Raw genomic sequence first — 115,343 nt, 5'->3', positions numbered from 1 at the left:
GTTCGTTTGACTCGATAAGTATAAAGCTGATTTTCTATGGATAACTTATCAAACTGCCAAGCGTGCTTTAAATGTGCGCTTAACGTTTGATAGCGCTGTGACTTATATTGATTCGAGGAATAGTGTGGGTATTCTGTTGAATAATCATCATAATTGACGCCAAATTGCCATTGTTCATTAATTAATGACGCACTTAAGCTCTTAGCGTCAACGTTGTTTCGATGGGTCGAATCAAAACCATTACGATCGTATTGCTGTCGGTAGCCTTCGCTGTCGAGCCAACGCCCTGAGAGGATGAGTTTTCCATAGGAGCCTGCTTTACCAGTATTGAATGATGCCCATTGGCGATCATAGCTCCCCACTCCAACACTTAACTTTGTAGCCTGTGGTACGTCTTGTTTAGTAAATATTGAGACCATCCCTGAATAAGCATCACCACCATACAAAGCAGAACCTGGGCCGCGAATTACTTCTATGCGTTCAATATTATTGAGTTGCACTTGCTCGTCTGGTGACCACCCTCCAATTAAGCCTTCGCGCTGAGGAACACCGTCAATCACTAACATCACCTTGCTATTTCGACCTGATGGGATCCCTCTAATCCACACCATATCTTGTCCATTTCTTCGCGTGAGGATTTGAACCCCCGGTGTCATTTTTAACACATCTGACAAGGTTCGTGCGCCCATTTTCTCAATTTGATAGGCATTCACAACGCTAATAATATTGGGGGCTTGCCCTATTTTTTTAATTGTTTGAGAAGGACTCAATACATCTATATTGAGTAAGTCCTCAAGAGGTAGTTCGAATAAATCACTGTTTGTAGAGCTTGCATAAACAGGCGCTGTCGCTAATAAAAAAGCAATATGAGTATAAATAGGCTTAAGTCGCATTGGCTACTTCAAAAGGTATTTCCTTAGCACAAGGTTAGTTTAAGGCATCAAGAAACACCAATTCATACGACTGTAAATAAAAGATAATTAGCCTATAAACAAAAGTTTACAATTGCGTGACGATTGCAATTTTCCCATCACTGCCAGCCAATAAAAACCGATTGTTATCACTGGCTGCCGTATAGTAACCAGCTAATGATGAGTGAGGGTTGATTAAAGGCTGCCAAGTATCGCCTTGATCATACGATACATCGTTGCCTGTTTTTCCCGTTGTGATACACACGGCAGGTACGCATTTCATTGCGGTGCGAAGGCCTCGTTGCCCACTTGCTACACTGAGCCAGCGATTATTAATAAACCGTGCCATGTTCGGATAGGTAGTATCGCGTTGTTGGTAATCTCCACCAACCACAAAAAGCTGTTGGTTCTGATTCAGCGCAAGCCCATAGCCCCCAGCAGTTGCAGTACGATTAAACAAAGGAACTTTTTTACGCGCCCAGCTCAGACCTGCATCTGTCGAATGATAAACCGAGGCTGATTTTCCACCGGTAGTTAACCAAGCTTGCTGATCTTGACCAACAATAAGGGTGTGTCCACTTGCAGCAAAAGCCGCCTCTTCTTCTTGCCTATCAGGCAATTTATTTTTCGCAACTCGCTGCCATGTTTTGCCACCATCTTGGGTGTATTTCACAACATAATATCCATCAACAGGATCCCCCATCAATAAACCATGTTGGCGATTCCAAAACGCAATTGAATCAAAAAAACCTGTTGGATCGGTGTTTTGATACAGCAATTGCCAAGTCGCTCCTGCATTTTCTGTGAGGTACAATACCGACTGCTCGCCACTGCCCACTCCCATGACAATCGCGGTTTGTTCATCAAACAGAGCGATATCTCGAAAATCAGTGATAACGTCTGACTTAATGCTGCGATCTTGCCAAGTTTTTCCACCATCTAGGCTATTCCATACACTGTTTTGACTGCCCGAGACCCAGAGCGAATCCCCATACATGGCAGAGCCTCGTAACGATGGTTGTGTTTTCAGTGTGGTATGTTGCCATTGTAAGCTCGTTTCTGCATTCACTGCGAAACTTAGCACTAAGCTACACCAGACAATCAGCCATATTGGCCAACCCAAAACGTGCATTCGTAGTTTATTTGTCATCTTAGGCTCAGAATTGAAGTGCGAAAATCAGCTGATTAGATTGCATAGTCAGCTCATAACGTATTGATTTTACTGTATTGACACTCTAGCACTGTCATTTTATCAACGCAAACAAATCTGCACATCTTAGCAATCTCAGGCAAAGCACCCGTGGTTATTCATTTGCATGAATGAAAAAGCCTAATGTGGGTTATCAGTTAGGGTGTCTGATGGTCAATTTTGGCCAATGAGTTAACCAATGCTTGTCGCGAGTCCGCTGAGCACTGATTGCAGGATCGCGCAGGGGATTTGCGCTAATAAATAAATCAAACACACTCGCTAAACCAAATGCTGATATCACTTCATATTGCTGGTTCGGTAATAGACGCGCTGCGACTGCGGTTTCACATTCAGGCCAAAAAGACATCGCATCAAGGGTATTTTTATACGGCCGATCGCCATTGCGATGATGCATCAAGGCTTGATTACGTACTTGCCACGAAATGTGCGGACGCAGCGCTCGAAGCTGTGCTTCATAACCTAAATATGCATGAGGATCGGATTCGGCTTGGTCAAAATAAATCACATCAATATCATTGAGTGGTGTATGAGCACGATAGTTGTGACGTTTATCCCACACTAAGTTTCGCACAAACCCAGCACCTATATAGCAATCAGGTAGCAAAAGGGTCGCAACAACCGCTAACAAATCAGCATGAAAAGCGCTCTCACTCAGCCATGTTTGTAGCTGCTGTAACCTGTGTAATTCTGCATGGGTCATTGAGACTGCTTTATTTGCTGATCCAGTTGCTCTTTTCGATCATCAACTAATTGCTGAATGTTCTTAGCCTCGTGCAGAGTTTCTTGCGCCTGCGAAATACGCTCAAAAGGTTGGCTTAAGGTAGGTAACATCTGCATATGCGACGCTTTGTTACTGACAGATTGCAGCGAAAAAGTCTCAGGGGCAAGCACAGTCACATCGCTGGCTTTTAATATCACCGCTTCGCTTTGTCCATCAGGATTGGGCGTGTCTGAGTAATGCCACTGCCCATTGATATCTTGCCAACGAAAAACCTGCGTTTGTTCATCTGAAGTTGCAGTAAGCACGTGGTTTGCAGAGGTAGTTAAACTTTTGACTTGCTGCGTGAGTTGCTGGACATGATTATCAAGTGTCAGATCCAAGCTTGGCACTGAAGGCTCAGGCATACTGAGCCAAGGCTGGCCATCTGGGCGCTTCAAAACAAACAAAGCGCCGCCAGCTATTAGGGCAATACAGACTAAAAAGTAAATAAAGCGCGCCATGGCCTTTTCCTTACTGATTAAATGACATGCATGACTCTAGCGCCTGCTGTTTAATACGATGGTAATTAAAAAACAGGACGATGATGACGGCAAGCGTACTAAGCACAAAGACCCAAACCGACGATACAAACCGTGTAGCACTAAATAACAGCATCAACCCCGGAAACCCAGACAAAAAGCATAACGGCACTCGGTCAATTTTTTTATATTTTAGAAATACAGCGAAAAAAATCGCGACAATAAATGTCACACTGATCATATGCAAAGAAAAGCGGCTTAATCCGGTAGCATCAATGCTACGAAAAAGATCACCGGTAAGATGTGCCATGCTGGAAGAGGCGACAAAGCTGGTGATTAAACTCAATATAATAAACAGGCCTTGTAACGCGGCACAATTAATAAAAAACATTTTATAACTGAGTGTCATTGTAATAAATGGCACGTCAACGCTATCTGTATCGTCTTGATACACAGCAATTCCTTTTGGCTGATAATAAATCTCCAGCGGATCATACCCATTTTGGACAATTGACACAATCTCATAAATAAAAAACGCCTCGTTTAAAAGGCGCTTTTTACGGGGAATATGTGATTAACGTGTACTTGCTTATAAGTTATGTCGGTGTTTGATGGTATTTGTTAAATGTGCTGGTTGCAAATACGAGCGATACAAATACCGATATTGCTTGCGATTGATCGCGTTAATGGTGGTGTTGGGTTTAACATAGCGTTCATTATGAGCCTGTAACCACAACTCGAATTCCTCTTGCTGCGTTGACGCCAGGCGTGTTAACGCTTGCTCATAACCCAAAAAGAAATCTGTTTTTAAATGCTGACTCAATGATTGCAGCTCTGTTGGAGAGTGCTCAGCTAAAAAACGCACCGCCAAATACGACCATTGGTAAATTTGCTCACTGCCGTCGCCATATTGTGTATCAAAAATTGCTCGCAAGCTCAGCCAGTTATCCCGTTTGGTTTCATGCAGTAATTTGAATGCGCGCGGATTTTCCTCTCGTTTAGAAATATACTCCCCCATTCCTTCTGACCACCACACCAATTTATCTGGAAAATGACCAAAACCACCGTACTTTGAAAATCGCCCATCAAGGTAATGAACATACTCGTGATTCAAATTCCAAACACTCAATTGGGGCCGCAACCAAAATGCCTCAAACGAATAAAAGGTCGCTTGATTGTCAGGATCACTTGGATTGCCCTCTATATACATGCCGCCATTATTGGTTTGAATGTTAAACGTCATTTGGCCATAACGATTATACGAACTGTAATCATCAAAAATAACAACGCGCAATGACTGATTGTGATCGTTGGCAACTGGCTGATTATTCGTTGCTAATATTTGATGAAAATCAGCTTGTTGCGATAAAAGCTGCACGCAAGACTCTTCAAGCTGAACGGTGGTCATTTGCTCAGCCAAGATAAAAAGCGAGTCATCACACTGATGTTTGATAGGTAAAGCTTGCTCAAGCGAAGGGATAAAACACCGCCCTTTAAATTCATTATCGCAGTTATCTTGCGCACGATATGAATTGGCCAAATAGTTAAGCGAATAATGCGACTGTGCCTGCTGGTGAGATAAAAATTCAGCTTGGCTTAGCCACTGCCACACTTGCTCATCGAGCTGATTAGCCGCATCTTCTTCCATGAGGATGTGCACATAAGCAAGTGACCATAACGCATGTTCAAACCGCCAATCGGCTTGGGTGAGTTGCATGGCAAAGTCAGTCAATGCGCGCGTTAAGCGGGTGTTTGCGTTAAACTGCGCGGCGACTTCGCCATTTAAGCGCCCTTCATAAGCAAGAAAGCTAATCGCTCGCAGCGTTTCCCAAGCACTGTATTGTGCTTGCTGTGATCCACCCGATAAAGTTGCATCATCATAGCTGGCCAATAATAAAGCTAAGTTATTTAAATGCGGCGCTAACTTGGTATGAAAAGGTGCTTGATAATAAAAGCGATACAGCGCGACCACATAATGCTCTTGCAAGCGCCTTGCTGACTCGGTTTTTTCCAGAAAAAAGGGCTGTTGACTCAACAACGTTAAGCTTGCATCCAGCTTAGCCCAAACCGTTTCATGAACCTCTTCAAACTGACCAAAATAACTGTATGTACGCAGATAATAAAGCAACGCATCAAGTTGCGATGGCGTAAATTCAGCCGCCTTAAAATGCTGCTCAAGTGCATCCAACACCAATACTAATGTATCGACTTGTTGCAACTGCTGGCACTGCCCCCACAAATCCACCTTTTGATTCGCTATTATATCGAGCATATCAACAGTGCCTTCTAAAGCGCAGATTTCTGGCTCGGTTTGGCTTTGTAAAGCAACTGTTTCAGTCACTATCACAGGCGAGATACGTGTATTACAAGCAGCCAAAAATAACCCAGCGCAAAGAATAACAATACATTTATGAAACATAATAAATAGGCTTAAATTAATTTAGGATATTGTATGCAATAATTTTATAGCTTTGCAAGTGAAAAATGGGGTTTACTTAAATAGTGGGTAACATATTGAGAAATTAGGGTGAAAAGTAAAGCGTAGTAGTCTAGTAAAAACAGAAAAGTACATGGTCTTTAAAATCTGTTCAGCTGTTAAAATATCTCTAGTGCAGAAATTAATCAAAGTAATAAACGCCTATGCTCTATGATGAATTCAGCAAAGCGCAGGGCCTGTATTTATAACAATATAGATAGGTTTTAATAGCAATGAATCAGAAAACAACATGACCAAATATTAACCTATAAAAAGTGGTTCATGATGTATTTTTTACAAGGTAAATACCACTCATACTTTCAAGGTAGGCTATGCCTATAGTCATTTTTTGATTTATTGAAATAAATAATCACTATTTTACTTGGGTAATCGAACGATATTTTGAATGTTTTATAAAGCAATCATGGTATCTGAAAATTGGAAATATCAGACCATTGTCGTCACGCTTAAACTGCTGAATAAGGGCTCAGTTTTGTAGCTGAACCCATTTATTTATTATGGCCCGTATGGATCAATGCAATCCCAGTATTCAGGCTCACCAATTATTTGAGGTGCGCAAACTCGACTATTCGGGGTTGCGTCATCCACTGTAATTGGAGTTAAATTTAAAATTAAAACTGTCATTAAACTAACTATAAAGCTCATAGTATTTCCTTATTAATTACAAAATGGGTACATCGACTTGTTTCCATAATAAGTCCTTCATTCTTTATGGCAAGTTTTTTCTTTTATTTTTATGGAAATATATGACAGCCATATATATCTCAGCGATGAGATTGCAATAAAAGAGCCTCTCTATTTGTTTACATGCTGCCATCAAAAAAGCACGACGATTTAGCAACTAACCGACAGATGAATTTGTTAATTGATTTAGTTTTGACCGCTTGCGCAGCCAAAAAGATTAGTAATGCCTATTGATGATAGATCGGCTCATATGTGTTAGGTGCGAATTAGCTCCGCAACTCCAGATTTACTTGAGTTTAAACTTTTAAATTCAAGCAAAAAATTATCAAATTGACCCTGTTTGGTAGACAAATACATTTTTGATTCACTTGCTACATTTTGGCCTTTAAACTCAAAAAACTCTGATTGTTGATATGTAGCAATGAAAAGATTACTAGGCTTAGAGAAGTGCAAGTGAGCATGAAAAGCGCCATTGGCATATTCATTACCAAAACCACCAAACTCTATGTTTCTCAATCCGCCATAGTAACTAGTTTTAAACGAATCTAAACTAACAAAGAGCTCATCTAATTCAGTATTGCCTAAATAAACTTTGTTTGAAAATGTAGAATGACCATTGCACATAGTTACTTTTACTTCCGAATGAAAAATATGTGACAGTCATAAATATCTCATCGGCTGATGCAGTAATTGCTTATTCAGCCATTACCTAAATAGTAACGGGTTGTTCACACCACTGTTAGCTAACACATGTTGACGAGTAAACGGTTTTCCCGCTTGAAAATAACCTGGTTGAGACAAGGGTTTAAAATCCGTGTGGGTGTTAAGGTATTTCAAGTACGGAATTCATCAGAGGCCGGCGGGAGTCAACTCCCGCCACTCTTTTCTTGATAATCTGAGGAAAGAACAGAGCCTGTATATATGTCAGTGCTGATATTGTTAATATCTATTGATCAGAAAACCACATGAACATATGTTAACGAACAAAAAGAACACACTATTTATTTTGTATTTTTTACAAGATAAAAACCGCTCATGCTTACAAAGTGGATCGTGTCCATATATGTCTGATATTTTCTTTTTCCATTCTATAGTTTTTCTAGTTGTCTCCATACAACTTGGAAACCATCATTGATTTGATCCACTTTGTCTTTATTCTCTAGAAGTGATGACTTACCATCGTGTTCAATGAAGTGATCAATTAATTCATGCGCCCATGCTGCATCTATATGTGCTTCAATTAATTTGTTGGGTATATCCGACTTATCTACTTGTTCGCTTAATTCGCTTAATTTGTTATTAAATGAAATTGCGTGAGCATAAATTTGATGACATGTTTTTCGTTGTTCACTAGTAAGCTTCATACAAATATCTTTATAGAAATTGTCATATATTGGAGTGCTCACAGGCTGCGGCAAGATTATGCCATTCTGGTTATCCAAAAACTCGCATAAGCTTTTAGCACAGCGATTCTTACTGTTTTTAAGGTGTTCACTCATATCTGAAAGCTCTAAATAAAGTGCTTTTAATGTTCTACGTTGTTTTATGAATGATTTAATAAATTCAGCACCTTGCCCTAAAAACCAGCCCAAGAATACTGAAAGAATCGCTATTTCTGCTTTTGATAAGTTATCCATGATTTCCTTATAACTGCTAACGATCCTGTAGATTTACTCGTTTTCAAGTTATTTTTATTAGTCTGCGAACGATAACTGAGTTCCTATTTTGATTCAATCGTTTCGTCAGTTTCGATTGGATATTTTAACTCTATATTTTAGGTGGTTTTTTGCGGTATCTGTGAGGTTACGGGGTGTGTAAAACATGTGAAAAAATTAGTATCCAATTGATTTTAAATGTTTTTTATTATTCAATACAAAATCGGTATCAAAATTAGTAATAGATTGAATAACTTCTGTTTAGCATTCATTGATTGTACAAATCACAAGCAAACTCTGTCGCGACATAAAGTCGCTGCTACAGCTCGCGCATATCAGCTTTTCTCAAAACTCACACCGATACTAATATCCCCCCGTGATCACACCCTAAAAATAAGTAATTGATGAGTCATGCATTTCATGGATGAAATGCAAGGTGAAGCTTGGCCATGGATGGCCTATCTTCGCCGTTGGCGTTCACATCTATTGATTATTTGCAGGATACTGCGTGATGTCGGTGGCGCTGAGAGTGTCCAGAGAGGGGTCAACGTCAGCCCTCTTTGGCTGCCCATGCCCGCGCGACAACGGTGTTAATTTAAAAGCTGTTGTTTATTTGAAAACGGCTTTTAAATGACTTTCGGGCTAAAGCCCAACCTACAATTTACACACAAAACAAGTCGCGACATAAAGTCGCTGCTACAGCTCGCACATATCAGCTTTTCTCAAAACTCACACCGATGCAAATATCCCCGGTGATAACGCCCGAAAAATAAACAATTGATGAGTCAGGCATTTCAAGGATGAAATGCAAGGTGAAGCTTGGCCATGGATGGCCTATCTTCACCATTGACGTTCACATCAATTGATTATTTGCAGGATACAGCGTGATGTCGGGGCGCTGAGAGTGTCCAGAGAGGGGTCAGCGGCAGCCCCTCTTTGGCTGCCCATGCCCGCGCGACAACAATGCTCATTTGCAAAGCGATTCTTAAAACTAAACACTATGGTTAATTTGAAAGCGAGGAAAACTCTTAAATAGCCGTCGCGCTAAACTCCCACCTACAATTAACATAAAATTAAGCGTTCACTCGCCTTTAGCAACCCAAACCCACAATGTTCACTTTGTTGTTGTGTACAGCTTTATTCAATCTCTGATGTTGAATGAATATATTCACTTGCTGTCATTTTGTGATAGGTCACATTGGGGTGCATGACGTGGCACGGCTCAGGATCAACCACTTCAATGGGGATATGATGATACCGCGCGATGTCGAGTGCCATTTGAGTTATGTTGACACTAAACGATGTGCCAATGAACACGATTTTACTGGCCTTTTTCATCATATTTTCGGCCCTGTCAATTTGATACAGCTCGGTATAAAACTCGTCAAAAAGCAACACATAGGGTTTTAATGACACATTTAATTCTGGGCCTTTGCTACTGATTTTAAACACATCTAGCAATGACTCGGTTAAATTCGCTTCGTCTATTTGATGCCAAGGTGCCGCAAAACGCGCAACGTCTTCTCCTTGGGTGTGGTACAACGTAACTTGATCTAATCGGCCATGAATAGAAATGTAGTCAAGATTACCCGCTTTGCCGTCTAAGCCATCAATGTTTTGCGTGATTAACGCCTTATCTTTAAGCCAGTGATGCACTTCGTTTGGCCCATGATCGCGATAGGTTGCAAAGCGTTGATAATACCAGGTTAAAAATTGGCTGGGATTGTGCTGATACATGGCGCGAGTGGCCATTTCTTGCGGGGTATAATGTTGACTCCCTATCGTCCAGTAACCATCTCGACCGCGAAATGTTGGGATCCCACTTTGCGCGCTGACTCCTGCGCCTGTGATGTACAACGTGGCCATGGATGTTTCCTCTTATTAAATTGCTGGCACACACCCATTTTTCAATCGTTTATGCGCTTTCATAAGCGATTAATCATGCCGTCACTTAAAAAGTTGAACTCTGCTCTGACCATGTTATGTGTGATACTCGCCTAAGGCGAAAATGTGTGTATTAACCAGTAACATGAGCGATACAAAGGGGTTATTCACACTCTTCATAACGCAATTGTTGCGCTAAATAATTATCGAACCAGTGTTGCTGATATTGCTGCGCCGTTGCCACTGCGCTGGTATAGTCAACTTCAATTAACGCTTGTTCATCCGCCCATTTAAAATCAGCTGCGACAAAGGTCTCTTGATCAACCTGCACGCTGTAAATAGCCGGATCATTTTCATGATTATACTCACAATACAAATGGTTATCTGTACTTAATACAAATAGTTTTGCTTGATGTGCCAAATATGGGGCTGCATAAAAATAACGATTTTTATTCATCATGTTTCCTTTAAAAACAGCGGTCACATAGCCAAAGTCAGTTCTTTATGCCATAAACCCGATAGTGCTCAGAGTAACATTTAGTTACATGCATCATAATGTAAATTTTTGGTAAATACAGTAATCAATGAGTTCACTATTGTGAATAAATGTTATCAATAAACCATTAATGGTGACTCAAGCGGCAAACTTCTCCTTAATCAAGGTAAAAACCAGAAAATAAATTGCAAATAACAATCAATATCATTAAGATTCGCGCAATTATTTTTATATAGTATTGTATCTGGAGTCTGCATGAAGTATTCAGCCCTTTTCGTTGCCATTGGCGCAGCGTTCACCTCCCCCGCACTTTTCGCACAACAAAACCAACTCGAAGTCATTGAAGTCACTGGCACTTATTTCAATGATTATAAAGTTGATAATGCCAAAGGCGCCCTGCGTACTGATGCGTCATTACTTGAAACGGCTCAATCTGTCACTGTGATCCCAGATACAATTATTAATGAACAACTTGCCACTACATTAGGTGAAGTATTAACCAATGACGCCAGCTTAACTGCGGGTTCAAAACAACGTAACCGTGAGACATTTAACCTACGTGGTTTTAGTTTGAGTTCGTCAAATGGGTATTTACGTGATGGTCATCAGCATTGGTCACACTATCAGCAGCCCATCGAAACCCTAGAACGTGTTGAAGTCATCAAAGGCCCTTCGAGCATTCTTTATGGCCAATCAGGTCCAGGTGGCTTAGTAAACATGGTGACAAAAAAGCCAACGGTTAATACCACTTTCAATCTTGGTCTCGACCTTGATCAGCAAGGTTCATCACGTTTAATGCTTGATGCTGGCGGCTCAATCACTGACGCAGAAGATTTACGCTACCGTGGGATTTTGGTCAAACAAGATGTGACTTTTGAGCGCGAATACCCCAATGGCGATCAACGTGAGCGAGATCGCTTTTTAGGGGCCTTAGTGGTTGATTATGATATTTCAGACATTGCAATGCTTCGCGTCCATTATGACCGCACCAATGACAAAGCGGGTTTAGACACAGGTGCTTGGTTAGATAACTCTGGCAACGTAATTGGTGATGATAAGCTCATTCGTGACTTTTCATGGGCGTTTACTGACATTACCGTTGAAAACATCGGCACTGACTTGAACCTTATTTTGAGCGATAACTGGACCGCCACTTTAGGCTACAACAAACAAACTTTCGAGCGCCAACGTTTTGAGTCAGCGCCTCGTAAACCAAGCGATTACCAAGTTGGCGATGAGTATGAATCTCGCCCTTACGATCGTTTTGATGATTGGCAGTTCACCACTGCGTTTATCGACTTTGTGGGTGAATTTGAATTGGCTGGTATTGAGCATCAACTCTTAATTGGTGCCAACTCTTTAGACTATTACTACGGCCAATACCGAGTGTCGGCCGATCGTGTTAAATACATTGAAGGTCAGCCTGAGCCTATTCGCCCAGATGTCAGCTATAAAACCGATGACTCACTCTACACCAGCGAATACGATTATTATGGGGTTTATATTCAAGATCTCATGACTATCAACGATCATTGGCAAGTCTCTGTTGGCGGGCGTTACGACAAGCAATCTAAAGAAGGCGCAGATAACGAATCGTTCGTACCAAAAGCAGGGGTTTTATATCACCCAAGTGAATTAGGAACATTTTACCTAAGCTACTCTGAAGGATTTGAGCCGCAGGGCAGCGAGACACTGAACAATGAAAGCGATAAAAATCACGGTATGAAACTGGACGCCATGACTTCAACCCAACTTGAAGTGGGCACTAAGTGGCAATTAGTCGATGATCGTTTGCTGTTAACTGCAGCTGCATTTGATATCAGTAAAACAGGAATATTGATTTCGACTCCATTAGACGGCGATCCTCAGTTTGATACGGTTACAACACAAGCGGGTGAACAGCGCCATAAAGGTCTAGAGCTAGGTGCTCAAGGTGCTGTCACAGATAAACTCTTTGTGATGAGCTCACTGATGAACTTAAACGCTAAGTACGAAAAAGATCAGAACTTTGAAGGCAAAACCCCTATGGATGCGCCTAAATGGTCTGCATCTCTTTGGTCTCGTTACGAATTAAGTGATGTGTTTGCCATCAATGCTGGCGCTTTTTATGAAGGTGAACGTTTTGCTGATAACGCCAATACTATCACTAAGTCAGGCTACACTCGCGTAGATGTGGGGGCAACCTATAAGTTTGCCCTAGACAACACTGACATTAATGTTCGCTTTAATATTCAGAATTTATTTGATAAAAACTACCTAGCCGGTGGTGGCACCAATAATGTGACTATTGGCGAAGGCACCAGCGTGCGTTTAGCTGTGCAGGCAAGCTTCTAATCTCAATGGGCGACAAGCGACGGGTTGTCGCCCATAACTTTGCTCTATCACATTCAGTCAACACATCACTGCTACTGTGATGATAAATCAATAATTCTCACTTCCCCTTGTGATTTTTTATGGCATGATACGGCCACAAAACTTCAAAAGCAGGCCCATCATGACAAAAAAAACAGTCACTTTCGAATTTGAAAAAGAAACCAAAAACAGCGTACGCTATCAAGAAATTCCTGAGCCGGGTCAAGCGCCAGTTGCTGGAACCATTTACTTACAAAAATGGTTTGCCCAAACAAGTAAAACCATCGAAGTGACCATTGAGACAAAGGATTAATGACTTATCAGCGCCTAGCTGGTCGCAACCTCCTTAGTGCTTGATGAAGAGAGCTTAGTTCTCATTTATTCCCTGCTGAATAAACACACTTAAGCTCCACCAAATGCACATAAAGAACAAGTTTTATTGCATTTGCAAAGCTCGAACGCTATTATTAATCGTAATGAATATGGCGAGGTGGATGATGAATTTAGCGACTCAAGCAAAATCAGCACAAGTTTTAATGAAAGCGTTTAGTAATGCCTGTGAGCATCTAAAAGTGAGTAACACTGAAAAGTGCGCCATAATTGGCGTCAATCCATCCACATTAAGCCGAAATCAACAAAAAGGCTTTGCGCCGCAGTCAAAAACCGGCGAGCTTCAACTGCAGTTTATTCGCTTATACCGCTCTTTATATGCGATTTCTGGTGGGGACAGTGCTTTTATGCAGCATTGGTTTCGTAGTAACAATAAAGCATTAAATGCCATACCCAGCCATTATGTGTGCAGCATTGTTGGTTTGATCAACACCAATGAATACCTTGATGCAATGCGCGGTAAAATCTAAACATGCTCGACAAATTTCTTGCACATTGCCCACCCTCTACATTTTACCAAGGTCGTTTATACCGAATTGTCGAAACACAACAATATGCCGCAACAACTGGACTGGTCGACAACCTCGAAGAACAAGCACTTTTAGAGCAACTGCTTGATAATGCAAAGCCACCTTATAAAGAAGGAACTGAGCAGCGCCACTACTTAATTTCAACACCTTTTCGTTACCCGCCATTAAAGTATGGCTCTCGGTTTGGTAATCGACATATGCCCAGCTATTTTTATGGCTCAGAACACCTCGATACCGTTTTAGCTGAATGTGCATTTTACCGTTTGAAATTCATGCACGATATGAGCGTTCCATACTCTGATGCAGTCAACTCAGAGCACATGACCTTTAGTGTCAACATTGCCACACAAAACATGGCTGATCTGTGCCAAATAAAAGATGCTAATATCCAACAACAATTACGCCACCCGACTGACTACCAGTTCAGTCAAGCCGTTGGTCGCTACCTAACGGAGCAAACAAAAACACATGGCTTGCGGTATTTTTCAGCCAGATGCGAGGCCGGTATCAACTTAGCCATTGCTGAACCTGATGTGATAAAGTCCACAGAGCCCGAAACCTGTTGCAACTGGATGTGTCAAACCACCATGCAGTCGGTTAGTTTTAATTTTCATAAAAACCAGCCCGTTACTTTTTCTATCGAGATGTTTTTAGTGGATGGCAAACTGCCTGAGCTTGCCTAATTGGCTAAGCGGACGCGACAACCTCTAAATTAAAGTGGATAAAAAACGCTCTTGTCGCGGCAAATAAAAATTGTCAGGGTCGAGCGAGGTAATCACGCGTACGGCCTGACCTTGAATTTCTGAAGCAGGCACCAATCCGTAAACCCGAGAATCAGCACTGTGATTACGGTTATCTCCTAACACTAAATAAAAACCCGCCGGTACCTCCACATTTGAAAAATTAGCCATTCGCTGATCACTTGGCTTAAATTGCACCGCATGGGGTTGCAAAGGCAATCCTTCAATCATTTTCTCTGTGCCTTTGATGGCTTGATAACTGAGTATTTCGGCATTTACAACTAAACGGTTATTCACCATGCTCACTTGATCACCGGGCACTCCCACAACACGCTTCACTAAACGCAGATCGGCCGCTTTTGAATTAATAATAACAATATCGCCCCGCTTCGGTTCAGCGATATCCATCACTGGAATATCAGTAAACGGCCACTCAAGTCGGTAGGCCATTTTATTCACAAAAATTCGGTCGCCTTCAACAATGGTCGGTTGCATTGACCCTGTTGGAACTGTGTACCAATCAGCGACACTGCTTCTTGATGCGAAAAGTGCAATAACAAAAAACATAAAACCGGCATGTTCTTTCATTAATTTGACTGCTTTAATACGATTAATTTTCATCAATGAGTCCTTTTATTAATAGGTTACCGTTAGGACTTGTAGGATAAACAGAAGTTCCTTTTCAGGAGGCCATGACTGCGCTCAAAGTGTAACGAGTCATTTCTAAAATACCCACGAGCTGCAGTGTTCAGCCTGAGAATAAAAACCTACATGAATGAAATCGTAGATATACGCCAAGAAGAATTTAACTGCTATTTACCAACAAGGTATTTACTCCTTAGCGAAAGCACCGCACAATAAAACGTGTTATTCACACAAAGGTTCACTATGCCAGCTAAGAAAAATAATTTGTTCCTCGATATTCTGTTCAGTGTCGTTGTCCCTTCAATTATTCTGATGAAATTCAGCTCAAAAGAACAACTTGGCCCACTCTATGGTTTACTCATCGCGCTTGCATTTCCATTAGGTTGGGCCGCGTACGATTTAATTAAAAGCAAAACAGTTAACTTTATTGCCGCCTTAGGTTTAGTCAGTGTGCTTTTAACCGGTGGAATTGGCTTATTTGAATTAGATAACAAGTGGTTAGCGATTAAAGAGGCTATGGTACCTGCTATTTTTGGCATCATTGTATTTGCATCCGGATTCGGAAAAAGCCCCTTAGTGCGTAAATTTTTGCTCGACACCGGATTAATGAAAACTCAATTGATCAACCAACGTTTACATGAAGTGGGTAAAACTCAAGAGTTTAATAAACGCATCCGACTCGCAAATTTATACTTGTCTCTGACTTTTGCTTTTTCGTCCGTGATGAATTTTATCCTCGCCAAATGGTTAGTCACCGCCCCCACCGGCAGTGAAGAATTTAATGACCAACTCGGTCAACTCACGCTATTAAGTTACCCGATGATAGCTATTCCAGCGTGGATCATGATGGTCGCTATTTTATTTTATATTTGGCGAACACTCACTCAATTGACCGGTTTAGACATGGAACAATTGATCGAAGGCGATTGATTCTTAAACGCAGTTAGCATGCCTTATAACCTGATTAATTTGAGAAGTTATAATGCAGTTATTAGCAACTTCATAAATTAGTCTAAAAAAATCAAAGATATAGAAATATTTTCTTTATCTTTGATTTAAATCATGCCAAACAATCAGCCAGTAGAGCCCAAAGGGTACGACTGGCTGATTTATGATTATCGAAAACTCGGCATAATCGCAGGGATCCCGGGTAGTAATCCCACTAACGCCATCACGCCCGTCAGCACACAAAACATCATGAGTGGAATAATCCAGCGATTCATGGAGCTCAGCTCTTTACTGCGTTCTTTACACCCGATCAAACCTAAGTTATCGAGCAACATAGTTAATGCCCAACCGAATGCAGGGTTCACCAATGCAGAAGAAAACACCACAATCGCAGCTGATTGAGTTGTTTTTCCTTCACGTGTCATTTCCATTCCAGCTTCCAATAAAGGAATAAACACCCCAACGATCAAAGCTACGCACAATACAGGTTGCCAAATCGCCAAGTCCATCGGATAACCCCACACACTGGCAATCACACAAAATACAGCGGTCAAAACCGCACCCGCTGGTATGGGTCGTTTAGCAATCGCCGCAGGCACAATGTAGGTTCCCCACGAAGAGGTAAAATTAGCTCCGCCTAAAATCGACCCAAACGTTTGGCGAATAGAGGCACTGGTCATAGTGTCATCGATATTCATTTGAACTTTTTCTGTACGCGCTGGGTAACTAATTTTTTGAAACACTTGATGACCTAGAAAGTCAGGAGACCACATGGCCACCGCCAAAATAGCAAATGGTAAAACGACGATGAAGCTTTCAAGAGTCGGTAAACCAAGCATCCACCCAGAGCTTTCGCCCCACCAGTACATCGGGTTCATATTAGGTAGACCGGGTCCTGTTTTAAACTCAAAGGGTGCACCTAATAGAACAGCCATTCCCCCACCAAGCAAACAGCTCAGTGGTACTGCAAGCCAACGCTTTTTAAAGTGTTCAAGTAGCGCGTATAACACGATCGTGCTGAGGATAATAATGAAGGCAACATGGGCCATTTCAATTCCTTCGGCCCAAGCAAATAGCTTTTTAACTTGTGAAATTGTGCCGATAAACCCCAGATACAACAATAAGCCGCCACAGACACCCCGACTGGTCAGGTTAGCTAAAATACTGCCGCCTTTACTCATTGCCAATAGCAAGCCAAACAAGCCGATCAGTAATCCAAATGCCATCGGGTGCCCCCCCGCAGCAACAACAATAGGGATAAGTGGGATCAGTGGGCCATGGGTGCCCGCTAAATTTGCCGTGGGTAATAAAAAGCCCGAAAAAAGTAAAATAAACACAGCCACAATGAGTAATTCGTAGCGCACATTTTCAAGAATAAACCCCTCACCTAACCCAAGCGGCGCTGCAAAAGTGGCTGCGATTGCCCCTACCATGACTATTTTACCAATCGTTCCGGCCATTGCTGCAATCGTATCTTCATACTCAAAACGATAATCTTTGAACGGTAAATTAGGACGCCAACGTTTAGGCTGCATAATTTGTAGTTCGTGCTCTAGGTATTCGTCTCGGGAACTAAACTCTGAGCTTGAGCGATGAAGTGTTTGGTAGCTACCCTGTTGAGTGTTGCCTGAATCACTGGGATCAGTGTGTGTTGTCATAACATCTCCTACTGCGGATGCAAATGTATGTGAAACGCAATCATAAATCAGCCTCACCATAAAAGAGCTTAGCAATAAGTCGAGTATGGGGTGATTAACACAGCAGCCGAGCTTTGTGTGCTCTGCCATTGTGTATTCATTTGTCAAATTGAGAAACGAAATAACACATGCTCATCAACCTAAGTCCCTCGTTTAAAAAGGGTATCAGCCGTCAAGCATGCAAAGATAAGAGCGAAAAACTGAGGTCAATTATAACGCTGGAGTACATCAAATAAATTTTGCATATCGATTGGTTTGCCAATATGCGCAACAAACCCTTGATTTAAATACGCTGCCACATGATTGGCCATCACATTCGCCGTCAATGCGATAATTGGCACTTGATCATTCATCTGTTTAATCTTTTTCTGTGCTTCTATGCCATCCATCTCTGGCATATGAATATCCATCAGCACTAAGTCAAAGTGATGCGCTGCAAAGGCCTCCACTGCTAGTAAGCCATTATCGACAATAGTCACATCTGCCTGTGTCGCTTTGAGCATGGTTTGAATAACGATCTGATTTATTTTGTTATCTTCTGCTATCAGAATCTTTCTACCACCCATATCAGGGACAAACTGGGTCGCTACATGCTCATTATTTGCAACCAATGCTACTTGTTTTAGTGGCAAGACCACATGAACTGAGGTCCCCTTGTTGATAACACTGGTTAACTCAATTGTGCCCTGCATTAAAGTCACCAAACTATTGGTGATAGACATGCCTAAACCTGTGCCACCATACTGACGCGTCGTTGAAGTATCTGCCTGAGAAAAACGTTCAAATATTTTTTTCTGCGCGGCTTCATCCATGCCAATTCCGGTATCGATCACTGTAATTGCTAACGCTTGATGCTGATTGAGCTCAGTGACCGCCACTTTTAGTTCAATCCGTCCCTCATTTGTAAACTTAACTGCATTTGATGCTAAATTTAAGAAGATTTGTTTTACACGAACAAAATCCCCTAACCAACCATCAACAAAGTGTTGATCAATACTGATTAAAAATTTAATACCTTTGTTACTCACCTGCGAGTCGAGGTCATATTTGATTGAATCAAGTACCTTAATAAGCGAAAACGGGGCTTGCTCTAATTCCAATTTATTCGATTCAATTTTAGAGTAATCTAAAATATCATTGATGATGGTTAAGAGACTTTTGGCCGAATACGTAGCGTTATCAAGAATTGTCCCCAATCCTTCTTCTAAGCTCGCACTGCGTAATAATTGCAGCCCACCCAAAATTGCATTCATGGGGGTGCGGATCTCATGACTCATGTTAGATAAAAATTCACTTTTCGCTCTAGCAGCATTTTCAGCAGCTAGTTTTGCTTTGGCAAGCCTTGCCATCGTGCTGACTTTTTCGGTGACATCATAATTCACTCCCACCACTTTGACCGCTTGTCCGTGCTCATCAAGTAACACTTCAGCACTGGCTTTAATTGTTCTAATATCGCCGTTAGGGTGAATGACCCTAAACTCAGGGTTATATTGCCCCCTTCCTTCTATTGCTGAAAATAACTCAGCTTTGGCATCGTCAATATCGTCTGGGTGGACACTGCTTACCCATGCATCAAACGCTCCCGAAAATTGCTCGGGTGATACACCGTACAACTTATACATCCACTCATCCCAAATCAGGTCATTGCTAACCAAATCCCACTCCCACACCCCAATTCCGGCCGAGTCATTCGCCAGTTGCATGGTTCGTGCGGTTGCATCTGCTTGCTTTTTAGCATTAACCAGCTGTTTTTCTATAACTTTTTGTTCTGAAATATCTTGAACTACAGACCAAATAAAGCTCTCACCCTGCTCGTCTGTGATTTTAATCCCCGATAATAGCACCGGGTAGTGATGGCCTTTTTTATGAATATACTCTTTTTGATAAGGACCATAACGGCCAGTTTGAGCTAACGAAGCAAGCTGAGTTTCTTCTTGAATTTGATAATTTTCAGGTGTTAAAGCCCAATAATCCATTTGGTTGAGTTCATCAAGGTTATATCCCGTAAAACGACCAAACTCACGGTTCACATAAACAAAAGCCCCGGTATCAAACGAATTTATCGCAATCCCAATTGGAGCTAAATCAACAAAGGTTTCAAATTTTTTCTTTTCTTTTTGGTAGGCACTTTCGTATAGCTTCAAATCCGTTAACGCTGCACTTAACTTCTCTTGTGTTTCGACGAGTTGGCTAATATCCCGCCCTATAGCGAGTATAAAACTCTCTGCCTTTAAATGAATCGCAGTCAATGACACTAAGCATGGAAATGCCGACCCATCTAGTCGGGTGTGGAACCATTGAAATAATTCAGCCCCATCGTTGCAGGCTTTTTCTATATGTGCGATGGCCAAGGCTTCAGAGGAACCACCACAAGGCTGACATTCAGGCGATAAATCTGAAGGTTTCAACGTTAAAAATTGTGCTTTACTCGCTACACCATGCATCTGCACAGCAGACTGATTGCACTCAACAAATTTTCCTGACTTTAAATCAATAATTGACAGTGCATCAGCTGACGCATCAAAAAGCATTTTGTATTTATCTCGTTCGAAAGTAACGCACTCAAGCTGTGACTTAAGTTTTTTGTTTTCTTTTTCCAAAAAAGCGAGACGGCTTTGTTTCATTTATCGTTCTCAATTATTTTTCACAGACGAGTTAAGTGTAGATGAAGCTCAGAAAATTATTGTTAAATCACAGCTAAATATTCATCAAAGCTCTGTTTTCACTATGAAAACTAGCAAAGAGTCCCTAAACATTCAGATGCAAAAAACTGACAAAAACCTTGACCTAAATCAATATTAATTTAAACTTTCAGAAAATACTGAAACTTCAGAAGAAATACTATGTTGATTATGTCTCCAAAAATTGAATCTTTTGTCATGCATTGTGGTGAAATGGGAAGCCGTTGGGGGTTTAACCGTACTGTCGGACAAATGTATGGACTTATTTTAATTAGTGAAGAAGCGCTCAGTGCGGTCGACATTGCTGAATCACTCAATATTTCGCGTGGAAATGTCAGTATGGGTATTAAAGAGCTGCAATCTTGGCGCTTAGTGAATGTGCAACATAAAGCTGGTGACCGTAAAGACTATTACATTCCTGCTGGTAGTATTTGGGAGATGGCTAATCGGGTGTTTGAAGAGCGCAGAAAACGCGAAATGGACCCAACTCTATCGCTATTGCGAGATAATTTGCTCGATGAGCCTGCCAATCAGCAAGAAGTCTATGCTCAGCAAAAAATGCATGAAATTCATGACTTGCTCGAAACCATTACTCAATGGGCCAGTGAGTTACAGCGAATGAGCCCTGATAAACTCAATACTTTAATGAAATTAGGCTCAGGCGTTGGCAAAGTTTTAGACCTAAAAGATAAATTTATGAAGAACGGCTCTGTTAAATAACAGCGCCGTTTTTTTATCCGATCGTGTAATGTGCTGGCAGGAGGTTTGCCATGTTAGATACCTTGATGTTGTCGCGAATTCAGTTTGCAACAAATATCAGTTTTCATATTTTGTTTCCGACGATTACCATCGCGCTATGTTGGTTTTTGTTTTATTTCAAAATACGTTTTGATCTGAGCCAAGATCCAATCTGGATGCGCGCCTATCGCTTTTGGGTCAAAATTTTTGCACTGACTTTTGCGTTAGGAGTCGTCAGTGGTATTACGATGTCATTTCAATTTGGCACCAATTGGCCAGGCTTTATGGAAAAAGTAGGCAATATTGCAGGGCCTTTATTAGGCTATGAAGTACTCACTGCGTTCTTCTTAGAAGCGACCTTTTTGGGCATTATGCTGTTTGGCTTAACGCGTGTACCTTCAAAAGTGCATACCTTTGCCGCCTTTATGGTGGCTGTCGGAACCAGCTTATCGGCATTTTGGATTTTATCTCTCAATTCGTGGATGCATACCCCTACCGGATTTGAAATGCGCGATGGCGTGGCTTTTCCTACCGATTGGTTGGCGATTATTTTTAACCCCTCATTTCCTTATCGCTTAAGCCATATGCTATTGGCATCGGGGATCACGGCCTCATTTTTTATCATTGGGATAAGTAGTTACCGTTTGTTACGTGGCGATAATAAACGCGCACCCAAACTCACCCTTAAAATTAGCTTACTGGTTGCAGCTGTTTTAACGCCATTACAAGTCTTTGTTGGTGATTTACATGGCCTCAATACACTCGAGCATCAACCGCAAAAAATTGCTGCAATGGAAGGGGTATGGCATACCCAAAAAGGAGCGCCGTTATTGTTATTTGCTATTCCTGACGAAGCACAAAAAACCAACCACTTTGAAGTGGCGATCCCCAATATGGCAAGCCTGATTTTAACTCATGACCTTCAAGGTGAAATCAAAGGGTTAAATGAGTTTGAAGGAGAACACCCTCCTGTAAAACCCGTCTTTTTTGCATTTCGCATTATGGTGGGCATGGGCATGCTGATGATTGCTGTTGCTTGGCTTGGGTGTTTTTACTTATTTAAACGTGGGACATTGCCAAACTGGTTACTTAAAGTGACCGTAGCAATGAGTTTTTCTGGTTGGATCGCTACTTTAGCCGGTTGGTATGTGACCGAAATTGGTCGTCAGCCTTATTTGGTCTCTGGGGTGCTCACGGTAAAAGAAGCGGGCACTGATATCGCTTCGACCAATGTCGCGATTTCATTAACTTTGTATGTCATCACTTATGTGGTGTTAATGGCCGCCTATTTACACACGATTTTTAACATGGCGCGACGTGCCGTCGAAATCGAAGAAATTACTGATGCTGAAGACAATCGGTTAAACCCAGAAAACCTCAACATTAAGGAGCCAGCCAATGCTTGATCAATCCTTGTTAGCCATCATTTTTGTCGCATTAATGGGCTTATCTATTTTGTTGTACGCCATCTTAGACGGATATGATTTAGGTGTGGGCATGCTCATTCCACTCGATGATGATGCACAATCGGATACCATGATTGCCTCGATTGGCCCTTTTTGGGATGCAAATGAAACATGGATGGTACTAGCGGTAGGATTAATGCTCATTGCATTTCCAGCTGCACATAGTATGGTCCTCAAAGCGCTGTACTTACCTGCTGTGCTTTTACTCATTGGGTTAATTATGCGTGGTGTTGCGTTTGATTTTCGTGCTAAAGCCGTGTTTAGCCACAAACCGACGTGGAATAAAGTGTTTAAGTTTGGCTCGCTCATCGCGTCACTCAGCCAAGGATACATGCTTGGGCTGTACATCATGGCATTTGAGCAAACTTGGCAAGCCTATGCATTTGCCTGCTTAAGTGCTTTAGGAGTCGCCGCAGCTTACAGTTTCATTGGCGCATGTTGGTTAGTGATGAAAACCGAACATCAATTACAGCAACGTGCGATTAGCTGGGCCAAAAAAACGGGCGTCATCAGCTTTATCGGGATTCTGCTGGTGTCATTGGTCAACTTAGGCTTAGATGCAACCATTTTTGCTAAATGGTTTAGCTGGCCTAATGGCTTATGGCTATTACCTTTACCAATAATTTGTGGGTTACTATTTTGTTTTGCATTTGTAAGCCTACAGCGCTTAACCATTCACCCAACTCTTGCTTGTTGGCATCCATTTATGGCAACGGTCGGGATTTTTAGCTTAAGTTTTTTTGCCCTTGGGTTTAGCTTTTTTCCTGATATCGTGCCAGGAAAGTTAACGATTTGGCAGGCGGTCGCAGCCCCTGAATCTTTAAGCTTTTTGTTTTGGGGAGCGATTGTGGTTATTCCCACCATTTTGCTCTATACCGCGTTTTCGTATCGGGTTTTTTGGGGTAAAGTACAAGACTTGAAATATTATTAACTCACACCTTTGGGGGCAACGAGCAGTCATACCGCTCATTATATAAAATGATGACAAAAGACACTATTGGCCTAGGTTGCCCCCAGTTTAAAATCGCGGTCTATATTGCCAACCGCCCAGAAATTGAGCCTTATTCATTTTTGGATTCGTTAATAAGCGTGAGTGAAGGAGAAATTACACACATTGGAACACACTGTGGCAATGGCTGGCGTAAAGTATTTAATGTTTACGCGAAACTGCTTTATGCGCTTGATAAATATTACTTTGCTGAATTTCAAACAGCGCAAACATGGCAGCAGTATCGTGAGCAAAGTCTCCTGCAAACCAACAGCAAAACGGCGCTGTTATTTAGTCCACCCCAGCTCGGTTTAGATGATGACACACTTCATATTATTTGTGGCCGCACTTATGCTAATGAGTTACAACGCTCAGCAAAAATAAACAGTCAGTGGGTGTGGCTTAATGAGGAGTTTGCAGTTGATAAAAAAAATCAGCTCATCGTTTGTCCTTATTTTGACTATCGACAGCTGTCAAATATCAAAATTGAGTTTTTGACACAATTAATTCTGAGCCTGAGACATCGCGAGTCTGAATAATGAGCTTTGCAAGTAATGCCCATCCTTTAGATTTTCAGCGTTTATCTAACCATTTGTGTAACATCACTGCTAATAATTCTAAATTTATCGGTTTACTTAAAAAGTCATTCATACCATGGTTTAGGCAACGATCACGCTCACTTTCAATGACATTGGCGGTTAACGCTAAAATAGGAATAGATTGGTAACGCTCACCACATTCCCCATCACGGATTTTACTGGTACAGGTAAAACCATCCATCACCGGCATTTGGCAATCCATTAAAATAAGATCAATTAAATGGTGTGTGTGCTTTAAATAATCCAGAGCCAACTCTCCATTATCAACAATCGAAAATTGATAGCCTAAACGTTTTAAACACTCTTTTGCGACGATTTGATTAATTGGATTATCTTCGACAATCAACACGACATGTTCACTGGCAAAAGTAGGATCTTGTATATAATGCTCATGATTATCGCAGCTGTTTTCAATTGGCGATGCCAACGTATCTAATGTTAATGCCTGAATATCAGATTTGTAGATAGGCTTGATGATTTGCCAATACAAAGCGCTACTTGGCAAGGTGTGCCAATCGTTTTGCATAATGACAAGCTGCGCTGAATGAGTCTCCTGCCAAACAGTTATTTGTGCCTCTGCTTGAATAAACACCTCACTACTTAAAAAGACATAATCAAATTGGGTCTGCTTTGAAATTACATCCATTAAGCTTTGTTCATTATGAACTTGGCGAACTCTTGCTCCCCATGCTTTGAGCTGCTTGGCTAATATCGCGTTGCTTGACTGGTTTGCCTCAGCGATTAAACAATTCTTTTGCAGTAGCAATTTAATCGATGGCGGCTGTTCTTCAATGTGAATGAGTACGTCGAATTCAAAGCAACTTCCCTCTCCCACTTTACTCGAAAGGGAAATATCTCCGCCCATTAAATGGCACAATTGTTTGGCAATCGCCAGCCCAAGTCCTGTGCCGCCAAATCGACGTGATATCGAGCAGTCAGATTGCTGAAAGGGTTCAAATAATTTTGTGATAATATGCGGTTCAATACCTATCCCTGTATCGAGTATTTTGCAAACAAGTTGGAAATGTTGGTGGCTCACACTTTGGATATACGCTTCAATCACCACCTCCCCTTTTTCTGTGAACTTAACTGCATTACTAATCAAATTAGAAACAATTTGTCGTAAACGCTGCTTATCCGCGACCACCGTTGTATTATTCAGTTGCGAGGCATCAAAAATTAACTCAATGCCTTTTTTATGGGCATTAACGGCAAAACCACTGATCACCTCCTGAAAAAATGGCAAAATTTCAAATTCCACAGGTGAAATATCGACTTTACCGGCTTCGATTTTAGAAAAATCTAAAATATCATTAATGATAAATAATAACGCGTCGGCACTGTTTGTTGCGATATTCAAGTATTGGATTAATTTTGTCGGTAGCTCTTCACCTTGAAGAAGTTCTAACATGCCTATGATGCCATTCAATGGCGTACGAATTTCATGGCTCATGTTGGCTAAAAATGCACTTTTCGCTTGCTCCGCGTTTCGTCTTTCAATGACCTGTTTTTCTAGTGCTTTTTCACGAGCAACAGAGGAGGTGACATCAATGATTTGAATCACACTGCAATTGGGACAATTACTAAAAGGTTTGACCGTGATACTTTGTTTAATTCTGTGATTCGATTTATCGTAAAGCGGTAACGGACTTGGGTTAAATACGCGAGATAATACAGAAGGTAATTTCTGCATTGTAGAAGCTTGGATCGCCTGTTGCAGTCGCGTCCCTTTTAATTTTGGATACACCTCAAGCAATGACTGACCCACCACCATTTTTTCATCAAACCCGCTGTGACTGACTAACCATTGATTCCAAAACACAATTTTATAATCGCTATCAACAACAGCAATGCCTAAGTTAAGCTGGTTCAATATTTCTGAGCACTCATTACTAACACTCATGTTAAGACAGTCCGTGAATTATTTTATTTAACGATGCCTTTAATTTCTCAAAAGAAAAATGTTCCAGCAAAAAGACTAAATAACCTTCAACATGACTGGTGCTGAGTACTAAATTTATACGGATAAATAAAATTTCGTTTAAATCCCCTGTTTCAATCACTTGAGTTGATGAGCCAATACGATAAACCGGCAATCCTACATCAAACACTTCTTCGATGGATTCAGCAAAAGAGCCTATACACGCATTTAATACCACATTGCCTATTTCTGAAAATCCCTCTTGATGAAGCTCAGCTAACGTTTCGGTTGAAAAGCCATCTCCCAACATTTTACTCACAACTTCCATTGAGCTATTTTGCGGAAATAACAAAATGGTATTGGCTTCGAAGTTCCCCGCCATTGTTTGTGACACACTGCAAATATCTTCGCCTTGATCTAAGCGTTCTGATAATTCAATCACACTAACATGCTCTATGTACGGCACCGAGAGTTCAATTTCTTGACTCACTATTTGACTGAGCGAATCTGCAGCACGGCCTACACCAATATTAAATAACTCCACCAGTAAATCATGTTCGAGCTCGGTTAATTGCAAAGAACTAGCCATTAAAGTACTCCAAAATTGTGCTAATACACTGCTCAGTAATCGGTTTATTAACACATTTAACAGCCAATTTTTGCGCCTTATCATGTGTGGCCTGCTGAATATTGGCGGTCAACAAGACATAAAGAGACTCGCTATGCTGTGGTTTTAATTGTTCAATCAAGGTTAACCCATCAATACCTGGCATATTTAAATCAATCGTAAAGTAATCAACAACTAAGTCAGACATTTTCTCAAGTGCATCTTGACCATCAGTCGCTTCATAAATTTGCCAGTGAGGATGTTTAGCTAATAGTTGTGCTTTGATCATCATTCTTGAGACTCGGCTATCATCTACAACCATCACTTTTTTATTATCAATCAATGCATCACTCCTTCTTATATAAAAACTTGAGTCATGTTTTTTCATCATTAAACGTAGTTGCTTATTTAAAATTAAGAAACTTGTACTAAGATAATTTATGCAAGAACTCACTAAGCGAAACAATAAGTTGGTTTATAAATAATTGCAGTTTTACTAGGAGCTGTTGATCTTTCGTAATGATTTTTGCAGGGAATTGTTGGGTATTTATACAAGGCAGCGCTTTTGTGATGTAGCGAGCTACACGAAAAAGCGATAACGCAGTAGAAAGACCCAACAAACGCTGCCCGAAGGGTTCGGCTAAAAGCGCTCTTATCTTTGTTGAGCAATATTTGCTTAGAATGGCTAGGCTACACACTGCTCGGGGTGATAAAAATGCTTTTATCTCGAACAAAATTTAACCACCAAAGATCAACAGCCCCTAACAAAAAGGAATACGAGTGCTTAAGTCTGTCATACCTCAGTTGCTGACTTCATTTCAACAGATGGTTGAACACGCACCTGCTGGTATATTCGAAACAAATTTAAACGGCCAATGCACCTATGGAAACAGTGCATTTCGGGCCCTATTTGGTTTAGATAACCATTCCTCTTTGACCAATCAGCTCAATGCATTTTTCCACCCCGATGACAAAGCAGGCGTGATCAAGCAATGGCTTCATTGTGTGAAACAAGGCCACCGATTCAGTTATACATTTCGAGTACAGCTGCCTGAACAGGACATTCAGCAAATCACCATCAACGCCGAACCTGTATTTATTGATAACGAACTCATCGCTTATATCGGCTGTGTCGAAGATGTCTCAGAACTCAGTCATGCGCAGCAACTGTTAAAAGAAAATCAACACCGCTATAAACTTGCAATTAAAGGGTCAAGTGCAGGAATTTGGGACTGGAATATTCTCGATGATTCAGTCTACTACTCTGAAAAATTCACCGATTTATTAGGCTTTGATAATCTCGCTTTTGGCACAAACTGGTCTTCACTTACCGATCAAGTTCACCCGGATGATATCGAACTATTTGAAAACCAGCTGCAAAACCATCTCGATGATCCATTTGAAATATTCGATATTGAGTGCCGTCTTATCACACAAAAAAACAATCCACACTGGTTTAACATTGTCGGTGAAGCTGTGCGTGATCAAAATGGTTATCCGTTGAGAATGGTGGGCTCAATTAGTGATATTACTGACAAAAAGCAATCCCAACATGTCATTTGGCAGCAAGCTAATTTTGATCCGTTAACGGCTTTACCCAACCGCAATATGTTTGCCGATCGTCTCAAACAAGAAATAATCAAAAGCAAACGCCACGGTTTTAAATTCGCGCTGATGTTTATCGACCTCGATCATTTTAAAGAAGTGAATGACACATTAGGCCATGACGCGGGGGATCATGTCTTAGTCGAAGTGGCTGAGCGGTTACAACTGATTTTAAGAGGTTCAGACACTATTGCTCGCATTGGTGGCGATGAGTTTACCGCATTAATTAGTCAAATTTGCGAGATGGAGAATGTTGAAGGCATTGCACAAAAATTAATCCAAACAATTGAGTTGCCTTTTTATTACCAAGGTGAATCCATCTTTATCTCAGCTAGCATTGGGATCACGCTTTTTCCTGAACACAGTGATCGCATGGATGAGCTAATGAAGTTTGCGGATCAAGCCATGTACCGCTCTAAAGATGAGGGGCGTAAACGCTTTAGCTATTTTACCCCCGCAATGCAAGAAAAAGCCAATATCAATCGGCAACTGACCCAAGAGTTGAGATTGGCCATTGTCGACCATGATTTTAAGGTTTTGTATCAACCAATCATGTGCTTAAAGACTGGCGAGGTGCACAAAGCAGAAGCACTCATTCGCTGGCATCACCCAGAAATGGGGACTATCAGCCCAGCTGAGTTTATTCCATTGGCTGAGCGTTGCGGCGCAATTATAGATATTGGCAATTGGATTTTTTCTACTGCAGCAAAACAAGTGCAGCATTGGCAGCAAACATTAGATCCGGATTTTCAAATCAGTATTAATAAATCTCCCGCTCAGTTTCAAAACCCCGATCCGAGTGCCGACAGTCGCTGGATTGATGCACTGACGCATTTAGGATTAAATAAAGGAATTTGTTTAGAAATTACCGAAGGATTATTACTTGATGATGGCAGCATTATTCATCAGCGACTACAAAAATTTCAGGCGGCTGGTTTTGAAATCTCACTGGATGATTTTGGTACTGGTTATTCCTCTTTGTCATACCTCACTAAATTTGATATTAATTTTTTAAAAATAGACCGTGCTTTTGTCAGTGATTTAGAAAATAGTCTCCAAAACCAAGCCCTTTGTGAGGCGATCATAGTGATGTCTCATAAGCTAGGACTGAAAGTCATCGCAGAAGGTGTGGAAACAAGTAACCAACTGAATTTTCTAAAATTAGCCGAATGTGACTATGCACAAGGTTATTATATTTCAAGACCAATAACTGCCGAAGAGTTTGAACGACAATTAAAAAGCCCCACACCATTTAACCTAAACCAATAGTGGGGGGCTGTGATAACCAAAAACCCGTGATTAGTGGGTACTAATACTCATATCAGCTAAGTCAATGGCTGCAGAATCAACATGAGGCATGATCGTTAATGCATCAACTAACGCCAACAAATTACTGGTATCTGACGCCTTAAGTACATAGTAGTTTTGATAAGCTTGCTTAATTGAGAGATTGTGAGCTTGATTAAACGCTGTTAAATCAGCTTCTCCACTGAGTTTAACAATAATCTCGCCCGTTACTTTGTACGCAGTGAAGCCATCGTTACTTGAAATCACTTCACCTATCACTAAATTCGCAGGTATATCGATATCACTACTAAGGCTACGTTGCTTAGGAGTCGCTTTACGCGTAAACGTTTGCCCGTTTACTTCAATGTTTTCTTGCAGCTGCGCGAGTTGCTCTGCAGATACAATATTCAACTTAGATAACGTGTCTTCTGTTGGTTCAGAAGCAATCACACCCGCACTGATGACACTGGCTGCAAATAAAAATACTTTCATGGTTGTTACTCCTAATTAATGACCAAAGACACGAATTGACCAATCTTTTAATAGACCAGCGACCGCATTGTTGCGGCTATTAAAACCAATTAAACCAAGTGAAGGGTTATACCCTAAGGTATAAGAAGTGCCTTTATCGGTATCAATGACATTGAGCGTCCAGTTCCCTTGCGCCTGCTCACCATAGAAGTGATTGCTTAACATGACTGAATCAGTATAACCGCCGTCATTCCCGGCAAGTAGACCCGTACGAGCGCTCATTAAGACACTGCGTGTACCAGATGGTGACACTAATTCAATCGCTAAGTCTCGTAAACGAGTATGATCAATATTTAATTTAACTTGTACAGATTCAACCGTTAAAGCTTGCTCAACTTGAATGTTACTTTGTACACCTGCTAATGTTGCATCTGGGATTTCAGCATTTACCTGCGTAGTAACCCAATCGGTCATTTGCAAAGCGGGTAAAGAAACACCGGTAAACAGAGCTTTATACACTGCCGCATCAACATCAATAGCACCTAAACCATAAAAATGATGGAAGTGATACCCTGCAGCATTTGTTTGCCATGCAGGTACCGCATTATAATTCACCACCTCACCATCGGCATTTTCAAACGCTAAATCAACACCTGGGTGATGTTCATCTGTTTTGCGCGCAGTTTGCGCTAATAAATGACGTACGGTCCGAGCATCAAGTGCATGATTGGCAGACATCACAGTAGCAATTGCACCTGAGGTATTCGGTGCCGCAGACGAAGTGCCATTCATTGTGCCGTTATAATCACAGTTCGGATCCAATTCTGTGCCGCCATGCAGTGAATTTGGGTGCTCACCTGCTACATTCATACCTTTGTCACAACCCGTTAAGTCTATCGTGACCATCGCAGGTGCATTGGTTCCATATTCACCACCCGGGGCAGATAAAAAGACGTTCGATCCCACCGATGAATATGAAGCAAGTTGACCTTGCGCATTGAGTGCTGACACCACTAAGTTCCAATAGTTATTGTTATCAGTACTAATATTGGCGCTATGAAACGGCAAGCCATTGTTGTTATAAAATTGCCTATTTTCATAAGGTAATACTTGGATTGGTAAACCTTGATAATACGCAGAGTAAGAACGGAATGAATTTCCAGCTGATTTAACATAAACAGCACCACGGCCCCAGTGACTGTTGAGTGAAATATCGGCTTGCACTTGATCTGTCAGTTCTAAAAATGGATTTGAAGCATAATCGTATGCACGAGGAGTAGGCGGTGTACTGCCATAACTTTGGTTAAAGACGCGTGGATCGGTAAAACGATCTAACGCACGAAAATCTTCAGATAACCCATGAGCCACTAACCAGCCTGCTACCGATTGATAATCAAGATAGTTAAATCCAACCAAATTTGCATGGGGCGCAACCCCTCTGCCACCAATGCCATTGCCTTCAACAGCTGCAATAAGCCCAGCAACTGACGTGCCGTGGCCATTTAAGTCTGTTGGAAAATCAGAACCATCACCTAAATTGACTGATCCTGCTACTACATTAGCTTGCAAGTCTGGATGAGAAATTTCGACACCGCTGTCAATTACAGACACAGTGATGCCACGCCCTTTGATCCCCATTAAGTGAGCAAAATCTAAATCAAGATCATTGCCCGCCACACCATTTGAAAGTGAAAAACCCGATTGGCCATTATTTTGTAAATGCCATTGCTGTGGTGTCAGTGGATCGCCGCCCACTAAAGCAAATGTTGAATCGGTTATATCTGCCGATGCCTGCGCACTTATTAATGCAATTGAACATGCCAGTAACGATTTTCTTAAAATCATAATTTCCCCTGAGCTTATTATTGTGTTGTGTCCATAAAATAAGACCAGCCGATTTAACCGTGCTTTTTATGTAAAGTAAATGTGAACCCAAAACATAAACACAAATAAAGATGTAAATTAATAGTTACATAAATGCATTTTAATCAACATAGCGATAAGCAGATAACCTATTGATTAAAATAATGAAAAAAAATGAACAGCAAAGACACCGCTGTCATTTACACTGAGCATTTACCATTAGAGTGACAATATTAAAGGTTTATTTAACTTGCTGATTTTAAAGTGGATACTGAAGTAAAGATGCTTTTTTATAACTTTTTAATATATAAATAAAGATTGTGACAGGTGTTATTCACGCACTGACTGACACAAAATAGCGACAGAGGATAGCAGCCCCATCAAATAAACGGGCTAAGAAAAAAGGCAATAACAGCGAATGTATTGCCATTTTCAGAGTGTGTGGTCTTAGTGTAAAGCGGCTCTAAATGGTAAACTAGCGCAAATGTCGGCTTCTGCAATGAGTATTTCTTCTAAGCGGACATCAACAACCTCTTTATCAAAATATTCATACGCCATCTCAACAAACATATCTTTATGTTTTGCTTCAGATTTAGCAATTGCATCATAAAATGTTTTTTCTTTGCCTTCAGGCAAAGCTTGCGCCACTAATGAAAAACGCTCGTACCCTCGCGCTTCAATCACACCTGCAACCAAGAGACGATCTAAAAAGAACTCATCTCGACCATGGCGAAACAGTTTACGAATTCGACTAATGTACTCATCTTTTTTGTCATCACCTAAAATTGAGCCGCGAGCATAAATAATTTTAATCACTTGTTTAAAATGGATAAGCTCCTCGAGCGCCAGATCTGTCATCGCTCGTACTAATTTTTCACGATCAGGATAATGAGACAGCATCGAAACCGCCATGCCTGAGGCTTTTTTTTCAGCAGCAGCATGATCTTGCAAAAACGTGTCAAAATCAGCCAAAACGGCTTCGGTCCATTCAAAAGGGGTGTGGTATTTTAACTCAAACATAACGCCTCAAATCTCTTTCACTCAATCCTGCCAAACGATTACCCTACACATAATCAACATCCAGCAGAAAGGTTAAACAACCAAGCGGCTGCAAAAACGCGCATTTTACCTAGCTTCAGGGCTTGGCAAAAGGATTAAATCTAATTTATCGATTTTACCACCACGGGTAGAGGCGATTTTTAATGGGTGTTTTATTTCATTCCACGCCGTGACCTTTCCAGCAATATTGATCTTTTCAAACCCTGTGACATTCACTTCGTGAGGGGCCAAACCTAAAAAATCCACCAGCTGGGTAAAACTATCGGGCTGGGCAACATTGAGCATTAAAAAATCTGCTGATCGGGTATTAAAATACCTTTTTGCTTGTCGAATATGGCGCTGATAACAGCCAGCTAGAAACTCATCACGTTGAATATTCTCAACACTAAATGGCGAGAAAGTCGTTTTAAAACAACGTTTAATTATTGGGTTAAAGCCGCCTTTTTCGCTGAGTAAATTTGCGCTCATTCGCATTAATAACTGCTTAATTGAAGGCAGCCAACTGGCTAAATCGCGCTCTAGATAAATAAATTTAGACCCCGGATAATGGCTATCTAAGGCCTGATAATCACAAAAAATCGGTGTATCGGCAATTACCTGCGCCTGATCAAACGCACTTTGCACATAAGCTGTATGAGCGGTAGGAAATCCCAATTTCAGCATCGCGACACACACACTGGTTGTAGCAGTACGAGGCAAGCCAATCACAAATATTTTAGGTGCATGAGGTTTTGATTCTGCTTGGTTTAAATCGTGGTTCATATTACCCACCGCTACTTGAGAATAAATACTGTTGATCTAAGCGACTGTAACCAAGCCCAGCTTGTTTTTTAACTTCTATTTGCACGGCAATATGTTCTTTCATCGCCTCAATATGGCTGATCACACCAATGGTTTTGCCACTGGCATGTAAGTTATCTAACGCATCTAGGGCCATATCTAAAGTCTCTCGATCTAAGGTGCCAAATCCTTCATCTAAAAATAAAGAATCGATGCTAGTTTTATGACTCACTAAATCAGACAAAGCCAATGCCAAAGCAAGGCTGACTAAAAAGCTTTCCCCACCCGATAACGTTTTGGTATCTCGCACGCTGTCACCTTGCCAAGTGTCGAGTACTTGTAGTTCAAGCGCTTCGCTGGCTTTGCGTTCTAATAAATATCGGCCATGTAAACGTGTCAGCTGTTTGTTAGCTAAATAAACAAGGTGATCTAACGTGAGACCTTGTGCAAATTTTCTAAACTTATCGCCTTTGAGCGAGCCGATTAAACCGTGCAAATAAGCTAAATCATCATACTCAGTTTGGCTGCTTGCGATTTGCTCAAATAACTGGCTCTGATTGTCACGGCGTTTTGCATCATCTTGCAAAGCTTGTTTGACTTGCCCTGTTTGCTCGACAAGTTGTTTAACGTGTTGCTGCGCGTCCAATACTTGCTGAAGAACCAAAGACAACTCAGAGTCTTTCCAACCCTTGAGTGCCTTAGTTTGATGCTGAGCTAATGCAGCCTGAGTTTGTGTAAACAACGCCAGTGCCTGCGTGCGTGCGGTGTCTAATTGCTGTTTTAATACTTGGAATTGTTGTTTCTGCTCTAATGGCAACAAAGCCGCAACAAACCCCTCTTCAGAGTCAAACTCGCTGTCAGCAAGTGCTTGTTGCCACTGTACTTGCAGCTGCCTGTATTGCTGCTCATTGTGAGCAAGTTGTTGCTCTATCGCCTTTTGTTCGCCTAATGTCGCTTGATGCTGTTGCACACATTGCTGTAATACCTTTGTGTGCTGATCCAACACTTCATGGCTAGTTTGTAGAGTTTGTTGTATCTGCGAGCGAACGTACGCGACGCTCTCATCGCCAAAGATTGTTTGTCTACGCGCTTTAAGATCATTACAAGAGTGCTGCAACTGTGTGATTTTTGCGCCGCATTGCTCTAACTGTTGTTTTAGCTGAGCGTGCTGAGTGGTTTTTTGCGTCAAAGGAAGTTGCGCTTGATGATCTTGTTCAGTCAGCGATTTTTTGAGCGTTTGCTGCTGTTCAAACTGCTGAACGCGTTGCTCGATGCTATGCAGCCAGTCGTTCATATCCTCAGGTGCTGGAAGTGTCAAATTCGATGCATTTAACTCAACCGATAATTGCATTGTCAGCGCTGACATAGCCTGTTGTTCGTGATCATACTCTTGGCGTAATTGTGTTAGTTGCGCTTGGTGTTGCTCAATCTGCTGCAGTACTAACGCATGCTGGTGTGTCCACGCTTTTACTTCATCATTAATGTTGCTTAAGCACGTTTCTAATCGCTTGAGTTCATCTTGTTGCACATGTGCATCGGCTAATTGCACCTTTAACGCCTTTAGCACTTGTTCGTGTTGAGTTAAATACTCATGCAAACCCTGTACGTCGCCTGCTTGCAATTGCAATGACAGTTGTTGACACACTTGCTGCCATTTAGGGGTCAGTTCAGCATGCTCATTTAATTGCCCTTGATACTGCTCGTGCGCTTTGGCGAGTACAGACTGCGACACGGCTTTTTGCGCTTTGATCTCACTCGCTTGTTTCTCAATGTGCTCTAATTGTTGTTTGGCTTGGTCGCGTTTTGCCTGATTCACACTGATATCAAGTTGCTGATATTCTGCAATTAATGGGTGGTCACATGAACCGCACAAAGGGCATGCTTCGTCAGGCTGAAGATGTTGACGTGCCAGGGTGAAATCAGCGATGTGTTGCTCTTGTCGCAGCAATTGCTCCAATAAATCGACCTGATCCCGCTGCAATTTATACTGACTGCGTAACTGAACTAATTGTTGTTCGAATTGCTGCTCTTTTAGGGTTTCTTGTGCAATATCTTGCTGTAACTGCTGCTGACGCTGCGTGCATAACAACAACCGCTCACTCAATGCAGGTAACTGTAGCGCAAGGGATTGCTGTTCTTGCTGTGTTTGCACTGCATGCTGTAATGAACTGACCGAGTACGAACCAAGCAACAGAGTAAATTTTTGCTGTTGCTTGTCGACTGCTTGTTTATGCTCACCTTGAGTGCGGTGATGTTCAGTTAACTGCGCAGTTAACCTGTTAGCCTCAGTGGTTGCCTGTCCAATCTGCTGTTCAAGCTGTTGGCAGCGCTGTGTTAGCTGCGTGACCCGCAGCTGCGTCTGAGCAACGCTCTGCAACTGCTCTTGCCAACGAGGAAAACATCGTGTGATGTGTTCATCGTGTTGACATTTATTTAGGTAATCATCGCATTGCGCTAATTGCTGCTGAATGCGCAGCTTATTGGTATTTAATGTCTCAAGCTCATGCTGCAATGCCTGCAGCTGTTGTTGCTGATGCTGTTGATTGTGTTGCTCTTGCGCTAACTCGTGTTGCTGCTGATGGATTTGATGATCAAGCGGGATCACTTCATCATTTATTAATTGTTCTTGCTCATGGTGTTGTTGCTGTAATTGCTTATGCTCAGCTTGTGCTGCACTCAATGAAGCCTCGTTGACTTGCACGGCAGATTGGTGCTGGGCCGCTAACCCCTGCAGTTGCTGTTGCTGCTCAGCTAATTGTGTTACCTGATATTGTTTTTCATCTAAGGTTTGAAACAAAGGCCGTAATTGCTCTGCCGGTTCATTTTTAGCCAGTTGTAGCAACTGCGCTTGATGGCTCAAAAATGCCTGCTCTGCATGCTCAAGCTGATGCTGTTGTGCAGTAAATTGAGTCTGTAACTGCTGCTCTTGTTCCAACCAGATTTGCTGTTGTTGCAGATCTTTTAGTTGGGTTTCACCATTCGTTAGATCCTGTGTTAACACGTGTTGCTGCTGTTGATAGTGCTCAAGTATCTCTGCACTTAATAATTCAACACCTTGCGCTTGTGCTTTTAATTCGCCCAGTAATTGCTTTGCCTGAGTAAATTCAATATGAACCTGCTCTGAAATCAAGCCATATATTTCTGTGCCTGTAAGCTCTTCAAGTAACTCCGCTCGCTCGTTCGGATCTGCATTTAAAAAAGCCGCAAACTGACCTTGAGATAACATCATGGATTTTGTAAAACGCGCAAAATCTAGCCCAGTAATTGCTTCTATTTGTTGGTTTTTTTGCTTAATTTGTGAGGCTAAAATACTGTTATCACTTATTTTAACCAATTCGACTTTGGCTTCTTGCAAGTTACCGTCGCTGTTATCACGAGAGCGGCGCTGACTCCAAAATGCTCGATACCCCTCTCCTTTAACTTCGAACTCAACTTCAGCCAACGCATCTGCGGTGCCCCGAGTCATCAGTTCATTACTGGTTTTTGAAATCGAATTAAGCCGTGGCGTTCGATGATAAAGCGCTAAACAAATCGCATCGAGCAAAGTTGTTTTACCCGCCCCAGTCGGACCGGTAATGGCAAACAAACCATTGTCGACAAAAGGGGGTTGAGTAAAATCAATTTTCCATTCACCTTTGAGCGAATTGATATTTTTAAACCGTAAAGTCAATATCCGCATTACTCATTTGCTCCTTGCGCTACTTTGGCAACAATTCGGGCAAAATGTTGCCGCAGCCGAGCGAGGCGAGGCTCGCAATCGTCAGTCAATGTTTCTTGTGCTAAGCGCCGTTCAAACACATCCAGAGGGCTAAGCTCAGTTAACACTTCTTGTTGCTGTTGAGTCAATGCTGTTTGCCGCGCACTGCGTGAGCGACGCAGTTGCAACACTTCAACCGGTTTTCCCTCACAGAGCGCGGCTATTCGCTGTTGTAAATCTGACAAATAATCATCCGTTTGCACTTCAATGCATAGCCAAGTGACGTTACTTTGTTGCTGATAGGCTTCAAGCGCATGGGTTATATCGTTCAAATCCCCTTTTATCACCGCCATGGCTTGAAAAGCTGGAACAGTTACTGGGGTGACGGCCGACAATTTATCTTCTGAAAATTCAGCAATTAAGACATTTTTTTGCGTACCCAACTCATCAAAACTCAATGCGATGGGCGAGCCGCAATATCGAATGTGAGCTGATTTGGCGACAACTTGCGGTCGATGGATATGACCCAAAGCAATGTAGTCAGCAGGAGGAAATTCACTGGCTGCAAATCCATCGAGTGTGCCAATGTAGATTTCTCTCACTGAGTCAGAGCTTTTCACACCCATTGCTGTTAAATGGCCAGTTGCAATAATCGGAAGTGGCAATCCGAGCTCGGCTTTTTTATCAAGTGCAGCTTGGTAAACAGCCTGATAATGGTCAGCAATGGCGCGTCCAAGTGCTTGTTGTTTGTAATCGGCTGATTCTCCCGCCTGACTTTTTAATACATCTTTAGGACGAATAAACGGAATTGCACACACCAAAGCACCAGGTTGATTTGCTTGGTTATTTATTACCACCACTTGTTGCTGTGGATTATCTTGGGCTGACGTCACAACCTGAGCATTAAGATAAGCTAACAAACCCTTTGATTCATTTAATGTCGCCACTGAGTCATGATTTCCAGCAAGAACAAGCAACGGGCAACCAAGCTGATTCATTTTTACCACAAACCGGTTATACAGTTCGCGGGCATAACTGGGCGGCGCCCCCGTATCAAATACATCACCAGCAATAATGACACCATCGATCGCATATTCTTGAACGGTATTGAGCAGCCAATCTATAAAGGCAGCATGCTCATGTTGCCGACTTTTGCCCATAAAGTGTTGGCCTAAATGCCAATCGGAGGTGTGCAGGATTTTCATAATGATCTCAACAACAAACAAGTCGCTATTATTACAAGGTGAGCGCGGAAGATAAACGCTTTGTGGTGGGATTAGTTAAATTGACACAATAAAATGACGGGTTAACCGTTATCGGCAAGCGCGAGAGGCTGTCTCCATAATGCGATCAGTCTCACCTGAGTTTTGAAATTCATATAAAGCAGTATTTATTTCTTTAAGCAGAGTTGGCCAGTTAGGTATTTTTTTACTGAGCGCAAAATACAGTGCGTTGTATTTCAATGCAGGTTTAACTTCTTCAACACTGTTTAATAACATTGTTTTTTCTGCCGTGCTTAAGTCAGAATAATTGACGGAATACTTTAATACCTTTGGGTCGCCAATAATCAAATCAACTCGTTTTGCTTGCAGGATTCTCATCAGCTGTAGATCATCGACGACTTTCAGTTCGTTAAATTGATTATTATCCATCATGGCATCAAACTCTGGCGTATTTTGATAACCCCTCACCACACCAATCCGCTCTTTTTGCAAGTTCGCTAGGTTGCCCTCAAATTTATCGGGTTCACCTTTACGTTTTAAAAAACCAATCTCGCCGCCCGGAAACTCATTTGATAAAGCTAATAATTGATGGCGTTTTTTGCCAATAATAGTGTCTGAAGGTGATGCATCTTCAATGAAATATTCAGGAAATAAAATATCAGCGTGCCCCAGCTCGACTTCGCGTACCGCCCTTGCCCAAGGTAAAAAACTGATTTGCACCTCAAACCCTTTGCTCACTAAAAGTGCTACGGTAAATTGAAAGACCCAGCCTTTATTACACAAGTGCTCGCCAATGTAGGGTGGCCAATCTAGGGTCACCAGTTTTAATACACGATCAGACTGCTGATTAAAGACATAAATACCATTCACTTTACGGCCTGATATGTGGTACTGCTCTCCTTGATATACATACCCTACAGACACTTCTTCGGCCTTGAGCACCGAGCACGAGGCGCATAAGCCACACAGCCACAAACAAATCAAGCGCATCGATTTTCCAACTGACTAATAATTATTAAATTGTAGAAGGTAAGCGGTGAACAACCAGCAAAAGATGATTCTTTTAACTAAATAGTTTCTTGCGGACCATCGCACGATACTCGGTCGGCGTCGCCCCCAAAGCCTGTTTGAAGATTCGAGTCAAATGGCCTTGGTCGAGATAACCGACCATATCAGCGATTTCTTGAATTGACAGATTTGACGAACTTAACAACTCTTTAGCCGCATTAATTTTAAGCTGTTGCCAAAACTCTGTCGCACGGGTGCCCGTCGCTGCTTTGAAGCGACGGGTAAAAGTACGCTGGCTGATGCCAAATTGCTGTGCAACTTGTGCAAGCGTTGCTTGAGAAGATAAATTCGTGCGCATCCAAAACTGAATTTGTGCGATCAGTTCATCGGGGTGGCGGTCAACCGCTCCTTCTAAGTAGCGCTGCTCTTCATAGGGCTTACGTATTTCATGTGAAAAATTTCGCTCAACATGATTGGCAGCACTGCGACCATAAAATTGGTCAATTAGATGCACCACAATATCAGCCAAGGCATTTAAACTGGCCGCACAATAAATACGCTCAGATTGTGTAATGAAAAAATCAGGCTTGAGCACCACTTTCGGGTAGTCACGCTTAAATTGATCAACATAATGCCAATGGGTTGTCGCTGAATGATGATCAAGTAAACCAGACTCAGCTAAAAAGCACGCTCCCGTGCCAACACCAATTAAAGTAGACCCTTGTTGCCAAAGTGTTTTCAACCAATCAACTAATGCGAGGTTAGTTCGTAACACTGGCCGAGGATTGCGCCACAAGCTAGGCGCAATGACAATGTCTGCCATAGCGGCTTCATCCAAGGCCACATCAGGTTTAATTGTGACGCCTGCACGCGAATCAATACTGGCCAACGTTTGCCCAACTAACTCAATCGATAATGTTACCGCTTGAGGGTTATGACGCAGTGCATACGCTTCCCCCGCCCTCAGCATTTCTAGCGGTAATGTCAAACTGGTTGCCAGCATGTGCGGGTAAACCAGTAACGCAATTTTGATCGGCTCTTGGCCTTGGTTATTCGTAGGCATAAAGGATAAATAACAAATGAAAACTCAACTTCGGCCATTATGACATAAAATTTGGCCATATAAACCCACCACTAATTTTAAAATAAGCATACACTGTCGCCATATTCGGTTTTAAACACTTTTTTAATAGAGGCTCATCATGTCAGTATTACCTCTTGTCGTCGGAATGGGCGGTATCAATGCCGCAGGCCGTACCTCATTTCATCAAGGCTTTCGTCGCATTGTGATCGATAAATTAACCGCACAAGCACGCCAAGAAACGTTTTTGGGCCTCGCCACGTTAATGAATTTAGTCCAATACCAAGATGGCCAATTGCTTGACCAAGCGGGTAATGTGATCGATGCCGATAAAATAGAAGCAACCTTTGGTGAACAAATTTTAGCCGGGACCTTGATCAGAAAAATTGAGAAAAATCACTTTGATCCTGATGCTACTCATTGCCATCAAAAATTAACGCTTATCCCAAGTGATGGCGCAGTGGTATTTGAAACCCGCACCCGTGATTTACCAACGCCAGTCCCTACTAGCTGGGTCATAACTGAGCTAGAAAAAGGCCGCGTAAAAGTAGAAATAAGCGAAAGTTTAGTCATCACACACGACAGCTTTCGTGATAACCCAATTAAAGCTGCAGGCCAATTCCCAACAGGCTTTGAGCCAGCCAATTTATACAATAGCCGTTATCAGCCCCGTGGCTTACAAGCAACTATTTTTGCTGCCAGTGATGCTATTCATTCAGTCGGGATCGATTGGCAAGATATTATGCAACACATCAAACCAGACCAAGTCGGTACCTATTCCGCTTCGGTCGCAGGACAAATGCATGATGAAGGGTTTGGCGGGCTGATGAAAAGTCGCTTATTAGGTGACCGTGTTAGCACTAAAAACCTCGCTCTTGGCTTAAATACCATGTCGACGGATTTTATCAATGCGTATGTAACTGGTAATGTTGGCACCACTTTTACCGCATCGGGCGCATGTGCCACTTTTTTATATAACCTCAGCGCGGCGGTCAATGACATTCAAGCTGGGCGAATTCGTGTTGCAATTGTAGGCAGTGCCGAAGCTGCCATTACCCCTGAAATTGTCGAAGGGTTTGGCAACATGAGCGCATTGGCCAATGAAGAGGGCCTCAAACGCCTAGATGGCACAGAAACAGCCGACCATCGTCGCACGAGTCGCCCATTTGGTGAAAACTGTGGTTTTACCATAGGTGAAGGCGCGCAATTTGTCGTGTTGATGGACGATAAACTCGCTATTGAAACGGGTGCAAATGTAATGGCTGCCGTACCAGATGTGTTTATTAATGCCGATGGCATCAAAAAATCTATCACAGCGCCAGGCCCTGGAAACTACATCACTATGGCCAAATCAGTGGCCTTAGCTCACAATGTTTTAGGCGCCGATGCGGTTAAAGAACGCAGCTTTATTTTGGCTCATGGTTCAAGTACCCCGCAAAACCGCGTCACTGAGTCACTGATTTACGACAAAGTTGCCCAAGCCTTTGATATTACAAATTGGCCTGTTGCAGCGCCAAAAGCCTTTGTTGGCCATACAATTGGGCCTGCAAGCGGCGACCAAATGGCCATGGCCTTAGGTATTTTTAGCCACAATATCATGCCAGGTATCACCACTATTGATAAAGTGGCCGACGATGTATATGACGAACGTCTTGATATTCGAACCGAACACTATCTTTGCTCTGACATGGATATTGCGTTTATTAACTCTAAAGGATTTGGTGGTAATAACGCGACTGCGCCAGTATTTTCTCCTAAAGTGTGCCTCAACATGCTGACCAAACGGTACGGCGAGGCCAAAATGGCCGAGTACCAAAGCAAACTTGAGCAAGTCAAAGCCAAACAAGCTGTGTATCAACAGCAAGCTGATTTAGGACAATTTGACCTCATTTATAAGTTTGGTGAGGGTCAAATTGATGAAAATGAGATGACCATGAGTTCACTGGCAATCAGCTTACCAGGTTTTGAAAATGAGATAGCTTTAAGCCAAGAGAATCCATTTAGCGACATGGTCTAACCAGCACATAAAAAAAGCCACTGAGTGGCTTTTTTTTATGTCTATCCCTACACTTGAAATTACAAGTTAAAGGAACTCAATTTGTTACGGATCATTTTTTTTGTTTTGGCGTTTACTCTCTCGCCTTCAATTTTGGCAAAGTGCTTACTTAATTTGGCCGCACCAACCGATATTTCGGTATTAAGCAGCGAAATAAAACGTTTGAAACGTGCTTATCGTCGTATTAATTGCGAAATTAATATTCATCCAATGCCCGCAGGTCGTGCGATCCGACAAGATAATCTTGATACGACAATTGATGGAGAAGTCGTACGCTTTACAAATTTTAGTCACATTGTGCCTGATTTTATTATGGTCGAGCCGGCAATAGCGCATATGAAAGTGTATGCTTACACAAAAAAAAACCTGCACTCACCCATCTCATGGCAAGTACTGCATGACTATTCTGTAGCGACCGTGAGAGGGTATGTGATGATTGAACAACACCTGTTCAACCACCCAAATAACCTTGCAGTCACCGACAGCGCACAAGTCATCAGCTTACTTGAAAAAGATCGCGTCGATTTTGCTATTTTGCCAGAGCCTGTTGCTTTATTTACAGATGAGACAATCCACAAGTCACACCCGGTATTATTATCTGAACCTTTGTATCACTTTTTGCATAAACGCAATCAGCACCTCGTCGCGCCACTCAGTAAAGCACTGCAAACAGAATTGGATGCATTAAAGGCTCATTAAGCAACGCACCTTGCTTTACTTTCATCTTTAAAGTCGTAAAATTAATTGCATGTCTCTGAGAGTTTGCTCCATGTCCCGTATTCCTTTTGTGCTCATCTTGCTGTTTAGCAATCAATGTTATTCCAATGCGAAACAAGTCGTTTATCAATATATTCAATCTGACGGAACTGTTGCTTTCACAGATCAGCAGCCCCTTAAGCAAAATTATAATATATTGGCGTATGAGTGTTTTGCCTGTGATTTGAACTCTCAAGTGGATTGGTACCACACTCAACTATTTAATGTGGAATATCAGCAAGAAATTCACCAAGCAAGTCTCGAACATCAAGTGCCAGCTGCACTCATTAGGGCCATGATCCATGCAGAATCCGCTTTTGACGCTGACGCCATTTCGAAAAAAGGCGCTATTGGATTAATGCAATTGATGCCAGAGACAGCACGGTATTTAGGAATAACAAATCCAAGTTTGGCGCGAGAAAATATAAAAGGGGGCGTAAAGTATTTAGCGCAACTACTCGATACTTTTCAAGGGAATATCAAACTGGCTGCTGCGGCATATAACGCAGGTCCAAGTGCGGTGAAAAAATATCAGGGGATCCCACCCTTTGAAGAAACAAAAGCCTATGTTAAACGCGTCAGTATTTTACATAAGCGCTATCAACAAGCGACACGGATCCATCGAAAAAATAGCTAATCCGCCCCACGTATTTTAACAGCTCTTCGCTTTAACAACTTTGTTTTTATGTAGTTAAGGTAAGGTTCAGCTAAAAACTGTATTATCAGCCGTGTAGATAACTTATCCCTTGTAGCTTATTGCGATTGTGCTAATCACAATAAGCGCCCAAGCCAGCAACTCTCTGCTGGCTTTTTTATGCGTGTTATAAACACCCTGAATTATATTCAAAAAACCAACTAATAAATTGATTTAAAAAATAATCGGTTGTTTCTATTTTAAAATAACGACTGTTGATAAACGATTTCGCCATCGAAGAGCGTCAGCATGACTTTAACGTGTTTAAGTTGATCTGTTGCCGTCGTGGTTATGTCACGATCAAGCACAACAAAATCAGCACGCTTACCCACTTCGATTGAGCCCACTAAATGCTCTTGCCTCATGGTATATGCACCGTTAATTGTATAAGCACGAATAGCCTGATCGAGCGTCAACTGCTCTGGAGCACGGTTAACTGCATTATGTAAACCTAAAAACGGATTAAAATGGCTAACGCTCCAGTCGCTACTCAAAGTCAATCGCGCGCCTGCATCGGTCAGAGATTTAATCGGTACCAAGTGATCTGAGCGCTCGTGTCCGATTAGTTCATTGTTTTCAGCCCAATGTTCAGGGTTCGTAAAATCACCCGCCACTTGCGCGTCTGCGGTTACATTCAGCTTTGAAAAACGCTGATAATCATCAGGATCAACCACTTCAACATGGGTAATACGGTGCCGCCCTTGCTTATTACTTGCCAACTCGACCGCATTGAGCGCTTCAGTAATGGCGCGATCACCGATCCCATGCATGTGGAAATCAAAGCCTATCGGTTCTAATGCTCGGATGTATTTTTCAATTCGCGGTTGGCTAAAATAATTGAGCCCTTTGTTACCATATAATCCTAATAAATCATACTGATAGGGTTCATTCATTGCCGCGGTGCTGTTCACCAAAATGCCATCTGAATAGAGCTTAATCTGATTTATTTTGACTAACTTGTCATAGTTGTTTTGATAAAGATTGGCCAGCATTGTTAGCTGTTTTTCGTCATTTAGCTCAGGGTACGCCCATAAACCTAAGTTCACTCTGACTGTTAGTTTGTTGTTTTGCTCAGCTTGTTGCCACACTAAGTGTTGATCACGTTGCCAATAACTGCGCGCATCACTTATCGAGGTAATGCCGTATTTGGCAAATTCAGGCAAGGTATAGTCAACTAACCCAGCGTATTCGTTATCAAAATTGTGCCCAAGCGCATCAAGTGCTTGCTGCATCACAATATTGCCCGCGTTATCGTACAAAATACCGTTCAATTCACCGTTTTGATCGCGACCCAGAACGCCACCAATTGGATCTGGACTTGAATGAGTTAGGTGAGCTAACTCCATCGCTTTAGAGTTCACCCACATTGAATGAGAGGTTTGCTCCATAATTATCACGGGTCTATTTGGTACCGCTTCATCTAATATTTCTCTGGGAGAACGCTCTGCATCATGCAAGGTTGCAATTGAATGACCATAACCTATTAACCAAGTCGCCGCAGGAAAAGCCGAGCTTGCTTGTACGATTGGATCAATAAATTGCTCTGCATCTAGCTGGGTTTCTTCTAAGGTAAAGTGCGTGCTGTCTGAGCCACTTTCTAAAGGATGAATATGCACATCATGGAAACCAGGCATTAACGTACGCCCTTGTAAATCGTAAATCGTTGTTTGCTCAGTTATAAAAGCTTGTACTTGCTCGGTAGAGCCCACAAATACGATTTTATTTCCTTTCACCGCAACGGCTTGCGCAAAAGGCTGATTCGGATCAACGGTGTAAATCTGGCCACCTAAAAACACCTGATCAGCCGCCATTTTAGTCTCGACAGCCTGATTATTGGTGTTATTTGCGTTTGATTGCTTAGTACACGCTACTAACGATAAGCTCGATAGCGTCAGTATCATCACTGAAACTAGTTGGGTTATTACTTTCATTATCACACTCCAATTAAAAAAGCTGAGCAAACTTAACATAACTAAGGTAACCGTCAGGTAACAGTCGAGTTCGCAGCAATGCTACACTTGAAGCACTATTCAACATTGACCTACTGAGTACTTAAGTAATGATAGTGTTATTGGCAGAAGATGAGAGTCATTTAGCCACCTTAATTATTGATTACCTTGAAGCCGAGGACGTTGAATGTGATTACGCACCCAATGGCCGAATTGCGATGAACCTTTTAAAAACAAACCATTACGATGCGGTTATCCTTGATATTGAAATGCCCTATTACGATGGATTTAGTGTCTGTGAACAATTAGCAGCTTTGTCCTTTTGCCCGCCAGTGATGTTCATTAGTGCTCGGTCTGAACTAGATGATAAATTAAAAGCGTTCTCACTCGGAGCCATCGAATATATATGTAAACCATTCGAGTTGGCCGAATTATTAGCACGTTTAAACATTATGATCCGAGTGAAGCAACCCGCTAACGTGAACCAATTTACCCTTGATACATTAACTGTCGATTTTGGCCAAAGACAGATTTGTCGGTCAAATCGGGTGATCACTTTGTCACCCAAACAGTGGCAATTAATGACCCTATTGTGTCATCACAGTCCAAACTTGGTTAGCAAAGATCACATCATGGCATCCTTGTGGCCTGATCAGACCGACAACATTGATAAATATAAAACATTATTAAATCGCCTCAGACATAACTTACAGCGTGATGATGAGTCGGTAATCTTGCATACTCATCGCGGAGCAGGAGTCGCATTAAAATGACAGAGCAGACATCGTTTCTTCGTTTTTTGAAGTTGCAACTGGCGGGTATTTTTATTGTTATGAGCCTCATCGTCGTATGTTTACTGACTTATAGTCACTACATTGGCTTAGATGACTCCACTGATTATTATATCCAGTATGAAGCAGAAACTTTAAGTGAAGCCTACCAACCTAATGATGAGATCATCGAGTTTGATCCTCAAGTAAAAGAATATTATTTTTCAGCAAAGGCACTGCCTGATGCCTTGCTATCTTTTATGCCTTTGCCGATTAATACTGTGCATTTAATCGAGCTCAATTCACACTTAGTGTATATTTTGCCTTATAAAACTCATAAAAATGCCCCTGTTTTTTACGTGCTTCATTATTTTGATATTGACACGCAGCTATCTGATTTTAATCGGCTTGCCATTATCTCCTTAGTCATTTTGCTCGGCTTTTTTATCTATTTGAATTATTTAGGACGTCGTTTAGCGTCACAATTTGGCACGTTCACTCCTTGGATTAAACAATTAGCCACACATTCCACCCCACTCCCTTTACCAAAAAACGTTGCGTTTGATGAATTGCTGGCGCCATTAAATTTACTCAATCAAATAAAACAAGAAAACGCCGATTTACTGCTGCAACAGCAGCAAGCTGTCGAGCAAAAAACGCTATTTTTACAGTTTCTGGCTCATGAGTTACGCACACCCATTGCAATACAACAGGCGGCATTGTCTCGCTTAGCGCAATTAGATGATATCGAAGAAGAGGTGTGGCAGACATTCTGTAAAGTAGAAATGGCAACGGAGAAAATGAAACAATTGAGCCAGCGTTTATTACTGCTTTGGCAATCGACACCTCTTGAATCATGTTTAGTTGATGTGCAAGCCAGTATTAAACATTCATTGACCACTTTGTCACAACGTGAGTCGTCTTTGGTAATCATTTACGATCAGCCCATGCAACTGACTAACCTAAATGTAAACCCCGAACTTTGGCAATTATTAATCGACAATATTCTTCAAAATGCGGCCAAATACAGCCTAGATGGTCAGGTGAACATTCGATTATCAGACGCTCAAATTTGCTTTTCAAATCAGATAGCTGCTCCTATAAAACCAGTTCAAGGAGCAGCCAAGACCGAAAGCTTTGGAGTCGGTTTATTTATAATCAAACAAGTGTGCCAACAACTGGCAATTACCCTAAACATTAGCCAAAGCAACCATTACTACCGCGTGAGCTTAAACTTTGTCTAGGGCATTTGAGATAATCGACTGATTATTTAACCGATAATTCCACGCTAATATTGCCGCGAGTAGCATTTGAATAAGGACACACCTGATGAGCTTGTTCGACTAAAGCCTGCGCTTGTGTTTTGTCCATCTCACCCAATGACACAGATAATTTAACCGCAATACCAAATCCAGCTGGAATAGGGCCTATTGATACTTCTGAATCAATATGTGTCTCTTTTGGTAAAGCAATTTTTGCTTGTCCTGCGACAAACTTTAACGCGCCAATAAAACACGCTGCATACCCTGCCGCAAATAACTGCTCTGGATTAGTGCCTTGACCATCATCACCACCTAATCCTTTGGGAGTTGATAAATTGACATCTAATCGTCCGTCATCTGATTTCGCTGATCCTTCACGACCACCCGTTGCCGTCGCTTTAGCTGTATAAAGTACATCGTTTAAAGTCTTCATTGTGATTCCTATTGAGTTTAAGTTAACAATATAGTTTGCATGCAAAATAATATACGCGAATTTTTATTGATTGCAAATACTTTGCACACAAAATAAAATAACTTTTTTGGAGGCGCTATGACTTATTCACAATTACAGCTTGATAAACAGGTATGCCATCGGCTTTACATGGCATCAAATGCATTAATACGGACTTATCGGCCTTTGCTCGATGCGTTAGATCTCACTTATCCGCAATATGTGGTGATGATGGCGCTGTGGCAACAAGATGACATTACTATCCAAGCGCTGTTAGAAAAAACAGCCATTGATGGTGGCGCCATGACATTGATCTTAAAAAAAATGCAAAGCAAAGATTATTTACACGTATTCGCAAGCGACGAAGATAAACGCCGTAAAGTGGTCAAACTCACCTCTAAAGGAAGAGAGTTAGCACATCAGGCTCAGACCATTCCCGAGCAAATTCAATGTGCCTTTCCAAGCATCAATCAAGATGATATAAGCCAATTAATTCAGTTACTTGATAAAGTATGCCATGACCTCAACTAGGCTTAAGTGACAATAAAAAAGGCGAGGATTTCTCCTCGCCGATGGATGAATTAACCGCAACTAAATGTTATTTTAAACAATAAGCCAACATCCGCTGATTGTAAGATTTGGCATAATCTCGCCCTTTGTTCCACCACTTTTTATGCTCAGGATCAGTGATCACATCGCCCATTCCCGGCATCATACGGGTTTGACACTGAGTTTCAGCTTGAGTGATTTGCTCATCCGATAAGCCTGGAATTTTCATTCCTCTGCCAGCAATGGCCCATAAACGAAAATCGTTTTCTGATAACGCATGTGCGATATCAGTGTCGACATCTGCTTGCTCTAACCAACTTAATGCGCCAATCGGACTGGTGGTTTCTTGCTGTGCAGGTGTTGACTGCTTATCACATCCGACTAACACCATCAGTCCTATAAGCCACAAAACGTAATATTTCATACCGACTCCCAGTGACATTTCTTAAATAGCAAGCGGCGGCGATAGCTAATCAGCCCCATAAGTCCAAGCAACCACCAGCCGACACTGCCCCCACCTCCTTGATCGTTATTTTCAACAGGTACGGTCGCTGCATTCACTGTTACATTGACATCCGCGTTGTGGCTTGCGCCCTGTCCATCACTGATAGTGTAAGTCAAGATTTCTGAGCCAGTAAACCCAGTTGCAGCAGTAAAGCTGATTTGATTACCATCATGACTCACTGCCCCTGAACCATTGGTAGACACACTGGTGATCTGTAGTTGATCACCATCTACGTCCGTGTCATTGGCCAGTACATTGATGACCACACTGCTGTCTTGCACCATAGACACACTGTCATTTACAGCTAAGGGCGCGTCATTGACTCCATTGACCGTCACAGTAAACTGACTTGTAGTGCTTAATTCATCATCACTGACTGTCGCATTCACTAAGAGCGGGCCATTAAAATTAGCAGCGGGGAGCACTCGCGATCCATCTAAGGTGTATTGCTCACCGGCGAGTAAACTCACTGATAGCTCATCTAAGGTGTTATCAGGGTCGACAATCGTGAGCATACTTTTATCAATTGTAATTGACTGGTCTTCATCGACTGTAATAATGGCGGTATCTTGAATGACTGGCGCATCATTAACCGCAGTCACTGTGACCATCATCGGAAAAATATTGCTGTCTAACTCACCATCATTCACTCGAACATTCACATTTAAAAACCCGGAATAATTAACCGAAGGAGTGTAAGTCGCTCCATTAAATGTGTAGTTATTACCCGCTACCACATGGACGGATTGCGCATTTTGGCTGGTATCACTATCAATAATGGTGATGTCAGAAAGACCAACCTGTGCTGTTGTGTCTTCATTGATAACTTGAGCAGCTATGGCTGAAATCATCGGCGCATCATTAACTGGGTTAACTGTTACCGCAAGATTAAAAGTGTTGCTGTCGAGCAAGCCATCATTAATAATCACTGGCACACTTAATTCACCGTTAAAGTTTGCAGAGCCTGTCACCGACTGTCCATTCACGGTGTAATTCTCGCCGGGCTGTAGCTGCATCGAAAATCCAGTTGGGTAGCTACTATCGGGATCGGTAACTTGCAAATCTGCAAACGCGATTGCAATCGCTGTATCTTCATCGCCATTTATCATTTGCTGACCCGTTATAACTGGAGGCTTCGCATCTGGATTCACACCTGTAATACTGAAATTGCCATTGTTGACAGCATAAAAAATGTTATCTGAGCATTGTATTTTTAAGCGGGCATTACTGGTATTGACTGGCGGAATTTGTACATTTTCACTGCCATCATTAGGGGTTTTATTCGCGATGAGATGACTAAAGGTCATGCCACCATCTGACGATATATGGATATCTACTTCAGCGCAGGAAATAGGCGCGTTTTGTGTCCCTGCCGGATCCCAAATAACTGTCGGGGTATTGCTATGAGTCCAGCTATCTGAGGTATTAGGTGCAGTGACTTTAAGAGGCCCTGCACTGGTGGTCACCGTGACCACCATATTATCGCTGGCGGTATTTCCGGCACCATCACGCGCTATTAAGCGAAAATTCAACGAGCGGTTTGTCACTGCCATAGTTTCACCCAGAGTTTGGCTGGCACTTAACACATCTGGCAATCGGGGCAAATAACGTATTGCTGAGTTCGTCGGCAGCCATGAACGAAATAACGGGCGACTGCCATCGTCCACCATGTCTGCAACACTATTGGACTCAGTGCCTAAATCGAGCTGTTCCCAAGAATAGCTGAGAGTATCGTTATCCGTAGCTTGACCAGTCAAAACAAAAGGCGTATTGGCAGGAATAGTGTAATCATTGCCTGCATTCACAACTGGCGCGGTATTATTAAGAGGCGTAGTGCTCGCGCAGCTACCAGACTGCGCAATATATTGATTAATTTGTGCCACGGAATGGGCATGAAAAAATGCATCACTGTTATTTTGTAAGTTTTGTTCTGAACAGATCCCCGCATACGCCATAATGGTTGAGCCACTGCCAGGCTCATAGGCATCGTTAGCTGAGCGCGTACCACAACTGCCCGCTAAACCATTAAATGTATGCTGGCCCCCAAATTGATGCCCGATTTCATGAGCTACATAATCAATTGAAAAGCCATCATTAATTGGGTTGCCTGAGCCTGTCATTCCTCCCCACTTGAAATTACCACAGACCACACCTAAATAGGCAACTCCGCCACCTCCGGTATTCATTACATGGCCAATATCATAATTAGCAGACCCGATATTTGTATTCATCACCGACTCATTGGTATCAAGATCGGTGTCATCATTTGCATAAGGATCGCTATTGGCATCGGTGAATACAACACTGTCGTTATTTCCCACCAGCTCTAAACGTACGCCTAAATCAGTTTTATACACTTGATTGACGCGATTAATAACGGTGACAATTGCCGCTAAACCTAGCTCTTTTGTGCCGCCATGAAACGCCGTAAACTCACCTGCTGCTGCAACTGCAATTCGATATGTTTTTAGGGTGTCGTTCATGGTCGCTGAAACAGGCGTTTGAGCCATGTTTTGCACAATTTCTGGCAGTAAGACTTCGTCATAACGACGAGCTTGGGCTTGCTGCAGTGTGCGTTTAAAATAACTAATATAGCGCTGATTATTACCCTTCTGAAGTGGATCGATCATCACCCACTGATCTTGATAAAAAACCATGGCATGAAAACCGTGGGGAGTGATATCAAAGCGACCAGTCTGTCGCTTATCTCCAACTTGATAACCCACAAAAGTGCGAATGGAAGGATAGCGCTCAGCTAAAGCACTCGGGTAAATCGGATCATAGGTTAAATTAAAAGCTTGGAAGCGCCCATCGGGCATTGGTAAGTTAAGCGTTACCTCTGAAGAAGCAAAAAGCTGCTGCTCCAATGTAGTCATATTCGCTGCTAATAATCGGTAGTCCTTTGCAACTACATTGACGTCAGTAAGTTGTTCAAGAGACTCTTGAATGTTCACATCATGCCAAAGAGAAGCACTTTGTAAGGAACTTGCATGCACAGTTGAAACAGGTATAAATAACAAACTGAGCAAGAGCAAAGGTAAAATCATACGTGTCATTTTTATCACCGGCCAAGATTGATACTGTAATGAACCAGTGTAGGTGACGATCGCCCATTTAGAAGCAAAATTGCCCACAACCTCAAATATTTTATTCAAACTTTTTCAGCATTGCGGCTCTAGTTAATGAAGACTGGGTGTCAGTTCAACTAAGCCTGCTTTAATTTTAATATCCACAGGTACACTCATCAGCAATCGTTCTGTTGGATTTTGTTCATTGAGGGTATAAATCGGGTTCGCAGCTAAAAACTGCGAAATTAACGCCTGCAAATTATCATCTAAAGGTTTCAAGTTACCTTTAAAACCTGCGGCCTCAATCGATGAATGTAAAATTGCCAATTGTTGTAAATAGATACTGTGATCTTGCCCGCGATAAACAGGTTTCGCTTCCAGTGACGAGTGTAATAACACGGGGTAGCGCAAACCAAACATCTTGATATTCGCTTGGGCTTTGACCGTCAAACGCACCACATCTTTACCATCCGGCCCTACGGTAAAAAGTGCCTGTGTGACACCAAGCGTCACAGGGATCCCCATCACGCGATGTTCAGCAGCTAAACTCGACAGCTGCGCGGCTGTTTGTTGATTAATTGTTTGCTCACTGATTTGATATAGAACCAGAGAATTAAGACTACTGCACCCTGTGAGGCTACCAATCCACACTAATAAAATTACAAACACAACATTTGCTTTTATATACTTAACCATCACAGACCTCTCTTTAAATATGGATGAACTACCTTACTATTTAACACTATCTAACTTGTATCTAGTATGGCTAACTTGATAATTAGGCTCGCAACTTAGCAACAACCAGATACAATTTACAACTCTAATTGAGTTGGATGCATGGCTAAAAAAGTTTATGATTTATTATAAAATACATTATCTTATGGCTGCTATGTACTCTTTAAAAACACCCTTAGCATTCTTGTTCTTAATTTTGCTCAGTGCATGCACGAGCAATTTCATCACCACACTACCTGCAGAAAAAAACACGACATTCAAAAAAAATGAACGTTATATCAACCAATATGCAGGTGAAAAAACCTACCCAATTACTTGCCAACAAGATTGTTATACCCCGCGTCAAGAGCTGAGTTGTGAAATCAATCAACCCGCCACACAATGCCACTATATTGCCGACCAAATCAGACCTAGTTTGAACACTGGCTTTGCCGTTAAATGGCTCGGGCATGCCAGTTTTCAACTTACTACTGGCGACAATCAACATATTTTAATTGATCCTGTTTTTGATCAATTTGATTGGCCTGTCGATGTCGCATTTAAATGGAGTGGCGGCTTGTATCGACAGCAGCCAGCCCAACTAAGCGACACTGAATTGCGCAAAACCAATGCGGTACTTTACTCCCATTTGCATTATGACCATTTTAACAAAACAGATTTAGCCTCGATTGGCACAAAACCGACCTATTATGTGCCCCTTGATATGGCAGATTACTTTCCATCTGGTGGTTATAATATCACTGAACTTCCTTGGTATAGCCAACAAAAACAAGGGGAACTGACCATCCACTCAGTGCCCGCTCACCACTTCAATAGTCGTTATTTAATTCCTTTTTATAATGATGATGAACAAGCTTTGTGGGGAGGGTGGATCATTGAATATCAAGGTCATACACTCTTTTTTGCTGGCGATACCGGCTATTCGCCACATTTTAAAGATATACAACAGCGTTATGGCGACATCGATGTCTGTTTGATGCCTATTGCGTCTTATCACAGTGAGCAATACCCAAAGTGGTACCGTTATGTGCATACCACACCTGAAGATGCCCTGACAGCAGCTGCTGATTTAAACTGTAAAGTGATGATCCCTTGGGGTTATGGTAACGCAACATGGCAAATGGGCGATGGTGAGGTTGTTAAATATGCACGAACAAATGAACTCATCCGTGCCCTTGTATATTTTAAATGAGGGTGATGTTATTGCATTTTAACTGCAGCACTTTGACACAAATATGCTTGGCCAGGGATGGCATCACAACTAACAACAACCCAATCAAAATAATAAAGGTACGCATCAAAACCATTCACCTTTATTCAGTCGATATATTAAATTAATACTCGCAGTATCATCGGTTGTATTATATCGCGTGCTAATGAAACGTTTGATCTCTGCCTTGGTCGCGCATCTCTTCTCCAAAGCATATTGTCACGTAAGATCATCTTCACACTGCGACATATGCCCTTTACATTTTCCCACATTTTTGCGACAGAACTTAACACCTGTTCGGGCAACACTGGACGCCTGTGTTATTTTGAAGCAATCCCCATGAAACTAAGGCCAATCAATTTATCAGCTCTTTGCTTACTCTTAATAAGCAATATGACTCTCGCTGCAAATCAAACGCGGGTTTATCTCTCGACCGAAAGCCACAACCAACAAACCATCAGTGGCTTAGGTGTGCAATATATCGCTTTAGCCCCGCGATCTGAACTCGGCGTTGGACTATTTTCGAGCCTTAACCATGCAAAAATCAACGATCAGCAAGGAGATACTCAGCAGTTTGCTCAATGGGAGATTGGTGGAAAACTCGGTTACTTTGATGTCTTTGAGTTATATGCAGAAATTGGCATGGATATGAGTGAAGGCATGGGAAACCTAGCCTATGTGAGTTTATTTGAACAGGATGAATACGATGAACACAACTCATTTGAACAGGATAGACATGATGACCTGCCCTTTAATGTCGATGGGTTTGTTGGCATCGGCACGGGAATTAGCATTAATCAATTCATCACCATTGGCGCATTTGCTCGCTATCGACAAATCGATAGCGAGCACTGGCAATCAGATAACCAGTTATATGGCGGATTATCGCTAAGTGTGGTGTTTTAACACTGAGCTAAAACTCCGCCTCCACACAAAATGTCAATTCAATGCCATTAAGGGGATGTTTTAGCACTAACTGCTCCGCATGAAGGTGTAAACGCTGCGCTTTTTTTCCATATAAGTCATCGCCTTTTATTGGGCTATTGAGCCCAAGATGATGCGCACAATGAACACGCAACTGGTGTGTACGCCCTGTGTGTGGGTACAAGTGCACTCGGGTTAAACCCTTTTCAATGCCAATAACTTCAAAATAAGTTAAAGCATGTTTGCCATGTTCTGTGCAAACTAATTGACGAGGACGGTCAGCTAAATCAACACGTAATGGCAGACTAATCTCGCCTTGTTGCACTGCGAGTGACCCATCAAGTAATGCCACATAACGTTTTTTTACTGTACGTTCAATAAATTGCCGCTGCAAACGCTGATGAGCATGTTTATTAAGCGCTATCACCATCAAGCCAGAGGTCGACATATCCAAGCGATGAACAATTAACGGTCCAGATGCCTGTGGAAACAACTGAGCAATCCGAGTCTGCACCGAGTCAGTTATGGTTTTACCGGGAACAGATAAAAACTCCGCTGGTTTGTTAACAACAACCATCTCCTCATCTTGATAAACAATCGGTAATGGTTTTCCTTTGGCAGTATTGACGATCAGTGGATTAGGATCGACCGCTATGCCACTCAGCATATGGCTTAAAATTGGCTGACACTTACTCATACACGCCGGATAATAGTTTTTATGCTGACGTACTTCAGACTTTGGTGACGCGCCCCACCAAAACTCAGCTAAAGCCAATGGTGTCATTCCTTGTTTGAACGCATAGTGTAATAATTTAGGCGCAGCGCACTCACCCGCACCAGCTGGCGGAGTGGGATTATCTAAAGGAGAAAATATCTCGGCAAGACTTTTCAATTGCTGATCCCGATTTAAAAATTGGTATTGCTCGAATATTTTTTGCTGTAAGGCAGCCGACTCTGTTTTTCGCTGCTGTTGCAACTGGGTGACGGCCTGTTCAAGTATCTGCAATTGTGAAGAAATATGTTCTATTTGCTGTTGCCAGTTGAGTTTTAAGTCTCTTAATTTCAGTTTTTGACTAATGCTGCGTTGATCGAGTTGCCGAGTTAATTCTCTCTGCGCCTCTGGTTCTAATCCGTTTGCGTCAAGGCGCTGTATTTTTCGCTGCTGTTTGTCTTTTGCCATGAGTGCCTTGTGCGCGGCTATTTCTTGCTCACTTTGTTGCTCCACGCGCTGCAACTGCTCACGTAAGGCGCTCAATTTAGGATCGTTTTGTAACTGATCAAGTTGTGTATTAAGGCGATTTATATAAAGTTGAGACTGTAAAAAAAAACTGTTTTCGTCGAGTAAATCAAATACAGGAGGAACAAATCCATCAAGATGATTACAATTAGCCAACTTCCCCGAAAACCCAGCTAAAAAGCCAATCTGGCCGTGTTTATCACGCACTAATAATACGCCAAACATTTTACCTATCGCGCCATCAAGCTGGCCAGTCAAACCAAAATTATGTACCCAATTAGGCGCACTTAAATATTGGGTCTGCAACTGCTCTGCTGCCCGCACACAAAGCGGGTGCGGCTCATAATAAAATACAAAGGTAAAACGCTCCGGTAAGGCTGTATCACAAATAGGGTGCTCAAACAGATGTAAGCAAGGATCAGAATCAAGAGTGGCCATCATAAACATCAAATACTGTCGCTTAGACCAACCATTGGCCTAATATGCCGCTAGTGTAACTGTTTAGCGCAAAAATCTCATCAGCCATCATTATTCTAATAACGGACTTAAGCATAGCGTTTAAAACCATGCTGGCTTTTTTAATTATTTGAGTGCTAAACTCATCTGACCAGACAACAATAGCAATAACACTCAATAGGTTTGAAGATGACTACATCACAGGTTAAACCCAACAAAGTCATGGCACTTTATAATAAGTTGACTCCACTGCCCTTTGGACGTCGGTTTTTTACATTAATGATTACGCGAATGGCCCCTTATTTTGGCTCTATGGGTCCATTAATCACCAATTTACGGGTGAATCACTGCGAATGTTTAATCAAAAAACGCCGAAAAGTCTTCAATCATATTAAAACTGTGCATGTCATCGCTATTTGTAATGGCTTAGAAATGGCGATGGGAGTCATGGCCGAAGCCTCAATTCCCAAACACTTGCGTTGGATCCCAAAAGGAATGAGTGTTGATTATACCGCCAAAGCAGGCAGTGATATTCGCTGCATTGCACAGGTCACACCTGAGCAATGGACCCCAGGAGACATGCTAGTGCCAGTGACAGCGTATGACGATCAAGGAACAATTGTTGTGCAAGGCCATATAAAATTGTGGATCACTGAAAAACCAAACAAAGCCTAGGGGTTATTGATCTTTCGTGATGATTTTTGCAGCGAATTGTTGAGTATTGATACAAGGCAACGCTTTTGTGGTGTAGCGAGCTACACGAAAAAGCGATAACGCAGTAGAAATACCCAACAAACGCTGCCCGAAGGGTTCGGCTAAAAGCGTATTTCTCTTTGTTGAGCAGTATTTGCTTAGAATGACTAGGCTACACACTGCTCGGGGCGATAAAAGCGTTTTTATATCGAACAAAATTTAACCACGAAAGATTAACAACCCCTAACCCATAAACAAAAAAACCTCACATTGGTGAGGTTTTTTTATATGAAACACAGGCTGTTTATGCACGGCCCATAAATTTCACTTCAGCGGTGTTGATTCTAATACGATCACCCGTTGAGATGTGCTCAGGGACTTGAATCGTTAAACCCGTCGTTAAACGTGCTGGTTTTGAACGAGCACTTGCAGACGCACCTTTGATAGAAGGATCGGTTTCTTCAACAACCAATTCAACACTGCCTGGTAAATCAAGGCCAACTGGCGCACCTGCAACCACGATAACGTGTAAACCTTGTGTATCTTCATTAACAAACAAAGCTTCTTCAGCAATTGAGTCTTTGTTCAAGTTGTATGGCGTGTAGTCTTCATTATCCATAAACACATACTCATCACCGTCAATGTATGAAAACATGACTTCACGACGGACTAAGTCGGCAAGATTCAGCATATCACTGTCTTTGAACGTCTCATCGACTTTTGCACCTGTGACCACATCGTATAAACGCATACGATACAAGCTGCCACCCGCGCGGCCTTGTGGTACTGAACGTGTAATATCTTTTACAACAAGCACACGATTATTGTGCTCGATTGCATTATTTTTTTTAATTTCACTGGCCTTAGGCATAATGAGCTTCCTATATATATTTAGCGGACAGAAACATACCATGAATCCGTTTTAGTTCAACTAGAATCTTGTGCTTTTTAAGCGAGAACACTTTGCTTTAGCACGTTTCAGCTGCCGCAGCGACAAATGCAATTTCAAGTAAGAGATTTTCATCAGCCAACTCAGCTTTTACACAGGCGCGACTGGGTGCACAACCATCAGGTAACCATTGCTCCCAAGCTTGATTAAAAACAGCTAAGTTCGCAAAGTCAGTCAAATAAATCGTCACGGATAGCAAGCGTGATTTATCACTGTTAACCGTCAACAATGAAGCCTCGGCTTGAGCAAACACTTGCGCTATTTGGCTCTCAATGTCACCCATTACATCGTCTGCAACTTCAACAAAATGAGCCATGCCATTAAAAATGGTCGCATCAGACCAACGGGGAGATGGATTAATACGGGTAATATCCATTTTTTACCTCTGCTAAAATATGTTATGAAATTGCCTGTATTAGAGCGTATTTCACCTTTTCGCGCTACTGTCATTACACACTCACCAATTAAAGCAGATTAAACTGTTCAACAGACTGATCTTTTTTGAGTTAACAAATGTATAAAGTAAGTTAAATCAAAAAATTGAATTCAATAAACTAAAGAGCACTTATGATCACCTTACATCATCTCAACCAATCTCGTTCACAACGTATCGTATGGTTGCTAGAAGAACTCGGCACCCCTTATGAACTTGTCCACCATCAACGCGACCCCATTACACGTTTAGCACCGCCCAGCTTGCATCAGGTTCACCCGCTTGGCAAAGCCCCTATTTTAAGTGATAGCACACTCACATTATGTGAATCTGCCGCGATTATAGAATACCTGCTTGATACTGATGACAATAACGCACTTAGACCCGAAAAAGGTACTCACGCGTATTATTCATATTTACAATGGATGCACTTTGCTGAAGGCTCATTAGCCTTGCCTTTGATTACAAATATGCTCATGGGCATGGAAGACCGTGATGGTAAACAGCCTATGGACGGCTACGTCAAAAAAGAGCTCAACTTGGATTTAGCATTTATCGAAATGACTCTGTCAAAACAAGCGTATTTTGCCGGTGAGCATTTTAGCGCCGCTGATATCATGATGACCTTTTTATTAAACATAGCTGCAAACGCGATGTTACTTGAGCAACATCCGCATACACGAGCGTATCTCACAAAAGTTCAACAACGCCCGGCTTATGCCAAAGCCCAACAACAAGGTTAAGCCTGTTTGACTCACTCTCAAGAGTGAGTCGTTTTGTGTGCGGGTTGTTTTAGCCCAACAACTAGCGCAATGCCGACGATAATGCCACTGCCTGCAACCAACAAACGCACGGTGAGCGCTTCATCTAAAAAAACCACTCCAGATAAAGCTGCCAATAATGGAACACTCAATTGAATCACTGCAGCCGTGCTTCTTTGTAAATTAGGTAGCACTGCATACCAAATCGCATAACCTAACGCGGAGGTCATCCCTCCAGACAAAGACGCATAAAACGCACCACGTAAATCAATTTGCCAAGAATCAACACTGAGTATTACCAATATTAAAACCAATGGCAGTGTATAAACAAAATTAGCTGCTGTACTTTGGGTCGGATTTTTTGCATCTTTACCAATTAAGGTATATGCCGCCCACGCCACAGCTGCAATCACCATTAAGATAGACTCCTTAAGAGGCGGAGCGTCTAAGCCTGGCACTAATAACACCATTAACCCAGCAAGGGACAAAACCAATCCACACCATTGCACAGGTCTAAATTTTTCTTTCATCATCAAGGCAACGGTGATCATGACCAACTGCACAATAGCAAATAAGATCAGTGCCCCCATCCCTGTCGATAACCCTTTATACGCAAAAGAAAACCCGACTGCATAAACGAACAATGCAAGCGCTGACCAGATATTGCCCGTCTTCAATAAATACAGATAACGCTGATTTTTAGCACTAAATGAGGTCAAAAAAATTAACACCAAAGCGCCACTCAGTAACCGAATAGCCGTAAAGCTACTGGCGTCAATATCGGTCTCTTTAAGTGCCATGCGACATAATAAGGAATTAGCAGCAAACGCAATCATGGCAAGTGATGTATATAAAAAAAGCCGATAACGGCTATTACTATCTGAGGAAAGATTTAAGTACTGATCCATAACAAAGCTCATTTAATTTAACGTGGTAAAGCATTACAAGACCCGTTAACTGACTATTTTATTCTCATAAAAGAATCAGCGGGTGTCGGTTAATAACCCCTTACTTTCCCACTTTATAATTTTGGACTTGCTCAAAAGGAAGGGCTTTTTCAAAGTACCAACCTTGACCGATAGGGATCCCAAGTTGTTTAACCCAAGCTAATTCATGAGGTGTTTCTATTCCCTCTGCAACTATCTGATAGCCTAATTGAAGTAATAACTGGGTGACATGTTGATAAAGCAGTGCGCCCTCTTTGCTCTCTATTTGCATCAAAAACTGACGATCTAACTTCACTTGTTTTACTGGCAAATTCGCGAGCATAAACAAACTCGAATAACCTGTACCAAAGTCATCAATCACAGTCGTAATACCATGCTCGTTAAGCAACTCAATATGCTGTGCAACCAGCGCTTGATCTTCTAGATAACTCGATTCAATAATTTCAACTTTCACTTGCCCTTTAAACGGCGAAAACAACGCACACAATTGATGCACTAAATTGAGTTTAGTCAGCACATCGGGGTTTAAGTTAATACTAATGAGCGGGTTTACCCCATGAGCCTGCCAATTCGCTAAGTCTTTGGCTGCTTGTTGCATGACCCACAAGTCAATAAGCTCTGTTTGATTATGTGCCTGTAAAGTTGTTAAAAAATAAGGGCCTTTTATTAAACCTTCGCAGGTTTTTAAGCGCAGTAATGCCTCAAAACCAACTACTTGATTGTCCCGTAAATCAATTTGCGGCTGATAATGTAATTGCAACTCACCTGCTGAGAGTTCAGCCAAGACAGATTGTAATTCAACGGTTGATTCGAATGTTTGCTGTTGGCGAGAAATAAACCGGCTTTCACTGTGCTCTGCAAATTGTTCGGAAAGCTTCAGTTTGCTCGATAAAGCTTCTACGGCACTGTGGCAATCTGTTTTTTTGGCACTCCACTGTAAAAAAGGCCAATAAATCAATGCATTGATTCCGATTAAACACGCTTGCAATAGCATGGCATTTAAATCTGCGCCAATCATGTATCCATTAATTAATGTCGGCGTCATCCAACTAATCGACATATCGCTATAAGCAATCCAACCCGATGATAAGAATAAATAACTGCATAAAAAGTTAACTGTCGGGACTAATAAAAAAGGAATAAACAAGATAGGGTTAAAAAAGATTGGCAATGCAAATACGATAATTTCACAAAAATTAAATGCCGTAAAAGGGATCGATAACTGGGCAATATTGCGCTCATGTGCGCCTTTTTTAAGCGTTAAAGCTGCCAGTATCAATCCGGCAAAACACCCAGTTCCACCAATTAATACAAACACATCATAAAATGTTTTCGCGCTTAAGCCTGGTAAAATATCTTGGCTTAAATAACTTTGATCAAACAACATGCTAAACATATTGTCGCCATGAATGCCCACAAACCAAAGTAAATGAGTGACTAACATCCGCTGAAAAGTGAGTTGCGCTACCGACGAGTTTTCAAGGTCAGGAGACAACACCAACGCAATTTGGCTGCCTAACCAATCAAAAAGTGGCATAACCAAAAACAGACTAAAAAACACCGCACTAAAAGGTAAAATCAGTAAAAACTTGTCTTTTAAAAAGCTGCTCAAAGAGCCAAACATCCCATTAAACTGATTAAAAAAACGCACTCCAAGGCTTAATAACCAACTCGTCAGTGACGGGATCACCACAGCGTAGGCACTCGACCCTGTTGGGTTGAGCACAAACTGTTCATTACTGTACTGTAAGAAATGACTGTGAACACAAAAACACAGCAGTGCCAAAATCGCCCCAACAACCCCATTAGTTGCCAAGTTTTTACTTAAATGAAAGCCAATTGAAATGCTCACCATCACCGGAAACAACATTAAAATGATATTCGCGGCTGACTCTATGGTGGTTTTTAGCACAACAACGTCATTAATCACTGTGATATTACTGGCTAACGAAAACAGCAGCACACCAAGGGCTGCGCTAATGAAATATGGCAATAAAGCAATAAAAGACTCTCGTAAAGAGAGTAAATAACGCGAGTGAATAAAGCGTTGAATAGCGCCAGTAATTGAACGTTTGAAAGCTACCAATAGGAAAGTTCTACATTGCATTGTTTTTAACAGTATGGCAAAGAAAACCGGATTTGCATCACATTGTGATTACCCCATCCCACAATAAGCAATCACAATGTAGAAACGATCATTTTATTTTAAAAGCAAGTACTTAGGCGATACGAGTGTCAAGCACCCACACTCCTTTAGTCGTACTATTTAAAATTCAACCAACAAAGAACAACACGCCCTAGTCACTGGTGACTTTTAATTGAAACTCACTAGCGATTTGAAGGTGAGTTAACAGAGCATCACTTTGCTCTTCTTTGCCATACAGAACCTGCTCAAGAGCATCGACACCTTCGGCATTATGCCCTTTAAGTAAGGATTCCTTTTGTTCTTCCAATGCCTGTTTTTCTTGTGAGATTCGGGTCAGCAAGGTATTTTTGTCTGATGAACTGAGCGTTGAGGAGTTTTCAACCTCTTGCTTGGCAAGGCTCAACATGTCTATTTTCTCTTCGAGTTCTTTGACCTTTTCATAATCAATCCCTAAGCGCGCAAAGATGATTGAGCGTTTCAGTTCTTGCGCTGTCATTTTAATATCAACAGGCTCGCTCACAATCGCATCAAGGGTTTTATCCATCGTCTGAAATTCAGTTCCCTTATCAGCCTCTTGACCATGAGATTGCTCAACTGACGTTTTGATTGCTTGATAAGACTGTTTTGCATGGGCAGAAATCTGCGCTGGTTGATCTATTTGTTTCGAAGACAGTTCAGCTTGGTTAAGCACTGCATTAAAAGGCGTTAATGCGCCTTGATAGTTTATTTCTGGTGACTTATTACTGGGTTTTTGTGACTCTAAAGCTAGGTTTTGAGCACTCATATTGACATTAAACATACATATCCCTTCACACGTTTTAAATGAGTAAAAAGCTGTGCAAATAACAAGCCAAATAGTGAATTTAAAGCGCTCATTTTGCTTTATTGAATCAATTTACCCCTGAGGGCAGGCTAAATACTGACACGTTAGAAAAAGCGCGAGTACAACAAACGCAGTGATAAATTAGTGTCGCTATCCACCAGCGGGCTATCGGCAATATTAGCGTCATGCCATGTATAATCGATACTTAAACGGGTAAACCCTTCGAAAAAAATTGGCGTAGCAATTGAAAAACCGATTGTTGTATTCACTGCGCTGTCAGTTTGATAGGCTGGTCTGCTGGACGTTGCCTCATGACTGGCGACACCGTAATAATAATTAACATGATTGGCATCTAAATAACTAACACTAATTGAAGGTTCGTAAAAAATAGGGCCACTTTGAAATGCCCGCCCAAGCGAAGCTTTGAGTTCATAACCATCTGATTTATTGAGCACATCAAACATTGATGACAGTCCTAAGTTCCAGTCATCTTTTTCATATTTAAGCCCCAACCCAGCATCAAATGAAAAGTCTCTTTCATCCATCCCGATAAAAATATCACTGTCTGAGCTATCAAAACCTTGGAAACGAGGTGACACTTGAACGGCTAATTTAACCCCTTCTTGTTGTAATACATCGTAACTCACAAAAGGGCCTAATACTGAAAGTCTATCGCCCCGATAACCTAAAATAGGCAAAGGGATAACCCGACGATCATACCCTTTGTACAACTCTTGGTTTACGCCTAAACCAAACCCGTATAAAAAACCTTTAGGTTCAAGACGTTCTCGCACTTCGCCTCGCTCATCTGTGGCCATTAATTGCGAACTAAACAGCACTAAAATACCCGTTATAAATAAGCAAACACCTTGATACATATTATTCTTCTAAATGCGATTCAATAATCTAATAATATACGCTCAAAACACACATCTGGTTTACTTTTCACACTTTAAAAATATAAGCGGGCATCAGAACCACATAAACAACGCACTCACGACGCATTCCATACCATGATGCCGTTCGTCACATAACGATGTATTTCAGCGCTTTATGGGTATCTATGCCGTCTCTATTTTAGTACAATTTAAGATTAGAGTATTTAACCTATCAAAAGGAATTGATATGCGAATTTTTGCAGTCTTATTAGTGAGTTTTTTTCTGACAGCCTGTGGTGGTGGTAGCAAACAACAACCCCCCGTCACACCAGTTGAAATTGTAAAAAAAGCTCCGTCATTAACACTCTCTGCGCAGCCAACAGCGCAAAGTGGCACAATCATTACAATCAACTTTACCATTGAAGATACTGATTCAACTGACTTTTCTCTTGATTGGAAATTTGATCACGACCAAGCTTCGCTCCTTTCAGCTTCCATGAGCCAAGCATCACTGCAATTGCCACACACCAGCACTCAGCTCTCCCTCAAAGTGACATTAACCGTCACAGACGAAAGCAATTTATCAGTCACTCAAAGCCACATCATTGATGTACTGCCTGTTATTGATGATATCGACATTACACTCCCCACTCACAGTAGCGTCGCCACAAATGAATACATTACACTTTCACTCACAGCAAAAAGTAATGCCGCTATCACGGCTATAGACTGGCAATTGCCCCTCGCTCTACAAGGAGACACTGGCTCAGAGACAGAACTCAATGACAAACAGGCGCAATCCACTTTAACGCTTAAAGCACCCGCGCTGCAAAACACAACTGAATTCGACATAAAAGTGACCGTCAGTACTGATTATGGATATAAAAATGCACTCGCTAAATTAACTGTAACAGCAGATGACACACCTTACCTCAGCATTACAGTCCCCGAAAGCATCACGGTAAAAGAAGGTCAATCAGCCCAAATTGACGCATCTATTTCAAGCTCCGGCGATACGGCTCAATATATGTGGGCCTGGCAAAACAATACCGCCATTGAATTATCACAACAGACCACTGCACAGGTTCGTTTCGATGCCCCCGAGGTCGAACAAGATCAGCAGTATTTGTTGAATCTAACGGTTACCTCAGACGGACTGACCCAAACAAAAACGGTGACTGTCCTTATCACTAATAACGCTATAGAATCAGATATAAAGCTCACAACAAACCGCACACTTGCTGTCAAAGGGCAACCCGTTATTGTATCTGTTGAAACCGAGCAAGCTAGTTTAATACAATCTGTTAAGTGGTCTGTTGATGGGTTAGCTGCAAGTGATTATTCTTATACAAATAATGAACTCACCATCACTGTACCCGCCTTATCTGATGCCAGTTATCAAGACGTAGACGTTCAATTTACCGCGACCATGACTGACAACCAAACCATTACACGTACGCAGTCTCTTCGGGTATTAAATGGTGAACAACTCTTTCAACATTTAAAAGTTGAACCTACCCAGCACGCTATTCCTATTTATAAAAATGAACTCAATCAGTTTACCCTTGGGATTTCGGGTACTACTTCATTAATTGATCGTTTAAGTATTGATATGCCATTCGTCATTTATGAATTTTCTACCCGAAGCGCTGAACTAAAAAACAACCAAGCCCATATCACTTTGGCAAGTAACCTGATTGAGCAAGAAAAACAAACCCATGCACAGTTAACTCTTTATGCTGGTGAGTATTCCGTGATGGCGATGATCCCGGTCTATTTACACCCCTCTCATTACAAAGTGTACGCCGGAGTCAAAGAAACATACTTTGCAGGCAGTACACTGTCACTGTTTGGTCAGCTTTTTCACGATGGAGTCCGCCAAACTAATCTCACAGAGCATCAATTTAATTGGCAAGACCAAGGACGTGGCAGCTTTGATGCGCCTGAAAATATTCGCAGCCAGTACACATCATCAAAATACATCAATACTGATACACAAATCACTCTCAACCACCAATATGATACACAGAGCAGTCAAAGCTCAGTGACTCATAGCTGGACTCGCCTTATTCGTGAGTCTAAAGGGGACATGAATTGCTTTAATACCATTAATGAACTCAAATGTACCTTCAACGGCCAACCACAAACATTTACGATTGATGCCTCAACAATTAAACAAGTTGTGGTCGCAAATCAGTTCGCTTGTTTACTCAACGATGCAGGATTAACCCAATGTGTTGGCGAGACTACGCATCCAAGTGTCACCACTCTCATTGCTGGCAATGATGGTGCGCGGATAAACCTAGTTGGTGAAGAGGATATTTGTGTACAAAAACAAAATGGTCAATGGCAGTGTGCTGGTGAAAATAGTCACTTTAACCAATCACTGCTGCCCTTATTTTCCAATGTTTATCAAATCATCAAACACCAACAACATACGTGTTTAGTCGGAGATGGTTTTCTGCATTGTTACAACAGTGCTGGCGATGAAGTGTTTAAAGATACACTTGATACCGTGGGCGAACTGGCAATAAAAAGCAGCGGCATTTGTTATAAACACACCAGTAATCCTTCGGGTTCGTGGCTGTGCCCCACTTTTTAACCTTATGTTGTAAATCTTATTTTGTGCTGTAACTAAAAACGCCCCATCAATAATGATGAGGCGTTTTTTGATGTTTTACTAAAACTTAGTTGTCCAATTTAACGGGCCCGTTAATGTTATCGATACTGAGCCCGCCGCTGCCTGATTCGATCACTGTTAAGCCTTTGCTATCATTAACACGAATGTGGCCAGAACCATCTTTAATGGTGACGGTTGCATCAATGTGATTGACATCAATGTTGCCTGATTGGTCATTGATCACCACCGCTTGTGCCACATGTTCAACATCAATATTACCAGAGCCATCTTCAATACTGACTTTACCTTGAACCTGCGATACGCTGAGATCGCCCGATTCATCATCTATCACTGCCGAACCAGACAGATTACTTAACGAGATATTTCCCGAGCCATCGTTAATGACAGTGTCACCTTTAATATCGGCAATGTGGATATCACCAGACTCATCCTCAATAATCAGTGTACCCGCAACATGGCTGAGTTCGATATTACCCGAGCCATCATCAATCGATACCTGACCCTGTATATTCTCAGCGTTGATGTTTCCAGAGCCATCTTCAATCTCTAAGCTTAGGCCGCCATCGATATCAATGTTGCCCGAGCCATCTTGGATAACAATGCCGTTACTCATGTTTTTAATCGAAATATTGCCCGAACTGTCTTCAATATCAAGCAACAGACGTGCAGGCACTCTTAGTTCAACATCAATATGAGGCGATTCACCGTTATAAAATTGCATACCGGTTGATGAATCATTTTTAGCAATTAATACCGCCTTATTGTTGTTTGCGGTCAAAGTTAACGTAAATGGGTCATCTTCATTGACCGTCACAATGGTGGCATTGAGTAAAATATCTTCGCGATTTTCGCCAACAATGGTGAGCTCACCCGCAGCTGAATCTATCGCTAACTGAGTGATTGGCTGAGCAGCAAGGCTCAATTGCTGCTCACGTTCTACACTGGCAACACTTGGTGAAATATGGACAACACAACCGCCGAACAAAAATAGGCTGCTGGCTAAAATGGTTTTACTCAAAGAGGTTAATTGGTTCATTTTATTGCTCTTATTCAATTACTTTAACTGGATTATCCAGCGGTTTAACAAAAATGAACAGGCAAAAATTGTAACGCTTGATGTACAACGCTCGAAAAATCCAATAAAAAAAGCGCACTTACAAACTCAGTGCGCTTAACAAGGGATTGGGTTAATGACTAAAATACCAGTATAAATTGAGCTCAATCACATCCTGGTTTTCAAGCTGCTGAAGGTAATTATCACCTTTAGACTTAAACTTATACGCAGCCACTTCCACTTTGGTTTGCTCACCTAATCGCATCGAACCTTCTAATCGCATACTCTGGCTCTGATCAGACACATCATGTAAAACCCCCACAATGATTTCTGAACTATCAGCATCATTCAATGCCAATCGCATGCCCGCAAACACATCATTTTGACCCAGTACCTGTTGCCTACTACGGCTATCGTATTGATACTCCAATAAATAACCTAAGTCATATTGACTGTCGAATACGCCAATTTGGCTATATTCAAATCCCGCGACAAACGCACGAATATCTGCACGCTTGATTTGATTTTCAGGATCACTGAGCGTTCTTCTTAGCAAAAACTCGCCTTTTACAATCCAAGCGCCCATCAGGTATTGCAGTGTTGCCCCTAATTGTTCCATTTGACCATAATAAGGAGTCATACCGTTATCCGACGACAGAAACTGTACATCACGATTAGTGCCTCGAAATCCGTTAATACTCCAATCTAAGTCTTGCCAAGTTTGTGAGATCCGAAGCGCCATATCAATATGCTGCTGTTTTGCACTTGATTGATACAATGTCTGTTCACTCACATCAAACGGCAAAGCAAAACGATGTTGCTCACCATAAAACTCCCGCTCATTAAAGTGAGGCAAGACGAAGAATTCAACCTGACCATTGTCGACCCATTGGGTGTAATGGATCATCGCTTGACCTAATTTATCTTCTGCGTCCAGCCCTTCTAAATAATCAGTTTGATTAATCACATCAACTAAATGAGCAGACTCTGTTACTCCCCAAAATACACGAGCGACCCCTACCTGCCACTCATATTGATCGGCATAGTGCAGCCAATACAACTCTCGAATATCAAGATGGTTACGCTCCTTATCGTGCTGATCGGCTCGCAACCACAGCTCAGCAGCCCATAGCTGATCATCCTCGCTATGACTATAAAAGCTGTTTAAACTCAATGCACTATAACTACTTTTCTGGAATGTATTACTCGGCTCATGTACAAATTGCCGCTGCTGAACACCGACTTCATGGTACACTTCATGCCCATGAAGGGGCGACACAAACACCCAATACATCAACAAAGTGATCCCCAACCTAAACCCTGTCACAACCGCCTTACCTCGCGCGTCGCAAACTAGCTTGATTAAAGTCATGCTCATTTAAATCCACGCCAAAACGCAAAGCCTCAGTCTGTAAAGTGGTGCTTTTTTTAGTTAAATGATTCTGCATCGTCAGGGTATGCGCCCGCCAATACTGACCTTGATACTGTTGGTACTGCGATAAAATCAATGTTTTCAGTAAGCTATTCTTACGGTCATAATACTCAACCTTTAAAGGGCGAAATTCAGCCTTATCTAACCAAACAATCTGCTTGCTATAACCTGAATATTTATCTGTCGGGATCTGCTCAATCACATAAGTTTCATGGCTATCAAACACCGCTTCTTCGAGTAAGCGAAAATGATATTTTTTTAACTCAAACGAACTCAAATCCTCATACGCAAATTCGCTGCCCATAAAAGGCCCCGACTTATTCTGCGATGCGATGCGCTTAACACGCTTGAGCGCTGGTAAAAATAACCATTGATCATCGGCTCCATCGACATGGCTATGATTTAAAAACGCGGTGCCTTTTACATCCAAAGGTTGATCAAAAATAGTCAGCCCTTTGTCCCCTTCGCCATGTACTTCTAAGCTTTTAATACGCAATTGTCGCGAACTTTCATCACCTTGGGCATTGCGCAAAACCATTTGCAAAGTCGACTCTGATGTTGTCCATCCGATATCTCGTGCTTTTCGCTCAGTTGCAATCACAAGCCCCTGTTCACTATCGGAGTTTGCTAACGCTCCACTTGCATAAAAAACGACACTAAGCAGTAGTAATTGAAATAGATTCATGAGATGCCTCCGGTTGAGTTGAACGGTCAAATAACACTAAAAATGCAGGTAATAAGAAAAAGTCGACAAGCAAGGCTATCGAAATCACCAATGCGGTGAGCTGTCCCATATCAGAATTAAGCCTAAAATCTGACAAGGCTAAGATGCCAAAACCAGCCACCAAGACCACTGTGGTGATCCAAAGCGCTTTTCCTACAGTGACAAATGCATACTGCACAGCGGCTACCGCATCGTGGCCATTGCGTTTTGCATATTGATATTTTGATAAAAAGTGGACGGTATCATCGACGATGATGCCAAGTGTCATCGAGGCCACAATTGACAGCCCCAAATTAATTTCACCACTAATCAATGCCCATAAGCCAAAACCGGCCAACGCAGGTAAGACATTGGGCAATAAACTCATTGCGCCTAAACGCCAATCTTTTAATGCAAAAATCAACAATGCCGAAATAAGCAGTAACGCCAAAGGCAACGATGTCAGCATGCTTTTCATATTGCGCTCACCGATATGGGCAAACATCAAATCCGGACTCGAAGTTAAAAACGAATACTGACTAGCGTTTTGTTCAAGCCAGCTCGTCATACGTTGCTCAAATGCCATCATTTCTTTACTGCCCAAGTTATTGAGCACCATCATCACGCGACTTTGCGACTTGGCGATGTCTATTTGATTGTTAAGGTCCAACCCATACGGCAAACTCATCTCATACATCAATAAATATTGTGCGGCTAGTTGCCGTGATTGCGTGGTCGCATAAAAGGCCGGATCATCGCCATGCATACTTTTATTCAAACGCTTTTGAATATCACTGATACTCATCACATTATTCACTTCTGGTTGAAGTCGTAACCACTGGCTAAAAGTCTCAACAGTATTTAAAAAGTCAGGATCGCTGATCCCACCTTCTTGCATGCTGTTCATCGCCACACTTAAGGTGCTCATGCCCGATACTCTAGCCTGCATAAAGTCAGCTGCTTTTCTAAAGTCATTGTTTTGGTTGAAATACTTCACCGCTTCATCATTAATCTTATTATCAACAATAAAACTGCCTGCCACAGCCACTAACACCGCACTGGCAATAAACACTGACTTTGCGTGCTGGGTTATAAACACACCAAATCGCGCTAATACTTGCTGCTGCTGCGCAGCTTGGTCGGTCACTTTGACCTTTTGCGGTAAAAAGAATAACAGCGCGGGCAATAAACTAATCGATAACAACCAAGCGATCATCACACCAACGGCGGTTAAATTACCTAAATCACGAATAGCCGGCACATCCGAAAAATTCATCGTTAAAAAGCCGATGGCGGTGGTGGCACTGGTAATAAAAACCGGCATATTGTTGACTTTAATCGCAAACGCCAGTGCATCATATTTGCTATACCCTTCACTCAAACGATGGCGCATTGAAGCAATAATATGCACACAATCAGCCACAGCTAACGTCATCACAATCGTCGGCACATTGACCGATGCAGTATTGATGGCCATCCCCAACCAACCTGCGACCCCCAAGGTGCTCGCGATTGCAGCAATGAGCATGATCAAGGTGGCAACAATCGCCGTAATCGAACGTAGCATGGCCCCGAGCACTAACAACACAATCAAAAACATCAGAGGAACCAAAGTGCTGCTGTCTTGTTGCGCTGAATTGAAAAAGTTGTAATTCATCATAACAATCCCAGCACGGTGAAACTCAACGTCCGGGTATTGCGCTGAAAATTGTGCAATCAAGTCTCGACTAAAATTTTCGATTTCAATGGCTTGCTCTGTTTTATTAGCCTCATTTAAATGAACGGTGACATTAATAACTGCCACATCCCCTTTGGCAGAAACCAAGCGCCTCACCAATTCTGGTTGATTTAACGCCACCCTTTGGGCGTGTACGCTCTGCTCCTCATTTATGGCAGCAAATTTTGGCAATAAATCAGCCACCAGCAAATCATCTTCGATAGCTTGGGTATGCTGATAATTACTGATTGAATCAACCCGAGTCGAATAAGGAACTTGCCACGCGGCCTCAGTTAAGTCGCGAACTAACGTGAGATATTTAGGAGTGAACAACTGCCCATCAGGTGGTGCTATCACCACACTTAGGTTGTCGTTTTTATTAAAGGTCCGCTCGATAGCGTCGAACGCTTGTAATTGTGGGTTATCATCAGCAAAAAACACGCGGTAATCCCCGCGAAATGTTAAATTGCCGCTGCCTGCAGCGATGAGCGCCACAAATAAGGTAAACACGAATAAAAACACCCCAGGGCGTTTAAGCCAAGGGGGCAAAGATACAGTCTCCATCTCCACTCCAAAAAGTGACGAAACGTCATTAAAGGTTAAAATATTTACAATTTATCGAGCGCATCCAGCTCAGCAGAAAAAATTTCCTGCTCAATCCTTTGCCAAGTTCGCTGATAATCCCAAGCATGTGATAACGGCTGCCAATTGAGTCCATCTAGTACACAGTTAATACTAAATAAAAACACATTATGGTCCTTAACACGCGCGATGCTATGACACGAATTTGCACTGCTAAGCAGTGCTATACTGCCAAATGTGACCGCCCAATTAGCAAACGAAACGCAATCCAATCCACTGTTTGAACTGAGCTTTAAATCGCCGCTTTGCACAGCAACATTCATCGCGGCATCAATTAATTGTGTACATTGTTGCTCAAGTTCTTCTTGAACTTGTAAACGCTCTTTTGATGCTTTTTGCATCACCCAGGGCGTCTTCGCTGTCATTAAACAATTCAATAAAACAGGTTCAACTTTTGCTGATGTAACGTAAGCTACATGCAAAGCGAGTACTCGCTCACGTGTCGTTCCTTCAAACGCTAACGCCCGTTTTAAAAAACTCATTTCATGACGAAGTGCACTGGTACACAGCGCGGTGATCACATCTTCTTTGCTGGAAAAATGATTGTAAATAGTGCCTTTGGAGTATGGGCTTGCAGCGGTGAGCTTATCCATAGTGAAGTTATTAAAACCATCTTGCTCCACTAATTGTTTCGCTATGTGTAATAGTTCATGCTCGCGGTCGGCAATTTGTTGCTGTTTAGGCGTAAACCCACGCTTAAACACGCACCCTTTTGTTTGCTCAACATCGCTTTGACATAAAAACTTAAACATATTTTTCACTTCTACAAAATCCCTCCTCTTAGTTACCATAGCAATCGTTAATTTTCCAGCTCTAAGCGCGATATGATTACAACGCAGCAAATCGCCACTCTTTTTATGACGATTCGTCATTTATGACGCTTCGTCATAATAGTGCATTTAAACAACAATACAAGCATTATTTTCCCGCAACAGACAGAGTGTTATTTTGACGCCGTAAACGACAAGAGATGACTAAGGACGATTATTCTCGAACAAAATTCAACCAACAAAGATCAACAGCCCTTAGTAATTGCTAAAACCCTTTGCAGTCTGGCAAACAAAAGGCTAAGTTAAAAACTTGGAGAGGGATGATACAGGCAATAAAAATAGCGATGTTTAATGGCCATGGTAACTACAGCTTCACGATTGAAGCGCCGATTTTATATCTGGAATTATATGATGCATTCAATGAAGAAGGCGCGTTTCAATTTAGACAAGCCATGCTGGCTGAATACCAACAGCATCCTACATTGCTTATCAATCATGCCATCGTCAATTTACAAGATTGGCAGCTAGGGACACCCGAAAGCCAACAGCAAGCCCGCAAAATGTTCCAAAGCATGGCAGAGCGTGGTTATCAACAAGTCGACTATTTAGTCAATGGCAATATCATTGGTCAGTTTATATTGGCTAAATTGTGGCAGGACATTAAAGTGAATGTCACATTTCATGCCTCAACAGCGGATTTTTTAGCTCTGTTCCCTCATTTTGATGCCCTCATAACACAGCATCAATGCACGCAAAATAAACAGCGACGTTAACCAAACTTAGATCTGATAAGAGATTAATTAGAGCTGATTGGTTTGCGCTTTGATCAACTGCGTGACCGCCTGAATTTTTACATCATCCCGTAAATCTTTGTGATACACGCACCACAAGTGATTGTTATTCTTACATTCAATACTACTGACTTTACATAACGAGCTATTCGCAGGCACTTTTTCATCATCAATGGGGCCAATACCAATACCGTGTTCAACGGCTGATTGAATATCAAAAAAGTGATTACTTTGATAACTAATATGTTGGATGTCGAGCTGTTGATTAATGGCTTTCACAAACGAAATATTTTGTTTTCGCCCACTTGGCATCACCCAACTATGATTTTTAAAATCTGCACTCGATTGAGGTAAACCACGCCGCTCGACGTAACTTTTCGCTGCATAATACGAATAGTTTAACGAACAAATTTTTGTCGCGATTAAATCTGCTTGCATATCACCCGCTTCACAGGCTCGAATCGACATATGTGCACTGCCTGTTTCTAACGGGACAATGTCGTTACTAACATCAACACGCAAACGTAAATCGGGATGAAGCTGTTGGCATGTAAGCAAAATTGGATGCAAAAATGAAGAATATTCGGGCAAGGTAGTAATTTTTAATGTGCCTTTAATCTCGCTATTAAGCGCCGTCAAATTAGTGTGAAATTGCGCAAATCGCATTTCAATTTCAGGGAGGCAAGTCAGCAGTTGTCGCCCAGCATCCGTCAGTTGGTAACCTCGCTGATGACGAATAAAAAGCTTACATTCCAATGACTTCTCTAACTGTTCGATGCGTCTTAACACCGTTGAGTAATTCACCCCTAGCCATTCAGCCGCTTTACTTAAAGAACCAAGTTTTGCTGCTTGATGTGCTATTTTGACATCATCCCAATTAAAGTTTGCCACTGCCATCTCCTCGTCAGTTATGCACTTTTGCATAACTATTATGTATGTACCTATATTACATAAAACTGCTCTAATCGTTAATATAAAGTTAACGAATTTGACAAGTATTAGGTGCTCAATGCAACCACGGATCGCAATCATTGGCGGAGGCATTGCCGGGCTGGCATTTGCTGTGTATTACCAACAACTCGGTGGTCGCGTCGATATTTATGAGCGCAGCCCTATCAGCGGCCGCGAAGGCCTCGGCTTTATCATGTTAGAAAATGGCTTAAGTGCGCTCGCAGAGCTCGACCTGCTCGATGCCGCAAAAATGAACGGCTACGCACTCGAACACTGTTACATTAAAGACAACCTAGGCCATGCATTAAAACATCAAGCGCTGCCTAATAGCTTTGGCACTACGCGAAAAGCATTTATTGATTGTTTATTGGCGAAGATCCCCGCCGATTGGCTCCATTTTGATGCCCAGTTTTCTCACTTTACCTATCATGATAATGGAAATGCTGATTGCGCCGTTTTCACTAGCGGCCAACAAATCAGTGCTGATATCTTTCTTGGCTGTGATGGTGGTCGCTCACAAGTACGCGAACAACTTTACCCTAACGCACCAAGTAGTCATGGAAAAGTGCATGAATTAGTATCGATCATCGACGATCCGGCATTAGTTGAAAATTTATCTCACTCATTTGTCAAATTCAAACAACATGCCGGCGGTCTCGCGGTTGGAATGGTTCCCGCTACCGAAAGTAAATTAGTCTGGTTTATTCAATTTTCGCGTCAGATGTTCACCGCCCCCGAACACACCGCACAAAGTAAATGGCAATTTGCGCAACAAACTGTTGGCCATTGGCCACAGCCTATCCCTCAATTAATCAAACATACAAACTTTAATCATTCACACTTATGGCAAACACGTTACTTGCACCCGCTTCCTCAATATCACCGTGGCAATGTCGTATTGCTGGGCGATGCGGCCCACGCGCTTTTACCCTTCACGAGCCAAGGGGTAAATTCGGCCATGGTTGATGCCATTGAACTAGCACATTCATTGTGGGATATCGATTTAACAATGTTGCCTTTGGCACTGAGCCAATACAGCAAAAAACGAAAGTTAATCGCTGACACATATCTAAAGCAAGGTATTGAATTACAAGAAGAGTTTTTACAGCCCCATCATCAAGAGCAAAAAGTGCCGTTCGCTTTTTAACTATTTTGAGTCACAAGGACTTTACTATGCAAAAAACATCGTTATTTGATTGTGACGCCGTCCCAATCGAGGTTTTAAAACAACGAGCCTTTAACTTTCGCTGGGCCGAAACCGCTCCGGATGTGATCCCACTGACCGCCGCCGATCCTGATTTTCGTTGCGCACCTGAAATTAGCCAAGCCATCGCCAACTATGCCCTCGAAGGCGTATTCTCTTATGGCCCACACCAAGGACTAACCAGCTTCAAAGAAGCACTATCTGAAGGATTAGCTCACAGAAAAGATTACCGTTTAAACCCCGAGCTTATTTTACCCATCGACAGCGTTGCGAGCGCCATGTATGTGGTGGCTAAAACCTATTTACAACCTGGGGATGAAGCAATCATTTTTGACCCTGTGGACTTTTTATTTGAACAAGCAGTCCTTGCGGCCGGTGCACAAGTGAAACGTTGTCGATTTGATGCCAAGCGCGGCGAATTTGATCTTGATTCACTGACCGAACTGCTAAGCGAACGTACTAAATTAATTGGCGTCTGTAATCCTCACAATCCATTAGGGCGCCTGATGAGTCTGCACGAGTTAACTACCCTCGCGCACTTTGCCAAACAGCATAATTTAATGATCCTCAATGATGAAATTTGGTCGGATATCGTTTACCCCGGCCATACTATGCACAGTTTTCATCACCTAGAACCAGCCTTGATGGAACGAGTCATCACTGTCTATGGCTTTTCAAAATCATTTGCATTAGCGGGGCTTCGAGTCGGCGCCATTTTTTCGCCCTCAGTACAGCATCACCAGCAATTAGTCACTTGCGCCAATGTGATGACAACCGCAGGAGGTGTATCGACCTTGTCGCAAATAGCAGCAACCCAAGCCGTGTTAAATTGTTGGTATTGGGTTGATGAGTTTCTGATCCATTTAACCAAAATGCGCGACTACGCCGTCGAGCGCCTAAACAAGATGCCGGGTGTTCAGTGCACAGCCCCCCAAGCAACTTATTTGTTATTTCCTGATATCAGTGCAACAGGCCTCAGCAGTGAAGCCCTCACCGACGAGTTGTTAAAAGATAAGTTAGCTGTGGTGCCCGGTAGTCCTCGGTTTTTCGGCCCTGCGGCACAAGGGCATATTCGTATTTGTTTTGCCACCAGCAAAACCTTATTAAGCCAAGGGCTTGACCGAATGGAATCCACTTTACACCGTCTAGGAGTGCAATAATATGCAATGCGATCCGCAACAAGGATGTATCTTACCCTCTCAATCTAAACACACAGCGACTATGCCCAGTCACCTAAAACCGGTCGACATTATTTTTGTCACCGATCCGATTTGCTCCCATTGCTGGGCCATCGAACCTATGTGGCGCCGATTAAATTGTGAGTACCAATTTACAACACGGTATATTCATGGCGGGTTATTGCCCGGCTGGGAAGGCTTTGGCGATGCCGGCAACGGGATTTCTGGCCCATTAGATGTCATTGATCATTGGCAACATGTGGCTGATGTATATCAACAACCCATTGATCCATCCGTATGGCGCGATGATCCAATTTCCAACTCATACATTTTATGTAAAGCCGCCTTAGTGGTGCGACAATTAGCGCCGAGCCTAGAAAGTCAATTTGTTCGTCTGATGCGAGAGCGCATCTTTTTATACGCTGAAAATCTCTCCAATGAACAAATTTTACGCCGCCATGTTGAAAAATTTGGTTTTGATGGCGAGGCATTTTTTACCCTGTTGCACAGTGCCCAAATCAACAGCCTTTTCACACGGGAACAACATGAGATGATAGCCCTTGGTGCACGTGGTTTCCCATCGCTGATTTTTTTATCTGATCACCCGATAAAGTTAGTTGGATCTGTCAGTTATCACACGTTAAAAGAAGCCCTAAATGTAGGTAATAACCCTGCGATTAAGCCGCTGTCACTCTCTGCGACAGAAAAACTACTACGCTACAACAGCTGGACCATTCGCGAAGCGAGCGAAGTATTGCAATGCGCCGAACATACCGCACGAAATTTATTATTAACGCTAGGATTTTCAATCACATGCTTGGCTGATATCGAGTTTTGGCAACTGAACTAACCACACCGCGTTCCCAAGGCAACTAACCATTGCCACCTTTCAGCCGCTTTGCTCAGTAACACGCTGTGCCCCTAATTTGGCTGGTCAGGTGAGTACTTCGTGTACTCACCTTTTTTTTACTCACTGGTCTCTTGAGGCCAAAGCGACTTCTTCATTTTCACACCTCGTTTGAATGAAGGTAAATTGTGAGCGTGTTCTTGAAAAAGTGAACCCACTTATCTCAGTCATCGTATGATTATTCGTTATATCTGCTGAGATTTTCGACTCATCGCCTTATTTGATTTCACCAGCGGATACGTTTCTCTTAGCTTGCAACCGAAGGTCAACCGATACAATGAACACCGCATTAGCACGTTTGCTCTCTAACCACACACTTGAGACCAGTGACATCCTCGAAGCACTTATTACAACATGCAATCAAGATGTCTCAGAATTCGAGCATCTTCACAGCACATTGCAACAATCTCAGCAGCAAATTTCTGCCCTACAAAGCCAAATTAAGCAGCTACAAGACAAAAATCAGCGATTAACTGCTGAGCGTGAGAATCTAACATTGCAACTTCATGCCCTAGAGCAAAGCCAACACCAACAAACAGTCAACGTTAGCACATTAAACGAATACAAAACTCAGCTAGCTGATTTTAAAAGCATTGCTCCGAGTGCAAAAAAGATCAGAGCCAAACTCAAACAGTTGAAAGAGCGCAACCAAGTCTTGCTCAACAAAGCCAATCATAGCCAGTCGCAGTTGCAGCAACTCAAGCAAAAACTTGTTCAACCCAATGCTATTGATGATGCAATCTGGCGCGACAACCACACTTTTGAATGCATTTATCGCCTCAACGAACAGGTCATTTTTAGCTTACATGGTCGAGCAAAAGCCTATACCGGATTTATTTACCTAGATGGCAAAGGCAATGGAAAAGTGATCTGTTTTGAAGCCGACGGCCTCATTAATGTGCCGATGAAAAGTGGCCAAGAGGATACGATTAGTGACAAGGCAGAACGTTTTATGACCGAGTATTTTAAACTGTATCACACCCAATTAGTACACGGTGTACCAGTGTAACTCTGCATTATAGTCGCAGGTAAACGTGCTAAAACGTTATCGACTGCTTATCAATGATGCCCTTGTCGACCAACTGATTAAGCAAATATGCGCTTTTTTCTCGACAGACATCGCGTAATAATCGCACCGCGGGCGTAATTGATTGACGGCTTGGGCAAATAAGCCAAAGCTCACAGCTAATATGAGGGAAGTCTGGCATCACTGGCACGACTCTCTCATTGAGTAAATCATCAGCAAAATCCAACGCCGATTTAACCGCCAGTCCTTTGCCTGCTAAGCACCAACGTCTCACTAAGTCGCCATCATTTGCCGCGCGTCTTCCCTGCATTTTGACTTTATAGGTGTTACTGCCATCGGTAAATTGCCAAACATCATTAATTCGATCTTGTAGTTGATAAAACAAACCTTCATGTTGGCTCAAATCATCAGGGTGGGCGGGGCGAGCATGATGTACTAAATATTCTTGACTGGCACATAATAAGCGCGGCATTTGGCAAATCTTAAAACCATACATAGTCGCATCCGTCGGGGAGCCATAACGCAGTGCAATATCAACCGAATCGCGGTAAAAATCGATATTAGAATCACTAATATGCGTTCTAACACTCAGATTAGGAAACTGATCCATCAGTTCATCAATCCACGGAATCACTAAGTTACGCCCTAAATCAGAAGAAAGCGCGACACGCAACTCGCCTTCAATTTCATCATGCTCGCCTTTAAGATTTTGCCGAGCGTGATCAAGCAAGAGTAACGCTTGCTCACATTGTGGAATGTAACGCTCACCGGCCGCCGACAATCTTAAATGCCGAGTGGTGCGCACAAATAAATCAATTCCGAGCTCAGATTCCACCCGCTTGATAGCGGCACTTGCGGTCGCTACACGCATATCAAGCTTAGTTGCAGCCACCGTTATGCTTTTACAATCAGCGACTTTTAAAATCAGTTTTAAATCTTCAATCTGCATATTATCTAACCTGCACTGAGATTATCTAAAATTTTTTGATAATGATTCAAACATTATGCTGTTTAAGTTAAACAAAGCAAGCCCTACTATAACCCTCATACAGTATCAACATACTGACCCCTAACACGCTAGGCTCGAAAATAAGCTAAGGAACACACTATGACACACCCGATCATTGCAGATTTAAACAAACGCTACACGACTAAAAAATACGATGCGACCAAACGTATTGCACCACAAGATTTAGCCGTGCTCTACGAAGCAATGCGCTTGTCGCCCTCATCAATTAACTCACAACCTTGGAAATTTATTGTGATTGAATCTGATCAGGCTAAACAACGTATGCACGATACATTTGCTAATAAATTTCAATTTAATCAGCCGCACGTTAAAGCCGCTTCGCACGTTATTTTATTTGCCCATCAACCAAAATATAGCCGCAATGATTATGCAAAAGTCATCGATGCCGATATTAAAAATGGCCGAACTCAAGCCGACAATCGTGAGCAAGCGTTTGGTGCCTTTGCTTTTGTGGACTTAAATACCGATGACAATGGCAACAATGCAACATGGACCAAAGCACAAACATACATTGCGCTTGGCAATACTATGCATGCTGCCGCGCGCTTAGGAATTGATTCGACTCCGATGGAAGGCGTTGATGCTGAGCTGATCGGCGAAATTTTTAAAGATGAATTAAATGGTTATGTCTGTGATGTCGCGCTTGCACTTGGATACCATTTACCTGAAGAAGATTACAATGTCGCGTTGCCAAAATCACGACTTGCGGCGCAAGATGTATTACAAGTTATTTAACCTGAGCTTAAGTTAAATAACGGTCCAACATAAGCAATGAACTCTCTATTTATGTTGGTACACTTTAAGCGCATGAGCTTACTGCCATCGCGCTTAAGGTGAATGATAAAGATCTTGCTCATCTATCAAAGCAGACAGTCGTGCCAGCCCTTGCGCAAAGTGTTTGTTGCCAAGCCCTAACCGAAAATAATTACCCGCTAAATCAAATACACTGCTTGGTAAAATCAGCGTATGTTGCTGCTGTGCCAGTGCCACAGCAAGCGTTTCAACAGGCATGGCATGGTTAAATTTAACTAAGGCAAGAGAGCCCGCTTGCGGAGCGTGCCAAGAAAACAAGCCCGCATAAGCGGTAATAAAGCGCTCAAAATGGGCGATATTGTCGCGAATTTGCTGATTATTTTGTGCCAGTATTTGTTCACTGTGTAACAAAGCCACTCGTGCAAGCTGCTCATCCACCGCAGAGCAACAAATTGATGTAAACGTTTTAGCGTTCAGCATATTTTGCAGCAATTCCCGATCTTGCGTAATCGCCCACCCCACCCTAAGCCCAGCTAACCCCAAACTTTTTGACATCACCCCTAAATGAATGGTTTTGTCATACTCGCTAAATAAACTGCTCAATGGCTGCTCTGCGCTATAACCATGAAGCGCCACTTCATCGGCCAAAATATAACAGCTGTACTTGGCCGCCAATTGGCAAATTCGCTCAGCTTGCTGCGCACTTAACACTGTGCCCGTTGGGTTATGTGGCGTATTAACAATAATTAACCGCGTCCGTTCATTGATATGCTCCGCTAAGGCATCAATATCATATTGCCACTTTTGCGATGCTTGCAGTGCAATAGTGTGCACCTTTGCCCCGAGCACTGTTGGTAAATGAGCCAATGATGGATAACAGGGCGTGAATACAATCACCTCATCATCAGGAGACAACAAGCTGCTCATAACCGCAAAAATGGCTTCTTGCGCACCGCAAAAAGTCGCAACTTGCTCAGCATTAAATGGGGTTGAGAGCCCGGCACTGTGAAATTTAGCAATTTGTTCACGTAGCAAAAACGCACCTTGAATAGGTGCATAGCCTAAATTCACTCCTTGTAACGCATTCGGTTGTAATGCGATTAATTCATCAAGGTAGAGACCTTGTGCACACGAATCACTTAAATTAAAACGAATATCCGCCTCAAGCTTTTGTACAAACGCTAAATGCTTAGGTTGTTCAAATGTTAGCGTGGCCATTAATGCTTCCTTAAAAACGGTCAATTAAAACGGCCTCATATAGAGGCCGAAAACAGGCTGAGTGTGAATATTATTGACGCTGCCAAAGAGTCAATTCAGAACACGTTAGTGTGGTTTGGCGAGAGTTAATCCGGTTTGTCTGATTTACCGTGGTCTCAGATAACAGCGTAAACTCTGAGTTTAAATGCTGATTTAAGCCATCGCGTCCGGTAAAGTTTTCACCATTGACTTTAAATCCACCTAACCATTTTTCATGCTCAGTGATGGCTGTTTTCCATTGATAATCATTATTAAGTACCAATATACCAGCCGGGTTTAATCGCTGAGTGAGCGCAGTTAAAAACGCTGCGGGATCATAAACATCGCTGAGCACTAAATTACAAAATATTAAATCATACCCAGTAAATTGAGGTTTTAAATTGTGGCCATCACCTTGATAAAATTCAACTTTAGCAGCAAGTTCATTGAGTTCGAGTTGCTGTGTGGTGACTTCGAAAAACTCGACTAATTGCCCTTCGCTAGGCGGTGCAAAGCGCAGCGGTTGCCCTTCTTTAAATGCCAGCGCATGTTGGATATTACGTGCGGTAAAATCAATCCCATCGACATGCTCAAAATAGCGCGCTAGCTCAAACGTGCCACGCCCTACTGAACAGCCAATATCAAGGGCACGGTGTGTTACCAAATTTTTACCTGAGAACTGCGCCATCATGGTACTCACCGCAGAGACTAAATTATTGACAAATGAGTTATCGGCTTGGCCATAATGGGCTGCGAGCTCATTGGCAATGGTTGCATCCATTTCATAACTCGCAACCGGTTCAACGGGCACATCGGCAGAGTCACTTTCGATGTAACGAAAACCTGCATGCTGGAAAAAGTGACGACGAAAGGCATAACGCGAGTGCATCACCGCTTCATTACCGGTCGATATCCAAGATCCCCCTTTGATTAGGTTATGCTTGCCGTCAAACGTTGGCGTTGAGAAATCATCGTAGAGCGGATGCACTTTAAAACCTGTAAAGCCATCTATTGGGGTTTCTGTCCACTGCCAAACATTTCCAAGGACATCAAACAAGCCATTGGTTTGAAAACGATTAACCGGGCATGATGAAGCAAAAAACTCTAAGTTTGTGTTACCAGGAGCTTCAGACCAAGTAGTGAGATCTTCTGGCTGTGTTTCTCGCATTAACTGCCACTCAGCTTCTGTCGGCAAACGAATGTGTCGGCCAGAACTTTCTGCCAGCCAATTACAAAATGCTTTTGCTTCAAGATAATTGACCTCAACAGGCCAATTAAGCGGTAAAGGTATTTCACTTAATAAATTACGCTGGTACAAAACATCACCGCGTTTAAACCAAAAGCGTGGAAGCTGTGGTTTCATTGAAGCAAGCCACAGCTGCCCTTCTGACGTCCAGTACTGTGGTTGTTGGTAGCCTCCTGCTTCAACAAACGCTAAAAACTCTTGATTGGAGACTAAATACTGACTAGCAGAAAAGTCTGCCACTGCCACTTGCTTCTCACCATATTCATTATCCCAGCCATAGGTTGCGTTGGTATCCGGTTTACCGAGTTGTACCTGTCGACCTGTTTGAGGCACTAAGCTGTTGGTTGGGGCTGATGACGAATCCGGGCAAGGCTGCCAGCCTTCAACAGGCGTTAAATGCTCAAGCCCGAGCATACGAATAATCACAGATGACGTTTCAAGGTGGATACGTTCATGCTCAATACCCATCAACACAATCCACGCTAACGAGTCAGGCTTAATCGGCAAACTCAGTGGCATGGTATCAATGATGTCATTAATTAAGGTGCTAACCTGCTTGCGATACGCCCTGACTTCATCAATCTCAGGCCAATCATAGTTTTCACTGTTGAGATCATCCCATGACATTTCATCGACCCCTACGGCGCAAATCGACTCTAAATGAGGGTTAATCCGCGTATCGATGTACTTACCCAAAATCAATTTGTTGATATAAAACGTTGCGGTATGACCAAAATAAAATACCAGCGGATGACGCAGCGATTCAGCTTTAATATAAAAGGCATCATCCTTGTTAATATTGCTGAACAACGACTCATACTGTGCCCAACTGTTGTTGAAATATGCTTTGATGTGGGCACGTTTTTCTTCAATGTTTGCGCCCGTTAATAGAGGCGGCTTTAAGGTCGTAACAAGTTTAGTCATAGTCATTATCTACTATTTATTTATGTCAGTAATACGGGTTGAGGGTGGTATTGGTTTAGTACGGCCGTTTTTAATCGAACGCTGTCTTCAAGTTGCCAGCCAGAGGTGATGTCGTGTTTCAATGCGTAGGAATAAGCTGCAGCCAAGGTGTCAGATAACCATGTTTGTTGTTCAAACAATGTAATGGCCCCAAGCCCTTGTGCCGAATTGTGCAAAGACTTTGGTAATTGCTGGGCACTAAAAAAAGGGGCCGCAGTGTGGCAGTGAGAGAGTTCAAACAATCCATTTGGATTTAGGTAATGCGATACAGTATTAAATACATTACCAAGGGCAAATAATACGTTGAGATAGGGGTTATAACGCATGCTCGCCGCACCCAATCGATGCTCTATTCGCGCAGTCGCATACCAATCGACTTGGCTGATTAAAGCTTTTTGATCTAGCCCAACAATTAACGGGGTTTCACCCATTAGTTGATTATGTTTGCCATGCTCTTTGTAAAGTGCCACGCTGCCTTGATGCCCCCCCGAGATATCTTCAGGTGAACTTAACTCAGCATCTAATTGATAGTTTTGTTTTAAAGCGAGGCGTTCAAACGCTTCTTCTTCAGGCAAGTACAACAGGCAGCAATCTAAGCTTGATTGTAAAAATTCATGTTGGAGTCGCGCACCAAATTCGGCTTGTGGCACTAAATTACGTCCAAACTGATCATTGACGCTAACATTAACCTGAACAGCATTAGGGATGTGCACCAATTGCATCCCATCGGCAAAAATAGTGTGATTTCCTTTAGCCAAACGAGCCGTGTCACCCGCCCAAAGAACAGGTTTGATATACACCGCTTGGATCCCCTGTTCAAAAAACAAACGGGGTAATAATCGCATGGTACGGGCCAAATCATAAGCTTCAGTGAGTGGATCTTGGCCGTTAAACAACGATACGTATTCCCACTGATTACGCCAATATTCAGGTTTTAGCTCACCGTTAATTCCAAGCATAGCTAAACGACGATTGATCCTAGCCAGATCTGCGGCATTGTGTTTAATCTCAGCGCCAACTTTGAGAGGTTGATACCCTCCTTCGAGCTCAAAATGCACCACAGGCGTAAGGTTCAAATGCTGAAAAATGCACTGGAATAATAAAATGCCTTCTTTGGCCAAGCGACTCACGTCATCCATTTATGATGAGAACCTTTATTTTTAGGACTTTAAAGATTAAAACCCGTCTTGATGACAGTTTTATCATTTGAGCCGACATTCGTTGATTTAAATTACCTTGTTAATACGCTGCTAGACTGACTTTAGTTCACAATCAGCACTGACTCGAATTTTTATGATCATTTTTAAAACCCGCCACGTATCAATCTCCATCAAAATGACCATCAGAGATGCCCATGTTTAGTTTTTTAAAATCAGATCCGACTAAAAAGCTCAAAAAACAATACGATGCTTTGCTCGAACAAGCCATGCATGCACAAAGAAAAGGTGATATTAGGAGTTATTCGATGTTGACCTTAGACGCTGAAAATTTGTGGAAAAAAATTGAAGAGCTTGAACTCGCTAAAAAGTAACCTTTAGCGTTAGAGGCTGTTGTTTAAGTTAAAAAATACCAGCCTCGTTGCACAATTAGTAAAATTCACAGTTTGTTTTTGGCTCTGTTTAAAGCTCTATTGTCATTTTCAACAAAAGACCCCAACCATTCACTTTATTAGCACCATCCTTGACGCCAAATTGCAGGTTGCTTTAAATCACGCCAGTTTATCTGGTATTCATTGAGCGTCATCACCGCTTGAATAATGCAGCGGCTCACCGCTTTGTCTTCATCAAATTCAACTTCGGTAATGGTAAAATGCTTCTCTTTATTTTGAGGCTGCGCTGCGGTCCATTTACTGTGCAACAATGCTTTAGGATTGACTCGGTTCATAATGCGACCCCGCTATGATTGAGCTGAGCGAACATAAATAAGTGGCACACAAATACCACTGAAGTGATTTTAGCGCGCATCTGATGGTACTCTTTGCTAAGGGATGACCACGAATTTAAGCGTTTTTGCAGCATCAACAAACCAATAAAACTCATCGCTAGCCAGATCAGCGCAACCGATTGACTAACAAACACACCCAAGGGCAAAGGCAAGGTAACCAACACCACCATCCACGCTTGGAAATGTGACTGCGTAGGCGCTGGGCTTGGGTTTGCTTGCACTGTTGATAACTGTAAAGGGGGTTGCCACATACTGCCTGCAACAAATGATGCAATGCTTGCGCTGTAAATAATAAAGCTTTGCAGCAACCAAGCTGCTTCTGTAAAAAAGTACCCGCCGGTTAAAAATAAAAATGGCAGCAGACCTAAATAGCCAAGCTGCACATGATGAGAAAAAGACATGGTTTATCACCCAAAAATGGTTACTTCATGCTGGTTAATACGTGGTACAGAGCCGCCACGATCAGCGCTATCGTCGCAAACTATACAGATAAACAAGGTTAATGAGCTGCGCAGCCCATTGATAAATCAATACCTTAGCTACTTATTTCTGACACATAGATGACCACATAAAGTCACATAACCCCGTTATCATGCGCCGTATTCAGGGACGATAAAAGAGGCAGGATGCGCCAAATTAGTCACGCTCACACACCATGAGCGGGTACAAAACTAGGACCACAGATGAAAACCTTACCTTATTGGCTGCTCGGCCTTTTTCCTACCATTGCCATGGCTACACCCGAAGTGCATTACCAACAATGTAAACAGAGTTTTAGCTACTTAGGCACACAATACCAAGGCACCACCAACAAAAACAACGGTGCTAATCAATGGTGTTATTTACAACAGCCTATTGATGGTCAAACATGGGCCAACGTGCAAACCGATACCATTGCCACTTTTACCACAGTAACAGGTAAACATTGCCAAACGCCTTCGACGTATCGAGGTGAAGCGTTTTATGGTTGCTCCACTCTCAATCATGCAAACCCATGGTGTTATGTTGACGATAAAAACTGGGAAGAATGCCCCACCACAGAGCCACAACCGTTACTCACTCATACGCAGCCGTTGCAAAGTAAACGCCTAGACCGCATAGCGTTAGGTTCGTGTTTTAAAACACAAGGGGACATGCCACAAGCGTTAGCAAAATTGATTGGCCAACAACCTGACTTATTTTTATGGCTTGGGGACAACATTTATGCCGACACCACTGACATGGCAGTGATGAAACAAAAGTATGACGACAAAAAGCGTAACCCTGACTACCAAGCCTTTTTAAAAGCCAACATTCCGGTGATGGCGACTTGGGACGATCATGACTTTGGTCGCAACAACGATGGCAAACACTATCCAAAACGAGAGCAAGCCCAGCAAGCCTATTTAAATCACTTTGATGTGCCTGAGGACGATCCCCGCCGCCATCAACAAAGTGGTATCTACGAAGCCAAAATGTTTGGCCAACCGGGAGAAAAAACCCACGTCATCACCTTAGATGCTCGTTATTTTCGCTCTCCAACCTTCAGTAATTATGGTCAATGCGAAGGTGACAACAGCACCATTTTAGGTGAAGCCCAATGGCAATGGCTCGAACAACAACTCAACAAAGAATCAGACATCACTTTTATTGCCAGTGGCATTCAAGTTCTACCGCCTCTGCACCTTGAACGCAGTAAAAATCAATACTGCGCCTATGGTGATGGGGCTGCATTTAATCAGGCCATTGCCGCTTTAAACGAGTCGGAACTATCAGGTACCAGTTATGAATCCTGGGCCGAAATGCCTAGCGAGCGCGAACGATTACTGCGTCTAGTCCAAAAAGCCATTAATCAAGGTAAAACCAAAGCCGTGATTTTTTTATCGGGTGATCAACACTGGGGAGAACTGCTTCAGAAAAATATTCCAGAAAACAAAGCGACAGGTAAACAGACCACGGTTTATGAAATAACCGCATCGGGCTTTGGGCAAAGTTGGCCGTACCATATAGAAAACCCACTGCGTTTACCTGTCTATGCCGATTCAAAAGGTGATGGTAATTACACTAAGCAGTGTCAATTTCCAGCTAACTATGCAGGCGTGGCTTACCAGGGTTGTTTAACTCGGGATCACGATAAACCTTGGTGTTACACCCAAGTTGACAGTAATAACAATGGTGTTGAAGGACAATGGGGACAGTGCGCACCACAAGGGGCAGTTATTCCCACTGGTTTTGTCGGCCAAATCAGCCCAGACATTAATTCGTTAACTACCAGTAACCGTCATTTAATCAACAAGTCAGGGAGTAATTATGGGCTCATCGATATCGACTGGCAACAGCGACATATCACCTTATCTATTGAAACCAGTAAAGATGTAGCAGTCTCAACTGTGATTAAGTTTTAAATGTTGAAGGGGTCATTGACCCCTTTATTTTATAAACGGGCCAAACACTTTATTAATTAACGACAAAAATAATACGGGTAACACAAACCATAAAATTATCGGCGTGATCACCACAAATAGCATTGCTATTAAGCCGGTAATTAACACCCCTATTAACGGCAGTAATACAAATAACACCAAGGCAATCACTGCACCAACAAGTGATAAAGCAACCAAGACCATTAGCGCAATTGCGATCGGGTTTTCGATTTTTCGTTCATTGATAATTAACAGCACACTTGCATCCTTTGTTGTAATAACAAGCCGTTATAGCTTATTGATCAGTTGTCCATTTGTGTTAAGCAATTTATCGCAATAGCTCATCTCGCGCAACACAGCTCCCTTATCACGCATACTTTGCGTGCGCTTGAGCGATACCAACGCAGCTCAATGCTTAGGTTAACTTAATGATGCGGCTATCACTTTGCTGCGTTAAAGCAAATTGATTTTGACCAGCAAAGTAACTGCCATACTAAAATCTTATTTATACTACAAAATAGAATATAAGCTTGCTTCTTACATCATCCACGCTATAGTCACACCATATCATCTACAATGTAGTAATTTATATGACAGAAAAAGAAAAATACTTGGGCGAGTTTGAACAAATGATTTTACTGGCCGTTTTACGCTTAGATCATCAAGCCTATGGCACTACCATTCGCCAGCTATTGGCTCAAGAGATTAACCGCGATGTCACGATTGGCGCGCTGTATACCACCTTAGATAGGTTAGAAAAAAAAGGGTTAATCACCAGTACCTTAGGTGAGGCAACCAATGAGCGTGGTGGACGAGCGAAAAAATATTTTCAGGTATCAGCAGAAGGTCAGCGCGCGTTAAAACGCTCAAAAGATGCCTTGAACAATTTATGGCAAGGCATTGCATTGTCACAGGCAGGTGAGCTATATGAGCCTATTTAATCCTCCCCCTCCACTGATTGAGCGCCTGCTGCGCTGGACGCTACCGGATGAGCTCAAAGATCCGATTTTAGGAGACTTAGCCGAAGAGTTCCAACAAAGGCATCTATCAAACAGTAGCAAGGCACACAGTTGGTACATCCGACAAGCATTAAAAACATCCAATCAATTTATATGGCACACAAAAAGAGGGTTCGTTATGTTTAGTTTAAGTATTGTAGTATTTACTGCTGTTTCTTTAATGGCGTTTTGGTTTGGTAGCGAAGATTTCGGCTTATTTATTGATATTCCTTCGCTCTTACTCATTTTTCCACCGGCATTATTTTTTGCCTTAGCGGCGACCTCAGTCAAAGATATGAAAAATGGCTTGAAGAGCTTAATTAACGATGAGCTAGACTTGTCTCAATTAGAGCTCACCCATGCCAAACAGTTCTTTGATGTGATGGGCAATAGTGCTTTATCAATGGGATTTTTTACAACCTTTATTGGCGCTATCGCAATGGCATCGCATATCAGTGCCGACGCATTTAATCAAGTCTTTGGCCCAGCATTTGCCGTGTGTGTTTTGGTGTTAATGTACAGTTTTGGGTTAAAAACACTGTGTTATGTTGCTGCGCAAAAAATCCAATATAAACGCAACTGCGCTGAATAAATTCAATGCCTTAGTAGGTCATTTGGCGGCTAAGGCATCTTCAATCAATCAAAAATTAGCACGACTTGACCCAGCCAAGACTAAATACATCAATGCCATTTCAAACCTGAATACCAATCTTCAGTCATACAAAAAACCCCATAAAAATGGGGTTTTGATGTTTCAAAAATAGCAAATGATCAATCAACCAAATCCAAAAGTACGAGCCTTTCTTTGGCTAAAAGGTATCGAGCTTGAACATCATCAATTTGCTCTTGAGTCAGTTTTTTGCCAAAGGTACGCAAGCCACCATCAGCGTCATTGTGGTGAATGCCAAACGCATACTTAAGGTATTCTAGTAGCAGAGGCTGCGCATCAAGGTATGAAATAGAGTTCATCGCCTGAGAAATTTTGTTGGCCTCAGCCCATTCGCCATTATTAACATACTCCTGCATGGTCACACTCGCTTTAGGGAAAATACAACCAACACCTGTAATGCCACCGCAAGCACCAGCAAGGCCGGCATGAACAGTCACAGTATCAACACCTGCCAAGATTTTTAACGCGTGGTTTTCTAACATTAACGTTTCAATAGTTGACACATCGGTCGTCGATATTTTTAGCGCTGTAACTTCAGCAAGTGCAGCCAGCTTTCTAAGCAAATCGGTTGAAAGAGCATGATAACCCGCTGCATCTGGGTTGTTATAAGGCATAATGGTTATGCCTGCCTGATTTGCAGCACTTGCCGCTAACGCATAATAGGCATACATTTGTTCATCAGAAGGGGCCTCTTTTGTTTTTGGCGGCATCACCATAACGGTATCGACGCCAACCGTCGCAAGCTCTGTAACGATTTTAGCCAGCTCTTCTTTCGTTTCGGCTGCAGCACCACTGATCAATGGTACATTGAATTCTTTAGCAACCTCAGACAGGGCTTTGAGTAAAGCAAGACGCTGCTGTGTACTAAGATAGCTATTTTCACCTAACGTACCCGAGCCAACAAGCCCGCCCATTCTGGTGCCGCCTTTGCCTTGGACCCTTAAAATATCTGCAGCGTATTGTTGCGTTGCAACAAAATCGATTTCAAGGGCACCAGATGCTGACTCTTTTAGCCATGTAAACACGGCTGGCATAACCGTGTAACGCCAATCTGCACTATTTTTTTCCATCATATTTCCACCACCTAAAAAGTATATTGTATACACTATACCAAATGAATTGGATTAATTAAATTACATTCAGCAAAGTTGTCGTAATATTTATGGTCAATAAAATTGAGTACAGGGTGTCAGTTAAGAACTCGGATTGGTCAGGTATTACTCGTTTTTACACGCAAAGCGGCTTTATTTCAAAAATTTACGCTCTGGGAAAATAAAAAATCTCACGCATGTGCTGCGTGAGATACTTAGCTAAGGCAATAAAAGAGCACGGATAAACTCGTGTTACTACTTTATATAATAACCTGCGGCTTTCCAGTCATCTTCTGTTTGCATAAATGTGACAGTTTCTGTTGCAGTCCCTTTTGTAAACGTTGTGCGATAAATCATCACAGTGTAATCACCTTGCGGTACTTTGGGTAAATCCGACAAGGTTTTTGAATCAATCAACTCTCTGGATACTATGCTACCAAACTGACTGCGCGCAGAACTAAGACTTGAGACCCAAATGTTCTCAGGCACTTGAGACTGCAAATACCCAGATGATGTCAGCCAGCTCTGTTGGTAGAAACCATCATCAATTGTTGTTAACCAATCAGTTACAGCCAACTTATCCACCTCAGCCTTCAGCATCAATGGCAACACTAACAATACACCCAACAGTGCTTTTTTCATCATAACTCCTTTATATTCACATTGTTAATTTTTAAAAGCTCAGTCTCGCACCCTAAAAAAACCTTATACTTGACCATTCACAGCGAGATAAGGCGATTTATGTGTGCAAATACATCTCCAAAGCAACACGTTAATACATTGTGTATTATGATTGTTGTCGCATTTTTTCGACAACCACCTGCGCATTTGCATTACGTGCAGCCGCTGCCACTTCTTTTGGCACAATCGTCTTACCAATCGGCGCGATTGAAATACCAGCCAGCTTTAAATGCTGCAAAGCGAATGGGATCCCAATAATGGTGATAAAACAAGCAATGGCTGAAAACACATGCCCGATTGCCAGCCATAAACCGGCAAAAATAAACCAAATAATGTTGCCGATCACGCCCAGATCTGAAGTGCCAATATCCTCAACCTGAGTTAACTCATCCCGCGCAATCGCTTCTTTGCCAAATGGAAAAAAAGAAAAGCCCGCTATCACAAAACACGCTCGCCCCCATGGAATACCAACAATACTCACAAACGCCAATAACCCAAATAAACACCAAGCGAGACCCATAAATATCCCGCCGAACAAAAACCAAATTAAATTCCCAATTGTGCTCATATTACATCCTTATAGTATTTTAAATTGAACAGTAATAGCGATTAGGTCGCAAGTATCTTATTGGTTTAAAAGAATATACCCAATATAAAAACAGGTCTAGTAATTACTTCTTCGTAGAGATGATATCTATGCTACCTACCAGCATTCGAAATGCACCGAGAGCGTATTGTTCTGAGGTTGTAACCTTCTTAAAATCGTCGTATAGCTTGTTAGTTTTGCTATTAGGATAAAATACATGACACTCATAAATATCTCACGCTTGAAAATAACCTGGTTTTGACAAGGGTTGATAATCCGTGTGAGTGTTAAGGTATTTCAAGTACGGAATTCATCAGAGGCCAGCGGGAGTCAACTCCCGCCACTCTTTTCTTGATAATCTGAGGAAAGAACAGAGCCTGTATATATGTCAGTGCTGATATTTAGCAATTTAGGCTGACACAGAATTCTGAACACCCTCCTTTGTATTGTGTAAACTATCAGCCCTATGAGGGGAATGTTAATCTAATTACCTTCTCACTTGAGTAATTAGGCCTTAGTTATTCAACCCTAAAACGAGAGTTGTACTTCCCAGGCTCTGCTAGCCAATTTGAACAGTTATAATGAACTGACAAAATGATTAACTATCGATTGCTTTATTTCGGGAGCTGTTTCTTGACTGAAACCGTGGCCTGTTTTGTATGAGTTATGAACTACTTTGTATTTAAACTGCTTATTTTTTAAATAAACTTCGATATCGTTAGACATTTGAAATGATGGCCAAACTTGATCATTTTCTGCTGAAATCATCAGTATTGGACCATTGATGTTTTCAAATTTAAATAACGATTTATCAACCTCAGTTTTGTTTTCTAGTGCAATAGTAAATCTGTCGATTAACTTAGCACTTGAATCTAACTCCAACCCAAGAGCTGGAACATCTTGTCCGCCAACTGTCCAAGCTGACTTCGCCACAGTTAGTCCATGCCAAGCAACTTTGCTTGGAGTAGTCACTACCAAAGATTTAATGCGAGAATCCATACTTGCTAATAAAAATGCAGCCTCTGTACCTCTAGAACCAGCAACGACACCAATTTTAGAAGAATCTATTAACGGGTGGGTTTCTAAATAATTAATTGCATTAATGAAATACTCCATTGGTATTTGATCAAGCGTTTGTGCAATACCTTTTTCTTGAAAGTAAGCTAGCCCTAAAACAGCAATACCGTAAGGTGCAATCATTTCACCGTTAGCATTGCCAGTACCTAATCCGCCTTCAGAGCCACCAAAGGCAATAACGACAGAAAGTTTTTTTTCGGTTTTAGGTAAGTATAAGTTTGCAACTAAATTTTTATATTCAACTTTATGTATCCCATATTCGTAATTATCGGCTTTTGATGAAAAAGAAATTAATAAAATAATGATAAATATAAAAGGTATAAATTTACGCATTCTATCTCCTTGAATGTTAACGCCAAGCTAACGGGTTGAGTAATAGTGGGCTACGAGCAGTAAAAAAACCGCTGTTATTTGGTCCTGTGCTTGTTAGCAGGTTATTCATTAAGTAAAGCTAACCCTCATTTGGATTCGATATGATGAATTGAAACGCAGTACCATCTTGCAACGAAATTTCAATCGCATCCGATGTTAACGGAACAATACCTGCACCCTTACCCAAACATTTGTCTACTTTTAAAATTGAATCTCGTTCAATTTTGTGTGGACCAAAGCCAGAATTTTTGTTGAAAGGTTCAAAGGTAACTTCACTTTCAGTTGCCCAAAAATTACCATCTGCTCTAGCCACACCACTTTGAATTGTGGCTATGGTCGATTTGATTGTGATTCCTTGCATAACTGAACCCCTTAATATCAATTTTAACAACTGAGTACCTATTAATTTATAAATTAACTACCAGCGAGTGAATCTACGATCACTCTGATACGTTACGCAGCGATCGCTTGCCATTAAGCAGTAGGCCTATCCACGTGGTTTTAACCATTAATAAATAACTTATTTGACCTATAAGTAAGGTTACAAACACACTGATAATGAATTTTACCAAGACAGGTATATAGGTGTTAATTAATGGCATCTGTATATAAATCAACACAGGCACATGTATTAAGTAAATCCAATATGAGGCATCTGAGATGCTTCGACTGATCTTGCTTTCGTGATTTAAAAAACGATGCCCTAATAAAAACGTTATTGCTGTTAACAAGATGATACTAGTGACTTGAGTTATAACATGCAATACGTGTTGTTGGCCTGCTGCAAAATGGCCTGTGGTGGCAGCGGCAATTACTTCATCTAGGGTTGGCGCTGTTTGTAATAAAGAAAAATAAGCAACGAGAGATGAAGCCGCCCCTGCGGTAATAAGCCATAAATACTTATGATATGACGAAAGTAGATGTTGTTTTTTATAAAGCCCAGCGCCCAGTAAATAAAGGCTGCCGTAAAAGCCATACGACCATAGCTGTGGTGTGAGTTTATCGGGCGCAGGAAATGGAATGGGTTGCCCCAATAACGAAAACGTTAATAAAATAGGAATAATTACCCAAATAAATACCGGGTGAGTCGAAAATTGATCGAGCTTATTTCCCATTAGGTTACTTTTCTTCAGCAACCAATGAATTACACAGAACTGAAACAAACTCCATAAAAACCATAAGTGCATAGTACTGATTACAGGCTCTTGTATTACTTGAAATACTGCAAAAATCGGCGGTAGTGGCTCTGCAATACCTGCTCCAAAGCTTAATGCATGGTAATAAACCGCAAAGCTCAAGGGTAAAAAGATAATAAAAGGAAGTAAAATGTGTTTGCTACGCTGGCGTATAAATAACGCGGTATTAGATGTTGCGATTAATAACGCACTGCAAAACCCTGCAATTATAAAAAACAACGGCATGCGGAATAAGTGCAGCGTATGCGTAATATAGTCAAATACGCCATGGGTGCTTGGGTCGGCCGTAAACCAAATATTGCTAAAAAACGGGCTGTAGGCTAAAGCGGCATGAAATACGATGCCTAGTATTAGCGCAAGGCTTCGCAAATTATCAATGTAATGTAAACGACTGTCTTTATTCATTAGTATGCCCAACTAATATCCTGTATTAATAGCAGCATACGTTAATGAGGTGGTTTGGCACTAGTCACAAAACTCATAGCGAGCGCTATGACAGATGTCACTGTTTTTACAACGCTAGTTCTGCAATGAAAAAATACAAAAAAAAAATACATGACAGCCATAAATATCTCATTGATTTTAATTAATATAAACAAAAATACAACAAAGGATTTCTAAGAGAAATAGGACATTTGGGTGCATCACGGCACGTAGAAGTGATTAGACTTTGCTAATGTTGGTAACTCACTAGGTTAATGGGGGTATATCAATAAAAAGTTGGTTGATAATCGCTATTTCAGCCATGACAAAACTAGGCCATTGCTTATTTCATTGAGATAAAAATAGAGTTTTTAAAACTTAGCCGACTCCGCGATACCAGCTTTGCTGATGCTGATGAGCACATTGTCTGAGTGCACTCGGTTGGCCTGCGAAATTGCTATATTGCCGCCTGAAGTTTTGTACTGCTTCAAGCCACACAGCAGTTTCAATCCCCAATTCCACTAATATCTTGGGTTGGGTTTTGCTGATAGCGCCACGCTTTTTGGGGTCAAAATGTCGGCCACTCCAATCGGCAAGCTCTAAGTAATCCAGTAACTTAAAAGGAATGGTTTGATTGTTTGCGTTACTGCCAAAGGCCATAATCTGCTTTGGTTGTGGTGTGATTTGTTCCGTGTTTTCTGACGTGGATTGTTTTTTGTAATGCTGAATACGTTCTTGAATTGATGTGAAGTCGCTATCTTGCAGATTATTGGCCATTTTGGCTCTGATTGGGTTTAAATCGACGTACATCATACAACTGAGTACTGCTTGCTCGTCCAATAATGCTTGTGATTTAAATCTGCCCTCCCAGAATCGGCCTGTGCAGTTGTCTTCTTTATTGGCTTCTCTGGCTATAAATTCATTTAGGTTTCGCATGTACCAACTGATGTCGTAAAGCCGATTTCGCCACACTTCGACCGTTTTATCGACGCTGTACATATATGCTTCATCGAGCTTTTCACCTTTACGATAGCGGTCAACCAAAATTGTGCCGTGATACAACTGATACCAGCGCTCAATCACCTCATCCTTTGACCAATTTAATGCCCGGCTTCTATCCACTCTCAGCACCAAATGGTAATGACTCGACATCACCGCATACGCGGCAATATCAATGGCAAACACTTGAGATAGCCGCTTAAATCGCTCGACTAACCAAGCACGTCTGTGTTCAAAGTTTTGACCTGAATACTTATCAAATCCCGCTAAAAAAGCCCTGCGAACACATCGACTGATGCAGTGATAATAAGGCGTGGAATCTAAATCAATTAACGAACGTCTTGCTTGTGCCATGTGAGCCACCAAAACATGAAGTAATTAATTAAAATTAGACCCCCTATTGTGATTTTTCAACGACATATTTATGGGTGTCATGTATTTCCTGTACCAAAACATGAAGTAATTAATTAAAATTAGACCCCCTATTGTGATTTTTCAACGACATATTTATGGGTGTCATGTATTTCCTGTATTTCCCCACCAACCTTGGCAACCTGCGATTACGGCACTGATTGTTAGAAACAGAATATCGAATAATGGATGTTGCACTTTGCCTTGCTGGCGTGGGTCATCAATGGAAGAAAAGTGTTCGAATAGTGTATTGGCTGACATAATTAGGCTGCTTAATTAGGCTGCTTAATTTGAAAAACAGTATAAGATCATAAATTTATGTCAAGGTAAAGTTCATGATCTTGCCCTGTGACTGATAGTCATATTGAACATATAACTCTTGCTGAGAATTAATAAACACCTGAAAAGGAAATGGCTTGGCACCTTGCTCTTTAAGCAATTTATACTATTGATAAGGCCAAATTAAAAATGCATGACCGTCATTAAATTTATGACTAAGCTGACCGACTATTTTATAAAATTCGGTCCGCATTAAAGGCCGAGTAACTTGCGACTTGAGTGTGTCAGTGTAGCTTTTAAGCTCAGAAACTTGAGTGTACTTACCAAGATTAGGGTGACGCTCAATTGCCCCTTGTAACAAGGCATCGATGTCTTGATGCATTTGATTTACGGTTAATTTTTGCGTCAACAAGGTTTCATCAGATATATCAGGCATGATCTCTAAATGACTGCCTTGGCAAGCAACTAACACAGGTAGCACACAGGCCATTATCACTGACTTATTAAATGATTTTAAAAACGGTTTGAACATCGCTTTGCTCCTTTGTGGTATGGCACAAAGTTAGCAAAGTGTTTGTGAAGGTTTTGTCGTGAAATGCTAATGAGTAATTTCAACTACAAGATAGGCACCCGCTTTACTCGCCGTGCTTGCTTGATATTAAACAAGTTTGTTTTAAGTACTTGGAAATCTTTGAGTTGCTTATCATTATGCACTTGTTGCTCTAACGCAGTATAAATAATATTAGATTCTAATAAATAATCTTTAGAAAACCCACTTTGTATGGCTTTCTCTGCTAACTGTAAAAATTGTTCAGGGTCTTTGTTATTTAACGCGGTAAGTGAAGCGATAAATTGATTAAAGTATGTATCATCCTCTAATGCTTTACCCTGCGCCCTGCTATCTTTACCATCAACTAAATTTATAAGTAACTGCGCAAGCTGTGCATGTTTACTTTGGCTATTTGCAACTTGCTCTAAATGAACAAGTGACTGTTCTGTTTTTCCTTGTAACTCTAAAGCACTTACCATGAGTATATGGGCTTCGATAAAGTTTGGTTTTAAGATCAGTAATTCAGTTAAGATTTTTTCTGCTTTTTCATACTGCTTAGTCACCAAGAAATGTTCTGCCTGAGTCAGTAAATAAAACGCATCTTGCGGAGTAGACGCTATCAATGACTCTAAATGACGTTCACTCCAACTAAACATGTTTTTATTTAACAGAACCTGAGCCCGTACCTTTTGTACAAGCGGATTGTCTGGTTGTAGTTTATGTGCAATTTGAATCGCTTGCCACGCTCCTGAAATATCACCATGATGATTCAGTGCGTTAACTTTGACGGCATGGGCGTTTACCCATTTTGGTGAAAGTGATATGGCTTTGTTAGCACTTTCAATGGCGCTTTTATATTTTCCCTGTTCAATTTGCACATTCCCAAGCGCAACATAAGGCCAAGGTTGGCTGTTCGAAGCGTTAACTGCCTTTAATGCAAATTTATAAGATTGTATTAAATCATCCTGACTAGCGCCATGTAACTTATGCCTAGTTAAAAATAGCTCGCTTAATATTGAGAAAATAGCGACTCTATTGCTGGCTTGTTTGATTGAGTTTTCTAGTTCACTAATCGCATTATCTATTTTTGAAATGTCTTGTAGCCCCATAAATCGAGCCACATCTAGCTCATTCGATTCTTCTAGAGGTGATAGACTTATACTTGCATGTTCTTGTTGCTGTATCTTGCTTGGTTCTGTTTGTTGTAAAACACCGAAAGCAATGATTCCAAAGATAACTAATCCACCAAGCATGACACGATGCCTAATAAAAAAATGAAATTGTGGACTTACACGTTTTGATGGATTTTGTTGTTGTTCTTGTAGGCTGACTGAGCGCCCTAGATGCTTAACTGATAAATTTAAACGATATCCTAGGCCTCGTTCTGCAATAATAGGATCTTGTTCTTTTTCGACTGCCAAAACTTCCCTAAGGCGAGATACACGTTTTTTAATGGTATCTTCTGAGACGATTTTCCCCTGCCATACATAATCCAAGAGTATGTCATGAGAAACGACATTCGGTGCACGTTCAACCAAACACACTAATAATCGATATGATAACTCAGGCAAAGAAACCTCTTTAGAACCTTTTAATAATCGTCGTTCATCAAGGTTTAAAGTTAGGTTTTCTCCGACTTTATAAACTGACATCCCATTCCTCAAATATACTTAACTTATTCTTATTATTAGATAAGTTATCTTGTCACTGTGCGTCACCCTAACTCACTTTAATTCACTCTTCAATTTGTTTAGAAGTCGTTAGATTAAATACGTGTTTAATCTAGGGAAAAACATGATGCGTACTAAGATACTTTTTTTACTTATATTTTTTACTTCATTTTTAAGCGTTGCAAATCAAATTAAGAGCAATGAAATTGACAAACTACTGACTCGATATCACCAATTAGAGCAATTTAATGGTGTCGCGTTAATCAGCCATAAAGGGAAAGTGCTTTTAAACAAAGGTTATGGCAAAGCCAACTTTGAATGGAACATTAATCATACTGTTGAAGGTAAATTCAAAATCGCCTCAATAACTAAGCAATTTACAGCCATGTTGATACTTCAACTAGTTGAGCAAAAAAAGCTAAAGCTGGATGAAAAGTTAATCGAATACTATCCAAGCTACAGATCAGAGACTGGCTCGAAAATTACAATTAGACAGTTACTAAATCACACATCAGGATTGGGTAATTTCTTTCACCTTGATGGATACAAAGCTGTTGAAGCAAGAAACCCCTATTCGCTTGACGAATTTATCTCAAAGTTTTGTAGCGAGGATTTAAACTTCGAGCCAGGCACCCAATTCAGATATAGCAATGCGGGTTATACTATTTTAGGCAAAGTAATCGAACAAGTAACGGGCAAAACTTACAGCGAAGTTTTAACAGAGCAAATTCTAAAGCCTCTTAATATGAATAACTCTGGGTTTAACCAACAACATTCTGTCCTAAACAATCGAGTAACTGGTTATGAACGGCTATTAAATCGTTTAGAACACCCAAGCCATATAGACATGTCAGTACCCTTTTCTGCTGGCAGTATGTATTCGACGGCCATGGATTTGTATCTTTGGGACCGAGGTTTAGCCGAAAACAAAATCTTATCTAAACCGTTAACCAAAGTATTTTATCAGGTTACTGAGCATAGAAATTATGCTGCGGGCTGGTTAGTTGAGAACTACCCAGAAGAGCGATTCGGTAAACCACTGACTCGAGTACATCATGGCGGTATGATCCCAGGTTTTAATGCCAATATCAGTCGAGTGTTAGAAGACGACACTTTAGTTGTATTGCTTGATAATACAGGCGGTGCGCCAATGACACCAATCACCGAAAAAGTGCTAAGTATTATCTACGACAAAGCGTATGAACAGCCTGAATTAAGACTTTCACAAAAGCTCTATAAAATGATTTTAGAGCAAGGTACTTCCACCTCAATAGCATGGTATAAAACATTGATAGCGCAAAATGAAGGTTTTAGTGAGCGTCATTTGATCAGATTTGCATATGAGCTTGTAGATGCCAGTGAACAACAAGCTGCTCTAGCGTTTTTAACGCTAAATGCCGAACTCAATCCAGAATCAACACGTGCTAAACACGCATTAAAAAGGATAAGGTCACTTTAGCCTCATCATTTTAGGTGTACATTTTATTAATTTTAACTATAATCCTCGACCCCAAATTGGGTTCAAAAAAAAACACAAGACACCCATCAATATCTCATTGAATTTAAATAATTTGTATTAAAAATAAATACAAAGTCGGTATCAAAATTAGTGATAGATTGAGATAGCTGCTGTTTAGAAATCATTGATTGTAAAATCACAAACAAATTCTGTCGCGACATAAAGTCGTTTACTCAAACGACCTACAAATAACGCTACTTCAAATCCCCCCCCATGATCACGCCCTAAAAATAAAAAATTGATGAGTCAAGTATTTCATGGGTGAAATGCAAGTTGAAACTTGGCCATGGTTGGCCTATCTTCACCGCTTGCGTTCCATCAATTGATTATTTGCAAAGCACTCATTAAAACTAAACACTATAATTAATTTGAAAAAGAGGTAAATTTTTTAAATAGCTGTCGAGCTAAAGCACGACCTACAAATTATAAATATCCACAAGTCGCGACACTAAGTGGCTGCTAAAACATAATTTTGTGCCAATAAAGCTGTCGGGCTAAAGCCCGAACAACAATTAATCTGCTGCTGCGCAATCCCCTTAATCATCCCCCAAAAACATGTCTTCGTCTTCGGTTTCGTGTGGCAGGTCGTCGTTTAATTCATCTACATGAATAATTTGACTGTCGGCATAGTAGACTGCCGCGGGGGCGGAGTAATTAGGCACATTGTCGTAGCTAAATACGCTGTAATATTTTGCGATTTGGCTGTTACCAAAGCGGTCGACTGTGTACTCGTCTTTGCCGCCATAAATTTTCACGCCATCAAAGGGAGATTTAGGTGGGTGAAAACGGTTGCGCACCACAAATGAACCCACAAAATCAGGATGTTCAGGGTTTTTCCAGCTTAGTTTAACCGCATTGTTTTCATGACTGACATTGAGCTCAGTTGGGGCTTCGAGGGGGTATTTACGCCGTGCGATGGTATTGATCACTAGCTTGGCTTGTAAGTCATGATCAATGGCATACCAATCGACCAACACATTTTTTGCTTGTGATGCTGCAGTAGCACGGATGATAAAATAAAAGGGTTTATTTTGCGCATGTAAGCGCTCCAGTGCTTGGCGACTGTAACTATCAAACATAAAGTATTGTTGGCTTTGCTCGCGCAGTTGCTCAATGCTGACTTCATAACCTATGTATTCGATTTTCTCGCGCTGTTTAACACTGGCATAATCAACATCTTCTAACTCAACCAACTCGATAGTAAAACGAATATCTTTGCCTGCCAGTTTGTCACTTAGTTTATGGCTATGGTTAAGCACTAAATACGCTTCGGTGATCACGGTATAATCAGGATCTGGCAAAACATCGAGCGCAAATGCCATTTGCCCATAAATAATTTTACCTTCGCTATCAAAGCCTGAGGCCAATTTATTGGCCACCACATCGTCTGGGTAAATGGTATTGAGGCTCGCGGGAAGCATTTCAATAGTGTGCTGCGCTTTAGTGTAAATCAGCTCTAAATGCGGGCGATAATGCAAGCCACTGCCAAAAGGGCCATAGCCAATATCAAACTGCATCATTTGTGAATCATTGCCGCGCGGCAAGGTGGTCGGCCCTTTGATGCGCAATAGCAAAGCACGCTGGGTTGACTGGTTCAGTTGTTGGCAAATATGCTGCAATTGCTCTCGTTCAACGCCATTGAATGCCCATTGGCTCCAAATGCCCTGCGTCATTTTATCTGACTCTATGGTGTGCCCTAAACTCACTAAACTCGGTGCTGTGGCAATGGCCTGATAATCATAAATATCGTCAAGGGCATTGGCATCGAGTAAATCAATCGACCACTGGCCGTACTTTTCGATTTTGGCTGCGACACGATTCATCGGGTACAGTAAAAAACGCGCATGTTTGATCACTGCATCTGCCGGTAAATTGCCCAAATCAAAGCGGATCACCCCATAACAAATACCGCGTTTTTGATTGACGCCAATAAACATCGAGTTATAACCAAAATGCTCTTTATTTTTAGATAAATAGTTCGCACCCAAGTAACCCACATCGGCTTTATTTGGAAATAATGTCAGCGAAAATTCGTCATTCGCTAAGGCTGTTTTTAAGCGTAGCTCAGGGCTAAAGGGGGATTTTATTTTGGTGACTTTATCGACGGCGCGAATATTATAAAAATAGTGTTGGCCGCTTTTTAGTTGTACATCAGTAAAAAAGGACGAGCGTGTAATGGCCACCAGCGTTTGTTCATTACACATGTTTTTATTGCTTTGGCTGCGATAAATTTCAAAATACAAATCATCTTTGAGCGGATAAATCCACTCAAGGGTGACACTATCGGCTCCCAGTTCACGAATGGTAAACCCTTCCACTCGTTTTGGTGCCAGCTCCGAATAATTAATCGCTTCGCCTAAGGCATGGATAAGCGCGGGGATATTTTCATCGATACTTTGTGACATGTTTTGCATGTAATCAGGGATATTGCGCGTGCCGACCTCCACCACAGTGGCTAAAATCCCTAACGAATAATAATACTCACGGCCACTGCCGCGAATTAAATTCGCAGGCGGTTTACCGCGATGAATACCGTATTGGCGACCGGTGACTTTTTTTATTTCGCAGTTCATATTGGCGCACAGCACGTTTAAGTCTGTGCCTTCTATTTCGACCTCATGATTAAATTTATGCGCCGGAAAAAACACATTGCCTTGCGAGTGATAATCCAATGCCACCGTAATATTACGATGCGCTAATACAAAATCTCGAATCGCTTGGGTTTCGGGCTCCGAAAACGCATGAGGCCCGCCATACGTATTGGCACTGCTGTCGTTACCTTGGCGAAATTTAGAAGCAAAATTACGGTTTAAATCAACACCAAAAGTGCCATCGACATTGTTACGACGATTTTTACGCCAAAACGAAAAGTGATTGCGCGAATACTCCAAGCCATCGGGGTTCAAACACGGCACTATGTATAAAGTGTTGCGGGTAAGTGCATTCATCAACTTTGGGTTAAAGCGATAGTTATCAATAATGTACTTAATGAATTTTATCGCTAACTCATTGCCAATCCACTCGCGCGCATGAATCGTGCCCGTGTACAGCAAGGCCGGTTTTTGATCCGCATAAGCCACATCTTGCGAAATCGTGGCCAGCATAATGGGCCGCTTTTCCCACGTTTCGCCAATGCTTTGTAAACGGATCAAATTAGGGTGTTCACTCATTGCTTGCTGCAAAAATGCAATCGTTTCTTGATAGGAGGCATATTGAACTTTCATAAGGCTGCTTCTTGTTGTGTAAACTCAGCAGGCAGCTGTGATGTGTTCAGCTGCCCAGCGTTCTGGCACTTAGCGTTGTTGACTAAATTGTTGCCAGTGTGAGGTGATCATCGCGAGTTTTTTCGCTTTGACATTTTTCACTTCGCACAGCTTATGCGGGTTGTGGGTCAAAGCATCGACCACGCCTTGGGTGCCAAGTGTCGCTAAAATATCGGCGGCCATTTTCTCGCCAATGCCTTTAATCCCTGTAAAAAAGTCCATCAAACTCAAATGCGACATCGCATTGGCGTCATCTTCGCTTTCAATCACTAAGGAGTCAGCACTTTCATCTTGCCCAACAGGCGCAAGTAAACCAGTGTCGCTTTCGCTTGGATGATGTAAGCGCCAGTTATCTTGAAAATTCCAAATTTCACTGGGCCACTCTTCTAGGTTGTTTTGCTGCACATCCATCAAGGGGTAACCCCACTCATCGACCTGCTTAAAACGCTCATTACTATCGCAACTCGGGGTGTACTGACCAAAGGTAATATGGCGCATGGTGCGAAGTAATTGTGGGCTAATTTTACCGAGCTCTTCCCAGTTCCACATCGGAATATGCGGCATTTTGAATTGCCCATTGGAGTATTTCCACATTAAATATTGGCCAATCCAATCACGAATATACGGAAACGCCGCAAAGGCTGTTGCACATTCCAGAATATAAATTTGCCCGTTTTTACCCAGCGCAATATCACAAGCCCAGTATTCTGCATTGGCGGATTTTGAGGTTTCGACCGCAAGCTTTAACACGCTTTTTGGCACATTTTGATAATCCATGCTGCCACCTTGGCTGGTGTTGGTCAGCCATTCGCCCTCAGGTGGGCGACGCCAAAACGCACATACAGGTTTATGACCAATCAGCATCACCCGGATATCCGCTTGCATTGGCACAAAATCTTGCACATACACAGGGTAATATTTGCGTTTATTGAGTAACGTTTTCGCCTCAGCGTAACTGTCGACTTTATGGACAAAATAACCACCATAATTAGAAGGGCCAAATGAGCGCTTGATTATTTTTGGGTAGCTGGCCGTTTTTAAGTATTGCTCAGCTTGCTCTGGCACGTAAAAAATACTGGTTGTCGGCGTCGGTAATTGATATTTATTACAAAAATGGGTGACATTTTCTTTAGATTTATTGGCAAATTGCGCATCAAGTGATGGCACAAACTCAACATTAGGCAAGGCTTTGGCGATTTCGCGAAACGTTTCGTAAGCTGTGGCGGGAATATTCCCAATCAGCACCTCGATTTTTTTCGCTTTCACTTCGTTGATAAAACGTTGTTTATCTTTGCCCCAGCGGTACGTCACTTGCTCGATTTTATTCGGCCACCCTTTAAAATTCGACTTATCAAAAAACCGCATCACATGGTTTAAATATAAAAATCCCAATTTGGGTAATGAAGACTGGTTTTTCATGCTTTATGCGACCTTTGAATGATGTTTGATGACACTGCGCTCAATAAGATTGGTAATGGCTTCGACTTTTCGGCTATTAAAATTAAGCCCGAGTTTTTCTTGTTCGGGGGTAGCAAATGCCGGAATACCGTTAATTTCGAGCACTACGTACTCTTCGCGTTCTCGATCATAGATTAAATCGACACCTGCTATTTCAAGCCCAACCAACGCTGCCGCTTTAAGTGCAATTTCAACCACTTCGTCGCTTGGTTCACGCACAAACACACTGCCGCCAGAAGTGATGTTGGTTTTCCAATCATCTTTTGGGGCTTGTCGGCCATAACAACCAATGTATTGGCCATCAACAATATCAATGCGAAAATCAGTGTTGTCATAATCAATAAATCGCTCTAGGTAGAAATAACGTAAATCTGTGCGGCTTAAAAAAGGCAATAACATGTCAAGGGCTTGCTCACTTTCAATTTTGACTATACCCACCCCACCCCAACCATCGGTTGGCTTATAAACCAAACGCCCGCCCCAATCACGGATCGCCGCTTTTAAACCATCGGTATCGTTTTTATGACACAGGCGATAATCCGGCGTATTAATGCCATGGCTGTTGAGCAAATGTGAGGTTTTAAATTTATCTTCCGATAACGCAAAGGCTGCGTAGTTATTAATCGTGGGGATTTGCTGGCTCAGTGCTTCGTATAAATACAACTGAAATTGTGATTGCTGCCCCGCGTTGTAACTTAAAAACAAATCAAGATCTTCCATGATTTGGTTATTACAAAAAATCTTGCCATCGCGGGCAAATGCATCGCGAAGATTCAACCCTGTAGTGCAGTCTATGTGTCGCTCAGCCAATGCCGAGACGAGTTGTTGCTCAATTGCGGCTCCACCACCATTTTGGTATAACCACAGCCCTACCTGTGCTGTCATGCGTGACTCCCTTGCTGCGTGAATTGTCTTTATGTCGTCATAATGTGCTTGTCACTTTGCCTAACAGCGTAATAAATCAAAGTGGCTAAAATTTACTCTTATTTATTAAACTCCGCCTTTATGACAATTAGTTGAAGCAATACAAAACAACAAAATAGTTAATAAAACCGTCACCGAACTGCAACCTCTTCATCGCTTAGCTGTACTTAAATATGAGCGTTTACTGTCCTTATTTCGGCACTTTTGGAGGGATCCTCACTATGGCACACCCAATCGACTTTTCTGAGCTGGCCAAAATGGTCAACTGCAATTCATACAGCAAAAACAAAACAGGCATCGACGAAAACGCAGAAATATTTAAAGCTTGGATGCAACCGCTCGGTTTTAGCTGCCAAACCTTTGCCCGAGAGCACATCGGCAACCATGTGTTGTTTAGTTCTGCTAAAACTGCTGGCAAAAAAATCTTACTACTCGGCCATCTCGATACTGTGTTCCCACCAGATACCTTTGTGCAATTTAGTGAAGACAACCAATGGGTATACGGACCGGGTGTCTGTGATATGAAAGGTGGCAACTTTGTCGCCCTTAATGCGCTGCGCCAATTAAAGGCCACTTTAGGTGACATCCACAATGTCGATATGCTGCTGGTCAGTGACGAAGAAACTGGCAGTGATGACAGCAAGCAACTATCGAGCAAACTGGCCAAAAACTACGATTATTGTTTTGTATTTGAAGCGGCAGGAGCACAACACGAAATTGTCATCGCCCGAAAAGGCGTGGCCACCTTCACCATAGATCTCATCGGTAAAGCGGCCCATGCCGGTAACCATTATCAGCAAGGGATTAACGCGAATTTAGCTGCAGCCAAGATGATCATCGAGTTAACTGAGCTCACCGATTTAGATAAAAACACCACAGTGAATGTCGGCAAAATCAATGGCGGCATTGGCGCCAATACCATTTCGCCTAGCGCGCAATTGATTGTTGAAGCCCGCTTTACTTGTATTCAAGAAAAGCTTCGTTTGCTCGAAAGCATTGCACATTTGGTCGACAATCCCCGTGTTGCTGGGGTTGAAGTCAATATCAACGGGGGTGTGCAACGAGATGTGATGTCACCTTCAAAAGGACAAATGCAACTGGTTGATACCCTCAGTTCGGTACTCGGTCACCCGCTTAAAACCGAATCGCGAGGCGGTGTCAGCGATGCCAATACTATGTCTGCTGCAGGACTGATCACGCTTGATGGTTTTGGCCCTTTTGGCGATGGCGATCACACTATTTATGAGCGCGCCGAAAAAGCCAGCTTTGCCCGCCGCATTCACGAAATGAGCCAAATACTACTGCACTTTTGTAGCCCTGTGCATGCCAACAAACTCAGCCACACAGCAGCAAAAGCCAGCGCGGCTTAATACCCGTTACTCACAAGTCATGCGGCTTGCAATAACTAAAAAGCCGCTCGCACTGGAGGGCACGAACGGCTTGGGGGTAATGCTGTTTAGGGCAATTTATTACACCAGTAAAGGGCGCCCTTTGCGCGTATCATGGGGTGCAACTGCCCTGACTTGCTGGGCCGATTGCGGCGGTTTTTGGGGATCATAAACATGCCACAGCCCAGCTTCATCTTGATATTCAATGCTGAGCCCGGGATAAGGGGAAAACGCATCGAGCTGTTTGTTATCAATGGCTGCAGCCACGCTTGGGATGCGATAAAAGCGCCCAGCATGGCTGAGCTTGGCTAATTCCTTATACCCCACTAAAGCCGCAAATCGTTGCCAATCATCCGCCCGCTGCTGTTGCATTGCAGAGGTAAACTGGCCACTTTGCGGGTTATACAAAGCACCTTGTCGATTGTAAGCCAGCTCCCAAGGAGCCTGATGCCAAGCTCGCTCTGCCAGCGCCAGTAAACGCGGATACATCATGTATTCCGCTTGGCTGTCGCTGCGCATTAACTCTGACCACAAATGCCCCTGAATACCATGAAAGGGCTTTTTCTTCACTGTGTTACGATCATCAGCCGCGTAATCATGACTGTTCACTGATTGCCAAATCTCCGCATGAGCAGGTAAATTATCGGGCATAAACTCAAATACTTTTTTACTGTCGATCGCACGACTTGCCCAGTGGTTTCCGGGCTCTTGCGGGTGTGATTGATACGGAAAATCAAAATAAGTGACATCAGGGCTTGAGAGCACCACATCCCAACCTTGATTGGCATGTTGGTGCGCAACAGTATGGCCATTTTCGCTTAATGTCGCCCAGGCATTGGACTGAACATTGTCTGGCATATTTGCCACATTCACATCACTCATGCCATCACTCCAACCAGCGACTTTGAGGCCTTTTTTCGCCACCATGGCACTGACTTTTTCAATAAAGTAACCATTAAATGAATGCAGATCAGGTTGTTGCTCTTTAAGTGCTAAGCAACTTGGCGAATTCACCCAAGCACCTGCGGTTTCATCAGCGCCAATGTGGTAGGTGTTAAAGGGCACGGCGGCTTGTTGATGCAAGGTTTGCACTTCATCGAGTACTTTATCAATAAACCGATAAGTGGCGGGTAAACAAACGTTTAAGGTATTGTCGTTGTAATGCTGAATTGAGCGATATTCGGTCGTGTCATTCGGTTCAACCAAACGGTATTCATTGCCTTGCTCGGTTTGACCTTGTGCTTGTAGTCGGGCAAAGCGTGCCTCCATGGCAACCATTGCAGCTCGGGAGTGTCCGGGCATATCAAGCGAAGGGATCACTTCAATAAAATGCGCTTGAGCGGCGCGTAAAATTTCAATGTAATCATCTGCGCTGTAAAAGCCATTGATGGCACTCTTCGGATCGAGCCCAGCACCTAACTGAGGCGACAAACAATGCAGCTCGGTTAAATCTAAACAACGAGTTGCACCTACTTCGGTGAGTTCTGGCAAGCCATTAATGGCTAAACGCCAACCTTCATCATCGGCTAAATGCAAATGTAGTTTATTGAGTTTATACGCGGCCATTTGTTCAAGGGTATCGAGAATAAATTGCTTTGAACGAAAGTTACGTGCCACATCTATGTGCATGCCACGAAAGGCGTAACGGGGCGCATCGCTTATTGTCAGTGCGGGCACCACTAAGTTATCAAGACTCACCAACCCTGCAATACTTTGCAACGCGTAAAACACTCCCCTTGCGCTATTGGCCCGAATGGTTATTTGCGAAGGCTTGAGTGTCAGTTGGTATGCCTCATTCACTTGAGTGCCTAAATCGAGGGAAACAGCAACTGGGATCCCTTGGGCATTGTGTGCAATGCCAAGTCGCGCTAGACGTGACGTAACCGCATCCAATTGTGCCAAAAGAGGCAGATCCCCTGTGAGCTTAATGCCTTGTGCTAAGTTCACTTCAGGTTGATTTAAACGAGTTAGCTGCTGCGGTTTTGGGATCAGGCTTAACGGTGCTTGGCGTAATGTCGGGCGTTGATAATGATGATATAAATACTGGGCGCCCATCCAAGGAGTGACATCATCTTGGGATGTCTGTAATTGTTCAAGGGTTAAAAATGGCGCCAAGTAGGGCTGGGTTTCGAGCTGTGTGTCAGGATCTTTTCCTACCTGTGTGCTCTTGATCACGCGGCTCTGTAGATCTTTGGCAGCTAATAAATAGTTAGGCAAAAATTCTGAGCGGGTAATTTGCGACGCTTGGGTATAAAACTCAATGCTAAGTGGCGTATTGGCTTTGAACCCCGAAAATGCCGCTGTCGGGCTGAGTTGATGCATATCGCCATTCAGGTGACTTATAGTAAATTCCCCGCCATCGCTGAGGTAAATAGGCATGAGTTGGCTAAAATAAATCGACCAATCAGTGCGGCTCACATTAAATGGGACTTCTAAAGTAAGACGCGACAAATAACACTGTGATTGATGGGGTGCGGGACACGCCTTGGGCTTGGCTGAAATCAGCTTATACTTGACCGATAAATTCGCAGCCAAAGTATCGAGCTCATGTTGTGTTGGTGCCACAGCGAGCACGTTCATGCTAGTTAGACATGCAAGCAATGTTAACCCTAAAACCAATCTACCCATACTTGACCTCCGCCAGCTGTTGCTTTTCAACATAATCACTCAATAACGCATAACTGCCGTATAACGGGGCATCGTCACCCAGTTCGCTGACACGAATATCTAACGACGCTAAAACCATAGGATTCACTAAATCTGGTAAATGACGATAAACACTGGGTAAGAAAAATGGTGCCGACTGCGCCACAGACCCCCCAAGCACCACCACATCAGGATCATAAGCCAACACTATTTGCGCGATTGCATGAGCAAGGTGACAGCCAAGTTGCTCAAATAACTGCAAGGCCTGTGCATCATTATCTAAGGCTTGTTGATAGATGTGTTTGCCATTTAAACCTTGGCGTTTGAAGTATTGCCCAGAGGTAAAGTGCTCGACAATCCCATTTTGATAACTAAAGCTACCAAACTCACCCGCTGCGGCATGTTTACCCGTATAAAGAGCACCATTTAGTACCAAACCAGCTCCTAAGCCCGTGCCTAAACAAATTCCAATCAAAGTTGTTTCTTGGCTGTAGTCCCCTTGACAAAACTCACCCATCGCAAAACAATTTGCATCGTTATGAACCAACACAGGTAAATTAAATACCTGGCTAAGCTGCGCTTTTAATGGAACGTTTTGCCAGCGTGGAATATTGACAGTTTCAATCACTTCACCTGTCTCCATCACCACCATACTGGGCACGCCTATCACGATGCCTTGGCAGGTGTCATCAATCACTTGCGCAATAATGTCGCATAAAAATTGATTGGTTTGCTCTTTTGAAGCTGCGCCGTCGACGTCAAAATATGACTTACTCTGAATTTGATTGCCGCTCACTTTGGCAACCAAGGCTTTTGTGCCGCCTAAATCGACACATAATAAAGTGTGTAACATACAGCCCCTTTACTTCTAAAAACATTTGCAATATCGCAGGTTAAACAGCGGTTTTTCTTAATTGTTTTGTGCCAATGAGGTGGGTTGTGTCGGTGTTTTAACCGCGACGCGGTGGTTGGTGACTAACGGTTTTGCCCATAACCCAACACTGAAAATGTATCCAAGCGGAATAAGTAAAATCAGTAAAGACACTTGTAAGTTGCCAGAAAGATCACTGATAGCACCAACAATAGGAGACGCTATCGCCCCTCCAACAATCCCAGTACATAAAATGCCCGAGACCGCACCATGCCCTGTTGCCACAGAGTTGAGCGCCAAGGAAAAAATCACCGACCACATAATAGATAAGAAAAATCCAACGCCCGCAAAGGCCATCATTGCCAGCGCTTTATCAGCAAAAAGAGCAGTCATTAAGCTCGCAAACGCCCCAAGACTAAAGGCAATCAAGACATGCTTCGCATCAAACAGTTTTAATAACACTATGCCAAGTAAGCACCCTAACGTTAAACATAACCAAAACTGACTGACCACCTGCGCGCCTTGTGTACTCGGGTCGACTTGGTGGTAACGCTGTAAAAAGACAGAAATAGAATTAGCCACCCCTTGCTCAAGCGCAACATACGCGACAATGGCAAAAAAGAATTTAATCACCGTCGTATCTTTAAATAACAACAAACTTTGGCCGAAATGACTGCGTTCAGCGTTAATGCGAGCTGCTTTGTTGTCAATTTTCATGATACTGATCACCACCAACATCACTAAACACAGCAGTGCAAATAACACATACATGCTTAACCAAGTCATATTGCTTGGCACCAACTGCAACAACCAAGTTGTACTGGCGTGATCTGAGGTAATAATGGCGCTATAGACCAAAGGTGATATGGTCGCCGCTGCACCAAACATAAATTGTGCAAGCACCGACAGCACAGCAAAGTGTTTTGAACCACCGCTACTTCGAAGCAACGGGTTAATTGCCACTTGTAATAACGCCATTGCTGTACCGATTAAAAACAATGCCACCATGGCAATAGCAAACACTGGCCACACAACAAATAAGACACTGCCGCACAGCGCCAGTAAAAAGGCCACCAGCATCACCTGTTTCTCGCCAATCATTTGCACCAGTATTCCCGCAGGAATAGACATCACGCCATACGCGGCAAAAAAGGCGAATGGAAAAAAACCTGCCAAGGTTAATCCGATGTCGTAACTTTGAATCAGTGCTGGAAAAATAGGCGCTAGTAAATTGGTAATGAACGAAATAACAAAAAATGTCACGATCACCAACAGTACAACTAAGTAGTTATTTTTCATGCTTATTTCCTACAGAAAGTAAATAGAGTGGTGATTGCAAACTGTTTGTGGGCAGACAAACAAATTGATTCAAGGGTATTTGATTAATCACCACTCGTAACGAGGCGGGAGGGAACTCCCAAATTATTGACGTCTAGTCTGACAGTTGAAATGAGCTTGTGCGGCACTCAACTATGGCATATTGATACTTTTCAACCTTCTTTAATCTGTCCGTTGTGAAATTTAGGGTTAATCATCAGATTTGATTAACCAACGCTCTGAAATAGGTGATGCACCATGGTTTGATCACTCTTTATTTACATCAAGGGTAGCCAAGCTTTAAGCAATAAAACGGTACGCAGCACACCAACTCTGATAGTTATCTATCCATTTAAGGCCATTTTTTAAACTGAGCCATAAAATGTACGCTTGAAAGGCATACTAAACGATAGATTAATACCAAAGACGCATAGATGGGTATCACTGAATTTGATACAAACTGTTCAAATAGTGTTTACAGAAATAAACATGACAAGGAACGAATCATGCGTGCAATGTGCGAAAAAGTTATCCCTAACACCAACTCATCGTGGCGCTATTGCAAGTACACGTTAGATTTCATTCCCTTTAATTGGCACTATCATCCTGAGTACGAAATTTGCTTAACACTGAACAGTAAAGGGGTGTGTCATATTGGTGATTATATTGCTCCTTATAGTGAACTCGATTTAGTCATTCTCGGGCCTGATTTACCTCACACCTGGCAATCCTCTCCTAATGCAGATAACAGTGTTCAAGTTGTTCATGTCGCTCAGATTCCAAAAAAATGGCTCAGTCAGCATGTGCTCAATAATCCTGAACTGATGGTACTGGAGGATTTATTAATTAACTCACAGCGCGGACTCAAATTTTCAACCCAAACAGCCCGCATTGCTAAAACGTATTTTGAACAAATAGAACAAAGTGAGCCATTTGAACAATACCTTAATTTAATGGGATTACTGCGAGAAATGAGCCAAGACGCTCACACCCATATTCTGTCTAGCGCGACCTTTTCTGCCTCTTCATACAGCCATCAAGCACAAGATAAATTCGATAAAGTCATCGATTACATTTACCAACATTACACTGAGTCAATGTGTGCAGAGCAGTTGGCGAGGATGGCGCATATGAGCACCAATCACTTTCATCGCTTTTT

At 42.1% G+C, this 115,343-nt stretch carries 98 protein-coding genes and 2 pseudogenes (2 of these 100 running past the window's edge); 34 read left to right on the top strand and 66 right to left on the bottom strand.

All coding sequences use genetic code 11. From position 1 onward, the window contains the following. From PULV_RS19550 to PULV_RS19500, 11 genes are all read right to left on the bottom strand, one after another. Positions 1 to 893, bottom strand: partial view of a TonB-dependent receptor plug domain-containing protein gene (locus PULV_RS19550; protein WP_193332847.1) — the 5' end (the start) only. Its footprint begins 1,108 nt before the window's first position; 893 of the gene's 2,001 nt are visible here — the first part of the coding sequence; the start codon lies at positions 891 to 893; its stop codon lies off the left edge, out of view. A 106-nt stretch (positions 894 to 999) separates the two neighbouring features. Continuing rightward, positions 1,000 to 2,061 (bottom strand): WD40/YVTN/BNR-like repeat-containing protein, encoded by a 1,062-nt coding sequence (locus tag PULV_RS19545; RefSeq protein ID WP_193332845.1) that lies wholly within the window; start codon positions 2,059 to 2,061, stop codon positions 1,000 to 1,002. Positions 2,062 to 2,254: 193 nt separating this feature from the next. After that, positions 2,255 to 2,821 (bottom strand): nucleotidyltransferase family protein, encoded by a 567-nt coding sequence (locus PULV_RS19540; protein WP_086745422.1) that lies wholly within the window; start codon positions 2,819 to 2,821, stop codon positions 2,255 to 2,257. Continuing rightward, complete coding sequence (locus PULV_RS19535) at positions 2,818 to 3,342, bottom strand: DUF4124 domain-containing protein (protein ID WP_193332843.1); 525 nt, start codon at positions 3,340 to 3,342, stop codon at positions 2,818 to 2,820. Before PULV_RS19535 ends, PULV_RS19540 begins: the two co-directional genes overlap by 4 nt. Positions 3,343 to 3,352: 10 nt before the next feature. After that, positions 3,353 to 3,877, bottom strand: a complete 525-nt coding sequence (locus PULV_RS19530) for a hypothetical protein (RefSeq protein WP_193332842.1) — start codon at positions 3,875 to 3,877, stop codon at positions 3,353 to 3,355. Between the two features lie 72 nt (positions 3,878 to 3,949). Further along, the gene (locus PULV_RS19525) at positions 3,950 to 5,779 is read right to left on the bottom strand and encodes a collagenase (protein WP_193332840.1); all 1,830 of its coding nucleotides are present in this window, start codon (positions 5,777 to 5,779) and stop codon (positions 3,950 to 3,952) included. 573 nt (positions 5,780 to 6,352) lie between these two features. Further along, a complete protein-coding gene (locus PULV_RS19520) occupies positions 6,353 to 6,502 on the bottom strand; it encodes a hypothetical protein (RefSeq protein ID WP_176365226.1) in 150 nt (49 codons plus the stop codon). A gap of 294 nt (positions 6,503 to 6,796) precedes the next feature. Continuing rightward, the gene (locus PULV_RS19515) at positions 6,797 to 7,165 is read right to left on the bottom strand and encodes a hypothetical protein (RefSeq protein WP_227009465.1); all 369 of its coding nucleotides are present in this window, start codon (positions 7,163 to 7,165) and stop codon (positions 6,797 to 6,799) included. A 464-nt stretch (positions 7,166 to 7,629) separates the two neighbouring features. Further along, positions 7,630 to 8,178 (bottom strand): hypothetical protein, encoded by a 549-nt coding sequence (locus PULV_RS19510; protein WP_193332839.1) that lies wholly within the window; start codon positions 8,176 to 8,178, stop codon positions 7,630 to 7,632. A 1,155-nt stretch (positions 8,179 to 9,333) separates the two neighbouring features. Next, the gene (locus tag PULV_RS19505; RefSeq protein WP_193332837.1) at positions 9,334 to 10,062 is read right to left on the bottom strand and encodes an SIR2 family NAD-dependent protein deacylase; all 729 of its coding nucleotides are present in this window, start codon (positions 10,060 to 10,062) and stop codon (positions 9,334 to 9,336) included. A 181-nt stretch (positions 10,063 to 10,243) separates the two neighbouring features. Beyond that, positions 10,244 to 10,537 carry a hypothetical protein gene (locus PULV_RS19500; protein ID WP_193332836.1) on the bottom strand — a complete coding sequence of 98 codons (294 nt, stop codon included), beginning with the start codon at positions 10,535 to 10,537 and terminating at the stop codon, positions 10,244 to 10,246. A gap of 294 nt (positions 10,538 to 10,831) precedes the next feature. On the opposite strand from PULV_RS19500, the gene PULV_RS19495 reads away from it, so the two are divergent. The 4 genes from PULV_RS19495 to PULV_RS19480 all read left to right on the top strand — a co-directional run bounded on the left by PULV_RS19495 (position 10,832) and on the right by PULV_RS19480 (position 14,531). Next, positions 10,832 to 12,910 (top strand): TonB-dependent siderophore receptor, encoded by a 2,079-nt coding sequence (locus PULV_RS19495; RefSeq protein WP_193332835.1) that lies wholly within the window; start codon positions 10,832 to 10,834, stop codon positions 12,908 to 12,910. Between the two features lie 160 nt (positions 12,911 to 13,070). Then, a complete protein-coding gene (locus PULV_RS19490) occupies positions 13,071 to 13,241 on the top strand; it encodes a hypothetical protein (protein WP_176365225.1) in 171 nt (56 codons plus the stop codon). A 181-nt stretch (positions 13,242 to 13,422) separates the two neighbouring features. Further along, complete coding sequence (locus tag PULV_RS19485) at positions 13,423 to 13,788, top strand: MbcA/ParS/Xre antitoxin family protein (RefSeq protein WP_227009464.1); 366 nt, start codon at positions 13,423 to 13,425, stop codon at positions 13,786 to 13,788. Between the two features lie 2 nt (positions 13,789 to 13,790). Next, positions 13,791 to 14,531 (top strand): RES family NAD+ phosphorylase, encoded by a 741-nt coding sequence (locus PULV_RS19480; protein ID WP_193332834.1) that lies wholly within the window; start codon positions 13,791 to 13,793, stop codon positions 14,529 to 14,531. Between the two features lie 24 nt (positions 14,532 to 14,555). Here the strand turns inward: PULV_RS19480 and lepB are convergent, their stop codons facing one another. Beyond that, on the bottom strand, positions 14,556 to 15,209 hold the full coding sequence (gene lepB / locus PULV_RS19475) for a signal peptidase I (protein ID WP_193332833.1): 654 nt from the start codon (positions 15,207 to 15,209) through the stop codon (positions 14,556 to 14,558). Positions 15,210 to 15,476: 267 nt separating this feature from the next. Here lepB and PULV_RS19470 point away from each other — a divergent pair, with 267 nt between their 5' ends. Beyond that, a complete protein-coding gene (locus PULV_RS19470) occupies positions 15,477 to 16,163 on the top strand; it encodes a VC0807 family protein (RefSeq protein ID WP_193332832.1) in 687 nt (228 codons plus the stop codon). Between the two features lie 185 nt (positions 16,164 to 16,348). Here the strand turns inward: PULV_RS19470 and PULV_RS19465 are convergent, their stop codons facing one another. Beyond that, the gene (locus PULV_RS19465; protein WP_193332831.1) at positions 16,349 to 17,839 is read right to left on the bottom strand and encodes a DUF3360 family protein; all 1,491 of its coding nucleotides are present in this window, start codon (positions 17,837 to 17,839) and stop codon (positions 16,349 to 16,351) included. A 245-nt stretch (positions 17,840 to 18,084) separates the two neighbouring features. After that, positions 18,085 to 20,502, bottom strand: a complete 2,418-nt coding sequence (locus PULV_RS19460) for a PAS domain-containing hybrid sensor histidine kinase/response regulator (protein WP_193332830.1) — start codon at positions 20,500 to 20,502, stop codon at positions 18,085 to 18,087. Between the two features lie 228 nt (positions 20,503 to 20,730). Between PULV_RS19460 and PULV_RS19455 the strand changes: the two genes are divergently transcribed. From PULV_RS19455 to PULV_RS19440, 4 genes are read left to right on the top strand one after another with little or no spacing between them, the layout of a single operon-like run. Beyond that, positions 20,731 to 21,279: a GbsR/MarR family transcriptional regulator gene (locus tag PULV_RS19455; protein WP_405127513.1), complete on the top strand. Its 549-nt coding sequence runs from the start codon at positions 20,731 to 20,733 to the stop codon at positions 21,277 to 21,279. A gap of 50 nt (positions 21,280 to 21,329) precedes the next feature. Further along, a complete protein-coding gene (locus PULV_RS19450) occupies positions 21,330 to 22,703 on the top strand; it encodes a cytochrome ubiquinol oxidase subunit I (protein WP_193332829.1) in 1,374 nt (457 codons plus the stop codon). Next, entirely contained in the window at positions 22,696 to 23,694 is a 999-nt protein-coding gene (gene cydB, locus PULV_RS19445) for a cytochrome d ubiquinol oxidase subunit II (protein WP_193332828.1), read from the top strand. Before PULV_RS19450 ends, cydB begins: the two co-directional genes overlap by 8 nt. Before the next feature lie 50 nt (positions 23,695 to 23,744). Continuing rightward, the gene (locus tag PULV_RS19440) at positions 23,745 to 24,290 is read left to right on the top strand and encodes a DUF6942 family protein (protein ID WP_193332921.1); all 546 of its coding nucleotides are present in this window, start codon (positions 23,745 to 23,747) and stop codon (positions 24,288 to 24,290) included. 34 nt (positions 24,291 to 24,324) lie between these two features. Here PULV_RS19440 and PULV_RS19435 read toward each other — a convergent pair whose 3' ends face one another. The 3 genes from PULV_RS19435 to PULV_RS19425 are packed head-to-tail and all read right to left on the bottom strand — an operon-like array spanning position 24,325 to position 27,269. Next, complete coding sequence (locus tag PULV_RS19435) at positions 24,325 to 26,253, bottom strand: ATP-binding protein (RefSeq protein WP_086745407.1); 1,929 nt, start codon at positions 26,251 to 26,253, stop codon at positions 24,325 to 24,327. 1 nt (position 26,254) lies between these two features. Continuing rightward, the gene (locus PULV_RS19430) at positions 26,255 to 26,860 is read right to left on the bottom strand and encodes a hypothetical protein (protein ID WP_193332827.1); all 606 of its coding nucleotides are present in this window, start codon (positions 26,858 to 26,860) and stop codon (positions 26,255 to 26,257) included. After that, positions 26,853 to 27,269 carry a response regulator transcription factor gene (locus tag PULV_RS19425; RefSeq protein ID WP_227009463.1) on the bottom strand — a complete coding sequence of 139 codons (417 nt, stop codon included), beginning with the start codon at positions 27,267 to 27,269 and terminating at the stop codon, positions 26,853 to 26,855. The genes PULV_RS19430 and PULV_RS19425 overlap by 8 nt, the downstream gene beginning before the upstream one ends. A gap of 389 nt (positions 27,270 to 27,658) precedes the next feature. Between PULV_RS19425 and PULV_RS19420 the strand changes: the two genes are divergently transcribed. Beyond that, positions 27,659 to 29,752, top strand: a complete 2,094-nt coding sequence (locus PULV_RS19420) for a sensor domain-containing protein (RefSeq protein WP_227009462.1) — start codon at positions 27,659 to 27,661, stop codon at positions 29,750 to 29,752. Positions 29,753 to 29,782: 30 nt separating this feature from the next. Here the strand turns inward: PULV_RS19420 and PULV_RS19415 are convergent, their stop codons facing one another. From PULV_RS19415 to PULV_RS19380, 8 genes are all read right to left on the bottom strand, one after another. Then, positions 29,783 to 30,262 (bottom strand): hypothetical protein, encoded by a 480-nt coding sequence (locus tag PULV_RS19415; RefSeq protein WP_086745405.1) that lies wholly within the window; start codon positions 30,260 to 30,262, stop codon positions 29,783 to 29,785. A gap of 15 nt (positions 30,263 to 30,277) precedes the next feature. Then, the gene (locus PULV_RS19410) at positions 30,278 to 32,086 is read right to left on the bottom strand and encodes a S8 family peptidase (RefSeq protein ID WP_193332826.1); all 1,809 of its coding nucleotides are present in this window, start codon (positions 32,084 to 32,086) and stop codon (positions 30,278 to 30,280) included. 465 nt (positions 32,087 to 32,551) lie between these two features. Beyond that, positions 32,552 to 33,124 carry a tRNA-(ms[2]io[6]A)-hydroxylase gene (gene miaE / locus PULV_RS19405; protein ID WP_086745403.1) on the bottom strand — a complete coding sequence of 191 codons (573 nt, stop codon included), beginning with the start codon at positions 33,122 to 33,124 and terminating at the stop codon, positions 32,552 to 32,554. A gap of 105 nt (positions 33,125 to 33,229) precedes the next feature. Beyond that, positions 33,230 to 33,925, bottom strand: coding sequence for a sulfotransferase (locus PULV_RS19400; protein ID WP_193332825.1), 696 nt, complete (start codon positions 33,923 to 33,925; stop codon positions 33,230 to 33,232). 1 nt (position 33,926) lies between these two features. Further along, positions 33,927 to 37,622, bottom strand: a complete 3,696-nt coding sequence (locus PULV_RS19395; RefSeq protein WP_193332824.1) for an AAA family ATPase — start codon at positions 37,620 to 37,622, stop codon at positions 33,927 to 33,929. Continuing rightward, the gene (gene sbcD, locus PULV_RS19390) at positions 37,622 to 38,845 is read right to left on the bottom strand and encodes an exonuclease subunit SbcD (protein ID WP_193332823.1); all 1,224 of its coding nucleotides are present in this window, start codon (positions 38,843 to 38,845) and stop codon (positions 37,622 to 37,624) included. Before sbcD ends, PULV_RS19395 begins: the two co-directional genes overlap by 1 nt. A 108-nt stretch (positions 38,846 to 38,953) precedes the next feature. After that, entirely contained in the window at positions 38,954 to 39,853 is a 900-nt protein-coding gene (locus tag PULV_RS19385) for a substrate-binding periplasmic protein (protein WP_086745399.1), read from the bottom strand. 73 nt (positions 39,854 to 39,926) lie between these two features. Next, entirely contained in the window at positions 39,927 to 40,934 is a 1,008-nt protein-coding gene (locus PULV_RS19380) for a GlxA family transcriptional regulator (RefSeq protein WP_086745398.1), read from the bottom strand. Between the two features lie 139 nt (positions 40,935 to 41,073). On the opposite strand from PULV_RS19380, the gene PULV_RS19375 reads away from it, so the two are divergent. From PULV_RS19375 to PULV_RS19365, 3 genes are all read left to right on the top strand, one after another. Then, complete coding sequence (locus tag PULV_RS19375; RefSeq protein WP_086745397.1) at positions 41,074 to 42,969, top strand: beta-ketoacyl synthase; 1,896 nt, start codon at positions 41,074 to 41,076, stop codon at positions 42,967 to 42,969. A gap of 81 nt (positions 42,970 to 43,050) precedes the next feature. Further along, complete coding sequence (locus PULV_RS19370) at positions 43,051 to 43,707, top strand: type 2 periplasmic-binding domain-containing protein (protein WP_193332822.1); 657 nt, start codon at positions 43,051 to 43,053, stop codon at positions 43,705 to 43,707. Positions 43,708 to 43,777: 70 nt separating this feature from the next. Continuing rightward, on the top strand, positions 43,778 to 44,401 hold the full coding sequence (locus PULV_RS19365; protein ID WP_193332821.1) for a lytic transglycosylase domain-containing protein: 624 nt from the start codon (positions 43,778 to 43,780) through the stop codon (positions 44,399 to 44,401). Between the two features lie 257 nt (positions 44,402 to 44,658). On the opposite strand, the gene PULV_RS19360 is transcribed toward PULV_RS19365, so the two are convergent. After that, positions 44,659 to 46,389, bottom strand: a complete 1,731-nt coding sequence (locus tag PULV_RS19360; protein ID WP_193332820.1) for an amidohydrolase — start codon at positions 46,387 to 46,389, stop codon at positions 44,659 to 44,661. Positions 46,390 to 46,517: 128 nt separating this feature from the next. On the opposite strand from PULV_RS19360, the gene PULV_RS19355 reads away from it, so the two are divergent. Together PULV_RS19355 and PULV_RS19350 are read left to right on the top strand one after the other, a co-directional pair. Next, positions 46,518 to 47,180, top strand: a complete 663-nt coding sequence (locus PULV_RS19355; protein WP_193332819.1) for a response regulator transcription factor — start codon at positions 46,518 to 46,520, stop codon at positions 47,178 to 47,180. Further along, on the top strand, positions 47,177 to 48,421 hold the full coding sequence (locus tag PULV_RS19350) for a sensor histidine kinase (RefSeq protein ID WP_193332818.1): 1,245 nt from the start codon (positions 47,177 to 47,179) through the stop codon (positions 48,419 to 48,421). The genes PULV_RS19355 and PULV_RS19350 overlap by 4 nt, the downstream gene beginning before the upstream one ends. Before the next feature lie 22 nt (positions 48,422 to 48,443). Here the strand turns inward: PULV_RS19350 and PULV_RS19345 are convergent, their stop codons facing one another. Continuing rightward, the gene (locus PULV_RS19345; RefSeq protein ID WP_193332817.1) at positions 48,444 to 48,872 is read right to left on the bottom strand and encodes an organic hydroperoxide resistance protein; all 429 of its coding nucleotides are present in this window, start codon (positions 48,870 to 48,872) and stop codon (positions 48,444 to 48,446) included. Positions 48,873 to 48,989: 117 nt separating this feature from the next. Here PULV_RS19345 and PULV_RS19340 point away from each other — a divergent pair, with 117 nt between their 5' ends. Next, positions 48,990 to 49,421, top strand: coding sequence for a MarR family winged helix-turn-helix transcriptional regulator (locus PULV_RS19340; protein ID WP_086745390.1), 432 nt, complete (start codon positions 48,990 to 48,992; stop codon positions 49,419 to 49,421). Between the two features lie 67 nt (positions 49,422 to 49,488). Here PULV_RS19340 and PULV_RS19335 read toward each other — a convergent pair whose 3' ends face one another. From PULV_RS19335 to PULV_RS19325, 3 genes are all read right to left on the bottom strand, one after another. After that, on the bottom strand, positions 49,489 to 49,863 hold the full coding sequence (locus tag PULV_RS19335; RefSeq protein WP_193332816.1) for a hypothetical protein: 375 nt from the start codon (positions 49,861 to 49,863) through the stop codon (positions 49,489 to 49,491). After that, positions 49,860 to 53,000: a tandem-95 repeat protein gene (locus PULV_RS19330; RefSeq protein WP_193332815.1), complete on the bottom strand. Its 3,141-nt coding sequence runs from the start codon at positions 52,998 to 53,000 to the stop codon at positions 49,860 to 49,862. Before PULV_RS19330 ends, PULV_RS19335 begins: the two co-directional genes overlap by 4 nt. A gap of 123 nt (positions 53,001 to 53,123) precedes the next feature. Then, entirely contained in the window at positions 53,124 to 53,708 is a 585-nt protein-coding gene (locus tag PULV_RS19325) for a DUF1439 domain-containing protein (RefSeq protein ID WP_193332814.1), read from the bottom strand. Positions 53,709 to 53,901: 193 nt separating this feature from the next. Here PULV_RS19325 and PULV_RS19320 point away from each other — a divergent pair. Continuing rightward, positions 53,902 to 54,961: pseudogene (locus tag PULV_RS19320) on the top strand (MBL fold metallo-hydrolase). A gap of 335 nt (positions 54,962 to 55,296) precedes the next feature. Continuing rightward, positions 55,297 to 55,863: a hypothetical protein gene (locus PULV_RS19315; protein WP_193332813.1), complete on the top strand. Its 567-nt coding sequence runs from the start codon at positions 55,297 to 55,299 to the stop codon at positions 55,861 to 55,863. 7 nt (positions 55,864 to 55,870) lie between these two features. On the opposite strand, the gene PULV_RS19310 is transcribed toward PULV_RS19315, so the two are convergent. Beyond that, a complete protein-coding gene (locus PULV_RS19310) occupies positions 55,871 to 57,565 on the bottom strand; it encodes an RluA family pseudouridine synthase (RefSeq protein ID WP_405127512.1) in 1,695 nt (564 codons plus the stop codon). A 198-nt stretch (positions 57,566 to 57,763) separates the two neighbouring features. Here PULV_RS19310 and PULV_RS19305 point away from each other — a divergent pair, with 198 nt between their 5' ends. Continuing rightward, complete coding sequence (locus PULV_RS19305; RefSeq protein WP_086745385.1) at positions 57,764 to 58,249, top strand: hotdog fold domain-containing protein; 486 nt, start codon at positions 57,764 to 57,766, stop codon at positions 58,247 to 58,249. A 322-nt stretch (positions 58,250 to 58,571) separates the two neighbouring features. Here PULV_RS19305 and efpL read toward each other — a convergent pair whose 3' ends face one another. Together efpL and PULV_RS19295 are read right to left on the bottom strand one after the other, a co-directional pair. Next, positions 58,572 to 59,138, bottom strand: a complete 567-nt coding sequence (gene efpL / locus PULV_RS19300) for an elongation factor P-like protein EfpL (RefSeq protein ID WP_086745384.1) — start codon at positions 59,136 to 59,138, stop codon at positions 58,572 to 58,574. Between the two features lie 97 nt (positions 59,139 to 59,235). Then, positions 59,236 to 59,592, bottom strand: a complete 357-nt coding sequence (locus tag PULV_RS19295) for a RidA family protein (protein WP_193332812.1) — start codon at positions 59,590 to 59,592, stop codon at positions 59,236 to 59,238. A gap of 191 nt (positions 59,593 to 59,783) precedes the next feature. On the opposite strand from PULV_RS19295, the gene PULV_RS19290 reads away from it, so the two are divergent. After that, positions 59,784 to 60,392 carry a glutathione S-transferase family protein gene (locus tag PULV_RS19290; RefSeq protein ID WP_193332811.1) on the top strand — a complete coding sequence of 203 codons (609 nt, stop codon included), beginning with the start codon at positions 59,784 to 59,786 and terminating at the stop codon, positions 60,390 to 60,392. Positions 60,393 to 60,409: 17 nt separating this feature from the next. Here the strand turns inward: PULV_RS19290 and PULV_RS19285 are convergent, their stop codons facing one another. The 4 genes from PULV_RS19285 to PULV_RS19270 form a co-directional block, all read right to left on the bottom strand. Next, positions 60,410 to 61,318: a DMT family transporter gene (locus PULV_RS19285; protein WP_193332810.1), complete on the bottom strand. Its 909-nt coding sequence runs from the start codon at positions 61,316 to 61,318 to the stop codon at positions 60,410 to 60,412. A gap of 100 nt (positions 61,319 to 61,418) precedes the next feature. After that, positions 61,419 to 63,443: an EAL domain-containing protein gene (locus PULV_RS19280; RefSeq protein WP_227009461.1), complete on the bottom strand. Its 2,025-nt coding sequence runs from the start codon at positions 63,441 to 63,443 to the stop codon at positions 61,419 to 61,421. A 211-nt stretch (positions 63,444 to 63,654) separates the two neighbouring features. After that, on the bottom strand, positions 63,655 to 64,302 hold the full coding sequence (locus PULV_RS19275) for a hypothetical protein (protein WP_086745379.1): 648 nt from the start codon (positions 64,300 to 64,302) through the stop codon (positions 63,655 to 63,657). Between the two features lie 128 nt (positions 64,303 to 64,430). Then, positions 64,431 to 65,204 carry a MipA/OmpV family protein gene (locus PULV_RS19270; RefSeq protein WP_193332808.1) on the bottom strand — a complete coding sequence of 258 codons (774 nt, stop codon included), beginning with the start codon at positions 65,202 to 65,204 and terminating at the stop codon, positions 64,431 to 64,433. Positions 65,205 to 65,451: 247 nt separating this feature from the next. On the opposite strand from PULV_RS19270, the gene PULV_RS19265 reads away from it, so the two are divergent. After that, positions 65,452 to 67,806, top strand: coding sequence for a hypothetical protein (locus tag PULV_RS19265; protein ID WP_193332807.1), 2,355 nt, complete (start codon positions 65,452 to 65,454; stop codon positions 67,804 to 67,806). Between the two features lie 85 nt (positions 67,807 to 67,891). Here PULV_RS19265 and PULV_RS19260 read toward each other — a convergent pair whose 3' ends face one another. The 5 genes from PULV_RS19260 to PULV_RS19240 all read right to left on the bottom strand — a co-directional run bounded on the left by PULV_RS19260 (position 67,892) and on the right by PULV_RS19240 (position 74,265). Beyond that, on the bottom strand, positions 67,892 to 68,881 hold the full coding sequence (locus tag PULV_RS19260; RefSeq protein ID WP_193332806.1) for a DUF4097 family beta strand repeat-containing protein: 990 nt from the start codon (positions 68,879 to 68,881) through the stop codon (positions 67,892 to 67,894). Between the two features lie 151 nt (positions 68,882 to 69,032). After that, positions 69,033 to 70,277 carry a hypothetical protein gene (locus PULV_RS19255; protein WP_193332805.1) on the bottom strand — a complete coding sequence of 415 codons (1,245 nt, stop codon included), beginning with the start codon at positions 70,275 to 70,277 and terminating at the stop codon, positions 69,033 to 69,035. Beyond that, on the bottom strand, positions 70,234 to 71,016 hold the full coding sequence (locus tag PULV_RS19250) for an outer membrane lipoprotein-sorting protein (protein ID WP_193332804.1): 783 nt from the start codon (positions 71,014 to 71,016) through the stop codon (positions 70,234 to 70,236). Before PULV_RS19250 ends, PULV_RS19255 begins: the two co-directional genes overlap by 44 nt. Next, positions 70,988 to 73,315 (bottom strand): efflux RND transporter permease subunit, encoded by a 2,328-nt coding sequence (locus tag PULV_RS19245; protein WP_193332803.1) that lies wholly within the window; start codon positions 73,313 to 73,315, stop codon positions 70,988 to 70,990. The genes PULV_RS19250 and PULV_RS19245 overlap by 29 nt, the downstream gene beginning before the upstream one ends. Positions 73,316 to 73,359: 44 nt before the next feature. Continuing rightward, positions 73,360 to 74,265: a TetR/AcrR family transcriptional regulator gene (locus PULV_RS19240; RefSeq protein WP_227009460.1), complete on the bottom strand. Its 906-nt coding sequence runs from the start codon at positions 74,263 to 74,265 to the stop codon at positions 73,360 to 73,362. Positions 74,266 to 74,483: 218 nt separating this feature from the next. Here PULV_RS19240 and PULV_RS19235 point away from each other — a divergent pair, with 218 nt between their 5' ends. Next, positions 74,484 to 74,936 (top strand): hypothetical protein, encoded by a 453-nt coding sequence (locus tag PULV_RS19235; protein WP_193332802.1) that lies wholly within the window; start codon positions 74,484 to 74,486, stop codon positions 74,934 to 74,936. Between the two features lie 27 nt (positions 74,937 to 74,963). Here the strand turns inward: PULV_RS19235 and PULV_RS19230 are convergent, their stop codons facing one another. Next, positions 74,964 to 75,845 (bottom strand): LysR family transcriptional regulator, encoded by an 882-nt coding sequence (locus PULV_RS19230; protein ID WP_176365224.1) that lies wholly within the window; start codon positions 75,843 to 75,845, stop codon positions 74,964 to 74,966. 118 nt (positions 75,846 to 75,963) lie between these two features. On the opposite strand from PULV_RS19230, the gene PULV_RS19225 reads away from it, so the two are divergent. The 4 genes from PULV_RS19225 to PULV_RS19210 all read left to right on the top strand — a co-directional run bounded on the left by PULV_RS19225 (position 75,964) and on the right by PULV_RS19210 (position 80,203). Further along, positions 75,964 to 77,052 carry an FAD-dependent monooxygenase gene (locus PULV_RS19225; RefSeq protein ID WP_193332801.1) on the top strand — a complete coding sequence of 363 codons (1,089 nt, stop codon included), beginning with the start codon at positions 75,964 to 75,966 and terminating at the stop codon, positions 77,050 to 77,052. 26 nt (positions 77,053 to 77,078) lie between these two features. After that, positions 77,079 to 78,269, top strand: coding sequence for a pyridoxal phosphate-dependent aminotransferase (locus PULV_RS19220; protein ID WP_193332800.1), 1,191 nt, complete (start codon positions 77,079 to 77,081; stop codon positions 78,267 to 78,269). A gap of 1 nt (position 78,270) precedes the next feature. After that, positions 78,271 to 79,137 carry a DsbA family protein gene (locus PULV_RS19215; RefSeq protein WP_193332799.1) on the top strand — a complete coding sequence of 289 codons (867 nt, stop codon included), beginning with the start codon at positions 78,271 to 78,273 and terminating at the stop codon, positions 79,135 to 79,137. Between the two features lie 334 nt (positions 79,138 to 79,471). After that, the gene (locus PULV_RS19210; protein ID WP_193332798.1) at positions 79,472 to 80,203 is read left to right on the top strand and encodes a hypothetical protein; all 732 of its coding nucleotides are present in this window, start codon (positions 79,472 to 79,474) and stop codon (positions 80,201 to 80,203) included. Between the two features lie 28 nt (positions 80,204 to 80,231). Here the strand turns inward: PULV_RS19210 and PULV_RS19205 are convergent, their stop codons facing one another. After that, positions 80,232 to 81,170: a LysR family transcriptional regulator gene (locus tag PULV_RS19205; protein ID WP_086745366.1), complete on the bottom strand. Its 939-nt coding sequence runs from the start codon at positions 81,168 to 81,170 to the stop codon at positions 80,232 to 80,234. Between the two features lie 159 nt (positions 81,171 to 81,329). Here PULV_RS19205 and PULV_RS19200 point away from each other — a divergent pair, with 159 nt between their 5' ends. Then, on the top strand, positions 81,330 to 81,986 hold the full coding sequence (locus PULV_RS19200; RefSeq protein WP_086745365.1) for an NAD(P)H-dependent oxidoreductase: 657 nt from the start codon (positions 81,330 to 81,332) through the stop codon (positions 81,984 to 81,986). A gap of 93 nt (positions 81,987 to 82,079) precedes the next feature. Here PULV_RS19200 and PULV_RS19195 read toward each other — a convergent pair whose 3' ends face one another. The 3 genes from PULV_RS19195 to PULV_RS19185 form a co-directional block, all read right to left on the bottom strand. Then, entirely contained in the window at positions 82,080 to 83,222 is a 1,143-nt protein-coding gene (locus tag PULV_RS19195) for a pyridoxal phosphate-dependent aminotransferase (protein WP_193332797.1), read from the bottom strand. Between the two features lie 70 nt (positions 83,223 to 83,292). Beyond that, positions 83,293 to 85,410: a 5-histidylcysteine sulfoxide synthase gene (ovoA, locus tag PULV_RS19190; protein WP_193332796.1), complete on the bottom strand. Its 2,118-nt coding sequence runs from the start codon at positions 85,408 to 85,410 to the stop codon at positions 83,293 to 83,295. Positions 85,411 to 85,430: 20 nt separating this feature from the next. Beyond that, positions 85,431 to 86,588, bottom strand: coding sequence for a hypothetical protein (locus PULV_RS19185; protein WP_193332795.1), 1,158 nt, complete (start codon positions 86,586 to 86,588; stop codon positions 85,431 to 85,433). 215 nt (positions 86,589 to 86,803) lie between these two features. Between PULV_RS19185 and PULV_RS19180 the strand changes: the two genes are divergently transcribed. After that, positions 86,804 to 86,980 carry a DUF6435 family protein gene (locus PULV_RS19180; RefSeq protein WP_140372871.1) on the top strand — a complete coding sequence of 59 codons (177 nt, stop codon included), beginning with the start codon at positions 86,804 to 86,806 and terminating at the stop codon, positions 86,978 to 86,980. 137 nt (positions 86,981 to 87,117) lie between these two features. Here PULV_RS19180 and PULV_RS19175 read toward each other — a convergent pair whose 3' ends face one another. Both PULV_RS19175 and PULV_RS19170 read right to left on the bottom strand, forming a co-directional pair. After that, positions 87,118 to 87,333, bottom strand: a complete 216-nt coding sequence (locus PULV_RS19175) for a TIGR02450 family Trp-rich protein (RefSeq protein ID WP_193332794.1) — start codon at positions 87,331 to 87,333, stop codon at positions 87,118 to 87,120. After that, positions 87,330 to 87,794 carry a DUF3429 domain-containing protein gene (locus PULV_RS19170; protein ID WP_086745360.1) on the bottom strand — a complete coding sequence of 155 codons (465 nt, stop codon included), beginning with the start codon at positions 87,792 to 87,794 and terminating at the stop codon, positions 87,330 to 87,332. Before PULV_RS19170 ends, PULV_RS19175 begins: the two co-directional genes overlap by 4 nt. Positions 87,795 to 88,076: 282 nt before the next feature. Between PULV_RS19170 and PULV_RS19165 the strand changes: the two genes are divergently transcribed. Further along, positions 88,077 to 89,777 carry an alkaline phosphatase D family protein gene (locus tag PULV_RS19165; RefSeq protein ID WP_193332793.1) on the top strand — a complete coding sequence of 567 codons (1,701 nt, stop codon included), beginning with the start codon at positions 88,077 to 88,079 and terminating at the stop codon, positions 89,775 to 89,777. A 24-nt stretch (positions 89,778 to 89,801) separates the two neighbouring features. On the opposite strand, the gene PULV_RS19160 is transcribed toward PULV_RS19165, so the two are convergent. Continuing rightward, positions 89,802 to 90,053, bottom strand: coding sequence for a hypothetical protein (locus PULV_RS19160; RefSeq protein WP_086745358.1), 252 nt, complete (start codon positions 90,051 to 90,053; stop codon positions 89,802 to 89,804). A gap of 332 nt (positions 90,054 to 90,385) precedes the next feature. Here PULV_RS19160 and PULV_RS19155 point away from each other — a divergent pair, with 332 nt between their 5' ends. Next, positions 90,386 to 90,736, top strand: a complete 351-nt coding sequence (locus PULV_RS19155) for a PadR family transcriptional regulator (RefSeq protein ID WP_193332792.1) — start codon at positions 90,386 to 90,388, stop codon at positions 90,734 to 90,736. Further along, positions 90,723 to 91,385 (top strand): hypothetical protein, encoded by a 663-nt coding sequence (locus PULV_RS19150; RefSeq protein WP_193332791.1) that lies wholly within the window; start codon positions 90,723 to 90,725, stop codon positions 91,383 to 91,385. Before PULV_RS19155 ends, PULV_RS19150 begins: the two co-directional genes overlap by 14 nt. Positions 91,386 to 91,564: 179 nt before the next feature. Here PULV_RS19150 and PULV_RS19145 read toward each other — a convergent pair whose 3' ends face one another. From PULV_RS19145 to PULV_RS19100, 10 genes and pseudogenes are all read right to left on the bottom strand, one after another. Beyond that, positions 91,565 to 92,533: a dihydrodipicolinate synthase family protein gene (locus tag PULV_RS19145; RefSeq protein ID WP_193332917.1), complete on the bottom strand. Its 969-nt coding sequence runs from the start codon at positions 92,531 to 92,533 to the stop codon at positions 91,565 to 91,567. Positions 92,534 to 92,809: 276 nt separating this feature from the next. Continuing rightward, on the bottom strand, positions 92,810 to 93,196 hold the full coding sequence (locus PULV_RS19140; protein WP_193332790.1) for a DUF4019 domain-containing protein: 387 nt from the start codon (positions 93,194 to 93,196) through the stop codon (positions 92,810 to 92,812). Between the two features lie 145 nt (positions 93,197 to 93,341). After that, complete coding sequence (locus PULV_RS19135) at positions 93,342 to 93,803, bottom strand: YccF domain-containing protein (RefSeq protein WP_086745352.1); 462 nt, start codon at positions 93,801 to 93,803, stop codon at positions 93,342 to 93,344. A 594-nt stretch (positions 93,804 to 94,397) separates the two neighbouring features. Then, the gene (locus PULV_RS19130) at positions 94,398 to 95,231 is read right to left on the bottom strand and encodes an acyl-CoA thioester hydrolase/BAAT C-terminal domain-containing protein (protein ID WP_193332789.1); all 834 of its coding nucleotides are present in this window, start codon (positions 95,229 to 95,231) and stop codon (positions 94,398 to 94,400) included. 118 nt (positions 95,232 to 95,349) lie between these two features. Beyond that, positions 95,350 to 95,631: a hypothetical protein gene (locus tag PULV_RS19125; protein ID WP_193332788.1), complete on the bottom strand. Its 282-nt coding sequence runs from the start codon at positions 95,629 to 95,631 to the stop codon at positions 95,350 to 95,352. A gap of 79 nt (positions 95,632 to 95,710) precedes the next feature. Continuing rightward, positions 95,711 to 96,871 (bottom strand): acyltransferase family protein, encoded by a 1,161-nt coding sequence (locus tag PULV_RS19120; RefSeq protein WP_193332787.1) that lies wholly within the window; start codon positions 96,869 to 96,871, stop codon positions 95,711 to 95,713. Between the two features lie 396 nt (positions 96,872 to 97,267). Then, complete coding sequence (locus PULV_RS19115; RefSeq protein ID WP_193332786.1) at positions 97,268 to 98,242, bottom strand: transposase; 975 nt, start codon at positions 98,240 to 98,242, stop codon at positions 97,268 to 97,270. A gap of 186 nt (positions 98,243 to 98,428) precedes the next feature. Then, positions 98,429 to 98,560: pseudogene (locus PULV_RS19110) on the bottom strand (transposase family protein); the annotation flags it as partial. A 184-nt stretch (positions 98,561 to 98,744) separates the two neighbouring features. Next, a complete protein-coding gene (locus PULV_RS19105) occupies positions 98,745 to 99,110 on the bottom strand; it encodes a Clp protease/crotonase-like domain-containing protein (RefSeq protein ID WP_193332784.1) in 366 nt (121 codons plus the stop codon). A gap of 83 nt (positions 99,111 to 99,193) precedes the next feature. After that, entirely contained in the window at positions 99,194 to 100,780 is a 1,587-nt protein-coding gene (locus PULV_RS19100; protein WP_193332783.1) for a winged helix-turn-helix domain-containing protein, read from the bottom strand. Between the two features lie 142 nt (positions 100,781 to 100,922). On the opposite strand from PULV_RS19100, the gene PULV_RS19095 reads away from it, so the two are divergent. Further along, positions 100,923 to 102,257, top strand: a complete 1,335-nt coding sequence (locus PULV_RS19095; RefSeq protein ID WP_193332782.1) for a serine hydrolase domain-containing protein — start codon at positions 100,923 to 100,925, stop codon at positions 102,255 to 102,257. Positions 102,258 to 102,853: 596 nt separating this feature from the next. On the opposite strand, the gene PULV_RS19090 is transcribed toward PULV_RS19095, so the two are convergent. The 3 genes from PULV_RS19090 to PULV_RS19080 all read right to left on the bottom strand — a co-directional run bounded on the left by PULV_RS19090 (position 102,854) and on the right by PULV_RS19080 (position 107,923). After that, positions 102,854 to 105,541 (bottom strand): M14 family zinc carboxypeptidase, encoded by a 2,688-nt coding sequence (locus tag PULV_RS19090; protein WP_086745340.1) that lies wholly within the window; start codon positions 105,539 to 105,541, stop codon positions 102,854 to 102,856. Between the two features lie 69 nt (positions 105,542 to 105,610). After that, positions 105,611 to 106,999, bottom strand: a complete 1,389-nt coding sequence (locus PULV_RS19085) for an ATP-grasp domain-containing protein (protein WP_193332781.1) — start codon at positions 106,997 to 106,999, stop codon at positions 105,611 to 105,613. A gap of 3 nt (positions 107,000 to 107,002) precedes the next feature. Next, on the bottom strand, positions 107,003 to 107,923 hold the full coding sequence (locus tag PULV_RS19080; RefSeq protein ID WP_086745336.1) for an ATP-grasp domain-containing protein: 921 nt from the start codon (positions 107,921 to 107,923) through the stop codon (positions 107,003 to 107,005). 260 nt (positions 107,924 to 108,183) lie between these two features. On the opposite strand from PULV_RS19080, the gene PULV_RS19075 reads away from it, so the two are divergent. Continuing rightward, the gene (locus tag PULV_RS19075) at positions 108,184 to 109,332 is read left to right on the top strand and encodes a M20 family metallopeptidase (protein ID WP_193332780.1); all 1,149 of its coding nucleotides are present in this window, start codon (positions 108,184 to 108,186) and stop codon (positions 109,330 to 109,332) included. Between the two features lie 99 nt (positions 109,333 to 109,431). Here PULV_RS19075 and PULV_RS19070 read toward each other — a convergent pair whose 3' ends face one another. From PULV_RS19070 to PULV_RS19060, 3 genes are read right to left on the bottom strand one after another with little or no spacing between them, the layout of a single operon-like run. Then, entirely contained in the window at positions 109,432 to 111,978 is a 2,547-nt protein-coding gene (locus PULV_RS19070; RefSeq protein WP_193332779.1) for a family 20 glycosylhydrolase, read from the bottom strand. Further along, positions 111,971 to 112,849, bottom strand: a complete 879-nt coding sequence (locus PULV_RS19065) for an ROK family protein (RefSeq protein ID WP_086745334.1) — start codon at positions 112,847 to 112,849, stop codon at positions 111,971 to 111,973. Before PULV_RS19065 ends, PULV_RS19070 begins: the two co-directional genes overlap by 8 nt. Before the next feature lie 57 nt (positions 112,850 to 112,906). Further along, on the bottom strand, positions 112,907 to 114,166 hold the full coding sequence (locus tag PULV_RS19060) for an MFS transporter (RefSeq protein WP_193332778.1): 1,260 nt from the start codon (positions 114,164 to 114,166) through the stop codon (positions 112,907 to 112,909). Positions 114,167 to 114,690: 524 nt separating this feature from the next. Here PULV_RS19060 and PULV_RS19055 point away from each other — a divergent pair. Continuing rightward, on the top strand, positions 114,691 to 115,343 hold the 5' portion of the coding sequence (locus PULV_RS19055; protein ID WP_086745331.1) for an AraC family transcriptional regulator. It continues 217 nt past the right edge of the window; the window shows 653 of its 870 coding nt (coding positions 1–653); its start codon is at positions 114,691 to 114,693; the stop codon falls past the right edge of the window.

Source organism: Pseudoalteromonas ulvae UL12 (assembly GCF_014925405.1).
Taxonomy (GTDB): domain Bacteria; phylum Pseudomonadota; class Gammaproteobacteria; order Enterobacterales; family Alteromonadaceae; genus Pseudoalteromonas; species Pseudoalteromonas ulvae.
The sequence above is the reverse complement of the archived record's forward strand: the minus strand, read 5'-3'. Positions and strand labels throughout refer to the sequence as shown.

Excerpts from the sequence above, each read along its gene's own strand:
- miaE (WP_086745403.1), bottom strand. The coding sequence starts at position 33,124 with ATGTTTGAGTTAAAATACCACACCCCTTTTGAATGGACCGAAGCCGTT.
- PULV_RS19325 (WP_193332814.1), bottom strand. The coding sequence starts at position 53,708 with ATGGTTAAGTATATAAAAGCAAATGTTGTGTTTGTAATTTTATTAGTG.
- PULV_RS19210 (WP_193332798.1), top strand. The coding sequence starts at position 79,472 with ATGAACACCGCATTAGCACGTTTGCTCTCTAACCACACACTTGAGACC.
- PULV_RS19525 (WP_193332840.1), bottom strand. The coding sequence starts at position 5,779 with ATGTTTCATAAATGTATTGTTATTCTTTGCGCTGGGTTATTTTTGGCT.
- PULV_RS19225 (WP_193332801.1), top strand. The coding sequence starts at position 75,964 with ATGCAACCACGGATCGCAATCATTGGCGGAGGCATTGCCGGGCTGGCA.
- PULV_RS19485 (WP_227009464.1), top strand. The coding sequence starts at position 13,423 with ATGATGAATTTAGCGACTCAAGCAAAATCAGCACAAGTTTTAATGAAA.
- PULV_RS19380 (WP_086745398.1), bottom strand. The coding sequence starts at position 40,934 with ATGCCTACGAATAACCAAGGCCAAGAGCCGATCAAAATTGCGTTACTG.
- PULV_RS19220 (WP_193332800.1), top strand. The coding sequence starts at position 77,079 with ATGCAAAAAACATCGTTATTTGATTGTGACGCCGTCCCAATCGAGGTT.
- PULV_RS19345 (WP_193332817.1), bottom strand. The coding sequence starts at position 48,872 with ATGAAGACTTTAAACGATGTACTTTATACAGCTAAAGCGACGGCAACG.
- efpL (WP_086745384.1), bottom strand. The coding sequence starts at position 59,138 with ATGCCTAAGGCCAGTGAAATTAAAAAAAATAATGCAATCGAGCACAAT.
- PULV_RS19080 (WP_086745336.1), bottom strand. The coding sequence starts at position 107,923 with ATGACAGCACAGGTAGGGCTGTGGTTATACCAAAATGGTGGTGGAGCC.
- PULV_RS19275 (WP_086745379.1), bottom strand. The coding sequence starts at position 64,302 with ATGTTTAATGTCAATATGAGTGCTCAAAACCTAGCTTTAGAGTCACAA.
- PULV_RS19290 (WP_193332811.1), top strand. The coding sequence starts at position 59,784 with ATGATCACCTTACATCATCTCAACCAATCTCGTTCACAACGTATCGTA.
- PULV_RS19460 (WP_193332830.1), bottom strand. The coding sequence starts at position 20,502 with ATGAAACAAAGCCGTCTCGCTTTTTTGGAAAAAGAAAACAAAAAACTT.
- PULV_RS19500 (WP_193332836.1), bottom strand. The coding sequence starts at position 10,537 with ATGAATAAAAATCGTTATTTTTATGCAGCCCCATATTTGGCACATCAA.
- PULV_RS19175 (WP_193332794.1), bottom strand. The coding sequence starts at position 87,333 with ATGAACCGAGTCAATCCTAAAGCATTGTTGCACAGTAAATGGACCGCA.
- PULV_RS19295 (WP_193332812.1), bottom strand. The coding sequence starts at position 59,592 with ATGGATATTACCCGTATTAATCCATCTCCCCGTTGGTCTGATGCGACC.
- PULV_RS19360 (WP_193332820.1), bottom strand. The coding sequence starts at position 46,389 with ATGAAAGTAATAACCCAACTAGTTTCAGTGATGATACTGACGCTATCG.
- PULV_RS19535 (WP_193332843.1), bottom strand. The coding sequence starts at position 3,342 with ATGGCGCGCTTTATTTACTTTTTAGTCTGTATTGCCCTAATAGCTGGC.
- PULV_RS19410 (WP_193332826.1), bottom strand. The coding sequence starts at position 32,086 with ATGATTTTAAGAAAATCGTTACTGGCATGTTCAATTGCATTAATAAGT.
- PULV_RS19095 (WP_193332782.1), top strand. The coding sequence starts at position 100,923 with ATGATGCGTACTAAGATACTTTTTTTACTTATATTTTTTACTTCATTT.
- PULV_RS19470 (WP_193332832.1), top strand. The coding sequence starts at position 15,477 with ATGCCAGCTAAGAAAAATAATTTGTTCCTCGATATTCTGTTCAGTGTC.
- PULV_RS19250 (WP_193332804.1), bottom strand. The coding sequence starts at position 71,016 with ATGAATCTATTTCAATTACTACTGCTTAGTGTCGTTTTTTATGCAAGT.
- PULV_RS19425 (WP_227009463.1), bottom strand. The coding sequence starts at position 27,269 with ATGATGAAAAAACATGACTCAAGTTTTTATATAAGAAGGAGTGATGCA.
- PULV_RS19545 (WP_193332845.1), bottom strand. The coding sequence starts at position 2,061 with ATGACAAATAAACTACGAATGCACGTTTTGGGTTGGCCAATATGGCTG.
- PULV_RS19100 (WP_193332783.1), bottom strand. The coding sequence starts at position 100,780 with ATGTCAGTTTATAAAGTCGGAGAAAACCTAACTTTAAACCTTGATGAA.
- PULV_RS19400 (WP_193332825.1), bottom strand. The coding sequence starts at position 33,925 with ATGAACCACGATTTAAACCAAGCAGAATCAAAACCTCATGCACCTAAA.
- PULV_RS19115 (WP_193332786.1), bottom strand. The coding sequence starts at position 98,242 with ATGGCACAAGCAAGACGTTCGTTAATTGATTTAGATTCCACGCCTTAT.
- PULV_RS19310 (WP_405127512.1), bottom strand. The coding sequence starts at position 57,565 with ATGTTTATGATGGCCACTCTTGATTCTGATCCTTGCTTACATCTGTTT.
- PULV_RS19480 (WP_193332834.1), top strand. The coding sequence starts at position 13,791 with ATGCTCGACAAATTTCTTGCACATTGCCCACCCTCTACATTTTACCAA.
- PULV_RS19455 (WP_405127513.1), top strand. The coding sequence starts at position 20,731 with ATGTCTCCAAAAATTGAATCTTTTGTCATGCATTGTGGTGAAATGGGA.
- PULV_RS19070 (WP_193332779.1), bottom strand. The coding sequence starts at position 111,978 with ATGGGTAGATTGGTTTTAGGGTTAACATTGCTTGCATGTCTAACTAGC.
- PULV_RS19415 (WP_086745405.1), bottom strand. The coding sequence starts at position 30,262 with ATGAAAGTATTTTTATTTGCAGCCAGTGTCATCAGTGCGGGTGTGATT.
- PULV_RS19430 (WP_193332827.1), bottom strand. The coding sequence starts at position 26,860 with ATGGCTAGTTCTTTGCAATTAACCGAGCTCGAACATGATTTACTGGTG.
- PULV_RS19145 (WP_193332917.1), bottom strand. The coding sequence starts at position 92,533 with ATGGAAAAAAATAGTGCAGATTGGCGTTACACGGTTATGCCAGCCGTG.
- PULV_RS19075 (WP_193332780.1), top strand. The coding sequence starts at position 108,184 with ATGGCACACCCAATCGACTTTTCTGAGCTGGCCAAAATGGTCAACTGC.
- PULV_RS19235 (WP_193332802.1), top strand. The coding sequence starts at position 74,484 with ATGATACAGGCAATAAAAATAGCGATGTTTAATGGCCATGGTAACTAC.
- PULV_RS19350 (WP_193332818.1), top strand. The coding sequence starts at position 47,177 with ATGACAGAGCAGACATCGTTTCTTCGTTTTTTGAAGTTGCAACTGGCG.
- PULV_RS19180 (WP_140372871.1), top strand. The coding sequence starts at position 86,804 with ATGTTTAGTTTTTTAAAATCAGATCCGACTAAAAAGCTCAAAAAACAA.
- PULV_RS19330 (WP_193332815.1), bottom strand. The coding sequence starts at position 53,000 with ATGACACGTATGATTTTACCTTTGCTCTTGCTCAGTTTGTTATTTATA.
- PULV_RS19120 (WP_193332787.1), bottom strand. The coding sequence starts at position 96,871 with ATGAATAAAGACAGTCGTTTACATTACATTGATAATTTGCGAAGCCTT.
- PULV_RS19315 (WP_193332813.1), top strand. The coding sequence starts at position 55,297 with ATGAAACTAAGGCCAATCAATTTATCAGCTCTTTGCTTACTCTTAATA.
- PULV_RS19265 (WP_193332807.1), top strand. The coding sequence starts at position 65,452 with ATGCGAATTTTTGCAGTCTTATTAGTGAGTTTTTTTCTGACAGCCTGT.
- PULV_RS19185 (WP_193332795.1), bottom strand. The coding sequence starts at position 86,588 with ATGGATGACGTGAGTCGCTTGGCCAAAGAAGGCATTTTATTATTCCAG.
- PULV_RS19495 (WP_193332835.1), top strand. The coding sequence starts at position 10,832 with ATGAAGTATTCAGCCCTTTTCGTTGCCATTGGCGCAGCGTTCACCTCC.
- PULV_RS19385 (WP_086745399.1), bottom strand. The coding sequence starts at position 39,853 with ATGCGCTTGATTTGTTTGTGGCTGTGTGGCTTATGCGCCTCGTGCTCG.
- PULV_RS19260 (WP_193332806.1), bottom strand. The coding sequence starts at position 68,881 with ATGAACCAATTAACCTCTTTGAGTAAAACCATTTTAGCCAGCAGCCTA.
- sbcD (WP_193332823.1), bottom strand. The coding sequence starts at position 38,845 with ATGAAAATCCTGCACACCTCCGATTGGCATTTAGGCCAACACTTTATG.
- PULV_RS19375 (WP_086745397.1), top strand. The coding sequence starts at position 41,074 with ATGTCAGTATTACCTCTTGTCGTCGGAATGGGCGGTATCAATGCCGCA.
- PULV_RS19195 (WP_193332797.1), bottom strand. The coding sequence starts at position 83,222 with ATGGCCACGCTAACATTTGAACAACCTAAGCATTTAGCGTTTGTACAA.
- ovoA (WP_193332796.1), bottom strand. The coding sequence starts at position 85,410 with ATGACTAAACTTGTTACGACCTTAAAGCCGCCTCTATTAACGGGCGCA.
- cydB (WP_193332828.1), top strand. The coding sequence starts at position 22,696 with ATGCTTGATCAATCCTTGTTAGCCATCATTTTTGTCGCATTAATGGGC.
- PULV_RS19340 (WP_086745390.1), top strand. The coding sequence starts at position 48,990 with ATGACTTATTCACAATTACAGCTTGATAAACAGGTATGCCATCGGCTT.
- PULV_RS19090 (WP_086745340.1), bottom strand. The coding sequence starts at position 105,541 with ATGAAAGTTCAATATGCCTCCTATCAAGAAACGATTGCATTTTTGCAG.
- PULV_RS19520 (WP_176365226.1), bottom strand. The coding sequence starts at position 6,502 with ATGAGCTTTATAGTTAGTTTAATGACAGTTTTAATTTTAAATTTAACT.
- PULV_RS19305 (WP_086745385.1), top strand. The coding sequence starts at position 57,764 with ATGACTACATCACAGGTTAAACCCAACAAAGTCATGGCACTTTATAAT.
- PULV_RS19335 (WP_193332816.1), bottom strand. The coding sequence starts at position 49,863 with ATGAAATATTACGTTTTGTGGCTTATAGGACTGATGGTGTTAGTCGGA.
- PULV_RS19240 (WP_227009460.1), bottom strand. The coding sequence starts at position 74,265 with ATGACGAATCGTCATAAAAAGAGTGGCGATTTGCTGCGTTGTAATCAT.
- PULV_RS19490 (WP_176365225.1), top strand. The coding sequence starts at position 13,071 with ATGACAAAAAAAACAGTCACTTTCGAATTTGAAAAAGAAACCAAAAAC.
- PULV_RS19085 (WP_193332781.1), bottom strand. The coding sequence starts at position 106,999 with ATGAAAAACCAGTCTTCATTACCCAAATTGGGATTTTTATATTTAAAC.
- PULV_RS19165 (WP_193332793.1), top strand. The coding sequence starts at position 88,077 with ATGAAAACCTTACCTTATTGGCTGCTCGGCCTTTTTCCTACCATTGCC.
- PULV_RS19105 (WP_193332784.1), bottom strand. The coding sequence starts at position 99,110 with ATGTTCAAACCGTTTTTAAAATCATTTAATAAGTCAGTGATAATGGCC.
- PULV_RS19440 (WP_193332921.1), top strand. The coding sequence starts at position 23,745 with ATGACAAAAGACACTATTGGCCTAGGTTGCCCCCAGTTTAAAATCGCG.
- PULV_RS19450 (WP_193332829.1), top strand. The coding sequence starts at position 21,330 with ATGTTAGATACCTTGATGTTGTCGCGAATTCAGTTTGCAACAAATATC.
- PULV_RS19065 (WP_086745334.1), bottom strand. The coding sequence starts at position 112,849 with ATGTTACACACTTTATTATGTGTCGATTTAGGCGGCACAAAAGCCTTG.
- PULV_RS19125 (WP_193332788.1), bottom strand. The coding sequence starts at position 95,631 with ATGCAAGGAATCACAATCAAATCGACCATAGCCACAATTCAAAGTGGT.
- PULV_RS19355 (WP_193332819.1), top strand. The coding sequence starts at position 46,518 with ATGATAGTGTTATTGGCAGAAGATGAGAGTCATTTAGCCACCTTAATT.
- PULV_RS19285 (WP_193332810.1), bottom strand. The coding sequence starts at position 61,318 with ATGGATCAGTACTTAAATCTTTCCTCAGATAGTAATAGCCGTTATCGG.
- PULV_RS19170 (WP_086745360.1), bottom strand. The coding sequence starts at position 87,794 with ATGTCTTTTTCTCATCATGTGCAGCTTGGCTATTTAGGTCTGCTGCCA.
- PULV_RS19200 (WP_086745365.1), top strand. The coding sequence starts at position 81,330 with ATGACACACCCGATCATTGCAGATTTAAACAAACGCTACACGACTAAA.
- PULV_RS19540 (WP_086745422.1), bottom strand. The coding sequence starts at position 2,821 with ATGACCCATGCAGAATTACACAGGTTACAGCAGCTACAAACATGGCTG.
- PULV_RS19060 (WP_193332778.1), bottom strand. The coding sequence starts at position 114,166 with ATGAAAAATAACTACTTAGTTGTACTGTTGGTGATCGTGACATTTTTT.
- PULV_RS19130 (WP_193332789.1), bottom strand. The coding sequence starts at position 95,231 with ATGCGTAAATTTATACCTTTTATATTTATCATTATTTTATTAATTTCT.
- PULV_RS19270 (WP_193332808.1), bottom strand. The coding sequence starts at position 65,204 with ATGTATCAAGGTGTTTGCTTATTTATAACGGGTATTTTAGTGCTGTTT.
- PULV_RS19140 (WP_193332790.1), bottom strand. The coding sequence starts at position 93,196 with ATGAAAAAAGCACTGTTGGGTGTATTGTTAGTGTTGCCATTGATGCTG.
- PULV_RS19505 (WP_193332837.1), bottom strand. The coding sequence starts at position 10,062 with ATGGCCACGTTGTACATCACAGGCGCAGGAGTCAGCGCGCAAAGTGGG.
- PULV_RS19155 (WP_193332792.1), top strand. The coding sequence starts at position 90,386 with ATGACAGAAAAAGAAAAATACTTGGGCGAGTTTGAACAAATGATTTTA.
- PULV_RS19515 (WP_227009465.1), bottom strand. The coding sequence starts at position 7,165 with ATGTGCAATGGTCATTCTACATTTTCAAACAAAGTTTATTTAGGCAAT.
- PULV_RS19255 (WP_193332805.1), bottom strand. The coding sequence starts at position 70,277 with ATGAGCATGACTTTAATCAAGCTAGTTTGCGACGCGCGAGGTAAGGCG.
- PULV_RS19205 (WP_086745366.1), bottom strand. The coding sequence starts at position 81,170 with ATGCAGATTGAAGATTTAAAACTGATTTTAAAAGTCGCTGATTGTAAA.
- PULV_RS19245 (WP_193332803.1), bottom strand. The coding sequence starts at position 73,315 with ATGGAGACTGTATCTTTGCCCCCTTGGCTTAAACGCCCTGGGGTGTTT.
- PULV_RS19435 (WP_086745407.1), bottom strand. The coding sequence starts at position 26,253 with ATGAGTGTTAGTAATGAGTGCTCAGAAATATTGAACCAGCTTAACTTA.
- lepB (WP_193332833.1), bottom strand. The coding sequence starts at position 15,209 with ATGAAAATTAATCGTATTAAAGCAGTCAAATTAATGAAAGAACATGCC.
- PULV_RS19150 (WP_193332791.1), top strand. The coding sequence starts at position 90,723 with ATGAGCCTATTTAATCCTCCCCCTCCACTGATTGAGCGCCTGCTGCGC.
- PULV_RS19215 (WP_193332799.1), top strand. The coding sequence starts at position 78,271 with ATGCAATGCGATCCGCAACAAGGATGTATCTTACCCTCTCAATCTAAA.
- PULV_RS19395 (WP_193332824.1), bottom strand. The coding sequence starts at position 37,622 with ATGCGGATATTGACTTTACGGTTTAAAAATATCAATTCGCTCAAAGGT.
- PULV_RS19465 (WP_193332831.1), bottom strand. The coding sequence starts at position 17,839 with ATGACAACACACACTGATCCCAGTGATTCAGGCAACACTCAACAGGGT.
- PULV_RS19365 (WP_193332821.1), top strand. The coding sequence starts at position 43,778 with ATGTCCCGTATTCCTTTTGTGCTCATCTTGCTGTTTAGCAATCAATGT.
- PULV_RS19510 (WP_193332839.1), bottom strand. The coding sequence starts at position 8,178 with ATGGATAACTTATCAAAAGCAGAAATAGCGATTCTTTCAGTATTCTTG.
- PULV_RS19135 (WP_086745352.1), bottom strand. The coding sequence starts at position 93,803 with ATGAGCACAATTGGGAATTTAATTTGGTTTTTGTTCGGCGGGATATTT.